The organism is Sphingomonas elodea ATCC 31461 (genome assembly GCF_000226955.1).
In the GTDB taxonomy this organism is placed as follows: domain Bacteria; phylum Pseudomonadota; class Alphaproteobacteria; order Sphingomonadales; family Sphingomonadaceae; genus Sphingomonas; species Sphingomonas elodea.
Genome location: NZ_AGFU01000015.1, coordinates 1 through 108,157 on the forward strand (window position 1 = coordinate 1; position 108,157 = coordinate 108,157).

Sequence of the window (108,157 nt, forward strand, 5' to 3'; positions counted from 1 at the left end):
ACCGCCAGCACGGTCATCGGCGGTATCAGGTTGACGAACCCTTTGGTCATTTGGCCGTTGCCTCGATTAGCGGGGAAACGACACCCGGCGGCATCCGTTTCCCGTTCCATGCGAGGAACCTAGGCACACCCCTTGGGCGGCACAGGTGTCCGAATGACGTAGCGCCCCGAAACGACACGGCCGCGCGCATCCGGTCGGGATACACGCGGCCGCAAAGCGCCATTCAGGAAGCGATTTCACCGCAGCGCGGCGACCTGCACGCCACGCGCCTTCCCCGACTGGGCCACGCGCGACTCGATCTGGGTGCGGACCTGCTCGGCAACGTCGGCGCGGCAAAGGCGGGCGCGGGCCTCGAGCTCGGGGTGGATGGTCGCAAGGCTTTCGCCGCACACCGCGCGGGCGGCCTGATCGACACGGGTCGCAAGGCGCTGCTGGCCCTCGGCCGTCGCCAGATCGAGACCCGCGAGCGTCAGCGTCGCCGAGGGCTTGCCGAAGCCGGTGTCGTTGGTGCCTGCGAAAGCGGCGGTGCTGATCGAAAGGGCGGCAGCGGCCGCGACGAGTATCTTCATGGAAATCTCCTGCAACCAAGCTCCGCCTCAACCGGACGGTCGAGGCGCACCTAGTCGCAGGTACGACGAATCGCAATATAGAATCGTCAAAAAGGTCAAATACCTTCTTCGCCACTAGCATAGCCGAAGTTTTGCAACGCAGCAATACGGTATTACTCAGCACCCTCCAAATTAATACGCGTCAGCAGGACTCCCCTATAGTACCAATCATCGCGCTCGTACTACCAGGGCCGCCAGTTTGGTGTTGTGCCCCAGCAGCCCCACCGGCAGACGCACTGGTTCGCGCTGCTCGACCTGCCCGATCGGATTCACGACCGCAACCGACAGGGTCCGTGCGAATGGCGAGGTCCAACCCCTTAGCGTGGCTAGCGAAACCCGAACTTTCCAGCCGCGGCGACCGCTTGCCGGAACGACGCGATCGTTGATCGTCACCGTCGCCGCAGCCGAACTGCGCGCCCCCTTGACCAGCAAGCATTGCTCGGCACCGCAGCGCACCAGCCGCGCGCTCGGCTGTGTCCCCGCATGTGCGACAGGAGCCGCGATCAGGGCTGCGAGCAGGGCGAGGCGCGAGAGAAATGCCATGATGCGCAGGCTGCCCACTGCCGCCGCGCCGCACCATGAGGCGTTTGACGTACCCGCCCTAGCCGTCGATCGCGATGCCGCGTTCGGTGAAATAGGCGGCAACCGGTGCCAGCACCGCCGCATGCCGGCGCCAGCGCGCCACCGAGTCGCGATAGATTGGGCGTCGTACCTGGGCTGCGCTCGGCGTCGAGACCGCGCCTCCCTGGGTATGGAAGTCGAGGCAGCGCTCCGACCAGGCGAGCCCGCAATGATCGAGCAGGCGGCGGGTCTGCCCCTCCTGGTCGGCGACCAGATCCTCGTACCGCACCTCCAGGATACGCCCCGGCACCGCTTGGCGCCAATGCTCCATCAACCGCTCGAACCCGGCGACATAGGCGGCGATGTCGAGCAGGTCGTAGCTATAGTCGTAGTAGCGCGAACCGACCGCGAACAGGTTGCGGAAATTGGCCAGCACCGTGTCCATGGGATTGCGGCGCAGGCAGACGATCGCTGCGTTCGGCAGCGCGCGCGCGGCGATGCCGGCATACTGGAAGTTGCCCGGAAACTTGTCGACAAAGCGCAGCGCGGGATTTCGCCGATGATGCGCGGCACGGGCGAGATAGTCGCGCCCGATCCCGCACGGATCGGCCCCGGCCGCCGCGTGAAGCGTCTCCGCGTCGAGCACCAGGCGGCTGCGCGTGCCCGAAGCCGCCTTCACCGCGAGCGGCAGCGCCTGTAGTTCGCCGACGCTTTCCACCGCCGGATGGGCGGCCAGGATGCGGTCGACCAGCGTCGTGCCGGTTCGTGGCATGCCGAGGACCAGGATCGGCGCATCGCCGGGGCAGTCGGTGGCCGGCGTCGCGGCGAAGCGGGGCCAGCTTTCCACCACCGCATCCACGATGGCCGCATCGCGGGCGGGATCATAGCCCAGCCGGGCGCGATGCTCGGCATTCACCGCGAGCAGGCAAGCGAGCGCTTCGTCCGCCTGCCCGATATCTTCCAGCTCCTTGGCCAGCGCATAGCCGGTCAGCAACCGGTCGGTGCCCCGCGCCCGCCGGCTGGCCGCGCGCAGCCGCTCAACGTGGTTGCGCGAGACGCTCTGCTTGCGGAGGCCGGCGAGCAGGTGGTGCGCCCGGGCATCGTCGGGGCTGCGGGCGAGCAGCAGCTCCAGCACCGCCTCGGCCTCGTCCGCGCGGCCGAGAAAGCTCAGCGTCGCGGCGTGGTTGTAGAGGAAGGCGTCGTTGTCGGGTGCCACTGCCGTCGCCACGGCGAAATGGGGCAGTGCCGCCTCGTGGTCGCCGAGCCGGGCATAGACGCAGCCGATCGTATCCCGCGAGAGCGCGTCGTCCGGCGGATCGGCCTCCGCCGCCCTCAGCTGCGCGACCGCATCGCCTTCCCGGCGGACCAGCGTGTACAGCCGGGCAAGCTGCGCGCGATATTCGCCGCATGGGGCTTGCGCCACCGCGGCCTCGATCTGCCGAATCGCTTCGCCGACCCGCCCCTGCTCGGCCGCGACCACCCCGAGCAGGAACGCGCCCTCGGCGGCGCTGTCGGGCGCGGCGAGGCAGGCAGCAGCCAGCCGCGCCGCCGTATCGAAATCCCCCTGCTCCAGCGCCGCCCGCGCCGCCGTCGCACTCATCCCGCCAGCGTCGCCACGGCGATCGCCGTCGCCGAAGCGCGGTTCTCGACGCCCATCTTCTGGAAAATCTGCTCGAGATGTTTGTTCACGGTGCGCGGGCTGATCTCCAGGATCTCGCTGATCTCGCGGTTCTGCTTGCCACGGCTGAGCCACACCAGCACCTCCGCTTCGCGCGAGGTGAGGCCGTGGCGTTCGGAGAGGATGCGTTCGGCATCGCCCTCGCGCTTCTCGGTCAGCCGGAACAGCCATTCGCGCGCGCTGGTCTGGCGGAGGAAGCTGCACTGGAGCGCGCTGTCGCCGATCTGCAGCGTCGCCTGCGCGCCGGGCGGCACTGCCGGATCCTGCAGCCGGCGGACGATCGCCGCGAGCTCGTCGGGCAGATCCAGCGCGCGCGGCGACCAGTCGGCGAACAGCCGTTCGATCGTGTCGGCAGCAAGCGGCGTCAGCCAGCTCGTCTGCCCCTCGCCGTCCACCGCGAAGGACGGCCGCCCGGCGGTGTCGAGTGCCAGCTGGCTGCTCTGCGTGATCCGCGCATTGGCGAGGTGCACCGAAACGCGCGCCAGCAGTTCGTCGACCACGATCGGCTTGTGGACATAATCCACCGCCCCGGCATCGAGCCCGCGCACGACATGCTCGCTCTCGGTCAGCCCGGTCATGAAGATCACCGGCACATGGCGGAAGCGGCCGTCCTGCTTGATCCGCCGCGTGGTGCTGAACCCGTCGAGCCCCGGCATCACCGCGTCCATCAGGATCAGGTCTGGCGTGCCGTGCTCCAGCAGCTCCAGCGCGGCGAGGCCGTCGACCGCGATCAGCACGGTCATCCCCGCCTGCTCCAGCGTCGCGGTGAGGAAGCGGAGCGATTCGGGGGTGTCGTCCACCACCAGGATCGTGGCGCCGGGATCGCTAGCCGACATCGTCGAGCGTCCTTGCCAGCCCGCGCAGATCGAACGCCTCCAGCTGCGGCCGCAGCCGGGCGACGAGATCGGCGCTTTCGGGAACGTCCCTCTCCAGAGTCACGAGTGTCGTTTCGATTCCGCGGACATGCCCGAGCTTCATAAAGCGGCGCAGCGCATCGAGATAGGGTCCCGCCGTCTCGGGCAGTGCCGGGGGGGGAGCCGGCGGGGTCGGCACCGCATCTGGGTCCTCGACGATCCAGTCGAGCCTCAATTGCCGCGCGATCATGTCGAGCAGTGCGTCGAGATCGACGGGCTTGGTGAGGAAGGCATCGTGCACGCGGTGCCCGTCCCGCCCGGCGTGGAATTCGTGCGCATTGGCCGAGACCATCACGATGCGCAGCCCCGCGCCGAAGCGCGCGCGCAGCTGCTCGGCGATGTCCCAGCCGCTGCACCCCGGCATCTGGATGTCGAGCAGGACGAGGTCGGGCGCGCAATGCTCGGCGAGCGCAAGGCCTGCCGTGCCCCCGCTCGCCTCGAAGACGGAGAAGCCCAGCGGGCGCAGCAGATGGTTGACGACCGTGGTCTGCGCCGGACTGTCGTCGATCACCAGGATCGTCTTCTGCGGCCCCTGGTAGCCGGTGACGCGGCGATAGGCAGCGGCGCCGGCCGGCGCCTCGATCGGCTCGGGCAGCAGGAGCCGAAGGAGGAAGCTGCTGCCCTTCCCCACGTCGCTCGTCACCGTCACCTCGCCGCCCAGGATGCGCGCCAGGACGCGGGTGATGGCAAGGCCCAGCCCGATACCCGGCTGCATCACCGCATCGGGTTCGCGGCCGCGCTCGAACGGTTCGAAGATCCGCTCCAGGTCCTCGGGCGGGATGCCGGGGCCGGTGTCGCGCACCTCGATCGCCGCGCTCTGGCTGCGATAGCGCACGGTGAGCGTGGCGCCGCCGCGCTCGGTATATTTGATCGCGTTGGACAGCAGGTTGATCAGGATCTGCCGCAGCCGTTTCTCGTCGGTCCGCACATAGGCGGGCAACCGCCCCTCGACGACATAGTCGAGCGACAGCCCCTTGGCCGATGCCTGCACGCGGAACATCTCCACCACCTGGTCGAGCAGCGCCGGCAGCCGCACCAGTTCCTGCCGCACCTGCAGCACGCCGCTTTCCACCCGCGAAATATCGAGCAGCCCCTCGACCAGATTGGTGAGATGCTCGGCCGAACGCCGAATCACACCGCCCGCCTCGGTCGACGGGATGGAGTCGCCGCGCTCGAGCAGCTGGGCATAGCCATAGATAGCGTTGAGCGGCGAGCGGATCTCATGGCTCACCGCGACCAGATAGCGCGTCTTGGCAGCGTTGGCGGCCTCGGCGGCGTCCTTCGCCCGCTCCAGCGCGGCCTCGGTTTCGCGATGCGCGGCGATCTCCTCGCGCAGCCGCTCGGTCTGGCGGCGATTCGCCGCCTCGGCGGTGCGATGGCCGGTCCGCGCCCGCAGGAACAACCGCAGGAAGGTGCCGGCCACGGCGAGTGCCAACCCCAGACAGACCGTCCAAAGAATGCGCCCCATCGCCATCTGCGATCAGCCCTTTCGCCTGGCCAGGCGCGTCTGGCCGAAGCCCCGCGAACGGGGCCCGCCAGTGCCTGAATGACGCATTGCAGCATCACGATTTGGGGTGACACATGCCATGCGACATGCCTATAAGTCGTATTACTGGATTGAGCAAACGTAATATCGGTTGCGACCATCCGACGGCTGAAATTCGCGCTTTCTCGCGCTGCGAAGATGGGGGTCGATCATGGCAAAATGGGTATCGAAGGCGCGGATCGCGGTAGCGGCGGTGGCAATGCTGGCGACGGCGTCGTGCGGCGGCAGCGGCACTGCACCAAAGGCGCGCACCGAGTTCAACATCGGCTGGTCGATCTATGCCGGCTGGATGCCCTGGCCCTATGCCGAACAGGCCGGAATCGTGAAGAAATGGGCCGACAAATATGGGCTCAAGATCCACTTCACCCAGGTCAATGATTACGTCGAGTCGGTGAACCAGTTCAACGCCGGCAAGCTCGACGGCGTCACCGTCACCAACATGGACGCGCTCACCATCCCGGCCGCGGGCGGAAAGGACACCAGCGCGATCATCCTCGGCGACTATTCGAACGGCAATGACGGCATCGTCCTCAAGAACGCCAAGAGCCTGGCGGACATCAAGGGCCGCACCGTCTATCTCGTCGAGCTGTCGGTCTCGCACTATCTGCTGGCGCGCGGCCTCTCCTCGGTGGGCCTCCAGCTGTCGGACGTGAAGACGGTCAACACCTCGGACGCGGACATCGTCGGCGCCTTCGCCAACCCCGCCGCCACCGCCGTCGTCACCTGGAACCCGCAGCTGACCGAAGTCGCCAAGCTGCCGGGCGCTGCCAAGGTTTTCGATTCGAGCCAGGTCCCGGCCGAAATCCTCGACCTGCTCGCGGTCGACACCGCGACGCTCAAGGCCAACCCGAACCTCGGCAAGGCGCTGGCGGGCATCTGGTACGAGACGATCCAGCTGATGCAGAAGAAGGATGCCGCCGGCGCCGCCGCCCGCGCCGCGATGGCCAAGCTCGCCGGCGCCACCCCGCAGGCGTTCGACGCCCAGCTCACCACCACCCATCTCTACGGCACGCCCCAGGATGCCGTCGCGGCGGTCAAGTCGCCGGCGATCGGCGCGACCATGGTGAAGGTGCGCGACTTCAGCTTCTCCAAGGGGCTGTTCGGCCAGGGCGCCAAGTCGGCCGACGCGATCGGCATCGCCGTGCCGGGCAAGACGATCGGCGACGCGAACAACGTCAAGCTGCGCTTCGACCCGACCTATATGGAGCTGGCCGCGGCCGGCAAGCTCTGAGGCCGGCCCCTCTATGCGCTGGGTGAACATCCGACCCCGCCGCCGCACCGGCTGGCTGCTGGGGAGCCTGCCGCTGCTGCTCGCGGCGATCGTCTACCTCTTCGCCTCGGCGGCGCGACACGCCGAGAACCCCTCGGACAAGCTGCTGCCGACGCCGGGCGCGATGGTGGAGGCGATGCACGGCCTGCTCGCCCAGGCCGATCCGCTCAGCGGCCGCCTGCTGTTCTGGGCGGATACGCTGGCCAGCCTGGAACGGCTCGGGCTCGCGCTCGGCATCTGCGCGCTCTCGGCGCTGCTGGTCGGCATGGTGCTCGGCGTGCTGCCCGCCGCCCGCGCCACCTTCGGCGCCTTTGTCACGACCATCGCGGTGATCCCGCCGATCGCGCTGCTGCCGGTGCTGTTCATCGTCTTCGGGCTGGGCGACACCGCCAAGGTCGCGCTGATCGTCATCGGCGTCACCCCCTTCCTGATCCGCGACCTCGCCGATCACATCACCGCGATTCCCCAGGAACAGCTGATCAAGGCGCAGACGCTCGGCGCGAGCAGCTGGCAGCTCGCGCTGCGCGTCGCGCTCCCCCAGGCGCTGCCGCGGCTGATCGCGGGCATCCGCCTCTCGCTCGGGCCGGCCTGGGTATACCTGATCTCGGCCGAGGCGATCGCGTCGGACGTGGGGCTCGGCTACCGGATCTTCCTCGTGCGGCGCTATCTCTCGATGGACATCATCATTCCGTACGTTGCCTGGATCTCGATCCTCGCCATCCTGATGGACGTGGCACTGGCCCAGCTCAGCAAGCGCGCCTTCGCCTGGGCACACGGAGCCGGCCGATGAGCGCGCTCCTCTCCTTCCAGAATGTCTGGCTCGAATATGGCGACAAGATTGTGCTGGAGCGGGTCGATCTCGACATCGCCGAGCGCAGCTTCGTCTCGATCGTCGGGCCTTCGGGGGCAGGCAAGAGCAGCTTTCTCCGCCTTGCGCTCGGCCAGGAACGCCCCACGCGGGGCAAGATCCTGCTCGACGGTACGCCGCTCCCCGGCGAATGCGGCCCCGATCGCGGCGTGGTGTTCCAGCGCTATTCGGTGTTCCCGCATTTGACCGCGCTGCGCAACGTGATGTTCGAGCGCGAATGCGTGGGCGCGCCGCTCACCGCCCGGCTGTTCGGCGCCGCCCGCCGCCGCGCGCGCGACGAGGCCGCCGCGATGCTCGCCGAAGTGGGCCTGGGCGACGCGCTCGATCTCTACCCCGCCCAGCTTTCCGGCGGCATGCAGCAGCGCCTCGCCATCGCGCAGGCGCTGATCGCACGCCCCCGCGTGCTGCTGCTCGACGAGCCGTTCGGCGCGCTCGATCCCGGCATCCGCCAGGACATGCACCGGCTGATCCTCAAGCTGTGGGAGGAGCATGCACTCACCGTGCTGATGGTCACCCACGATATTTCCGAGGCGTTCAACCTCGGCACCCGCGTGCTCACCTTCGACAAGCGCCGCATCGATCCGCACGCGCCGCACCGCTACGGCGCGACCGCCGTCTACGACCTCCACCTCACCCGCAAGCGGCGCGAGGCGATCGTCGAGGCGCAGCAGGAAGTATTACGATTGACAGAATCAGTAATAACCGGGAAAGAGGAATCACTGTGAAGGAACCCACCTCTTCCTCGACCCTCGCGCGGCTCAGCATGAGCCTGCCCGCCGATCTTTTCCGCCAGCTCGATGAAATGGTGGAGGATCGCGGCCTCCCCTCGCGCTCGCAGCTGATCGCCGAGCTGATCCGCGACGAGCTGGCCGAGCAGAGCGCCGCCTCGCGCCCCGAGGAGATGCTCGCGGGCACGATCACCCTCGTCTACCGCGCCGATCTCGGCCGGGTGCGCCACCAGCTGGCGCAGACCCAGGCGGAGTATCTGAAGGAGGTCATCTCCTCGCAGCACGTGTTCCTGGAGGACGACCAGTCGCTCGAGGTGCTGCTGGTCCAGGGGCCGGCCCGCCGGCTGCGCGACCTGTGCGACGCGCTGCGCAAGGTGCGCGGCGTGCAGCAACTGCGGCTCTTCACCACCACCGCGCTGCTGCCCCCGCTCCACGAGCAGGACGAGGCGGCAGCCCCTAAAGGGAGCAAGGCGGCATGAGCATTCTCGCCGACCCCAATGCCGCGCGCGACCATGCGCGGGCGATGGCCGGCACCGTCGTCGAGGCGATGCCGATCCTGCCGCCCAAGGCGGACGACCTGCCCGCGGGCGTGCGCGCCGAGGATCTGGTCTGGGAAGAGACGATCGCCGCGGGCGGCTATGCCAGCCGCGTGCTGGCGCGCGGCACAAGGCTTCGGCTGATCGACGTGCAGGGCGATGCCTGCGCCTCGCTGCAGCTGTTCAACGCCGCGATGCCCACCGAGCGCTTGAACGTCGCCGATACGGTGAAGGTGCAGTGGAACGCCTATCTCGGAACCGGCGGCCTGTTCCTCTCCGACATGGGCCGCGTGCTCGCCAGCATCGAGCACGATGACGCGGGCACGCACGACGCATTCTGCGGCGCCTCCAACGCCGCATCGAACGCACGCCGCTATGGCGACGGCAGCAATTCGGGGCCGTATCCCAATGCCCGCGACCGGCTGCTGCTGGGTGCCGCCAAGCACGGCCTCGCCCGCCGCGACGTTCACCCCTGCGTCAACCTGTTCAAGGGCGTCCGCATCGCCGCCGACGGCACCACCGAACCGCAGCTCGGTCCGTTCGCGCCCGGCCGCACGCTGGTACTCCGCGCCGAGATGGACCTGATCGTCGTGCTGGCCAACTGCCCGCATGTCCTCGATCCGCGCCCCTGGACCGTCACCCCCTTGCGCGCCACCGCCTGGCGCGGCCCGGTGACGGCGCAGGACGATCCGATCCGCAACGCGACGCCCGAGCGGCAGCGCGCCTTCCTCAACACCGAAGACTGGGTCCGCCGCTGATGGAACAGGATGTGGCACTTGCCGGCCTCACCGGCCGGGTGATCCATGACGAGATCGTCCCCGCCCGCGCCCCCTGGCTGCACCGGGTGAAGGCGGGCGAAACGCTCCGCGTAGTCGACCTCGAAGGCAACCAGGCAGTCGATTTCCTGCTCTACGCCACCCACGACGATGCCGAGCGTTATAGCGCGCAGGACACGATCGCGGCGCAGGCCAACATCTTCCTGCGGACCGGCAGCGTGCTGCGCTCGAACGAAGGCCGCCCGATGATGACGATCACCGCCACCGCGGTCGAGTATCACGACACGATCGGCGGCGCCTGCTCCTGCGAGTCCAACACGCTGCGCTACGGCCATTTCACCAAGGCGCAGCACGCCTGTGTCGACAATTTCCTCGAAGCCAATCTCCGCGACGGCCGGGGCAAGCGCGACATCGTGTCGAACGTCAATTTCTTCATGAACGTGCCGGTCGAGGCCGATGGGGCACTGGGCATCGTCGACGGCATCTCGGCGCCCGGCCTGACCGTGGACTTGCGCGCAGAAATGGATGTGACCGTGGTCGTTTCGAATTGCCCGCAGATCAACAATCCCTGCAATGGCTTCAATCCCACCCCCGTCCGCATGATCGTCACCGCATGAGCGTGCGCACGGTCCTGATCGCCAATCGCGGGGCGATCGCCTGCCGAATCATCCGCACGCTCAAGAAGATGGGCATCCGCTCGGTCGCGGTGTTCTCCGATGCCGACGAAGCCTCGCGCCATGTCGCACTCGCAGACATCGCGGTGCGGATCGGCCCGGGCCCGGCGGCGGAAAGCTATCTCGACGTCGCCCGCATCCTCGCGGCGGCCATGGAGACGGGCGCCGACGCGATCCACCCCGGCTATGGCTTCCTCTCCGAGAACGCGGGCTTTGCCGAGGCCTGCGAGGCCGCCGGCATCGCGTTCATCGGCCCGAGCGCCGACAGCATCCGCGCCTTCGGCCTCAAGCACAGCGCCCGCGCGCTCGCTGAGGCGCAGAACGTCCCCCTCGCCCCCGGCACCGGCCTGCTCGACAGCGTCGAAGCAGCGCTCGAAGCGGCCGAACGCATCGGCTATCCGGTGATGCTCAAGGCGACCGCCGGCGGTGGCGGGATCGGCATGCGGGTATGCACCGACGCCCAGGCGGTGCGCGACGGCTATGCGGCGGTGGCGCGGCTCGGCGCGGGCAATTTCGGCGATGCCGGGCTGTTCCTCGAACGCTTCGTGCCGCGCGCGCGGCATGTCGAGGTGCAGATCTTCGGCGACGGCCAGGGCCGCGTCGTCGCACTCGGCGAGCGCGACTGCTCGCTCCAGCGCCGCAACCAGAAGGTCGTCGAAGAAGCCCCCGCCCCGCACCTGCCCGAACACATCCGCGCCGCGCTGATCGAAGCGGCAGTGCGGCTGGGCCGGGCGGCCAACTATCGCTCCGCCGGCACGGTCGAGTTCCTCTACGATCCGGCGCGCCAGGACTGGTTCTTCCTCGAGGTGAATACGCGCCTCCAGGTCGAGCACGGCGTCACCGAGGAAGTGACCGGCGTCGATCTGGTCGAATGGATGGTGCGCGGCGCGGGCGGCGACTACAGCTTCCTCGACACTCCCGTCCCCGCCCCCAAAGGCTGGTCGATCCAGGCGCGGCTCTATGCCGAGGATCCCGCGGTCGACTTCCGCCCGGCCTCGGGCACGCTCACCGAGGTCGCCTTCCCGGAAGGCGTCCGCGTCGAAAGCTGGGTGGAATCGGGCAGCGCCGTCTCCTCCTTCTACGACCCGATGCTCGCCAAGCTGATCGTCCACGGCGAGGACCGCGAGTCCGCCGTCGCGGCGATGCAGGCGGCGCTCGACCGCACCCGCTTCGCCGGGATCGAGACCAATGTCCGCTGGCTCCGCGACGTGGCCCGCGCCACCGATTTCGTCACCGGTGACGTCTCGACGCGCTCGCTGGAGACGGTGGTCCACCGCCCGCAGAGCATCGTCGTCCGTTCCGCCGGCACCGCGACCAGCGTGCAGGATTATCCCGGCCGCGTCGGCCTGTGGGATATCGGCGTGCCGCCCTCCGGCCCGATGGACGCCCGCGCCTTCCGCCTCGGCAACATGCTGCTCGGCAACGACAGCGCCGCGCCCGGACTGGAAGTGACCGCCACCGGTCCGACACTCCAGTTCAACACCGCGACGCGCATCGTCCTCACCGGCGCCGATTTCGCCGCCACGCTCGACGGCAAACCGGTCCCGCGCAACAAGCCCGTCGCCATCGCCGAGGGCCAGACGCTGGCACTCGGCCGCGTCACCGGCGGCGGCATGCGCGGCTATATCCTGTTCGCCGGCGGGCTCGACGTGCCGAGCTATCTCGGCAGCGCCAGCACCTTCGATCTCGGCGAGTTCGGCGGTCATGGCGGGCGGGTGCTCCGCGTCGGCGACACGCTGCACCTCACCGATCATGCGCCGGCGGTGATCCCGGGCCCACGCGCGATCGACCAAGCGCAACTCGGCCCCGACTGGACGATCCGCGTCCTCTACGGCCCGCACGGCGCCCCCGATTTCTTCGCGCCGGAGGATGTCGACACGATCCTCTCCGCCGAGTGGAAGGTCCATTACAACAGCAACCGGACCGGCGTGCGGTTGGTCGGCCCCAAGCCGCACTGGGCACGCAAGGATGGCGGCGAGGCGGGGCTTCACCCCTCCAACATCCACGATAACCCGTACGCGATCGGCGCGCTGGACTTTACCGGCGACATGCCGATCATCCTCGGCCCCGACGGCCCCTCGCTCGGCGGCTTCGTCTGCCCGTTCGTGGTGATCGCGGCGGACCTGTGGAAGGTCGGCCAGCTCGCACCGGGCGACCGCATCCAGTTCGAGCAGGTCAGCCTCGACGAGGCCGATGCCGCCGCAGCAGTCGAAGAGGCCTGGATCGAAGGCCGCGCCGCCACCGCGACCAGCCCCGCCAAGGGCGGCGGGCGCGACGCGATCCTGGTCGATCTGCCCGCCAAGGGTCGCCGCCCGCGCGTGCTGTTCCGCCGCCAGGGCGACCGCAACCTGCTGGTCGAATATGGCCCGATCACGCTGGACTTGGAACTGCGCCTGCGCGTCCATGCCGCGACCACGGCGCTCGCAGCCCTCGCGCTGCCGGGCATTCTCGATATCGTCCCCGGCATCCGCTCGTTCCAGGTGCATATCGACGGCATCCGCCTCAAGGAAGCGGGCCTGATCGAGCGGCTGACGCAGATCGAGAACGAACTGGGTGATCTCGAGGATTTCGTCATCCCTTCGCGCATCGTCCACCTGCCGCTGAGCTGGAACGACCCCGCGATCCACGAGACGATCCAGCGCTATATGCGCGTGGTCCGCGACGATGCGCCCTGGTGCCCGGACAATATCGAGTTCATCCGCCGCGCCAACGGGCTCGCCAGCGCCGAGGAGGTCCACCGGATCATCTTCGACGCCAGCTACCTCGTCTACGGCCTGGGCGACGTGTATCTCGGCGCACCGGTCGCCACCCCGATCGATCCGCGCCACCGGCTCGTCACCACCAAATACAACCCGGCCCGCACCTGGACGCCGCCCAACGTGGTGGGCATCGGCGGCGCGTATATGTGCATCTATGGCATGGAGGGTCCGGGCGGCTACCAGCTGTTCGGCCGCACCATCCAGGTGTGGAACACCTATCGCCAGACCGGCGCCTTTGCCGAGGGCAAGCCCTGGCTGCTCCGCTTCTTCGACCAGATCCGCTTCTTCCCCGTAAGCCACGAAGAGCTGACCGAATGGCGGCGCGACTTCCCGCTGGGGCGCCGCGAAATCCGCATCGAGGAAACCGAGTTCCGGCTCTCCGAGTATCGCGAATTTCTCGCCGAGAATGCCCGCTCGATCGCCGCATTCGAAAAGCAGCGCAACGCCGCCTTCGCCGCCGAGCGTGCGGAGTGGGAACGAAAGGGCGAGTTCGATCGCGTCGCCAGCCTCACCGAAACCGCCGACGACAGTGCCGATGAAGCAGTGACGGTGCCGGACGGCGCCGAACTGGTCGAGGCGCCGTTCGGCGGCAGCGTGTGGAAGCTGCTCAAGGAGGTCGGCGACCCCATCGACGCGGGCGAGACGATCGCCGTGCTCGAAGCCATGAAGATGGAGTTTCCGGTGACCAGCCCGGCAGCGGGTACGGTGGCCGCGCTCTATGTCGCCGAGCGGCAGACGGTCACCCCGGGGTCGCCGGTGCTGGCGCTGGTGCGGGCATGACGGCGCTCGACCGTCTTTCGGTCGCGGGCATTGCCGCCGAGGTGCAGGCGGGCCGCCGCAGCGCGGTCGCGGTGATCGAGGACGTGCTCGCGCGGCTCGACGCCTATGATGCGATCCAGCCGGCCGTGTGGATTTCGCGGTTCGAACCCGACGCGCTGCGTGCCGCCGCGGCGGCCGTCGATGCGCGCGTCGCCGCGGGCGAGACGCTGCCGCTGGCCGGCGTGCCCTTCGCGGTGAAGGACAATATCGATCTCGCCGGCCTCGCCACCACCGCCGCCTGCCCGGCCTTCGCCTATCAACCGGAACAGTCGGCGACGGTGGTTGCAAAGCTGGTCGCGGCCGGGGCCGTCCCCGTGGGCAAGGCCAATCTCGACCAGTTCGCCACCGGCCTCAACGGCACGCGGAGCCCGTACGGCATCCCGCGCAACGCCTATAACCGCGCCTGGGTGAGCGGCGGCTCCAGCTCGGGATCGGCCGTGGCGGTCGCCGCCGGGCTGGTCGCCTTCGCGCTCGGCACCGACACCGCCGGTTCGGGCCGCGTCCCCGCCGCGTTCAACCATCTCGTCGGGCTCAAGCCCAGCAAGGGCCGCTGGAGCAGTGCCGGCCTCGTCCCCGCCTGCCGCACGCTCGATTGCATCACGGTCTTCGCAGGCACCACGAGCGATGCCGCGCTGGTCGATAGCATCGCCGCCGGGTTCGACGCGACGGACTCGCTTTCCCGCGACCTGCCCGACCTGCACCGCGCCCGCCGCCGGATCGGCGTGCCCCGGCCGGAGCAATGCCGCTGGTTCGGCGACATCGAATCCGAGCATCTCTACCGCCAGGCGCTGGCAAGCCTCGACGCGGAGCTGGTCGAAATCGACCTCGCCCCGCTCGATGAAGCCGCCCGCCTCCTCTACGACGGCCCCTGGGTCGCCGAGCGTACCGCCGCGCTGCAGGGCCTGCTTCTCGAAAACCCCGACGCGATCCACCCGGTGGTTCGCGAGATCGTCGACCAGGGCTTCGGCTACAGCGCCGTCGATGCGTTCACCGGCGCCTATCGCCTCGCCGAACTCGCCCGCATGGCGGAGGCGATGTGGGACCAGGTCGACCTGCTCGCGCTCCCCACCGTGCCGACCAGCTACCGCGTGGCAGAGATGCTCGCCGCGCCGATCGCGCTCAACGCGAGCCTCGGCACCTATACCAATTTCGTGAACCTGCTCGACATGGCGGCGATCGCGGTACCCACCGGTGCTCATGCCAGCGGCGTCGGCTTCGGCGTGACGCTGATGGGCCCGGCGGGCACCGATCGCGCGCTGGTCGAGGCGGCCAACGCATTTTTCCCCGCGCCGGCATCCCCGCCGCCGCTGGACCTGGAGGGACGGATGGAAACGGTGAAGCTCGCGGTCGTAGGCGCCCATCTCGAAGGCATGCCGCTGCACTGGCAGCTGACCTCGCGCGACGCGAAGTTCGTCACCGCCACTACCACCGCGCCGACCTACAAGCTCTACGCCATGGCCGAAAGCGTGCCGCCCAAGCCGGCGCTGGTGCATAGCGAGGACGGCGCGGCGATCGCGCTCGAAGTGTACGAGCTGGACATGGCCGCGTTCGGCAGCTTCGTCGCGGAGGTGCCGCCGCCGCTCGCGATCGGCACGGTGACGCTGGCCGACGGCAGCATGGTCAAGGGCTTCGTCGCCGAGCCGCGCGCGATGACCGGCGCGGAAGACATCACCGCGCTGGGCGGCTGGCGGGCGTACATCGCGCGGGGCTGAACCCACTCGCCAGAGCTGTCATCCCGGCGGAAGCCGGGATCCATTGACGCTCCGTTTCAGCAGGCGCCACGACCGAAAGGCGAATGGATTCCGGCTTTCGCCGGAATGACAGATGGGCAAACTCAGTCGTTCGGCCGCGCCGGCACTGGGTAGACGATGAAGTCCGCGTGCCGGTCGATCGCCGGCACCGGCCCTGCCTTGGCCACCGCCGCACGCAGTTCCTCGATCGCCGCGGGCGCCAGCGCCAGGCCATGCTCGCCGGCGTGCACCGGCGCTTCCATCGGATAGTCCTTCCCCGGCGTCGTCGTCATTTCGATATGCGCGCCGAGCAACGCCCGCACAGGGTGCGTTTTGGCGAACGCCGCGAGCCGCTCCGCACTGGCCCGGAAATCGTCGAAATGGTTCAGCGGCACGTAGAGCCGCCCCGGATAGAGCATGTCGCCCGAGAACAGCAGCCGCGTGCGTGCGTCATACACCATGATGTGTGCCGGCTGGTGCCCCGGCGTCGCCAGCACGTCGAGCACCCGTCCGCCCAGATCGAGATGTGCGACATCGCGCGGCCAGTCGGCGAAGTGGAAGAAGGCGGCGACGTCGGCGGGCTTGAGCCCAACGACATCGGTGTCCGGCCGATCGCGGAACTCGTCGTCCCCGGCATGATGGTCGCCATGGCTGTGCGAATGCGCGACGGTCAGCCGGATCGTCCGCCCGCCATGCCTGGCCCGCCAGTCGGCGACCAGCCGGTCCACCGCTGGCCGGATCTTCAGCCCGCCCGCCCCCGTATCGAGCAGCAGCGCGCGGTCGCGCCCAAAGATCAGGTACAGGAACGGCGCCTCGAAATTGGTCTTCACCGACTGGCGGATCACGAAGGTGTCGCGGTCGATCGCCTGCACCTGCGTTTCCGGTTCGCTGGCTGCGGTGCCGTTGATCCACGGCGCGAAGGCAAGCGGTGTCGGGTCCGCCGCGCCGAGCAGCAGGAAAGCGCCGAGCGCGAGCGGAATGCAGCGTGCAACTGGGGTCATGCGCCGCATGCTGGGCCACGGCCCGATACCGGACAAGCCGCGAAATCGCCCGCTACGTCAAACGACTTACGGCGTGCAGGCCCCGTTTCGGTCATCTTCGAATCATCGGAATCACGGGCAAGGACCGGTCGCGATCATGGATGCAGCTGTTTCGAACGGGTACGCGGCGGATGGCGTGCAGGGCGGGCCGGTCAAGCGCTTCATCTTCACCCATTTCCAGCCGGCGGTGCTGGTGGCGATGATCCTCTTCTGGACCTTCGCGCCGGATTCCATCGCCAAGGCCTCGGTCGCGGTGGGCATCGGCATCGTCTTCAAGCTCTGCCTGCTCGGCATGGAGCGGATCAGCGAGCGCCATCGCCACTGGCGGCTGACCTGGAAGGAACTGACCAGCGACCTCTTCTATGTCGCGCTCAGCTACACGCTGATCAAATGGGCCGGCAAGAATTTCGGGGACGATGCGATCATCGATGCGATCAAGCACTATTTCCATATCAAGACCGCCTGGGCCGGCCAGATCCCGATCCTGTTCCAGGCCCTCGCCATCCTGCTGATCTTCGATTTCTGCCAATACTGGATGCATCGCGGCATGCACAACTGGACGCCCCTGTGGCTCACCCATGCGCCGCATCACCACATCACCCAGCTCAACGCGCTGAAGGGTTCCGTCGGCAATCCGATCGAGCTGTTCCTGATCGGTCTCAGCCTGGGCGGCTTCTTCGACTTCCTGCCGCGCGCGGCGCTGCTCGCAGGCGGCATCGGCATGGCGATCGGCGCCTATACCCATGCCAATATCCGTTTCAACACGCCGCGCTGGTGGTCCTTCCTGTTCAACACGGTCGAGCATCACAGCCTGCACCACTCGCCCGATTACGACAGCAGCCGGACCAACTACGCCAACACCTTCATCTTCATCGATCGGATCTTCGGCACCTGCGTGGACTCGCAGTCGGCGAAGGTTGGGCTCGACGATTGCCGCCGGCTCGGTATCAAGGAGCAGATGCTCTACCCGTTCCAGCCGCTGTTCGGCTGGGTGAAGCGGCTGCGCGCACCGCGTCTGCCCCAGGCCGCGGTAGCCGCGGAATGAGCGGGCTGCGCGCCCGCCTGATGCGCTGGATCTCGGCGATCTGGCACGTTCGCGGATCGCTGCCGATCGAAGGGTCGACCCGGGATCCCCTTTCCGCGCTGGAGCCGATCCTCGACGAGCGCGGCACCACGCGGGAGCGCACGCCCGACACCCTGGTGTTCCACAAGGACAATCCGGACTCGCAGGACAGGCTCGCCTCGTTCGAGACCGGAAGCCTGGTGATCGATCGGTCGGGCGACGTGCCGCTGCTGCGCTATGACCTGACCAGCCGACCACTGCTCTGGTGCTTCTTCGCACCCGCGCCGTTCGCGGCACTGGCATTCGCCGTCCAGAGCATGCGCATCGCCGGCTACAGCTTCAGCGGCATCTTCCTCGCCCTGTATCTTGCCGGACGATGGATCGAACATCGCCAGGCGCACCGGCTGTTCCAGGCCAAACTGGCCCCCGAGCCCACGCTGCAGGAACCAGGCGGCATCGCGACCACCTGAGAGCACGGGTACCCGTCTCCGCCCGTTCCGGCGAACCCGAAGTCGCAACGCATTACACATGCTCAACGATGCGCGCCGCACTGACGGACGCGGCGTGCTGCACTGACTCCGCCAAGCCAGGAGGAAACCGGACGGCACGCCCGCCGCGGCAAGGATCCATCGTGGCGGCCAGGCCATGCCCCTTCCCGCGAACCGCCAGGCGTCCGGCACTCCGTCCCTGCGCGCGGGCCAGTAATCCATATTGATACGATCATGCAGTTGCTGTACGTTTCACTAATTGGAACGTCGACTCGATAATTGGCACACGAAGTGTCGAGCGAGGTGGAGATGGATGCTGGAAGCGGAAAGGCCGTGCGCACCCTGGGTGCGCGGCGGCGCCTAGGGGCATGCGCCGCGTTGGTCCTTGCGGGCGCGGCGCTCTGGACCATGCACAGCCGTTTTTCGGATAGCCAGAGCCCCGGCGGCACGGTGCGGATCATGCCGCACGGCGGTGCTGCCACGGCCATGCCGCCCGCGCTTGCGCCCGTAGCCTCGCTGGCGATGTTCGAGCTGCACGGGATCGGCAATCCTGGCGCCCTTATCGCCGCGCATGGCGAGCGCCCCCGCTGGTACCGGCGCGGCGAGGCGATCCGGGGCAGCATCGTCCTGGCGGGCATCGCGCGCGGCCATGTCGTCCTCGCCGACGGGACGGCGCGCCTGCGGATCGACCTTCCCCAGCGGCTCGGCGGCTCGGGCGAGCCCGTACCCGCCGGTCTGCGCGGCCTCCGCCCAGAACCACAACCACCCTCCGGCGAGCGCAGCGGCGCGGAACTGACCGCCGGCGCGAGTGCGGCACGCGCGGCCGTGCCCGAACCCGCAACGCCGGAAGAGCAGGAAGCGGCACGGCTCGGCCAACTGCCGGGCGCTGCCTCGTGAACCGGATCGTACGACGACTTCAACAGGGAGAGAATGGATGACCAGAGCTTTGTCGATCCTCGCGGGCACGATGCTGCTGCTATCGGCGCCGGCCGCTGCGCAGACGCTGTCCGCTGGCTATGCCGGCGGTAACGGCAATGACGGGATCCTGTTCGATCTCTCGAGCACCTCCAGCTTCAGGCTGCATGCGTTCGACATCAACGCGCAGTTCGGCACCTTCGACTACCGCATCTATTATCACGCCGGCGGCGTCGCTGGCGCGCTGGCGGATCCTGCCGCCTGGACCCTGATCGACAGTTTCAATGCGCTGACCACGGCAGGCGAAGGCGCCCCGACCCTGCTCGACATTGCCGATCTCGCGCTATCGGGCGGCACCCACGGCTTCTACATCACCGACGGCGGCGCCTTCTCGATCCGCTACACGAACAGCCTGCTCCCCTCCGGCGCACCGCAACAGACGAGTGGCCCGCTGACGCTGCGGGTCGGCTACGGCGCCGACGCCTTTGGCGGCGTGACGCCCGACCGCGCCTTCAATGGCGCCATCACCTTCACCGCCGTGCCGGAGCCCGCCGCCTGGGGGGTGCTGACCCTCGGCTTCGGTGCAGCCGGCGGCGCCCTGCGCCGGCGCCGGGCAACCGGTGCGCACAGCATCGCCTGAGCCCCCCCCTTCAGACCAACGGCGGAGAACGGATCCGCCAAGCCTAGGAGAAGCGTGCCATGAAGTGTTCGACGTGGAGCATCTGCGGCATCTCGGTGGCGGCGCTCGCCGCGATGCTGCCCGCACTACCCGCCGCCGCGCAGCAGATCGAGCGACTGGACCGCGGCGTCGTCGCCGTCCCGTCGATCGACGGCGGCGTCCTGGTCAGCTGGCGGCTGCTGGCCAGCGACGGCGCATCGACCGCATTCAACCTCTATCGCAACGGGCAGAAGATCAACGCCCAGCCGCTCACCGGGCCGACCAACTTCGTCGACACCGGCGGCGGGGCGAGCGATGTCTATGCGATCAAGGTCATCACCAACGGCATCGAACAGGATCGCGCCTTTTCCGCCTCGGTATGGGCGAACGGTGCCGGGGTCATCCCGCTCGACAAGCCTGCCGACGGCGTGGTGACCGGTCCCAATGGCACCTCGAGCAGCTACAGCTACGAGGCGAACGATGCGAGCGTCGGCGACCTCGACGGCGACGGGAAGTACGAGATCGTGCTCAAATGGGAGCCGACCAACGCCAAGGACAACAGCCAGAGCGGACTGACGGGGCCGGTGTTCCTCGACGCCTATACGCTGACCGGGCAACGGCTCTGGCGGATCAATCTGGGGCGCAACATCCGCGCCGGCGCGCACTACACACAGTTCCAGGTGTTCGATTATGACGGGGACGGCCGCGCCGAGGTGGTGGCGAAGACCGCCGACGGCACGGTCGACGGCCAGGGTCGCGTGATCGGCAACGCCAGCGCCGATTGGCGCAACGCCGCCGGCTATGTGCTGGCCGGCCCGGAGTTCCTGACCGTCTTCCAGGGGACGACCGGCCGGGCTTTGTCCACCGTGAACTATGTGGTCGGGCGGCATCCGGACACGCAGAACCCCACCCCTGCCCAGCTCAATGCCATCTGGGGCGACAATTACGGCAACCGCGTCGATCGCTTCCTCGCTGCCACCGCCTATCTCGACGGGCAGCGCCCCAGCATCATCATGGCGCGCGGCTATTACACCCGCACCGCGATTGCAGCCTGGGACTTCCGCAACGGCCAGCTGACCCAGCGCTGGCTGTTCGACAGCGGCGTCACCAGCTCGACCAACCCCACTACCGGCCAAGGCAACCATAATCTGAGCATCGCCGATGTGGACGGCGACGGGCGGGACGAAATCATCTACGGCTCGCTCGCCCTGGACGACAACGGCACCACGCTCTGGTCGGCGCGCTCGTCTACCGGGCAAAAGCTGGGGCATGGCGACGCCATGCATGTCGGCGACCTCGATCCCGACCGGCCGGGGCTGGAGAAGTTCGGCGTCCATGAATCGCCCGGCTCGAACGGCGGGATCGGCACGGCGATGCTCGACGCGCGGACCGGCGCGGTCCTGTGGTCGGCGACCGCAAGCTCGGACAATGGTCGTGGCCTCGCCGCCGACATCGACCCGCGCTACCGCGGCAGCGAGAACTGGTCGTCGCGCAGCCAGCTCCGCACCGCCACCGGGCAGATCATCTCGGCCACGGTGAAGCCGGGCCCGACCAACTTCGCGATCTACTGGGACGGCGACACGCTGCGCGAGCTGCTCGACAACGTCACGATCACCAAATGGGACTGGAACAGCCAGACGCTCCGGGTGCTGATGACCGCGGCCGATTCCAAGTCGAACAACTCGACCAAGGCCACGCCCAGCCTGCAGGCCGACATCCTCGGCGACTGGCGCGAGGAGGTGATCCTGCCCAGCGCCGACAGCACCAAGCTGCGAATCTTCGCCACGCCCTATCCCACGACGCACAAGCTGACGACGCTGATGCACGATCGCACCTATCGCGAGGGCGTGGCCTGGCAGAACACGTCGTACAACCAGCCGCCGCACACCAGCTACTATCTGCCCGACGCGGTGCGCTGACCGCCCGCACCCGCGAGCGGCCGGCACGGCGTCAGAGTCCCCGCCCCGGCGGGCGACCCTGACGCCGTGCCGGGCCCCCTCCGCAATATGCCAAGCGCGAACGATCTCCCCTGCTACATCCCGTCGCGCCTGGGCGGCTTCGGCCCCCTTTGCGCGGGCCGCCAAATGGTCGAGCGCGCAATGGACGAAGCGCAACCTCTCGCGTTCGTTCAGAACGTCGGTCTTGGCAAAAGAGGGACAGCTTGTCCCTGAATGCCGCATATAGACTTGGCTTTGTGATGCTCGTCGCTTCGGTGCGTGTCGCACCTGAACATATGCGCCGACAAAAGACGTGCAGCGCCGATATCAGCGCCTCGTCGCAATCGAAAAGATGCGACCGCCCCCCGGGGATACAGGACAGGCTATCCCGTATGTGATCGAATCGACGTCCGGCAGGAATGCGATTAAGCCGGCACCATGAGACGCGAAGAACTAGTCGATCTGAGCGCGTTCATGGCGGTCGCCGAGGAACAGAATTTCACCAGGGCAGCCGCGAAGCTGGGCACCTCCCAGTCCGCGCTCAGCCACACGGTCCGACGGCTGGAAACGCGCCTCGGCGTGAGGCTGCTGACCCGAACGACGCGCAGCGTGGCCCCCACGGAAGCGGGCGAGCGGCTGCTGGCAACCTTGCGGCCGGCACTGGGCGCGATCGGCGACCAGCTGGCGGCCATCAGCGAACTTCGCGATCGGCCCTCCGGCACCATTCGCATCACCGCAGGCGATCATGCCGCGCGGACCGTGCTCTGGCCGGTGATTGCCCGGCTGCTGCCCGACTATCCGGAGGTCCATGTCGAGATCAGCGTCGACGGCGCCTTTGCCGACATCGTCGCCGAGCGATTCGATGCGGGTGTCCGTCTGGGCGAGGCGCTGGCCAAGGACATGATCGCGGTCCGGATCAGTCCGGAGCTTCGCATGGTGGTGGTCGCGTCGCCCGCCTATCTCGCGCGGGCCGGCACGCCGCAGACCCCGCAGGATCTCGCCCAGCATCGCTGCATCAACCGCCGCATGCTGGGGTCGGGCGGCCTCTATGCCTGGGAACTGGAGAAGGACGGACACGAACTCCGGGTGCGGGTCGAGGGGCAGCTCACGCTCAACACGAGCGATCTCATCCGCCGCGCGGCGCTCGCGGGCCTTGGCCTCGCCTTCGTGATGGAGGACGAGGTCGCCGGGGATCTCGCGGCCGGCACGTTGCAATGCGTGCTGGAGGACTGGTGTCCGCCCTTCCCGGGATATCATCTCTATTACACCAGCAAGCGCCAGCCTTCTGCCGCGTTTTCGGTATTCGTCAACGCGCTGCGTGCGCAGCTTCGAACGCTGGAAAACAGCGCCTAGGCCGCGCGCGACGGCGTGGCTTCGCGCGACGCACCCCCTTGCGGGAGGACGATCCTGAACACCGCGCCACTGCGGTCGGTCCGGTTCTGGGCGAAGATGCTGCCCCGGTGCGCTTCGACCAGCTTGGCGGTCAGCGTCAGCCCCAGCCCGCTGCCCGGCTTGCCTTCCAGGCGGTCGGCCCGCGAGCGCCAGAAGGGGATGAACATCTGGCGGACGTCCTGCTCGGCAAAGCCGGGGCCCTCGTCCGCAACCTCGATCGTCACGTTGGTGCCGGTCACCGCGCTGATGACGCGGATCGTGCCGCCGGGCGGGCTGTGCTTCACGGCGTTGGTAAGCAGGTTGAGGACGATCTGGCTGAGCCGAACGGGGTCGCCGGAGACCCGCCCCCCGGCATAATGTTCGTCGAACCGGATGCCCGCCGCCTCCTCGCCGCCGCGCAGGTCGGCGACGCAGGCACGCAGCACATCGTCCACCGCGAGCACGCGCCGGTCCAGCGCCAGCTCGCCGGCATCGGCATGGGCGAGCGTCTTGAGGTCCTCGACGATGCGGCCGAGATGCTCGACCTGCCGCAGCAGCCGCTGCGCCTCGGACGGGGTGGCGGGAATCATCTGGTCGGCGATGCCGTGCAGCCGGGCCTTCAGGATGGTGAGCGGGGTCCGCAACTCATGGGTGACCCCGGCGGTGAAGATCGTTCGCTCGCGTTCATAGGCGTCGATATCGGAGGCCATGCGGTTGAAGCTCTCGATCAGCTGACCGACTTCGCCCGAAACGCCGCCCTGCTCGACCCGGATCGCGCGATCGCCCGCCGCCACGCCCGCGGCAGCCTCGGCAACGGCGATGATCGGCCGGCTGATGCGGCGGGCGAGCAGCACCGCCACCGCACCGCCGCTGACGATCGAGATTACCCCGATGCTGAGCACGAAGCCGAAATCGCCGAGGTCCAGCGGTTCCCCGCCATAGCGTTCGAACAGCGCGAAATAGCGCGAACTGCCCTTGAGCCCATGGGCGACGAGATCGAGCAGTTCCGCCCGCGCTTCGGGCGGCATGTGCTTCATCATCACGTGCAGCTGGAAATAGGCCGCGCCGAAATAGCCGATCAGCCCCACCGCCATGGTGATCGTGGTCATGATGCCCGCGAGCATCAGCATCCGCGCGACGATGCTGTTCAGCAGTCGAGCCACAGCCGGTATCCCACGCCGCGAACCGGCTCGATCATGTCGGCACAGCCCGAGGCGGCGAGCTTCTGGCGCAGGTTGGAGACATGGCTGTCGACCACCCGGTCATAGGCGTCGCTGTCGGGCGAGACGGCGTCGAGCAGCTCCGCGCGCGAAAAGGCGCGGCGCGGATGCCGGGCCATGTGCGCGAGGATGCCGAATTCGCTGGGGGTCAACTGCAGACGGTTTCGGACGTCGCCGTCAACGACCGTCCCGCTGCGGGCATCGAGATCGATCTCGAGCGCGCCCAGCGTCAGCACCCGCCGCGCCGAGGCCCCACGCGCGCGCCGCAGCACCGCGCGGATCCGCTCGACGACTTCGGAAGGGTTGAACGGCTTCACCACATAATCGTCGGCACCGATCCGCAACGAGGACAATTTGGTCACCTCGTCGTCCACCGCGGTCACCATGATCACCGGCGTGTCGACCTTGCGGCGCATCGCGGTGAGCACGTCGAGCCCATCGCCGCCGGGCAGGCCGATGTCGAGCAGCACCAGATCGGGCTGGAACTGGCCGTGCTGGCGCAGCGCCTCCTGGAAGGTGGTCGCGCGGGCGACGGTGAAGCCGCCGTTTTCAACATAGAGTGCGAGTATCTCGGCAATCTCGCGTTCGTCTTCGACAATCAGAATTCGGTCGCTCATTTCCAGCCTCTCGGCGCTCTTATGGCACGGCCGTGTCGAGAAACGGTGAAGCCCGTCTCGATCGTTTCTCGATCGCTCGCGCAATTTCCCTTGATGCCCCGCGGCTAGAGCCAGGGCCGCAGCCGGCGCGCTTCCGCCGGCCCAACAAGGAAAACAGCATGTCGCGTACCCTCCCCGCCATCCTGCTCGCCGGCTTCGGCCTGCTGGCCATCCACCCGGCAGAGGCGCAGGACGCCAAGGACAAGGGCATCTATGCCGTAGCCCGCGTCGGCGGTGTCATCCAGCCCGATCAGAAGCTGGATCGCAACGGCCTGCCCACCGTGACGATCGACGAGACGACCAAGTACAAGACCGGCATCACCGGCGAGATCGGCGCCGGCTACGACTTCGGCATGGTCCGCGTCGAGCAGACGATCGGCTATACCAACCTCAAGCTCGACCGGGACAAGGCGCAGGACGGCGGCTTCAGCGCCAACGGCCGCGCCAAGATGTTCACCGCGACGGTGAACGCCTATGTCGACATCCCGCTCAGCCGCACCTTCCAGCCCTATGTCGGCGGCGGCATCGGCGTGTCCCGCGTCGACGCCAACCTGTCCCGCGTCAACACCGCGACCCGCATCGGCAGCGGCTATTCGGGCAAGGACTGGGGCATGACCTGGCACGCCGATGCCGGGCTCGGCATCCGGATGAACGACAAGATGACGGTCGAGGTCGGCGGGCGCTATTCGCGTACCGGCAAGCTGGCGTTCGACGGCCAGGCCGCCGGTGTCGGCACCACCTACGAACCGCAGCTCAACGCCGTCTCCGGCACGGTCGGCCTGCGCTACAAGTTCTGAACCCCGTTCCCGGCACGGGGCCTTACGCCCTTGCGCCTTCTCCCTCGATATAAGGATTTTCGCATGCATCGCACCCTCCTTGGGCTTACCGCCCTTGCCGGCCTGCTCGTTTCGCCCGCCGCCCTCGCCCAGGCCGATGGCTGCGGGCCGAGCAACCCCAATGCCGTCCGCGGCGAGATCGTCGGTCTGAAGGACCGCACCGGCCGGCTGCTGGTCGAGCTGTTCGCCCCCACCGACGACGGCTTCCTGAAGGGCGACACCCGCTCGCAGGAGCATCCCAGCGCGCTGCGCCGGCTGTGGATCACGCCGCCCGCCACCGGCCCGGTGACGGTCTGCCTCGCAGCCCCCTCGGCCGGCCGCTATGCGCTGCTCGTCACCCATGACCGCGACGGCACCCCGAAGTTCAGCGTCGGCAAGGACGGCCTCGCCCTGCCCGGCACCACCCGTCTCGGCCGCCACCGGCCGCAGCTGGTCGAGACGCTGATCAACGTGGACGCGGCCGGCCGCCCGCTGACGCTGCGCATGCAGTATCTGAAGGGGCTGGCAGGCTTCGCGCCGGCATCCGACCAGTGACCCAGACCGGCGCCCGCCGCGTGCTTCTGGCACTCGTCGCGGTCGCCTTCTTCCTCGCACTCGACAGCACCGTGCGCGCCGTGCTGCACGACGAGATGGTCAGTGCCATTGCGGCGCTCACCGCATGCCTGTTGCTGATCTCGTTCCTGCGCCTGGGCAGATCCTCTGGCTAGCGCGTGCGGCCATGCGGCGGGCCTTGGTCACAACGCGCACCGACCGGCCTGCCGCAATGCTGTCGAACCGAGCCATTACGCTTTCGCATCATTTTCCGCCGCAGCTTCTTCGGGAACCCTCCTTCATGATTTCCTCGCCTTTGCGAACTGCGACCGTCTGTTTCACTGCCTCGCTGCTGGTCGGTACCGCCCTGCCCACGCGCGCTGCCGCCCCCGCCTCGCCGCGGATCGATGCGACCTTTACGCCGCATGTCGCCCCGTCCGGAAAGGCGGACGGCGTCGAGATCCGCTACGTCGCCCAGGGGCTGACCCCGGGCAAGCCGCTCGACTTGCAATGGGACCTGCTGGTGCCCTCCCCAGGTCGGTCTACCGACGACGTGCAGGCCCTGGTCGTCCGCGATCGCCGCGGCGTGCTGGCGCTGCACAGCACGACCGACGATGCCGCGGGGATGCGCCACTATGTGAGCGATCGTGCACCGGTGGGCGCGGTCACCGTGCAGTACCGCGTGCCGGTGGCGATGGCGATACCGCCGAAGGGACGCGGGCCGCACCGCGAGATGAGGCGGCCGGAAACGGCATCACGACCAGCGGCGACGGCTTTCTGCTGCTGCCGGCCTGGAAGGGCACGATCACCCTTCAGGCGCACTGGAACCTGCCCAAGACCTTCTCGGCATCGAGCAGCTTCGGCGACGGCGACTTCACCGCGACGCGGGACATCGCCGATATTCTCGATGCCTTTTATGTCGCGGGCAGGCTGCGGCGCTTTCCCGGCCCCGATGGCGCGCAGGGCTTCAACGCCGCCGGGCTCGGCCAGACCGATATCGACCTGCAGGCGCTGTTCCGCTGGTCGGCACAGGAGTACGACATCGTGCGCCAGGCCTTTGGCGGGGCAAAGGGGCACAGCTTCCGCGCCTTCTACCGCAGCTATGACGGCGGCCGCCCGGACAGCGGCCGCGCCAATGGCGACGGCATCCTGCTCTACCTGATGCCCCGGCACACCGAAGCCGATGCGATGTTCGACAAGAAAGCGCTGATGGCGCACGAGATCGTCCATGTCTGGCAGCCGCGCATGGCGGAGGAAGACGGCGAGGACACGCTGTGGTTCACCGAGGGGTCGGCGAATTACTACGCCGCCACCCTCCCCTTCGAACACGGGCTGATGACGGCCGCGGAATATGCCACGCTGATCAACCAATATGGCATGGAATATTACGGGAATGCGCTGCGCAACATTCGCAATGCGGACATTCCGAACAAGATGTGGTCTGCCCCCGATGCCTGGACGATCCCCTATGATCGCGGCGCGCTGTACTTCGCCGACCTCGATGCGCGGGTACGCAGCCATAGCGGAGGCAAGACCACGCTGCTCGACCTGTTCAAGGCGTTCGCGGCGCTGCGCAAGGCGGGCAAGCCCTATGGGCCCAAGGCCTGGCGCGCGCTGGTCGAGGCCGAGGCCGGACCCGAGGCGGCGTCGGCCTTCGACGCGATGCTCGCCGGTGGAACGATCCTGCCCGCCCCCGGCGCCTTCGGCCCGTGCGTGCAGGGCCGCGCGCTTCGGATCGGGGTGTTCGATCTCAACTATCGCAAGAAGAAGGGCACCAACGTCATCGAAACCGTCCTGCCCGGCTCCAACGCCGAAAAGGCGGGACTGCAGGTTGGCGACGTGCTGGCCGGCAATGCCGATCTGGAGCCGGCCTTCACCGATCTCGACCGGGTGGTCGCCATCCCGATCCAGCGCAACGGGGTGAACATGATGATCCGCTACGTGCCGCGCCACGGCAGCGTGGAAGCGATGCGGTGGGAGCCGGTGAACACGCCGGAATGCAAGGCGCGATCGGCACCGAACGGAGCGCAATGATGCAGCATGATTTCCATCGCCGCCGGGCGGTCGTGACCGGCGCCGGCTCCGGCATCGGCAGGGCCACGGCGCTCGCACTCGCCTGGGCCGGGGCGATCGTCGTCGCCGTCGACACCGCCGAGGCCCGGCTGGCCGCGGTGGAGCGCCTGGGCGGTTCGGAGATTCACGCCCTCGTCACCGACATCACCGATCCGGTGGCACCGGCGCAGATCCTGGCGCGGGCCGGCGGTCGGGTCGACGTGCTAATCAACGTCGCGGGCATCATGGACGGCTTCCTCGCCGCCCATGAGGTCGACGACGAGACCTGGGACCGGGTGCTCGCCGTCAACCTGACCGCGCCGCAGCGGCTGATGCGGGCGGTCCTGCCCGGCATGCTGGAGGCCGGGCGCGGCACGATCGTCAATGTCGCGTCCGAGGCGGGGCTGAAGGGCGGCTGCGCCGGCGCGGCCTATACCGCCTCCAAGCACGGCCTGGTCGGCCTCACCCGCAACACCGCCTTCCTCTATGCGACCAAGGGCATCCGGGTAAACGCGGTCGCACCGGGCCCGGTGGAAACCGGGCTGCGGCCGGACTTCAAGTCCAGCCTCGCGGCCGAGCGCCTGCCCGACCTGCTCAAGGCCTCGACCAGCGGCATCGCCACGGCGGAGCAGATCGCCGAGGCGGTGCTGTGGCTGGCCGGGCCGGCGAGCGGCAACGTCACCGGCGCGATCCTCGCCTCCGACGGGGGATGGTCGGCCGCCTGACCGACCACCCCGCAACAAAAACGGCGCGCATCCTACGATGCGCGCCGCCCTTGGGACCCGATGGTTCGGGGTATCAGCCGAAATTGGCGAACTTGGTCACCAGATAGGCGTCGATACCCTCGGTGCCGTTCTCGCTGCCATAGCCGCTCTGCTTGACGCCGCCGAACGGCGCTTCCGGCATGCCGAAATAATAGGTGTTGATGCCCACCATGCCGCTTTCGAGGCTGTCGGCGAGCTGGTTGGCACGCGACAGCGAGGCGGTGAAGGCATAGGAGGCCAGGCCGTACGGCAGGCGGTTGGCCTTCTCGATCGCTTCCTCGACCGTGGAGAAGCGCGAGATGATGGCGACCGGGCCGAACGGCTCGTCGTTCATGATCTTCGCGGTTTCCGGCACGTCGACCAGCACCGTCGGCTCCCACAGATAGCCCGCATCGCCGATGCGCTTGCCGCCGGTGGTGATCTTGCCGCCATTGGCCACCGCGTCGCCGATCAGCCGCTCCATCGCATGCAGCCGGCGCTCGTTGGCGAGCGGGCCCATGTTGGTTTCGGGATCGAGGCCGCTGCCGACCTTGATCGCGCCGGCGGCGGCGGTGAACTTCTCGACGAACGCGTCATAGACCGAGTCCTGCACGTAGAAGCGGGTCGGCCCGATGCAGCTGGCGCCGGCGGCAAAATACTTGTTCGGCACCGAGAAGGCGACGACGGTATCGATATCGGCATCGTCGCAGACGATCACTGGGGCGTGGCCGCCCAGTTCCATCGTCACCGGCGTCACGTTCTGGGCGGCCAGCGCGGCGAGCTGCTTGCCGACCGGCTCCGGACCGGTGAACGAGACCTTGCGGATGATCGGCGAGGAGATCAGCGTGGTCGAGATCATCGCCGGATCGCCCAGCACGACGTTCAGCACGCCGGCCGGCAGGCCCGCATCGGCAAAGGCTTCCGCGATCATCAGGCAGGTCGCGGGGGTTTCCTCGGACGGCTTGATGATCATCGAGCAGCCGGCGGCCAGCGCCGCGGCGATCTTGCGGCCGGTCAGCAGCGCCGGCACGTTCCACGGCGCGAACGCCGCGACCGGGCCGACCGGCTCGCGCGCGATGATGGCGCGGCCGTTGGGCAGGCGCGATTCGACCGTACGGCCATAGATGCGCTTGGCCTCCTCGCCGGCCCAGACCATCGACTGGACGGTCAGGTTCATTTCCATCTGCGCTTCCGCCAGCGGCTTGCCGACTTCGAGGGTCAGCATCATCGCGAACTGCTCGATCCGCTCCTTGATCAGCGCGGTCGCGTTGAGGATGATCTCCGAACGCTCCCAGGCCGGCACCTTGCGCCACTGCTGGAACGCGCGCTGCGAGGATTCGAGCGCGGCCTGCAGGTCCGCCGCCGTCGCGTGCGGCATCGCGCCGAGCACGCTGCCGTCAAAGGGGTTCAGGATGTCGCTGGTCGCGCGACCGTCGCCCGACAGCTTCTGGCCGTCGATCCACTGGTAGAGGGGGATATAGCTGGAACTCACCGAACGTCTCCATGTCGAGCGCGCACGACCTCGTGGCCCGAAATGGCGGGCGCGAGTTGCCGCGAAGGGGAGCGGCCGTTCGCGGGTCGGTTCCGGCTCGGGGCGAAATGACACCCTAACTGCCGCCGTCGCGCGGAACGCTGCGCCCGGCACCGCGCGTCTCCGAACGATTCCGTGATCTGACGTACGGCCGAGACCCGGAAAGCGTCCATAAACGGTATCTCGAGATTTTTAGACGGCCAGAGTTTGTGGACTGTATTTATGGACACCAAAACACATGATTTGCGGTTCGGCGCCCCTCCGTCCATAAACCGAACGGATTATGGACGGAGGAAATGAATGCCCGACGTGCTCGGCTATGCCCGGGTGTCGACCCGCGATCAGGATCTGGAAGTCCAGCGCCGGCGCCTCCTGGGCGAGGGCGGGGCGATCAAGGTGTTCGAGGACACCATCTCGGGCAAGCGCTTCGATCGGCCCGGGCTTGCAGAGATGCTCGACTTCAGCCGCCCCGGCGACACGATCTGCGTGGTCCGGCTGGACCGCCTCGGCCGCTCGCTCAAGGAATTGCTCGAAACGATCGAGCTCTTCAAATCCCGAGGGCTGGCGTTCCGGTCGCTGGAGGAGGGGCTTGATACCGGGTCGGCGGCGGGCGAACTCGTCTTCCACGTCTTCGGCGCGATTGCACATTTCGAGCGGCGCCTGATCGTGGAGCGAACGCAGGACGGCATCGCCGCTGCCCGCGCGCGTGGAAAGGTGCCGGGACGACCGCCACTTGATGCGGAAACGCGTGCATCTGCGCTCAAACTGATCGAAGCTGGTGTTCGGCCTGCACAAGCGGCGAAGCAGCTTGGGCTCGGGCGGTCGACCATTTACCGGGAGTTGGCGCTGATGCGCGGCGCGCCTGCAGATGTACCTAATCCCGTTTAGGCCTGCCGGCGATGCGACGATGGAGGCCGAAGGGCGCAACCAGGGCCGTGCCATCGACCCATGGCTGGACCGAGGGGCAGAAGGCGGCGACCCTCAAGCTGCTCCAGTCCACTTCCGCCGCACCGGCCTCCAGGGCCATGCCGGCACCGCCAAGACCACCACCGTCCTCAAGGCCGTCGCCGACACCGCGCGCAGGCAGGGGCTGACCGTGCGCGCGCTCGCCACCAACGGGAATGCCGCCAAGGTTCTGGGCGATGCCATCGGGGTCGAGTCGGAGACCGTTGCCAGGATGCTTGTCCGGGGGAGCGAGCCCTGCGAACCGGACAGCGAGGTCTGGATCGTCGACGAGGCTTCCATAGTGTCGGCGCGCGATACGCAGCGGCTGATCGCGCGTGCCCGCGACGTGCAGGCCAGGCTGATCCTCGTCGGCGATGTCCAGCAGCTCGGCAGCGTCGAGGCGGGCCGCGCCTTCGGGCAGCTCCGCGAAGCCGGCATGGAGACCGCTGTGCTCGACGAAATCGTGCGCCAGTCCAACCTGCACACCCGCAAGGCGGTTGAGGCGATGCTGGCGGGCGATGCCGCCGCCGCGTTCGAGGCGCTCGATGCCGGCGGCGGTGCCATCGTCGAGCATGCCGAAGACGATATCCGCCATGCCCCGATCGCGCGGGATTTCGTCAAGCTCTCGCCCGAGGAACGCGCCGCCACGCTGGTCCTGGATCCCACCCGCGAGGGGCGGCAGCGGCTGACGGAATCGATCCGGCTCGCGCTGGTTCGCGACGGCACGCTGCGCGAGGAGGCGATGGTCACATCCGTGCTGGAGCCGGTGGGGCTGAGTCGCGCCGAAGCGCAACGCCGGCAGCTATCAACCCGGGCAGATCGTTACCTTCCGCAAAGGTGCCGGCAAGGGTCAACCGCGCCCCGGCATCGGCTACCGCGTCGATAGCGTCGACGCCAACGCCGACGCCGACGCCGACGCGGGCACCGTGCGGCTGCTCGGCCCCAAGGGCAAGCCGCTCACCTGGTTGCCGGCAGTGGCAGGCGGCGACCAGGCCGAGGCGCTCGTCGAGGTGGCCCAGGAGTTCCGCACCGGAGACCGGGTCCAGTTCACCCGCAACAACTATGCCGCCAAGCGCCTCAACGGCCATGGCGCCACCGTGGTCGCGCTCGATGTGGCGGGCGGCACCATGCTGGTCGAGCGACACCAGGACGGGCAGCGCCAGCAGCTCGACATGGAGAAGCTCGCCGATCGCCACATCCGTCCCGGGTGGGTGCAGACCATCCACGCCGCGCAGGGCGCCACCGCTGAGCGGGTGATGGCGCATCTGGAGTCCTTCCGCACCAACACCGTGGACACCCGCGCGGCCTATGTTGCCATCAGCCGCGCGCGGTCCCATGCCGCCCTCTACACCGACAGCCGCGCCAAGCTCGCCGAGGCCCTCGGCCTGCGCGATGGGGCGCAGGTCGGGGCTACGGCTGCCCATACTACATTATTTTTCCACGCGCGACAATAATTGTGGGACCATCGCGTAATTCGACCGCAGTTCCCTCACTTAATTGGGGCTCAACCTTATCATAGAGGATGCCAAGTGTAATGGAACCCCTCTCCCCCGCCCCCAAGCAAACATCACACCTCAATATCCGGCCTGGATAAAATGTTCCATCTAGTAAAATATTTGGTGCCCAAGGCGATTTTCCTAGGATGATTTTTGAATCCGAAACCACTTCAATGGTCGCCTGAAACTCTAGCGCTGCCATTACCTACACCTCATAAGCGTCCGAATACCAGACCGAGCTGCATCATTGTTTACACTCTGAAGAGGGCCAGCTCGGAATGCCACAGCCGCATGACCGACGTCCGAGAACTTTTCACCACCTGCTAGTGTGTTGGCAGTAATTCTAGTAGACACTATCGATACAGTACCTTCCCAACCAGACGCAATAACCGAATTAGCGTACCAACGAGCATCAGCGGCAGAGAGCCAGAACTGCTTCGTTTCTCCTCCACCCGGTAGTAGCTGAAATGTGTTCGTTGACCTGATTCCCGCATATTCGACGTTGCCAACAACTCTATAGATATCGATGCTTGGTTGAGGCGTGTCGCCACTTAGCAGTAATGCAGACCCGAGCGCTGCAAGAACGCTTAGTACAGTTGTTCCAGCGGTAGCCGTTGCTGCTTCTCCGACAACTGCCGCAGGTGCTAAGAATCCACTAGAAGGGCAACCACTTTGCGGCGTTAAATTTCTACCCCAGCGCCTAAAACGAATGATTCTATGTGGCGCTTCATTTCCTTAATTGAAGTCAGCATCTGCTCTCGAGAGAAGAGAGCCAGTTCATTATGAAATGCCGCCAGGAGCTCTCCATTCACGTTTACAACAGAAACCTGATCTTTGTCGATTAAAATTCTCGCCATAGGATAGAAAGAAAACTCTAGATCGTGACTCTCCCCTGAATAAATCTTGTCAAATTCGTCACAAATATCAATATATATTTGATACAGAGTTGATTGCCCATAGCTTATAATTACATCACCGAATACAAAATTGCACACATAGCTCGTATTTTGCAAATCAAATTGGGTCACATCGAGTGTGCTATCTTCATGAAGATCCAATATTTTAGCAACGGGGAGCGGCGGTAGTATCTCGATATAAAACTGTCTCATCGAGGGCATCCCGGATATGCGGTTACAAGAAGTGCCTCATTCCTACCAGTTGCTGTCTTTCTACCCGTAATGGTGTAAATCGCAGTAATATACTGTGTTTTTAGGCCAGATATCATGTCGGTCCCTACGACCATTCCGGTCGCCCCCGTAACTCGAATTGACCGACCTGCCCGGCCGCCAGCACTCGCAGGCACGGCAATGCTGCCTTCGGTCACACCCTGAACGGCTGCCAGTACGGCGACCGGCGAGTTGATATCGCCACCGAAGGCGCTCTTTGCGGAATTTGGTGCGTGCTTCAGATACGCCGCAGCGGACGCGGCAAGCGCCTGGGCAGGGTCCACTTCGAACGGCAAGGGAGGTCCAGACAGTTTATCGGTAGCCTTGGCATAGCATCTTGTTTCGAGATTTTGCGGCCCGTCACTGTTTCCTCCAACCTCGCTCGGCGCTGGCTGGCCATGCAGAAGGCTAATAAACGGAGACTCATGAAATAAGGTTCCTAAGCCTCTGAGCGGGTCGACCTTGGGTTCCCACTTCTTGCCAGTTACAACGATTTCGTCGTCCTCGAGGCCAAGAGGGTCTATTTTGTTAATAGGATCTCCACCGACATAGTTATACCAGTTTAATCCATCCGAGTAACCTATTGGATCTGTTTGCATGAAGCGGCCAAGACCCGGCGAGTAAATCCGGGCTTTGTAGTCGTACATGCCTAGTTCCGGGATCCACTTCTGCCCGGTGTATTGAAATCGGCCCTGATTGCCTGATCCGGGGATGCCGTACTCGTCATAGCGGTTAACGAAGATGGGATTGCCGTTGCCATCGGTAGCCGCAACGACGCTGCCGCGCTCGTCCGTGTGCAACCAGCGCCGGTCACTCGTGCCAGCACCCTCGTACCAGATGAGCGGCTCGTCCGTGCCTGGGCCAAACACATAGCGCCGCAGCAACGCGCCAGTCGCCTGGTTGGTCTCCGCCAGCATGTCCGTGCCATCATAGGTGAAAGTGGTGTTCACCGGCCCGCCGCTGACGTTGAACAAGCGTCCGAGCGGATCGTACGCCATGTACGCGCTGGGACCGGTGGCGAGCTGATTATCCAACGTGTACGCATATGTCTGACCGCCTGAGTTGTTCAGGTTGCCGCGCGCATCGTATCCAAATCCGACCCCTCCCGCGCTCGTATACTGATTGAGACCGTTTACGGCATATCCCCGATCTACGTTGACGGCTCCGTTCCATGCATAGGCGTCGTTCTGTGCCGTTCGGCTCACGATCTGCCCTACCGAGTTATAAGTTAGTCCGACCGACTGATCGTAGGCGCTGCCGGCGAGATCGATCCCCATGGAGGTGAGACGTGAGACCGGGTCGTAGCTGTAGGTCGTGCTGGTTCCATTGCCGCGCGTGAGGCTCGTGCGGCGCCCGAGACTGTCATAGCCGAAGCTCGCCAGCACAAATCCCCCATTCTCTCTAATGACGGTGATTGCGGCAAGATTGTTGTACTCGTACGTCACGAAGAAACCATCGCCCCAGGTCAGCCTCGTGCGGCGACTTGCTGCGTCATACTCGGAACTCGCGTTCCCGAAACCATACCAGTTATCCGTCTGATTACGACGGCGGCCGAGCGCGTCATAGGTGAAGGAAAGCGTCCGACCGTTCGAATCGGTTGCTGACGTCATGCGTCCAAGAAGGTCATATCCATAGGACTGATCGGTTTCCCAATAGACATTGTTCGGGCGATCTTTGTACGTTAGGCGGTTGAGGCTGTCATACGCGTACCCGATCGATTGGCCATCCCGACGCCGGCGCGCGGTCACGTTCCCCGCCGCATCGTACGTGAGCTGTTCATAGCTGCCGTCTACGAAGCTTGTCGTTGCCTGGCGATCGTGGCCATCGTACCCATAGGTGGTGGTGTTACCGTTTCCGTCCTTCACCCAGAGGACGCGCCCGTTGTCGCTATAACCCTGCTGGAAATCGTCAGCGACCTCTGCGGTGCCGACCCCGCGCGTGACCTTCGTCGCCCGGTTGAGTCCATCATAGGCGGTTTGCGTCACGCGATCCGGCCCATTTGGCCCACCGGTCTGGTACGGGGAGCAGCTGCCTGCCTGCGGCCCCCAGTTGGCGGGGTTCATGTATTGGATGGTACAGGTCTGGTTGCCAACACCGTCATAGAGATAGTCTGCAACCGTGTAGGTGGTGCCGGCGGCGGCAACGGTCGCCCTGATGACGCGATCAGCGGCATTGTAACTGTTCGTGCTTCGGCTGGCCTCGGCGAAGCCGTTCCAAGACGCATCGGAATCATCCGTAACCGTCCCTTCGGCCGCCCATTCAAGCCGCCCAAAACCGTCGTAATTCAACTTCTTTGCCGCTCGGACGAGCGGCCCCGCGCCATCGGGATCAGGGTACACCACACCCAGTACCCGGCGATCTGCATCGTAACGGTAGCGAGTTACGTCGACCGAACCTGGTAGGGGGCCATCGACCGACATGGCATTGCCGATCGCATCATAACTCGTGGTCGTGCTACTTGCGACGCTCCCGTCACCAGCCGCGACAGTCACGCTCGTCACGTTGAGCGCGCTGTCATAGCTGATTGTTTGTCTTGTCTCGTTGGCGCTGTTGACGCACTGCTCGGCCGCGCCAGTGCTGCAGGTCGAGACACCCGTCAAAAGCGAGACGCCAGCGCTGTTGGTGGTGTAGCTGTACCGGACCTCTGGCCGTGCCGACGCACCTGCAGGCTGGGGTGGCTTAACCCTGGCGATTAGGCCGGTTGCCGGATCATATTCATAGTTTGTGACACTGCCCCTGGCATCCGTGGTCGTCGCGGGGCTGTTGCACGATGGGCTGTCGCAAGTCGCCGGGAATGTTGCACTCTGCACGATGTCGGGCATACCGGAGCCCGGCTTGGCCCGCATTCTTGTTTCAGTGACATTGCCGCGAGAGTCGTAGCTGTACAGGACCTTGTTCCCTTCAGGGAAAGTAACTTCCTGTGGCCTGCTCAGCCCGTCCCACTGATAGGATGTCGTTTTGCTCAAAGCGTTGGTTACCGATGTCGGTCGATATTTGTTCAGGTCAGAAACGACGGTTGTTTGGCGACCCAGGGCATCCGTTACGACCATCGTCGCAGTCGAGCCGGCAACCGTGCGACTGTAGTTGGTGGTAATACCGTCTCGGGTCACCGATGTAACGTTTCCGCCGGAACGCGTGATCGTCGTTGTGTTGCTGGAAGCGCCCGGACGGCGTACGGCCGTAATTGACAGCTGCGAACCGGTGATCTGCCACGTTTTCCCACCTGGCGTTGTGATCGTGTAGACCCCTACCGCTGGGTTGCCGTACGTTACGGTGCCGACGGTGGAGGATCCGCTTTGCAGGGTCGCGCTGATCTTCCTGAACCAATCGGGAACAGGCCCGTTGTTGCCAGCATAGTTCCAAGAAATCGCGTAGCCAGCCGAGTTACTGACCCCACCAAGCCGCCATGAAAACGTACAATTCGGTCCGCTATCGATTGGAGCCTGATCGCAGTTCTCGTAAATGTTCCAGTCCAGCGTTACCGTCATATCAGTCTTGCCTGATATCGACGTCGGCAGCAGCGTGCAGTTATAGCGATTGCTGTCGTCGCAGATATTGGAAAGGCCACCATATCCACCTACAGGATTTGCGAACACGATTTCCGTGCCATCCAGCGTCCTGTAAATGATAGTGTTGCCCACGAAATTCAACGTCGCCCCAGTCCCACGCGCGGAGGTCAGGTTCGAGTTGTAGAAGTTGTCGAATGACAGGCCGAGATTCACGACATAGTTGGTTGTGCCGCCTGCTCCCTGGGTTTGATAGAGGCTTATCTGCGACCAGTTATCGATTTGGCCGTCATGAGCGATCAGGGGAAGTTTCGCTTGTCCTGATCCAAGCACTGCGATGGGTATCCGGAGGGAGAACTGGCCTGTCGTGAGATCAACACCGTTTTCATCCAGATTCGGGTGCGGAGAAGATTGCGCCAAAGCCGGCGCGCCGAGGCCAACCGATAGAATGGTGGTAATGCAGAGGCTGACACGCCGCGCGTTCTTCAGCCAAGACGCGGACACAGCCTCCCCCGTCGAAACGAATTGCCGTCGAGGATCCCGTGAACCCACTTGAGTGACCCCGACGAGACTGCGCGCAAAATGCCGCCCAGAGACGGACCTAATGGCCAACGCCTTCATGCAACTCTCCCCATTTATGAAATTGCGCCTGTCAGCGGACGCCCGTTACCTTGACGTTGCTCCGGTTGTCCGCCCTGTCGAGGGTGTACTGCGTTTGAACGCCATTATTGACGGAGCCAGAGCGCACCACCCGAACAAGCCGCCCTTTAGCATCGTACGTGTAGGTCACCGTCTCTGCGGCAATCGCGGCACTACCGGAGAACATAGATGCCAGCATGAAGAACACGCGAATGAAGCCCATGTCTTTACCCCCTCATGCTCGCTGGAGATACTGGCAAAATCAGCCGCTACATACCTAGTTTCAACAGCGATTCGATCGAACCTCTCATAAGAGCAAATCCGTTGCAATGGGCGATTGCAAACGGTTCCGCACTAGAGAATATAGTGCAGCACCGGGTAGAGCACTTGGCTCAACATCCTGAACGCTTAGGGTTAGTTGGGGAGGGGGTCAGCAGACTTATGCAAATGAAAGCATTGAAGAAATCTGTTTTCGTCATGCTCCTGCTGCCGTTACCGGCTTACGCGCAGGAAAGCGTTGCTGATCCTGCCGGCTCAGGTGTCCTTGTTTCGGCGGTGCACTGGCTGCAGGGCACGTTGCTCGGTACCGTCGCAACGGTGGTTGCGGTTATCGCGGTAGCCATGGTCGGCTTCCTGATGCTCACTGGCCGCATCAACTGGCGCTACGGCGCGACCGTGATCCTCGGCTGCTTCATCCTGTTCGGTGCCGCCAGCATCGTCGCCGGCATCCAGTCCACCGCCCAGCTCGGCCAGTGACATGAACGGCCTGGAGCGCGACCAGCTGTTCGTGGCGCTGACGCGCCCGCAGATGTTCGCGGGCGTTACCTACAGCTATTTCGTCGGCAATGCGGTCATCGCGACCGAGCTGTTCCTGGTGTTCAAGTCCGCCTGGGTGCTGGCCATCGCGCTTGCCGTGCATCTGGCCGGCGTGCTTCTGTGCCTGCGCGAGCCGCGCTTCTTCGATCTCTGGCTGACGCGGGTCAGTCGCTGCCCGCGCGTGCGCAACCATGGCCTGTGGCGATGCAACTCCTACCGGCCCTGACCCGCGACAGGAAGATCGTCGCCAGGGAAGCACCGGCAGGGCGGCATCTGCCCTATGCCGCACAGGTGGACGATCACACGATCCAGACGCGCGACGGCGTGCTGATGCAATTCCTCCACCTGCGCGGGCTGTTGTTCGAGACCGCCGACAGTGAGGAAATCAACTATCGCAAGCGCCTGCGCGACGCGATGCTGCAGACGATCGGGTCTTCGCAGTTCGCGCTCTACCATCATGTCGTGCGCCGACAGGTCGAGCCGGAACTCGACGCGGTGTTTCCGGATGCCTTTTCGCAGCGGCTCGATGATGCCTGGCAGGCGCGGCTGTCGCGCAAGAAGCTCTACGTCAACGACCTGTTCCTGACGCTGATCCGCCGCCCGCTGCAGGGGCGCATCGGTCTGCTCGATCGCCTGCGCGGTACGGGCAATGCCGAGGAAGGCACGCGCGGTCTCCGTCAGCTCGACGCAGCACGCGAGGCGCTAATGGCTGCGCTCGGCAGCTATGAGCCTCGGTTGCTCAGCGTCTATCAGACCGATCAGGGGCTATGCTCCGAGCCGCTCGAGTTCCTCTCCAGCCTGTACAATGGCGAAACCCGTCCCGTGCTGCTACCGCACCAGGATATCGGCGCCTATCTTCCCTACCGCCGAATCAGCTTCGGCCAGGAGGCGATCGAACTGGCGCCCGTCGGCGCGCTACCGCGCAGCTTCCTGGGGCTTCTGTCGATCAAGGATTATCCGGGGCAGACCGCGGCGGGCATGCTGGACGAGCTGCTGCGCCTGCCGTTCGAGCTCACCATTTCCCAGAGCTTCGGCTTCATTGAAAGGCAGGCCGCCCTTTCGCGCATGAACCTGGCACTGCGCCGCATGCGGTCAGCAGAAGACGAGGCGGTCAGCCTGCGTGCGGATCTCTCCAGCGCCAAGGACGATGTCGCAGCGGGCCGTGCGGGTTTTGGCGAACACCACATGACGGTGGCGATCCGCGGGCAGACGCTGGCCGAGGTCGACGAGGGCATTGCCGAGGTTCATGCGGCGCTCGCCGATATGGGCATCATCGCGGTGCGCGAGGATATCGCGCTGGAGCCAGCCTTCTGGGCGCAGTTCCCGGGCAACTTCAACTATATTGCCCGCCGCGGGCTGATCTCGACCAGCAACTTCGCCGGCTTCGCCTCAGGGCACAACCTGCCGCAAGGCAAGGCATCCGGCAATCACTGGGGACAGGCGGTCACGCTGCTCGAAACCACCGCTGCCGGCCCCTATCATTTCAACTTCCACCAGGGCGACCTCGGCAACTTCACGATCATCGGCCCCTCGGGCTCGGGCAAAACGGTGGTCCTCAACTTCCTGCTCGCACAGGCGCGCAAGTTCGCGCCCCGCATCGTGTTTTTCGACAAGGACCGCGGCGCCGAGCTGTTTCTGCGCGCGATCGGCGGGCGCTATGACCTGCTGCGTCCCGGCACGCCGTCGGGGCTCAACCCGCTCCAGATCGACGACACGGCCGCCAATCGCCAGTTCCTGATCGATTGGGTGGTGCTGCTCGCCGGCGGCGCGGATATCGAGGAACTCGCCCAGATCAAGGACGCGATCGACGCGAGCTTCGGGCAGCCGCTCGAACAGCGGCGCCTGCGCCATCTGGTCGAGCTGTTCCGCGGCGGCCATCGTCCGCATGGGCATGACCTCTGGGCGCGGCTGCGGCCCTGGTGGGGCGAGGGCGAGCGGGCCTGGCTATTCGACAATGCGCTCGACGACACCGACCTGACCGCTGCGACGGTCGGGTTCGACATGACCCAGATCCTCGACGATCCAGCACTTCGCACCCCAGCGATGATGTACCTCTTCCACCGGGTGGAAGAGCGGCTCGACGGGACGCCCGCGATCATCGTGGTCGACGAGGGCTGGAAGGCGCTCGACGACGAGGTATTCGTTCGCCGGATCAAGGACTGGGAAAAGACCATCCGCAAGAGGAACGGCGTGGTCGGCTTCGCGACGCAAAGCGCGCAGGATGCGCTGGAGAGCAAGATCGCCAGCGCGATCATCGAACAGGCCGCGACCCAGATCTTCATGGTCAACCCCAAGGCACGGGCTGCCGACTATGTCGAAGGCTTCGGGCTTACCGAGCATGAGTTCGCGCTGGTCCGCACGCTGCCGGACAGTTCGCACTGCTTCCTGATCAAGCATGGCAATGAAAGTGTCGTCGCGCGGCTCAACCTCACCGGCGAGCACGAACTGCTGATAATTTTGTCCGGCCGCGAGCGCACAGTCCGAATACTCGACGAAGTTCGGGCAATCACAGGCGATAACGTCGATGATTGGCTACCGAAATTGATGGATCGTGTGTTGATTACGGGGAAATTTTGATTTTATCAAGGAGGGAATATGAAGAGCTTTCTACTCAAGACGCTACGCATTTTTGTTGCGTCGTCATCGATTTTAATTAGCAGCAACGCTTACTCTTCATCTTCGACAGCTGGTCTTATTTACAACGTGACTGTTTGGGACGGGAAGGTGCTGTTCTTCACAACAGGCACGCGCACGGCGGCACCAAGCTGCCAGGGTGTTGCGGGAAGGTGGGCGATAGATGCGACGACTGCAAAGGGTCAGGCGATGTTCTCTGCGTTGCTTACCGCCAGCGCCATGGGAAAGCCTGTTGTAATTATGGGAACAGGATCGTGCGCAGACTGGGGTGATACCGAGTCGGTGCAATGGCTTCAAATTCCGTAAATCAAGTGGTGAGATTGCTAGCTGCGAGGGTGGTCTATGAATAAGATATCTTTCGTATTCAGTTTAATTTGTATTTTTACATCCACTTCTGCGATTGCTCAGAGCTCAACGATTTATACCTATGATGCGCGTGGCAGACTAATCAAAGTGGTGGAAGATAAAAACTCTCGCAGATCCGTTGTAACAAGCTATGAACTTGATAAAGCTGACAACCGAACGAGAGTTAAGGTTGAAGGCGCGGCGTATAAAGCTGTTGTTTTGCCGCTGGCCGGATACACAGTTATTCCTTTGAAGTGAGTTGGATAGTAAATGTATAGCGTCGATTATCGGGTGAGACGCTCCTGCCGGGGAACGAAGAGCCCATGAACGTCTGTCCGGCAATCGTCGACGACGCGTTCCTGGAGAGTGTGCTCGCCGCGGCGGACTGCCAGGCGCAGGCGTTGGGTGCGCAGAGCTATCAGGCGATGGCGACGCCGGGTTCGTCGCTGTCGCTGCTCCTCGGCGGTATGCTAACCATCTTCGTCGCGCTGATCGGTTACCGCATGATCCTGGGCGAGACGCCTACTGCACGCGACGGTGTCGTTGCGTTCGTCAAGATAGGTATCGTCTTTGCGCTGGCGATGAGTTGGGCAGCCTATCGCACGCTTGCCTATGACGTGGTGTTCCATGGGCCCGCATCGGTGGTCGCCGATATCGGCACACCGGCGGGCCTGCCTGGTGCCAGTGGCGGCATCGTCGGCAGGTTGGGCCAGGTCGACCGCGCGATCCAGGAACTGGGACGGCTCGGGCCGGGCTCGGCGATGATGGCGAGCCGCCAGCAGGTCGACAATGGCCAGGCCTCGGTCGTAACGCAAGAAGTCAGCGATCCGCCGAGCATCTTCAGCCCCTATGGACTGGGCACGGCGCGCATCGTGTATCTCACCGCCACCATCGCCGCCTTTGCCGCCGTCCGGCTGATCGCGGGGCTGCTGCTGGCGCTGGGGCCGCTGTTCATCGCCTTTCTGCTGTTCGACGGTACGCGCTCGCTGTTCGAGGGATGGGTGCGCGGGCTGCTCGGCGCCGCCCTGGGGGCGATCGCCGTCACCATCCTGCTCTCTGTCGAACTGGCCCTGCTCGAGCCCTGGCTGACCTCGCTCGTCCTGCGGCGGCGAGGCGATCTGCTGATCGGCGGTGCCGCAACCGAACTGCTGGTGGTGACGCTTGCCTTTGCCCTGACGCTCGTCGCCGGGCTCGGCATGGCCGCGCGCTTCGCGATGACCTTCCGCCTGCCGCCCGTGCTCCGCACCCTTCCGAGCCACATCGCCACCGGTCTCGCCAACCAGGCACCCGACGTCCGCCCGCGGGCCGACCGCCAGCTGCAGCCCGCGGCAAGCCATTCGCGTGCCGCCGCCGTCGCCGAAGCGGTGGCGCAGGTCGAGCGGCGTGAGGCGCGCGGCCGCGATAACGCAGCGGCAACGCAAACCGCCATTCTCAAGAGCGCGTTGCAGACCCAACAAGGCACGGCGCCGCAACCGCTCGGTCAGCAACATCGTCGCCGGACACGGGGGCGCATCTCCGCCAGTGCCGGCCGCCGGGATCAACAGTCATGAAGAACAAGGCGCGCGAAGCGCTCGATGCCTATTACCGTGAAGCCGGCAGCTGGGCCGAGGACCAGCGGATGACGCTGGAGAAATCCAGGCGGACGGCGTGGATCGTGGCCGGCGGTGCATGCGGCATCGCCCTGCTGGAGGCACTGGCGCTCGTCTTCCTGACGCCGCTCAAGACCGTCGAGCCCTATACGCTGCTCGTCGACAAGCAGACCGGCTTCGTCCAGGCGCTGCAGCCGCTGAACGCCCAGCGGGTAGCACCGGACAGCGCGCTCACCCAATCCTTCCTCGTCCAATATGTGATCGCGCGCGAGAGCTTCGACATCAACGCGCTCCAGGCCAATTACCGCAAGGTCTCGCTCTGGTCAGAGGGTAATGCGCGCAACGCCTATCTCGCCGGCATGCAGGCGTCCAATCCGGACAGCCCGCTCGCCCGTCTGCCGCGCAGTACCATCGTCGAAACCCGGGTGAAGAGCGTCAGCCCGCTTGGCGGCAATCGCGCGATGGTGCGCTTCGAGACTGTTCGCCGCGATGCCGGCGGGCGCCAGCTGCCGGGCCAGCCCTGGGTGGCAGTGATCGCCTATCGCTATTCGGGCGAACCGATGAGCCTGGAAGACCGGTTCCTGAACCCCTTGGGCTTCGAGGTGACCGCCTATCAGCGCAATCCCGAGGCGTTTCCGCAAGTCGATCCGGCGACCCAGCCGATTACTGCCGCGCCTGCGCCCGCAGGGACGCCCCCGGCTATGCCATCGGCACCGGCGGCCACGCCCCGCCCGAGTGTGGCCAAACCATGAGAGCCGCGCTTATCCTCCTGCTGCTGGCACCCGGGGCAGAGGCGCAGGTCCGGCCGCATCCGACGGGCATGAACGCGCATGTCCAGGCGGTCGACTTCGTCGCCGGTCAGGTCGTGCAGCTCCAGTCGGCACCCGGCTATCAGCTGATGGTCGAGCTCGCGCCGGACGAGCATGTCGAGAATGTCGCGCTCGGCGACAGCGCCGCCTGGCAGGTGAGCCTCAATCACGCGGGCAACCGGCTGTTCCTGAAGCCGCTGCAGGCGGGTGCGAATACCAACATGACGGTGGTCAGCGATGCGCGGATGTATCTGTTCGACCTGACCACCCTCAGCACGCCGGAGGCCGATACGCCCTATACCGTGCAGTTCCGGTACCCTGCACCGGTACTGCTGGCCCGACTCCCCGGGAGCCCGGGAGCGCCCTCGGCCGAGGCGCCACCGGTTGGGCGGTACAAGCTGCGCGGCGACAAGGGACTGCTCCCGGCGGGTATCCATGACGACGGCGTCCAGACCTATATCGAGTTTGCCCCCGGCACGCCGCTACCGGCGATCTACGCGATCGACGGGCGCGGCCGCGAGACGCTTATCAACGGGATGATGCGCGACGGGCGCATGGTGGTGGACAGCGTGGCACCCATGCTCGTCTTCCGGATCGACCGGCGCAAGGCAACCGCCACGCGCGTGGCATCGGAGCGGCATTGATGGCGAAGCAGCCGAAATCCGCGCCTACGTCCGATGCAACCGGCACGACACTGCCCATCGTTGCACGTCCGTCTGCCGGCCTGCCGCTCTGGGCGGTTGTGGGCGGCGCCATCCTCGCGGCGGTCCTGCTGTTCGTGGTTCTGGATGCACGACGCCGGGCCGTCATGGCCCCTGCGGTGCGGGCGCGCAGCGTCGACGCCGTCGCGGTGCCCACACCGCCGCCGACGCTCTACATTCCACCCGAGCCGGCGCCGGAACCGCCAGTCTTGCCGCCAGTGCCATCCCAGCCAATGGTACTGCCCCTGCAGCAACCGGCTCCCACGCGGGTGGAACCGCAGCGCGTAATCCAGCAGCCAACCGCCGCTCCGCCACAACCTGCCACGACACCGACACCGCCGCCCGCCCGCGCCGCCAGCGGATCTGCGCTGATGATCGACACGAGCAGCGCGCCGGCAGGCGGTGGTTCGGCAGCTTCTGGCGGGGAGCGGCGCGGAGAGGACGCAGCCTCGGGCAAGATCGCCGGCGCGCGCGTCGGCGCAGGGGTCCTCGCCAGCCGCACGCTGACGGTGCCGCAGGGCACGCTCATCCCAGCCGTTCTGGAGACCGCGCTCGATTCTACCTTGCCGGGGCTCGCCCGCGCCGTCGTCTCGAGCGACGTGCGGGGCTTCGATGGCACCCGGGTGCTGATCCCGCGCGGCAGCCGGCTGATCGGGGAATATGGCGCGGCAGCCGAAAGTGGCCAGAACCGCATGCTGGTCAACTGGCTGCGCCTGATCCGACCCGACGGGGTGACCATCGCGATCGGATCGCCGGCAGCCGACCCGGTCGGGAGAGGGGGTATCCGTGCGAAGGTGGACTCGCACTTCTTCGAACGCTTCTCCGGCGCCATCCTGCAATCGGCCCTCGATGTGGGCGTGAACCTCGCCTCGCGGTCGTCCAACTCGCCCGTCATCGTCGCGCTGCCGGGGACGGCAGGGTCGATCCGCCAGACCGTCACGCCCAACCAGGTGCGGCCGACGCTAAAGGTGAAGCCTGCCACCAGCATTTCGGTCTTCGTGGCGCGTGATCTCGATTTCACGGGGGTTGAGACGCCATGATGCCGCGCCGGGATCATCGCGCCAGAACGTATATCTATGGGCAGGGCAAAAGAACGGGGGAAAGAATGGCATCGGAAATCAGCTATTTTGCTTCGGGCATCGTACTGACTGCGTTTTCGGCTGTCCTGCCACTCGCGGCGTCTGCCCAGAGCGTGACGCAATATTCCTACGATGCGCAAGGAAGGCTGATCGGCACCCAGCAGGGTGAAGGCGTGACATCAGACTACACCATGGACCCGGCGAGCAACCGTACCCGCGTCCGGGTAACGCCGCAGTTCCCGACGGCCTGGTCGGCAACGAGTTCTGCTATTGGGCATATAGTTGGGCGTGCTGAGGGAAGCGCATGGTCCGCAAGCGTATATGATCCTGTCGGCGCGATGGTCTACGGTCCGTACACGACCGGCGTCTCCGCCGGATCACACGTTGCTGCTTTTCGCATGCTGGTCGATAATAACAATGCAGACAATTCGGCCGTGGTGATCCTAGACGTTTGGGACGCGACAGCATCCGCCGAGTTAGCTGTTCGAACCATTACAAGAACAGAATGGAAAGCGGCCTTCGCGTACCAGGTCTTCGAACTACCTTTTACACTTAGCGCGTCATCGGTAGGGCATGCCTTGGAATTCCGTGTTGCGTATCAGAAAACTTCATATGTTCGTGTCGACAAGGTTGGCTATCGTTGATGCACCGGTGAAAACGATGAGCGAGGGAGTTTTCGGCCCGCGTCCAATTGCCTCTTCCTCAAGGTGCATCTTGCGCCCCTTGCGATGATTATTGTTCGATCAGACGTACGACGTGCATTCATCTTGTAACTATGGGCGTGGTGATACATGAAGAATTTTACATTTGCAGCATTACTATTATGCCCCGGCTTGGCATGGGGCAAGCCGATCAGACGACATCTTACCAGTATGATTCTTTGGGTAGACTCATACAAACCGAGGTGACGTCAGGCAGCGGTAAAGGGCTTAAGGTTACTTACACCTTGGACAAAGCTGGCAACAGGGTCAATGTGAGGGTTGAAGGAGCGCGGCCAGCTTTTATCGTTCTACCAATTAATGGTTATACTATGATATTTTTGAAATAATAATCAGGAGATAACTAGTGCGATATTTGATCGTTTTTTTGCCTGCGTGACGCAAATTGCTTTTTGCTCCAATTTTGCTCGCGCACAAAATTGGAGCAATGCGTCCGGTATAATATCAGGCACGGTGCTTTCTTTCGACGAAAACTTTGCATTTAGAATAACATTAAACTCTTCTGGGGCAAACCCCCTGGCAAATTGCAAAGGGGGTTTTGCTTACATTAACAATGTTAATGGCAAGAACTACGAAGCGAAAGTTTCGTCTTTGACTAGCGCCTTCTATGCACGTCGGACAGTGCAAATTCAATACTTAATAGATTCAAATGGCTGGTGCGAAATGACAGATATTACAATTTATTCATAAATTTTTGGACGCCGAAGGTATTATAGGATGAAGTTTATCGTATATCGGCAGGCGTCGTTCGTCCGCGTAGAGCGCGTCGGCTATCGTTGATGGGCGGGCGGTTATAATGAGCGGGGGAGTTTCGGTCGTGTCTGATCGCCTCTTTCTGGAGGCGTATCTTGCGCCACTTGCGCCAATTCTTGTTCGCTCGGACGTCACAGACATCTATGTCAATCGCCCCAAAGAGGCCTGGGCGGAGACCCTGGGCGGATTGGTTGAGCGGTTTGACATGCCTGCGCTCGATGCCGCCACCCTTGATCGTCTTGCGCGGCAGATCGCCGCCCTGTCGCATCAGGGCATCAGCCGGGAGCACCCGCTGCTCTCGGCTACCCTGCCGGACGGGTCCAGGGTCCAGGTGATAGCGCCGCCCGCCACGCGCGGACCGATGGCCATCGCGATCCGGAAGCACCTCTCCTCCGATCTAAGCCTTGCCGACTATGTCGAGGCAGGGGCGTTCAATCAGACCCGGTTGGGTACTGTCTCCCAGCATCTGCCGGAAGAAGACGAGCTGAGGCGGTTGCTCGACGCCGGTGATATCCCGGCGCTGCTCTCCGCCGCGGTCCGCGGACGCAAGAATATCCTGGTCTCGGGCGGCACCTCCACCGGCAAGACAACCTTCCTCAACGCCCTCATCCGCGAAATCCCGGCACACGAACGCCTGATCCTGATCGAGGACACGCCCGAGCTTCAGCAGCATCACGACAATCTGGTCGGCCTGCTGGCCGTGCGCGGCAGCCTCGGGGAGGCGCGGGTGAGTGCCACTGACCTGCTCGCCGCATCGCTACGCATGCGCCCCGATCGCATCATCCTCGGCGAGCTGCGCGGCGAGGAGGCCTACACCTTTCTCCGCGCCATCAACACGGGGCACCCCGGCTCGATGAGTTCGGTCCACGCAGACTCCGCTGAGCGCGCGATCGAGCAGATCGTCCTCCTGGTGCTACAAGCCGGAACGCAGCTCAGCCGCGATGATGTGCGCCACTATGTTCGCAGCACGGTCGACGTGTTCGTGCAGCTGGCGCGGACTGGTGGCCGGCGACACGTCGCCGAAGTGGTGCTGGCTTGAGATCGATTATGGCCTCGGGGACCATCAACGCAGGGTTCCTTAGCGAGCCTGACCCAGCAAACCCGTTCGTCACCGCTGCGGACTGGACTCAAGGCGTGTTGCTCGGCTCGGTTGCCACCGCCGTCGCTGTGATCGCCGTAGCCGCGTTCGGAGTCCTCTTGCTGACTGGTCGGCTGAGCCTCCGACGAGGGCTGACCATGGTGGCAGGCTGTTTCGTCCTGTTCGGCTCGAACACGATCGCAAAAGGCATTCTGGCCGGCTTTGGTCCGGGGGCGGGGAGCACGCTGCCCAGCGCGGTCCCACCGGTCACCGTCGAGCTTTCACCGTTGCAAAGCGCGGTTCCGCAACCCACGCCTTCGCCAACCCCGTACGATCCCTACGCCGGTGCGGCTGTGCCTCAACAGCACTGAACAGACTATGGGGTTAGCGGCGGCGCGAGGTCGTGAAGGTATACTGACAGTCTGTGACAGGCCACTGACATCAACTTCGAAAAATGACCCCTTGATTTGCGTAGGGTCCGTGTTGTCCAAAACAGACTTCTGTTCAACAGGGACGCCTGGGCATGCCGCGCCGCCATATCCTCAGCGCCCGGCAGCGGTCGGCGCTGCTCGACCTGCCGAGCGACGAGGCGTCGCTGCTGCGGCACTACATTCTGGCCGACGACGACCTGGTCCATATCGACCGGCGACGCCGGCCGGAGAACCGGATCGGTTTCGCGCTGCAACTGTGTGCGCTGCGCTACCCCGGCCGGATGCTGGCACAGGGCGAGGTCATCCCGCTGGCGCTGTCCGCCTTCCTCGGCGCCCAACTCGGCATCGCCGGCGACACGCTCGTGCATTATGCCGTCCGCCGGCAGACGCGCCAGCAGCACATGGAGGTGTTGCGCCGGACCTACGGCTACAGGTCGTTCCCTGGTCAAGGAACACCGGTACGCGCGTTCCGTGACTGGCTGCTTGGCCAAGCCGAACAGGCGCGCTCCAATGACGATCTCGCCCAGCGCTTCATCGCCCGCTGCCGCGACACCATGACGATCCTGCCGGGGATCACCACTATCGAACGGCTGTGCGCCGATGCGCTGGTCGCGGCCGAGCGCGGGATTGAGAAGCGGATTGCCGCGCGCCTTGATCGTGTCGCCTGCACCCGGCTCGACCGGCTGACGACCGAGATGCTGCCGGGCGCGATCAGCCGCTTCATCTGGCTGCGCCGAATCGAGCCGGGTAGCAATTCCGCCGCGGCGAACCGGCTCCTCGACCGGTTGGAGTTTCTCCGCGCAATGAACCTCGATGCCGGCCTGCTCGCCGGCGTCCCGCCGCACCGCGTCGCCCGACTGCGCCGGCAGGGCGAACGTTACTTCGCCGATGGCCTGCGCGACCTGAACGCCGACCGGCGTCGCGCCATCCTTGCGGTCTGCGTCATCGAATGGACCGCCGCGACCGCCGATGCGGTGATCGAGACGCATGATCGGATCGTCGGCCGCACCTGGCGCGAGGCGAAGCAGTTGCACGATGCGCGTACCGCGGAAACCAGAGGGGCGGTCACAGCGACACTGGACGGGTTCGCCGCGCTCGGCCAATCGCTGCTCGACGCGCATGCCGATGGCGCGTCGCTGGAGGATGCGGTCGCGCGCGTGGCGAGCTGGGACCAGCTCGACCGCCTCGTCGCCGCGGCCAGGAGGCTGACCGACACGCTGGGCGACGATCCGCTGGCGCATGTCGATCAGGGCTATCATCGATTCCGTCGCTATGCGCCGCGCATGCTCAGTTGCCTCGACCTCGAAGCCGCGCCGGTCGCTCGGCCCCTGCTCGACGCGGTGAAGGCCATCGCCACCAGGAGCGAACTGACGACGACCGACGATTTCCTGCGCCCGCATTCCAAATGGCGTCGCCTGTTGCGGGTGAAGGGCGATGACGATGCGCGTCTCCGCGAAGTCGCGGTGATGTTCCACCTACGCGACGCGCTGCGCTCCGGCGACATCTGGCTCGACCGCTCGCATCGCTACGGCGACCTGCGGCACGTCCTCGTGCCGATGACGGTTGCGCGCACCATGAAGCTGGCAATCCCACCCGACCCGCATGTCTGGCTTGCGGACCGCAAGGCGCGGCTTGCCGATGGCCTAGCCCGCCTCGGTCGCGCCGCGCGTAACGGCACGATCCCGCACGGCAGTATCGAGGACGGTGCGCTGCGCATCGAGCGTCTCACCGCCGATCCGCCGAACGGGATCGAGGAGTTGGTCCTCGATCTGTACCGCCGCCTGCCGCCCGTCCGCATCACCGACCTGCTGCTTGAAGTCGATGCGGCGCTCGGCTTCACCGATGCCTTCACCCACCTGCGCACCGGCGTGCCGTGCGCCGACCGGATCGGCCTGCTCAACGTCCTGCTCGCCGAGGGGCTGAACCTTGGTCTGCGCAAGATGGCCGAGGCGTGCAACACGCATGATTATTGGCAACTCTCCCGCCTCGCGCGCTGGCATGTCGAGAGCGAGGCGATCGATCAGGCGCTGGCCGCCGTGGTCGCCGCGCAGGGCGACCTGCCGATGGCGCGGGTCTGGGGCATGGGCACTACCGCGTCCGCCGACGGCCAGTTCTACCCCGCCGCGCGACAGGGCGAGGCGATGAACACGGTCAACGCCCGCTACGGCGGCGACCCCGGCATCAAGGCCTACACCCATGTCAACGACCGTTTCGCGCCGTTCGCATCGCAGCCGATCCCCGCGACCGTCAGTGAGGCGCCCTATCTGCTCGACGGTCTGACCATGAACGAGGCTGGGCGGCGGATCGAGGAGCAATATGCCGATACCGGCGGGTTCACCGACCATCTGTTCGGGATCAGCACCATGCTCGGCTACCGCCTTGTGCTGCGCATCCGCGACCTGCCGTCCAAGCGGCTCTACGTGTTCGATCCCGCCGCTACGCCAACCGAACTGCGCCCGCTGGTGGGCGGCAAGGCACGCGAGGCGCTGATCGTTTCCAACTGGCCGGACCTGTTCCGCTGCGCTGCCACTATGAAGGCCGGGCAGGTCGCGCCGAGTCGCATCCTGCGCAAGCTCGCCGCCTATCCTCGCCAAAACGACCTGGCCGCAGCCCTGCGCGAGGTCGGCCGGATCGAACGCACGTTATTTATCATTGAATGGATCCTCGACACCGGTATGCAACGCCGTGCCCAGGTCGGCCTCAACAAAGGCGAAGCGCACCACGCGCTGAAGAATGCCCTGCGCATCGGTCGACAGGGCGAGATCCGCGACCGCACCACCGAGGGCCAGCACTACCGGATCGCGGGCCTCAACTTGCTCACCGCCATCATCGTGTACTGGAACACCCTGCACCTAGGCCACGCTGTCGAGGCCCGGCGTCGCGAAGGCCTCGATACGCCCGATCATATGCTCGCGCATGTATCCCCGCTCGGGTGGGCACACATCCTGCTCACCGGCGAATACCTCTGGCCCAAGGACACCACCGCTTAGGGTGTCATTTCGCCCTCAGCCGGAACCGACCCGGTTCGCACAATACACCGCGCGAACGGCCGCCAGGCACCACGGAGCGCACAGGGGACGGCGACCCGCGGGAGGATGCTGCGGGGAGCACCATCCTCGCGATGCCATTTATGTCACTCAGCGACATTTGGCAATGGAGGACTGTAATTCTACTCCAGCCTGCGCCCGTCCTGATACCGGAAGGCCTTGCGGAGTCGCGGTCGGCCGCCATCGGAAGCTTCGGCTTCTCGGCCGCATGGAACCGCCCGCCGGCCAGCACCACCACCCGGTCGGCCACGGCGATCGTCTCCATGCAACGGGCGATCACGAGGTACGTTATCCCGAGCGCCGGATCGCGGCGCTTACCGTCTGCTCGTACGCATCATCGAAATTGGATTGCCGACGGAAGAGCACCCACGACGCTACGTGCGCGCATGCACTGTGCCCGGCATCACAGCACTCGATCGAGGTTTGTGACGGTTCTTGGAAACGGCGGATTCAGGCGCGCCCCGCCCATGCGGTTCAGCCCGAGACCGGCCGGAAGGTCACCAGCGCCGCAGCTTGCTCGAACAGGTCGAGCAGCGGGCGCGTGCCCTCGCTCTCCACCCAGACGCCGATCACGGTGCGCAGCATCGCGAAGACCACTGCCGGGTACAGCGCGAGTTGCAGCGGATCGGCCTTGGGCGTGCGCTGGGCCAGCGCCGCCGTCACCTGCTCGGCGAGCGTCGAGGTCATCTCCAGCTTGCGCGCACGGATCGCCGAGGAGGACGCGATCGCCCGCTCGATGGTGAGGTAGAACTCCGCCTTCGCCGTATAATGGACGAGCATCGCCCGCGCGCTGGCCAGCAGTGCCGCATCGGGCGCCTCTCCGGCCGGCCGTTCGAGGAAGCTGGTCAGAAAGACGGCGGTGCTCTCCTCGACCCAGCTCACCACCACGTCTTCCTTGGTTGCGAAATAGCGCAGGAACGTGCGCGGCGACACGTCGACGGAGTCGGCGATCTGGTGGATCGTGGTCTCGGCAAAACCCTGGCGGGCGAACAGATCCAGCGCAGCGCCGAGCAAATCGGCGCGCAGCTTGTCCTTCTTGCGCTCTCTGAGACCCGTCACGATGATCCTTGATCCTATCTGTGTCCGCCGAGATAGTTCAAATGTCATTCAGTGACAAATGTCGACGTCACGCCGTGGGCAGGTCGAAGACCAGGAGCGTCGAGGTGGCCGTGGCGCACAGCCTTCCCGCTTCGTCGATCAGGCGCGCCTCTGCGAAGGCAACCCGCCGGCCGAGCGACACCAGCACGCCCTCGGCGCGGACGCGACCGCTCGCCGCCGACATCGCACGCAGATAGGAAACCTTCAGCTCCAGCGTCGTATAGCCCTGCCCTGCCGGCAGCGCGGTATGCACCGCGATGCCGCAGGCGCTGTCGAGCAGGGTGGCGGCATAGCCGCCATGGACCGACCCCATCGGGTTGTAGACCGAGGTGCCCGGCGTCCCCTCGAACACCGCCTTGCCCCGTTCGATCGCGACCAGCGCGATGCCGATGGTCTCGTTCATCGGCGGCTGCCGACCGCTGTCGAGCAGCGCCTGCACCTGCGCGAGGCCGTCCGCCCCGTTCTGGTCAAACACCTTCATGTCGTCCTCTCCCTTGTTTTTCATCGTGCGGCCGATGCCGTGGCGACAGGCTCCGGCGGGGACCAGCCGCCGCCCAGCGCGCGGAACGAGGCGATCGCGGCGCGTGTGGCGGCCGTCTCCGCCTGGGCGCGGGCATCGCGGGTGGCGAGCAGGCGCTGATCGGCATCCAGTACCTCCACCAGGCTCACCGCCCCGCCCTTGTAGGCGGCCAGCGACGCATCGCGGGCCCGGCGCAGCGACGCCTCGCCCTGTTGCAGGATCTGCCCCTGTGCCTCGCGCTTCACCAGCGCGGAGAAGGCGTTTTCGACATCCTCGGAGGCGCGCAGCACGGTCAGCCGATAGGCGGCCAGCGCCTCGGCATTGCGCCCGCGCGCGGCCTGGATCTCGGCATCGACGCGGCCGAAGTCGAACAGCCGCCAGCGCAGCCCGAGCACGCCGCTCGCCTGGCTTGCGCCGCCGCCGAACAGGCCGCTGCCCGCCGTGCTCGCGGTGCCGAGCAGGCCGCTGAGCGTGAACTTCGGATAATAGTCCGACATCGCCGCCCCGATCCGCGCATTGGAGGCGGCCAGGGTGCGTTCGGCCGCAATGATGTCCGGCCGGCGGCGGAGCAGTTCTGCCGGGCCGATCGCGGTGGAAAGCGCCGGTGGCGCCGGAATCGGTGCGGCCGCCGCCAGCGCGACGCGGGCCGTTCCCGGCTGCTGGCCGACCAGCACGTCGAGCGCGTTCATCGCGACGTCGAGCCCGGCCTCCAGCTCGGGGACGCTGGCCTCGACCTGGGCAAGTGCGCCCTCGGCCTGGCGCAACTGGAGTTCGGCGGCGACGCCCTTGCCGTACTGGAGCTCGACCAGCGCGACCAGCCGGCGCTGGGTTTCCAGCTGCTCCCGCGCGATGGCGAGCCGGAGTTGCAGGCCGCGGATCGCGACATAGGTGTCCGCGGTCTGCGCAGCGACCGTCAGCCGCGCGGCGACCGCGCCGGCTTGGCTTGCCTGCCATTCGGCGCGGGCAGCCTCGCGCGATCGGTTGAGGCCGCCGAACGCATCGATTTCCCAGGAGGCGCCGAAGTCGAGCTCGTAGAGATCGGTATCGCGCTGAAAGCCGGGAAAGCCACTCGCCAGACGACCGATCGGCGTTTCGACGGACTGGCGGCTGGAGCCAGCCTGCCCGCTGACCTGGCCGCTTGGCAGCAGCGCGGCATTCGCGCCCGTCAGCGCCGCCCGCAACTGCGCCACGCGCGCGACCGCCTGTCGCAGGTCCAGGTTCTGGGCAAGCGCACGGTCGACGAAATCGGTGAGCAGCGGATCGTGCAGCGCGAGCCACCAGCGTGAGAGATCGGCCGGGGCGCCGGCATTGGCCGGCCGCGCCTCTACCGCACCCGTACCGACAAAGGCGGGCAGTGTCGCAAGGGCCGGCGCCCGATAGGTCGGGCCGACCGCGCAACCGGCGAGCAACAGCGAGGCGCCGAGGACAATGGGAGGGGAAAGGCTGAGACGCATCACCACGCTCTGGACTTGGAGGGAGCAGATTGTTCGATGTGACTAATGATGTATTTGGTTATACGTTGTCAAGTCTGGTCGGATTGCGTATCTACCCCGCATGAGTGAGAACACTGCCCCCATCAGCCTTGCGGCGTCCCGCGGCCCGGCCGCACACAATGTGCGCGATCAGATCATCCAGGCTGCCCAGGACCATTTCAGCCACTATGGCTACGCCAAGACGACGGTGGCCGATCTCGCCCGCGAGATCGGTTTCTCGAAAGCCTATATCTACCGATTTTTCGACTCGAAGCAGGCGATCGGCGAGGCAATTTGCAGCAACTGCCTGTCCGCCCTGCGGGACGCGGTAGCATTGGCAGTCGCAGAGGCGGATTCAGCCACCGAGAAACTGCGCATCTTCATCCGTTCCTTGTCTGCCGAAAGCGCCAAGCTCTTCTTCGTGGATCGAAAGCTCTACGAAATCGCTTCCTATTCAGCCTCGGAACGCTGGAATTCGGCACGCGACCATTGGGCCCGGATCCGCACCATGGTGCACGACATCGTCACGCTGGGGCGCGACAGCGGCGAATTCGAGCGCAAGACGCCGATCGACGAGGTCTGCCGTGCGATCCTCTATGCGATCTCGCCCTTCGCCGACCCGCTCAGCCTGGAGCGCCACCTCGATCTTCTGCCCGACGGCCCCGCGGAAATCAGCGGCCTGATCCTGCGCAGCCTGGCGCCCTGACACCGACAGGGAGTATCCAGTGACTAATTGACATATTAGTCACTGGTATGCATGATGGAGCCTTACCCTCCGGGAGGACTTCACGTGTCATTTCGCCCGCTTTTCCCCCTTCTCGCGCTTGGCTGGGCGGCGCCGCTGCTCTCGGGTTGCGGTCACGCCGCGCCCGATCCGCGCACCGATCCGCCGCTAGTGCGAGTCGCGACGCTGCAGGGCGTCGACTCGGGCGAACAACGCTATTCGGGCGTGGTATCGGCGCGCGTGCAGAGCGATCTCGGCTTCCGTGTCGGCGGCAAGATCGTCGCCCGCCTGGTCGATACCGGCCAGCAGGTCCGCAAGGGCCAGCCGCTGATGCGGATCGACCAGACCGATCTCGCGCTCGCCACAACCGCCTCGCTGGGCACGGTCGAGGCCGCCCGCGCCCGCGCCATCCAGGCGACCGCCGACGAGCGCCGCCTGCGCGATCTGGTCGCCGCCGGCGCGATCTCCGCCTCGGTCTATGATCAGGCCAAGGCCGCCGCCGATGCCGCCCAGGCACAGCTCCGTGCCGCCCAGGCCCAGGCGTCGGCCGCCCACAATGCGGCCACCTATTCGTTGCTCGTCGCCGATGCCGACGGCACGGTGGTCGAGACGCTGGGTGAGCCGGGTCAGGTCGTGGCGGCGGGTCAGACCGTCATCCGTCTGGCCCATGCCGGCCCGCGCGAGGCGCGCGTGACGCTGCCCGAGACCGTGCGCCCCGCTATCGGATCGACCGCGACCGCCGTGATCTTCCAGAACGACGTCCACGCCACCGCCCGCCTGCGCCTGTTGTCGGACGCCGCCGATCCCGCCACCCGCACCTTCGAGGCGCGCTACGTGCTCGAAGGCGCCGCCGCGTCCGCGCCGCTTGGGGCTACGGTATCGATCCGCTTCGCCGGCAGCGGGGCCGTGGCCGGTGCCCGGATCCCGCTGGGCGCGCTGCACGATGGCGGCAAGGGGCCGGGCGTGTGGATCGTGGGCAGCGGCGATGCGCCCACCGTGTCGTGGCGCCCGGTGCAAGTGGTGGCGATGAGCGCCGAGGATGCGACGATCGCCGGCGGCATCCGCCCGGGCGAGCGTTTCGTCGCCCTCGGCGCGCACCTGCTCCACGCCGGCGAGCGCATCCGCGTCGCCCCGGTCAAGGAAACCGCGCGATGAGCAAGGGCGGCTTCAACCTCTCCGCGCTCGCCGTGCGCGAGCGCTCCGTCACCCTTTTCTTCCTCGTCGCGATCACGCTGGCGGGCGTGTTCGCCTTCCTGCAGCTCGGCCGCGCCGAGGATCCCAGCTTCACGGTGAAGACGATGACCATCGTCACCGCCTGGCCGGGCGCCACCGCGCAGGAGATGCAGGACCAGGTCGCCGAGCCGCTGGAGAAACGGCTCCAGGAACTGCGCTGGTACGATCGTTCGGAAACCTTCACCCGCCCCGGCCTGGCCTTCACCACGCTGACCCTGCTCGACCGCACGCCGCCCGGCCAGGTCCAGGAGGAATTCTACCAGGCCCGCAAGAAGCTGGGCGACGAGGCCCCCAACCTGCCGCGCGGCACGATGGGGCCGTTCGTCAACGACGAATATGGCGACGTGACCTTCGCGCTCTATGCGCTCAAGGCCAAGGGCGAGCCGCCGCGCCAGCTGGTGCGCGAGGCAGAAGCGATGCGGCAGCGGCTGCTGCACGTGCCGGGCGTGAAGAAGGTCAACATCGTCGGCGAACAGGCCGAACGCATCTTCATCGAATTCTCGCAGGACCGGCTGGCGACGCTGGGCGTCTCGCCGCGCGCGATCTTCGATGCGCTGGGTCAGCAGAACCTGATCACCCCCGCCGGCTCGATCGAGGCGAAGGGTCCGCAGACGGTGGTGCGCGTGGACGGTGCCTTCACCGATCTGGCGCGGATCCGCGACCTGCCCGTGGTCGCCCCCGGCCGCACCCTGCGCCTGTCCGACATCGCCGAGGTCAAGCGCGGCTATGAAGACCCCTCCAGCTTCCTGGTGCGCAGCCAGGGCGAGCCGACGCTGCTGCTCGGCGTAGTCATGCGCGAGCGGTGGAACGGCCTGGAGCTGGGCAAGGCGCTCGAGAGCGAGATCAAGGGCATCACTGCCGAACTGCCGGTGGGCATGACGCTGACCAAGGTGACCGACCAGTCGGTCAACATCACCGATGCCGTCGGCGAGTTCATGAAGACCTTCTTCGAGGCGCTGGCCATCGTGATGATCGTCAGCCTGATCAGCCTTGGCTGGCGGGTGGGCATCGTCGTCGCGGCCGCCGTGCCGCTGACGCTGGCCGCGGTGCTGCTGATCATGCTCGCCACCGGCCGCGACCTCGACCGCATCACCCTCGGCGCGCTGATCCTCTCGCTCGGCCTGCTGGTCGACGACGCGATCATCGCCATCGAGATGATGGTGGTGAAGATGGAAGAGGGCTATGACCGCATCAAGGCATCGGCCTATGCGTGGAGCCACACCGCCGCGCCGATGCTGGCGGGTACGCTGCTCACCGTGATCGGCCTGATGCCGGTGGGCTTCGCCCAGTCCTCGGCGGGCGAATATGCCGGCAACATCTTCTGGATCGTCGGCTTCTCGCTGATCACCTCCTGGTTCGTGGCGGTAATCTTCACGCCCTATCTCGGCGTCAAGCTGCTTCCGGCGATCAGGCCGGTGGCGGGCGGACATGCCGCGATCTACGACACGCCGCGCTATCACAAGGTGCGCGGGGTGATCCGCTGGGCGGTGCACCACAAGGTGCTGGTGTGCGTGGTGACGCTGGTCGCCTTCCTGATCGCGGGCGCCGGCATGGCGCTGGTGAAGAAGCAGTTCTTCCCCCAGTCCGACCGCGCCGAAGTGCTGGTCGAGGTGCAGCTCCCCAAGGGCAGCGCGATCGAACAGACCAGCGCCGCCGCCGCGCAGGTGGAGGCATGGCTGCGGAAGCAGCCCCAGGCGAAGGTGGTCACGGCCTATGTCGGCCAGGGCGCGCCGCGCTTCTTCCTCGCCATGTCGCCGGAGCTGCCGGACCCGTCCTTCGCCAAGATCGTCGTGCTCACGGGCTCGGAGGAGGCCCGCGACACGCTGAAGCTGCGCCTGCGCCGTGCGGTGGCCGACGGGCTGGCCCCGCAGGCGCAGGTGCGGGTGACGCAGCTGGTGTTCGGGCCCTATTCGCCCTATCCGGTCGCCTTCCGGGTCAGCGGGCCCGACGCAGAACGCGTCCGCGGCATCGCCGACGAGGTTCGTGCGACGATGACCGCCAGCCCGCAGATGCGGACGGTCAACGCCGACTGGGGCGAGCGGGTGCCTACGCTGCACTTCGTGCTCGACCAGGATCGCCTCCGCGCGATCGGCCTGACCTCCAGCGACGTCGCCCAGCAGCTCCAGTTCCTGCTTTCCGGCGCGCCGGTATCGCAGGTGCGCGAGGATATCCGCTCGGTCGAGGTCGTCGCCCGGTCGGCAGGCGCGCAGCGGCTCGATCCCGCGCGGGTGGCCGACTTCACCCTGGTCGGCAGCGCCGGCCAGCGCGTGCCGGTGCGCCAGATCGGCACGCTGCAAGTCCGCATGGAGGATCCGATCCTGCGCCGGCGCGACCGCATGCCCACGATCACCGTGCGCGGCGACATCGCCGAGGGCCTGCAGCCGCCCGACGTATCGGTGGCGGTGCAGCAGCAGCTGCAGCCGATCATCGCGCGCCTGCCGGCCGGCTATCACATCGACATGGCCGGATCGATCGAGGAAGCCGGCAAGGCCAATGCCGCGCTCGCCCCGATCTTCCCGCTGATGCTGGTGCTGATGATGATCGTGATCATCCTGCAGACCCGCAAGCTGTCGACGATGAGCATGGTCCTCCTCACCGCGCCCTTGGGCCTGGTGGGGGTGGTGCCGACGCTGATCGTCACCGGCCAGCCCTTCGGCTTCAACGCGATCCTCGGGCTGATCGCGCTGGCGGGCATCCTGATGCGCAACACGCTGATCCTGACCGGGCAGATCCACGATCACGAGAAGGAAGGCATGGACCCCTATCATGCCGTGATCGAGGCGACCGTCCAGCGCTCGCGGCCGGTGATCCTCACCGCGCTGGCGGCGGTGCTGGCGTTCGTTCCCCTCACCCACTCGGTGTTCTGGGGATCGATGGCCTATACGCTGATCGGCGGCACGCTGGGCGGCACGGTGCTGACCCTGTTGTTCCTGCCGGCGCTCTATGCGGTCTGGTTCCGCATCCAGCCCCGCGACAACAGTGCGGCGCAGTCACATTCGGTGGTTCCGCCCGACATGGCGGGCGAACCAGCCACGGTCTGACGAGAAAAGGGCCGGCGGGGAAACCCGTCGGCTCTTTTCCGTTGTGGGGTCCGCAACAGGCCGTTCATTCGAGCCGGTCGGCAACGCGCCTTCCGGCGGCCAGTATCTCATCGGAGAGCAGCTGCGAATCCGAAATCCGACTGAGCAGCAGCGCGCCGATGGCAGCGGACCAGGCGACGATTGCCGCGCGGCGGCGCACTTCGACATCCTCTCCCGGCACCTGCGCGGCGAAAGCGGTGATCTGCTGGTCGATCGCCTCGGTCAGCAGGCGGCGGGTGGCGGCGGGCGCGCGCGCCATTTCCGGCCCCAGCGCCGCGAAGACGCAGCCCGACCCCGGCGCATCGCGGTGCGCCGGATCGAGATAGCCGCGCACGAACGCCGCCAGATCGCCCGAGGGCAGCAACGGTTCGCGCGCGTTCGATTCGAAAACATCCGCCAGCGCGGCGGTGACCAGATCGTCCTTGCTGGCGAAATGGCGCGGGAAGCCGCCATGGGTGAGGCCCGCGCCTTCCATCACCTCGGCGACGGTGACGCGGTCAAAACCCTTTTCACGGAACAGCTTGGCGGCCGTTCGTACGATCGCTTGGCGGCTTTCCTCTTTCTGCTGACGCGTTCTTGCCATGGCTCGGACCTCCTTGGCGCAAAATGTAGATGACAACCATCATCAAAGCAAATAGATGATGATCATCATCTACATGGGAGCGAGTCGCTCCCGCTGCAGGAGAATGTGCATGTCGACCGCTCTCATCACCGGCGCGTCCAGCGGCATCGGTGCCGTCTATGCCCGCCGCCTCGCCGCGCGGGGCCATGATCTGGTACTCGTCGCCCGCAACGCCGAGCGGCTGGAGGCGCTCGCGAACGAGCTGCGCGCAGCGAACGGCGTCGCCGTCGAAATCCTCCTGGCCGACCTGACCAAGGCCGAGGATCTCGCCGCGGTCGGCGACCGCCTGCGCAGCGGCGCGCCGATCGATCTGCTGGTGAACAATGCCGGTGCCGCGCTGCTCGGCGGCGTCGAGACCGCCGATCCGGCCAAGATGGCGGAGCTGATCAGCCTCAACGTCACCGCGCCGACGATGCTCGCCGCCGCGGCCGTGGGCGGGATGGTCGCGCGCGGTTCGGGCGCGATCGTCAACATCGGCTCGGTCGTGTCGCTGATGCCGGAATATTTCCCGGGCATTTATGCGGCGACCAAATCCTATCTGCTCACCCTGTCGCAGGGCCTCGCCGCCGAAGTCGGCCCCAAGGGCGTGTACGTGCAGGCGGTGCTGCCCGCCGCCACCCGCACCGAAATCTGGGAACGCGCCGGCGCCGATCTCGCGCAAATTCCCAATGTGATGGACGTCGAGGAACTGGTCGATGCCGCGCTGTCCGGCTTCGACCAGCGCGAGGCGGTCACGATCCCGCCGCTCGGTGACGTGGCGCTGTGGACCGCGCTCGAAACCGCGCGGGCCACCCTGCCCTCGGGCCTGGGTGCCGTCGCCGCCGCCCGCTACGCCCCCAAGGGCTGAGCGGCTTCGATACCAGCAAAAGGACAGATGCAATGACCAACCAACATCAGGTCGCCATCGTTACCGGCGCCAGCGGCGGAATCGGGCTGGCGATCGCCCGATCGCTGGCAGCGACCGGCTACCGGGTGTTCGGTACCAGCCGCAAGGCAGGTGCGAGCGGCGCTCCCGGCGTGACCATGCTCCCGTGCGATGTGACCGATGCGGCATCGGTGACTACGCTGGTGCAGGACGTGATGCGAGAAGCCGGCCGCATCGACCTGCTGGTCAACAATGCCGGCGGCGCGCTGATCGCGGCGGCCGAGGAATCCTCGATCGAACAGGCCAAGGCGCTGTTCGACCTGAACCTGTTCGGCATCGTCCGCATGACCAACTCGGTGCTGCCGATCCTGCGCCAGCAGGGAGGCGGCCGGATCATCAACATCAGCTCGGTCGTCGGCTTCCTGCCCAGCCCCTTCGCGGCCTTCTATGCCGCGAGCAAGCACGCCGTCGAAGGCTATTCGCAGTCGCTCGACCATGAGGTCCGGCCGTTCGGCATCCGGGTATTGCTCGTCGAACCGGCGTTCACCCAGACCGAGATCGACGGCCATGCCGTCCTCCCGGACCAACCGCTCGATGCCTATGCCGCCGCGCGCCAGGCGATGCAGGCGGTGTGGACCGGCGGCATCGCCTTGGGAGACGCGCCCGAGGTCGTCGCTACCGCCGTGCTCGCGGTTGCACGGGCCCCGCGCCCCCGGCTGCGCACCCCTGCCGGAAAGGCGGCGCGCACGCTCAGCCTGCTCCGCCGCTTCGTCCCCGCGAATGCGTTCGACAAGAGCTTGCGCAAGCAGATGCAGCTGCCGGCCTGACGGCGCCGGCGACGCTCACCCCTTCATCGCCCAGATCAGCGCCTGCCGGGCGTGGGCGATGCGGGGGGGCCGGAGTGCCGTGGGCGACCACAGCATGTAATAGGCGAGATAAGTCGGTCCCTGCGGCGCTTCCAGCGCGCGGAGTTCGCCGCGTTCGATCGCCTCGGTGCACATATAGCCGGGCAGTACCGACCAGCCGAAGCCCGAACAGACGATGCCGCGCAGCGCGCGCAGGTCCTGGCTGAGGACGGCAAGCACCGGGCGCACCGCCTCCATCCGGTTGTGCGAAAGCCATTGTTCGAACAGCGGCAGCTCGAAGGTGTACGCCACCGCCGGTTCGGCGGCGAGGGCCGCGCTTCGATCCCCGGCTGCCGCGATCCGGTCCGCCACGGTCGGGCTGGCCACGGCGAGGATGGGCTCGCTGCGGATGGTCTCGGCCCGTAGCCGAGGATCGCTGACCGGGTATCCGGAGATGCCCAGGTCGCAATGCCCCTCGACCAGCATCTGCACGATCATGTCGCGCGAGCCCGTGTGCAGGCGTACGCGTACCCCCGTATCGAGCAGCGGCCGCAGCCGGCGCGACAGGACTTCGGACAGGAAATCGGCATCGCCGATGATCTGCACCGCGCCGGCGACGTCGCTCGATCGCGCGCGTGCCGCCGAAAGCGCACGCTCGGCAGCCTCGCACCGTCGGGCGAACCCGTCTATGATCAGGCGACGCGCAAGATCGCGCCGATTTTGCTGCTGGACGTCGACGACGGGATGACGGTGATGCAGGAAGAGATTTTCGGGCCGATCCTGCCGCTGCGCAGCGTTGCCGATCCCGCCGAGGCGACGGCCTATGTCAACGCGCATCCGCGTCCGCTGGCGGCCTATTATTTCGGCGATGATCCCGAACGCCAGCAGGCATTCGCCGCCGCCACGACCTCGGGTGCGCTCGTGATCAACGACATCATGTGCCACGTTTCGATCGACAGCCTGCCGTTCGGCGGCGTGGGGCCGTCCGGCATGGGCGCCTATCACGGCATCCATGGCTTCCGCCGCTTCAGCCACGCCAAGCCGGTGGTGGTGCAGAGCACCGACGGCGCCAGCAACCTGCGGCTGCGCACCCCTTACGCCGACAAGCTCGCGGCACTGCGCGCGATTCTGAAGGCCTGAACCAACCCGGCGCGCCGCGAGTTGCGGCGCGTGTCCCCCGCAAGAGGAAAGACCGATGAAGATCCTGATGGTACTCACCTCGCACGACGAACTCGGCAATACCGGCAAGAAGACCGGTTTCTGGCTGGAGGAATTCGCCGCGCCCTATTATGCGTTCACCGATGCCGGCGCCGAGGTGGTGCTCGCCTCCCCCGCCGGCGGCCAGCCGCCGCTCGATCCCAAGAGCGACCTGCCCGATTTCCAGACCGAACTCACGCACCGCTTCAAGGCCGATCCCGCCGCCCAGGCAGCACTGGCCAGCACGGTGAAGCTCGACACCGTCGACCAGGCCGATTTCGACACGGTCTTCTATCCGGGCGGCCACGGCCCGCTTTGGGACCTCGCCGAGTCCGAAACCTCGATCCAGCTGATCGAGAGCTTCGAGCGCGCGGGCAAGCCGATCGGCTTCGTCTGCCATGCCCCCGGCGTGCTGCGCCATGTGAAGGCGGCGGATGGCACGCCGCTCGTGCAGGGTCGCCGCGTCACCGGCTTCACCAATTCCGAGGAAGCCGCAGTCGAGCTGACCGACGTCGTCCCCTTCCTGATCGAGGAAGAGTTCCAGAAGCTCGGGGCAAGCTATCAGAAGGGCCCGGACTGGGCGCCCTTCGTCGTCACCGACGGCAAGCTGATCACCGGCCAGAACCCGGCCAGCTCGGAAGCGGTCGCCAAGGCGCTGATCGAGCAGCTGCTCTAAGAAAAGGAGCGGTGCAGACCCTGTCCGCACCGCTCCACATGTTTCGACGAAAAGGCCGGCGCGGCACCTCCCCGCGCCGGCCTTTTTGCTGTCAGCGATCGATGCCATAGCAGTCGATCCACCAGGACGACTATCTGCTAGATGGTGCATGCCTCTATATTCAGGTTTGATGAAAGGACCTGTTATCTCGCACGATCATTCGTAGCGGTGCGACTGCGCGGTCAATTCGGACCAGTCCAGTTCCTGCTCGACGAAACGGAAGGCATCGTCCCCGATCTCGCCTCGATCCCGCAACTGATCCAACGCCTGACGCGACGCTGGCAGAACGGCAAGGCGGAGCCGGGATTCGTCGGAAAACATGTCCTCGCCGCGCTCCGAGGTCGCGACGCCTTCCGCCAGGTGCCGGCGTAGCCGTTCCGCTGCCTCACCCTCCCGGCCGTCCAGCGCGCGCAAGGCGGCCCGAGCGATCGCCTCGCGGGCGAGCCGGATTTCATCCTCCACCACGGTGTCTGGGGGAAAGCGCAGTGCCTTCAGCAGCGGCTTGAGGGTCAATCCCTGCAGGACGAGTGTACCCAGCACGACCACGAACGCGACAAGCTGAACGAATTCGCGTTGCGGGAAATCTTGTGGAAGCGCCAGCGCCGCAGCGATCGTGACGATGCCGCGCATGCCCGACCAGCCGACCACCAGGCCGCTCTTCAGGGTGCCCGACCAGGTGCCCAGCATCTCGTCGGGTTGGGAACCGGAAATGAGCCGAACCACTCCATACAGTAGCACCCAGACCAGCCGGACGACGATCACGATGGCCAGGATCGCCAGCGCGTAGAGCGGATAGTCCCGCGCCTGCGCGGCGGTGAGGCTGGCGGCGATCGGCCGCAGCTGCAGGCCGACCATCGTGAAGGCCAGCACGTTGAGGATCCGCGTCGCCGTGTCCCAGGCGGCGAACGACTTGATCCGCACCTCGGTGAAGGAAGCGCCGGAGGAACGGCGCCCGGCCGTCACCCCGAAGACGACGACCGTTATCACGCCGGATAGCTCCAGCCGCTCGGCAAGGAGCCATACACCGAAGGTGCCGACGAACTGGATGATCGTGGCGATGGCCGGATCGCGCACCAACGCGGTAAGACGGGTCACCAGCGTCGCCAATATCCAGCCCGCCGCCGCACTCCCTACCGAAACGAGCAGCAGCGCTGGCGCAACATTGCCGATGCTGAACGTACCCACCGCCACGCTGGTCAAGGCGAGCTTGTAGATCAGCAGCGCGGAGGCGTCGTTGAACAGGCTCTCGCCCTCCAGCACCACGCGGAGCCGATGCGGCGGCGAAACCGCCCGCATCACCGCGAGCGCCGCCACGGCATCGGGCGGCGCGAGCAGCGCCCCCAAGGCAATCGCCGCCGCCCACGACATGTCCGGCACCAGCAGCCGGGCAACGACCGCAACCGTCATCGTCGTCAGCCCCACCGCGACCAGCACCAGAGAGAGCACAGGCCGCCAGTTCGTCTTCAGGTCGCGCCACGAAGCGTCATGCGCGGCATCGAGCAGCACCGGCGCCACGAAGAGCGCGAGGATCAGTTCTGGGGGCACCTGCAGATGCGGCATGCCCGGCGCGAAGGCCAGCGCGGCACCGGCCAAGGCGAGCAGCGTCGGATAGGGCACGCCAATCCGCTCTGCGACTAGCGAGAGGACCGCCGCGCCCAGCAGCATGACGAGCAGGATTTCAAAGAGGAACAGGTGCGACCTCCTGTCGAATTCGAATGCAGTTGGCGGTGATGGCGTTCGGGTCGGCAAGGCATGCAGCCGAAAAGATCGCCTCTGCCCTTTTATGGCAAATGCGGGTTGCATCACCAGTCGGCAAACCAATCCGCATGGCGACTAACTGGCCGCGCCCGTCCGCCGGTAGCGCAAGGCGTTCACCAGGATCGAGAAGGCCGGCGGCAGCTGCCGTCGATCGGGATAGTAGAGATGGTAGCCCGAAAAGGGTGGGGTCCAGTCCTCGAGCACGCGCTCAAGCTTGCCCTCCGTAATCAGCTGTTCGGCCTGGACGTCCAGCACGCAGGCAAGCCCCATCCCTTCAGCCGCCGCGCACAGGACCATCGGCACATCGTTGACGATGAGCCGGCCGTCTACACGAACGTTGAGGTCGCGACCGTCCTTGGCAAACTCCCAGGCATAGAGACCGCCCCTGGTCGGCATGCGGATGTTGATGCAGGCATGCGCGGTAAGATCCTGCGGCACCTGCGGACGGCCATGCGCGGCGAAATAGGCGGGCGAGCCGACCACCGCCATCCGCAGATCCGGCCCGATCGGAACGGCGATCATGTCCTTGGCGATCTGTTCGCCCAGCCTTATTCCTGCATCGAACCGATCGGCGATGATGTCGGTGAGATGGCTGTCGATCGAGACTTCCACCGCGATGTCCGGATACTGCCGAAGCATCCGACTGACCGCCGGCCACAGGATCGTCTCTGCGGCATGACGGCTCGACGTGATCCGCACGGTGCCAGCCGGCCGCTCGCGCAGCGCGCTGAGCGCCGAAAGCCGCGCGTCGATCTCGTCAAAGGCCGGGCGCAGGGTGGCAACCAGTTGCTCGCCTGCTTCGGTGGGCGCGACGTTGCGGGTGTTGCGGGTAAGCAGCTTCACACCCATGCCGGCTTCCAGCCGTCGAACGATCTGGCTGATCGCGGACTGCGAGGTGTTCAGCTTGGCCGCCGCGCGCGTGAAGCTGCGTGCCTCGGCAACCGCCAGGAACACGGCCAGATCACCCAACTCTTCCCGCCGCATTGATAAGCTCCAGCGATAGACCCATGCGGAACTTAGCGGCTAATCGTCTAAATGCCCATGCCGTATCCTGCGCGCAACATTCCGCGGCGCCTCCCGCGCCGCAAGGCCATGGAGACCAGACATGACGAAGGACGTGATCGTTGTAATCGGCGCCGGGGGCATCGGCCAGGCGATTGCCCGCCGCCAGGGCTTCGGCCGGAAGGTGGTGCTCGCCGACTGGAACGCGGAAACGCTGGCCAAGGCAGCCGACACGATGCGAGATGCCAGCTACGATGTGGTGACGCAGCAGGTGGACGTGACCTCGCACGCTTCGGTGCAGGCGCTGGCCAAGGCCGCTGCCGCACTCGGCCCGGTGATGCAGGTGGTCAACACCGCCGGCCTTTCCCCGAACATGGCGCCGGTGGAAAAGATCCTCGAGGTCGACCTCTATGGCTCGGCCGTCGTGTTCGAGGAATTCGGCGCGGTGATCGCGCCGGGCGGCGCCGGACTGATCATCTCCAGCATGGCCGGCCACATGATGCGCCAGCTGCCGGAAGAGGACGAGAAGCAGCTCGCCCACACCCCCGTCGACCAGCTGCTCTCGCTGCCGTGCCTGCAGTCGGATCGCATCCCCAACACGCTGGTCGCCTATATGGTCGCCAAGCGCGCCAATTTCCTGCGCGTCCAGGCCGAGGCCATTCGCTGGGGGGAGCGCGGCGCCCGCGTCAACGCGATCAGCCCGGACATCATCGTGACGCCGCTGGCCGCGCACGAGCTGAATTCCGAGATCGGCGACATCTACCGCGGCATGGTCGAGGCATCGCCCTCCAAGCGGATGGCACCGCCGGAGGAAATCGCGATCGCCGCGAGCTTCCTGCTCGGCCCGGATGCCGGCTTCATCACCGGCAGCGACCTGCTGATCGATGGTGGCGTGATCGCCGCGATGCGCGCCGGCAAGCTGCCGACGCCGGCCTGATCTCCCCCGGGGCCGGGGCGGACGAGGTTCCGTCCCGGCTTCTCCGCCTCCCAGGGCGCGGCGCCCCTGCCGCGCCCTTTGCCGTGAGTATCCCCGCATGACCAACCTTCTCGTCATCGGCGCTTATGGCCAGATCGCCCGCGTCGCCACCGGGCTGCTGCTCGATCGGACCGATGCGCGCCTCACCCTGTATCTGCGCCGCGCCAGCCGCCTCGACCGGCTTGCCGCCCATTCGCGGATCGACATCGTCGAGGGCGACGCAACCGATGCCGCAGCCCTGGAACAGGCCATGGCCGGGCAGGACATCGTCTATGCCAATCTTGCCGGCGACATGGCGCGCCAGGCCAAGGCGATCATCGCCGCCATGCAGAAGACGGGCGTGCGCCGGCTGATCTTCATCAGCTCGATGGGCATCTATGGCGAGGTGCCCGGCCAGCGCTATCGCAATGTCCTCGACCCCTATCGCGACAGCGCCGCGGCCGTCGAACAGTCCGGCCTCGACTATACCGTGATCCGCGCCGCCTGGCTCAACGACGACGACGTGATCGCCTATGGCACCACGCGCAAGGGCGAGCCCTTCGCCAACCCCGACGCGACGGTGTCGCGCAAGAGCATCGGCGACCTGATCGTGCGGCTCGTCACCGAACCCGGTTTCGGGATCGGCGAGAGCTTCGGCGTTCACGGCACCCGCTGAGCGCGGTGGGACGGGCCGCGGACATCGCGGCCCGCAGGCTCATTCGGGCTTGAGGTCGCCGTAGAACCAGGACGCGGTGACGCCGCCATCCATCAGGAAGTCGCTGCCGGTGATAAACGCGCCGTCCGGCCCCATCAGCAGCGCACCCACGGCGCCCACTTCGTCCGGCGTACCCGCACGTCCCACCGGGGAGCCCTGGATCATGCGATTGTAATAGTCCGCACGCGGACCGGTGAGTTCGTGGCGGGCGAGCGGGGTGATGACGATACCCGGGCTGATCGCATTGACCCGCGCGCCGCGCTTGCCCCAGCGGGGCGCCTCGCCCTTCACCCGCAGCACATTGGCGCGCTTCGAGAGCTGATAGGCGTGCAGCGTGTCCGTGACGTCCTGCAGCAACGGCAGCGCGAGCAGCTCCTCGGTCGGCGTGGTCGCGAGTGCCGCGTCTTCCTCGGCGGTCAGCGCGCCCAGGCGGTGGCCGGACTGGGAGGCGATCACCACGCCCGATCCGCCCGGGGCGATCACGTCGCCAAAGGTCTCCAGCAACACGGCCGTCCCGTAGAGATCGACCTTGAGGATGACCTCCGCGCTCGCCATCGACGGCGACACGCCCGCGGCATGGATCAGGCCCGTGACCGCACCCAGTCCGGTCGCTCGCTCGACCAGCGCCTCGATCGACGCCCGCGAGGCGATATCGACCACGGCAGCACTGGCGTCGAAACCCGCGTCCAGAAGGCGTTCTGCCGCTGTGTTGGCGGTTTCCTCATGTACATCGGCCAGCAGCACATGCTTGCCCGCGCCCACCCGGCGGGCGATCGCGAGCCCCAGCGGACCCGTGCCGACAACGGTGATGACGTCCTTCATTGCTCCACATCCTTCTGCTGTGCCGCGAGGCGAAATTGGCGACGCGTTCCGCAAGCGGCGGCGCGTAGCAGCTGTCCCGCTCGCGCTGCGCCTGGGTGACGTGGCGCGCATAATCCTCGGGGTAAGGCTGGGCGGGCCGGATCTCGAAAAGGTCCGCCCCCAGGGCACGCTGCAGCGTGCCGGCGATGACCCGCATGTTCCCCGACCGCGTCAGATAGGCGACGAGCGTCTTCGATCCGGGCATGGCGGCAGCCCCTTCCTCCTTGGCACAGGCGGCGGTAGCGGGGAACGCAAGCAGCGCCGGCACCGCCAGTATCGGGCGCCGCGACACCAGGTCCGCGACGTGCAGCGCATCTTCCGGCGAGGGACCGGCGGGCGCGGCAGCCCGCCGGCGCGGGCTCAGATCTTCCGGGTGCCGAGCCATTTCACCATCGCCGGGTCGCGGTGGTCGAAGAAGCTGCTCTGCGCCTGGTCGAGCCCTTCGATCGCCTTCAGGTCGTCGGCGTCGAGGTCGAAGTCGAAGATCGCGACGTTCTCCGCCATCCGCTCCTTGCGCACCGACTTGGGGATGGCGACGATGCCGCGATCGGTCAGCCAGCGCAGCACCACCTGGGCGATGCTCCTGCCGTGCCTGTCGGCAATCGACTGCAAGACCGGGTTGGTGAACAGGCCGTTCTTGCCCTCCGCGAACGGGCCCCAGGCCTCGGCCTGCACGCCATAGTCAGCGAGGACCTTCGCCGCGTCCGCCTGCTGGTGGAACGGGTGGATCTCGATCTGGTTGACCGCCGGCTTGACCTCGTTGTGCAGCACGAAGTCGACCAGGCGATCCGGATAGAAGTTGCTGACACCGATCGCGCGAACGCGGCCGGCCTTGTGCAGTTCCTCCATCGCGCGCCACGCCCCATAGACGTCGCCATAGGGCTGGTGGATCAGCCACAGATCGAGATAGTCGAGCCCGAGCTTGTTGATCGAGCGTTCGAACGCCGCCTTGGCGCCTTCGTAGCTGGCGTCCTGAATCCACAGCTTGGTGGTGACGAACAGCGCCTCGCGATCGATGCCGTGGGTGCGGATGGCGGCGCCGACCGCTTCCTCATTGCCATAGGAGGCCGCGGTATCGAGCAGCCGGTAGCCGATATCGATCGCATCGCGCACGCTGCGCTCGCATTCCGCCGGGTCCGGCACCTGGAACACGCCGAAGCCGAGGATCGGCATCTCGACGCCGTTGTTGAGCGTCACCTTGGGTACGGTGCTGGTCATGGTCCTGCCTTTCCCGGGATCGGTTCAGCGGTTGATCATGCGCTGCTGCGACGCGGCATAGCGCTCGCCGACGATTTCGATGGCGTTCAGCCCGTCGTGAAGGCGCGCCAGATCGTCCTCGGTCAATGCGAGCGTGGCGCCCCCCAGATTTTCCTCCAGCCGATGGAGCTTGGTGGTGCCGGGGATCGGCACGATCCAGGGGCGCTGGGCAAGCAGCCATGCCAGCGCCACCTGCGCCGGGGTCGCCCCCTTCTCCTCCGCGATGCTGCCGACCAGCGTCACCAGCGCCTGATTGGCGGCGAGCGCATCGGCCTGGAAGCGGGGCGAGGTATTGCGGAAATCGCCGGGTGCGAACACCGTGTCGGCCGTCATCTTGCCGGTCAGGAAGCCGCGGCCGAGCGGTGCGAACGGCACGAAGCCGATGCCCAGTTCCTCCAGCAGCGGCAGGATTTCCTGTTCCGGCTCGCGCCAGAACATCGAATATTCGCTCTGCAGCGCGGTGACCGGCTGTACGGCATGGGCGCGGCGGATCGTCTCGGCGCCGGCCTCGGACAGGCCGAAACGCAGCACCTTGCCCTCGGCGATCAGCTCCGCGACCGCACCCGCCACCTCCTCGATCGGCACGTTCGGGTCGACGCGGTGCTGGTAGAAGAGGTCGATGCGATCGGTGCGCAGGCGCTTGAGCGACGCCTCGGCCACCGCGCGGATATTTTCGGGGCGGCTGTCCATGCCCTTGCTCGGATCGGCCCCGGCGAAGCCGAACTTGGTGGCGATCACCACCTGGTCCCGCACCGGCGCCAGCGCCTCGCCCACCACCTCCTCGTTGACGAAAGGGCCATAGACTTCGGCGGTGTCGAAGAAGGTAACCCCGCGCGCCTGCGCCGCACGGATCAGCGCGACCGCGTCCTGCCGGTCGATCGCCGGCCCATAACCGAAGCTCAGACCCATGCAGCCGAGCCCGAGGGCCGATACTTCGAGGCCGCTGCGGCCCAGCTTGCGCGTGATCATGGTCTATCTCCCTCCACAAGGCGAACGCCGCCCACGACGTCGAGGCAGGACGATAGTCGTCCGGTTCAGAGGAGATTAGGTGCGAAAATGCGCATGGATTTATCGTTCGGATTCATCAATGCCGTTGAAACCGTCCGGACTTCCCGCTCCAGCCGGCGTCGGGCCGGCTCGCGGTCGCATCGACTCACTTCAGCGTATCCACTCGTCGAGACGGTTCACGGGACAGGTGACATCCTCCCCGGCACCCGTCGCCCTAGCTTGCGCGAATGCCTGCTAGATCCCGGGACGCTTCCACGTCTTGTTACATGTCTGGCCGAAGCTGGCGTGCAAGAGTCGGCTTATGTCATTCGGCATACGCCATCGAAGCCGCACTTGTGTGCGCAACCGAAAGCAGCGAGCTGCGGCCGCCAGTACCGGGCGGAAGGTGGCGGAACTGCGCGTGTCGCTCGACGACGATGCGGGGCGACCGGAAGCGGCGGGGATCCTGTCGCGCCTTATCGAAAGCGTCACGATCTACCCGGACGAGCCTGGTGGCCCGCAGGCGGGGTGGTTGCGAAGGTGGCGGATCTGGTGGCGTATGCCACAAACGACAACGCCGCTCGAGAGGGCGGCGTGCGGGCGGCGTGTAGCGTTGGTTGCGGGGGCAGGATTTGGCCGCTGCAGAACGCGCTTTCCTCTCCGGAGCGCGATGATGCCAACACGAGCTACTTGAGACGAACAGAGTCGCGCGCGGAGCCCTACCATCGCTCGGCGCGAATTTGGCAGATCGAGGGTTCCGCAGCATCAGCTACAGCATGCCGCCCACCTCTTCCCTGTCTCCCAGCGGCAGCGCAGGCCGGAAGCTGGCGACTTGCTCGCCGATCAACGCCAGTTGCTGCGCGACGGAGGCATCGGAACAGCGCCCCTCCGCGAAGCGTACCTGGGCCGTGTTGACTGCAGCGCCGAGCGGCGTGGGCCAGCCGCGTAGCGCATGGACGATCGACCGTAGCGCCGCCAGCGTGGTGCCGGTCGCCTGCCATCCCCAGGCCGTGGCGATCAGGCCGACCGGAAGCCCGTGCAGATACGGCCGCTCGTCGCGGGCCAGTGCCTCGAGATAGTCCAAGGCGTTCTTGACCAGCCCCGAGACCGAACCGTGATAGCCGGGGCTGGCGATGATCAGCCCGGATGCCGACCGCACGGCTGCGATCAGTTCGAGCGCGACGGGATGGTCGCGCGCGCCCGGCGTCAGATACAGCGGCAGCCCGGCCAGCGCATCGCCGTCGAAAAGGACGGTGCGCACGCCGAGCCGTTCCGCCGCTGCCAGCGCCGTGCGAAGCGCCGCCGCGGTCGAGGAGGCAGCGCCGGGCGTGCCGCCGATGCCGACGACCAGCGGCGGGCTCATCGAACCGTCGCCGCCGACTGGGCGGGATAGCGCTCGCCCACGGTCGAGCCGACCGGGAATGCTGCGTCCAGTTCCTCGATCGTCTGCGGATCGAGCACCAGGTCGTTCGCCGCCCAGTTGGCATCGAGATGGGCGATGTGCCGCGTGCCGGGAATCGGCACCGTGCCCTTGGCCAGCACCCAGGCAAGGCTGACCTGCGCAATGCTGGCACCGAGCCGATCGGCGATGCGGGCCAGGGACGCACGGCGCTGCTCGTTGGCCGCCAGCGCCTCGGCGTGGAAGCGGGGGTGGTGGTGGCGACGGTCGTCGGGATCGTCGATCACGCTGCCCGCGAGGAAGCCGCGGCCGAGCGGGCTATAGGCGACGAAGCCGATGCCCAATGCGCGCACCGTCGGCAGGATCTCCGCCTCGATCTCGCGCGTCCACAGCGACAGTTCGGACTGGAGCGCGGCGATGGGGTGGACGGCATGGGCGCGGCGGATCGTCTCCGCCGAGGCTTCGGACAGGCCGATCGCGCCGATCTTCCCCGCCTCCTTCTGGCGCACCAACTCGCCGATCGTGTCTTCGATCGCCACGGTCGGGTCGATGCGGTGGACATAATAGAGATCGATATGATCGACCTTCAGGCGCTTGAGGCTGCCGTCGAGTTCGTCGCGGAGATACGCGATCTCGTTGTTGACGCGCCGATCGCCCTGCGTGTCCTGCGGCACGATGCCGAACTTGCTGGCCAGCACGATCTCGTGCCGGCGACCGGCAATGGCTTGGCCGACCAGTTCTTCATTGTGCCCTCGCCCATAAACGTTGGCGGTATCGATCAGGGTGATGCCGAGGTCGATCGCGTGACGGATGGTGCGGATCGACTCCGCGTCTTCGGCACGGCCATAGGTGTGGGACAGGCCCATGCAGCCAAAGCCCTGGCGGCTGACCTCAAGCGTTCCGAGTGTAGGCATGCTGGTGCTCCTTTGGGATTGAACGAGTTGATCGCTGAGCGTCGGTGTGCCGGTTCGCAATGACGCGCACGTTCATACCGCAAGCTCGTCGAAGGACGCGCCCGCACGGCGATGGAGATCCGCGTAGAGGCCGCCTTGCTCGAGCAGTTCGGCCGGCGCGCCCTGTTCGGCAATGCGCCCATCCTTCAGGACGACGATTCGGTCGCAGTCGCGCACGGTGGTCAGGCGGTGGGCGATGACGATGCTGGTCCGCCCCTTCAGCAGCACCCGCATCGCCGCCTGGATCTTGGCCTCCGCCAGGCTGTCGATGCTGGCGGTCGCCTCGTCCAGGATCAGGATCGCGGGATCGGCGACCAGCGCGCGGGCGAAGCTGATCAGCTGGCGTTCGCCGAGCGACAGATTGCGACCACTGCGATCCAGCAGCGTGGCATAGCCCTGCGGCAGCGCCCGGATGAAGGCATCCGCACCCACCGCGCGCGCTGCCTCGATCACCGCCGCGTCGCTGGCCTCGGTACGCGCATAGCGGATGTTCTCGGCGACGGTGCTGGTGAACAGATAGGGCTCCTGCAGTACCGTCGCGATGATCCGCCCCAGCGCGGCGTCGGTAAGATCGCGCACATCGTGGCCGCCGATCTGGACGGCGCCGTCGTCGACCTCGTAGAGCCGCCGCACCAGCGCGGCGATGCTGCTCTTACCCGATCCGGTCGGGCCGACCAGCGCCACCGACTCATGGGGGGCGATGGCGAGGTCGACCCCGTGGAGCACCGGCCGATCCGGCCGATAGCCGAACGACACGTTCTCGAAGACAATCGAGGGTTCGATTCCACCCGGATCAATCGCATCCGGCCGGTCGGATAGCGTCACCGGTGCATCCAGCACCTCAAAGATGCGCTGTGCGGCGGTCGTCGCGCGCTGGAGCATCGTATATTGCTGGGCGACGGTGCGGATCGGATCGAAGAAGCGCTGCACGTAGAAGATGAAGGCGACGAGGACGCCCAGGTCGATGATCCCGCGACCGAGCAGCCATGCCCCGCCCGCCACCGTCCCCATCATTGCCAGCCCGGTCAGCGTGTCGACGATCGGAGTCATCGTCTGGGCGGCAAGCGACGCCTCGGTCTGGGCGATGCGGTTGGTCTCGGCCAGCTGCGCGAAGCGGCGCAGATTCTCCGCCTCGCGCCGCGTGCCGATGACGACCCGAACCCCGGCGATGTTCTCGGCCAGCGCGCCGTTGACGATCGAGGACCATTCGCGCGCGCGCGCGAAGGTTCGCCTGGCGCGCGGCAGCCATAGCGCGCGGACGATCGCGAGGCCCGGCAACAGGGTGAGGCACACAAGCGCGAGCTGCCAGTCGAGCAACAGCAGCACGATGGCGATGCCGACCAGCAGCACGAAATCGCCGACGGCGATGATCGAGGTTTCCAGAAATTCCTGCAGCGCGTTCACGTCGCCCTGGAGGCGCGACATCACCCGCCCGACATGGGTGCGATCGATGAAGCTCATCGGCAGCTGCTGGAGATGCGCGAACATCGCGCGGCGCAAATCGAAGATCAGCCGCTGCGCGAACCGTGCGGCGAGGATATCGCTGGCAAGGTTGGCCGCTGCATTGGCGATAATGGCGATGACGAACACGGTCAGCACCGCCGGCATCGACAGCGCCCCCGCCTTGCCGGTCAGCGCATCGGTCGCCGAGCGCAGCAGCGAGGGGAACGCCAGCTGGGTCGCGGTCGACGCCAGAATGGCGACGACCGCGGCGAGCAGCAATCGACGATGCAGGCGGGCGAACGGCCGCAGACGCGGCAGGATCGGCCCCTGATAGAGCGCAAACGCCGCTTCGCGCGGATCCTGGACGGCGCTCATTCCGCTGCCTCCGCGACCGGGCCGACGATGCCGCGCTGGTGGCGATCGAGCGCGGCATAGCGGCCGCCGCGCTCGACGAGCTGGCGATGCGTGCCGCGTTCGACAATCCGCCCGCGATCAAGGACCAGGATCTCGTCGGCATGCGCGAGCGACGTGAGGCGATGGGAAATCAGGATCGTGGAGCGCCCCGGATCCCGCGCCACCAAGGCGTCGCGAAAGGCCGCCTCGGTGGCGCTGTCGAGCGCCGAGGTCGCATCGTCAAGGATCAGGATCCGTGGATCGGCGATCAGGCCGCGCGCGATCGTCATGCGCTGACGCTGCCCGCCGGAGAGCGCCGAACCGCGTTCGCCGACCCGAGTGTCGTAGCCCTCGGGCAGCCTGGCGACATGGTCGTCCAGCTGCGCCACTGCTGCAGCATCGCGTACCGCCGCCTGGCCGATATCTGGGCGCGCATAATCGATGTTCCGGCGCGCGGCGTCGTCGAACAGGAACAGATCCTGCTGCACGACATGCACCGTCCCGCGCACTGCCGAGAGGCTGGCGTCGCGGAGATCGATCCCCCCGAGCGTCACCCGCCCCGCATCGGGATCGTAGAGCCGGGCGGCGAGCGCCGCGATCGTGCTCTTGCCCGACCCGGATGCGCCGACGATCCCCAAGGTGCGGCCCGGCGACAGCGTGAAGGAAATGTCGTCCAGCACCCAGGGCCCGTCCGCGGCATGGCGAAACCGGACGCGGTCGAAGACCAGTGCCCAGTCCTGCGCCGGCAATTGCTGCGTTGCCTCTGTGTCGTCGACGACAGGCGAGCGATCCAGGATATCGAACACCCGCTGCCCGGACGAGACGGCGCGTGCGGCCGAGTTCATCACCATGCTCATCTGCCGCACCGGCAGCTGCAGCACGGTCATGAAGGCGAGGCACAACGTCAGTTCGCCCAGCGTCAGCATGCCCGCTTCGATTCGCCAAGCGCCGACGCCCAGCACCGCGAGCATCGCGGCGTAGAAGCTGGCGTTGATCGACGCCATCGCACGGGCACGGACGCGGATGCGATCATCGGACAGCGCGAGCGCGCGCCCGGACGCCGCATCGAACCGCGACAGTTCATGCGCGGTCGCCGAAAAGGCGCGGACGACGCGCGACCCGTGCAGATTTTCCTCCATCACGCGGGTTAGCACCGCCATTTCGCGCTGCAGCCGCGTCCATGCGATTCGCAGCTGCAATCCCATGCGTCCGGCCCGCCAGGCGATCAGCGGCACGCAGGCAAGCGTCGCCACCGCCATCACCGGATCGGCAGCGACGAGCACCACCGCGCCCGCGGTGGTGAGCAAGGTGATCTGCAGCAACCGCTGCACCCCCATTTCGATGAAGCCGCGTACCCCTTCGATATCGAGCATGCCGCGCGTGATCAGATCACCAGGATCGATCGCGTCGTGGAACCCGTGGCCGAGCCTCTGCAGCGCATCGAAATAGGCGAGCCGCAGGTCCCGCGCGACCAGCTGCCCTACCCGCTCGCCAGAGAAGCTGGCCAGCATCTGGAACAGGCCGCGGGCCGCCACTGCCGCGGCAAGCAGCATCGCAAGCCGGACCAGCGAGGCTGGGCCCTGGCCCGGTCTGGAGAGCTGATCGACGGCTTCTCCCAGCAAATGGGGAAGCGCGAGCCCGGCGCTTGCAGCCAGCAGGTTGCCCACCAGCATGAGTGCCAGCGACGCCCGGTAGGGCAACGACAGGCGACCCACCCGAAGGAGGGTCGAGAACGCCGCTCGCGCGTCGCCGCCAAACCCCGCCGTCGCAAGCAACCCGTCCGCCATCGTTTCGTTACCCCCGTTGTCGCGCGGCCTTAATTCCTATAAACCTAGTATGATAGATGGCGATGCAGAAAACGGCGGTAGCGACCACCGGACGCCTTTGGTAAAGCCTGCAAATTGCTGTTTTTTGGCGGAATCTCTTCCAGCAAAGATTTCTTTGTGCAGCGCGAGGAAATGCTTAACTTGACCAAAATGGTGGGAATTTGGACGCTTTGGGTGAAACAGAGCTCGTCGCAACGAGCGTTCATCCGCAGGGGGTCGAAAGATGCATCGCATCAGCAACAGCACCGCGCGTCGGCGCGCAGCATGGGTACTTACGGCGTCGATGGCCGCACTGATGATTGGCGGGCAGGCGCTTGCCGATCCCCTGTCCGATGATCCGAAGCCGGCGAAGGATCCGGCGGTGAAGGCGGACGACGGGCAGCAGGAACGCGGCGAAATCGTCGTGACCGGCGCCCGCGTGATCGATGAGGCCAAGAAGAAGCTGGAGCAGGTCGCCGGCGGCGTCGCCCTGGTCGACAACGGCGCGCTCGAGCGCCAGGCCGTCTTCACCAACGCCGACTTCCTCAACCTGCAGCCCGGCGTCTATGCGCAGACGGCCAGCGGATCCGACGGGATCAAGATCTCGATCCGCGGGTCGGCGGTCAACCGCGGCGCCAACTTCTTCCGATCGGGCATCCTGTTCCTGTTCGACGGCCTGCCGGTGACGGGGCCCGGCGGCACCCCCTATGAGCTTTTCGAGCCGCTGGGCCTGGCGCGCACCGAGATCCTGCGCGGCGCCAATGCCTTCAGCTATGGTTCGTCGACGCTGGGCGGCGCGATCAACTATGTGACCCGCACCGGCCGCGACGCTCCGATCTTCGGCGCACGCGTCGAAGGCGGCAGCTATGGCTATTACAAGGTGCAGGGTGAATCCGGCGGCGTCATCGGGCCGGCGGACTATTATGTCAGCATCACGCGCGGCGGGCGCGACGAATATCAGACGCAGTCCGTGGGCAATAATTTCGGCATCAACGCCAATGTCGGCTTCCAGCTTGCCCCCAATGTCGAGACGCGCTTCTTCGTGCGCTATCGCGAAACGTTCAACGAGACGCCGGGCTTCCTCACCAAGGCCGAGATCGAGGCGAACCCACGCCAGGCACGGCCCCTCAACACCAAGGATCCGTCGGGCACCCTGACCGCGGCGCGACAGAACACCCGCCGCATCCAGCCGGGTTCGCTATGGATCGCCAACCGGACCGACGTCACGCTTGCCGACGAAAGCGCCCTCTCCGTCGGGTTCGTCTATCACGACTATCCGATCAACATCGAAGGCGGCGTCAACCAGGCGATCTGGGGCTATTCGGACCTGAGCGGCGTGCTCCGCTACCAGCGGACCGACCAGCTGTTCGGGCGAGACGCGCACCTGACAGTCGGCGGGCTCGTCACCTTCCATCCGAACGACGGCTACCAGAACACCAAGGTGCGGATCCCGACCGGCGCGACCGCGGGGCTCGCAGTCGGCACCGTCATCCGCCGGGCATATTATGGCGGCCTGGACGGCAATTTCTTCTTCGAACATGAATCGGAGCCGCTTGCCAACCTGCATGTCCTTCTGGGAACCGCTGCCATTCGGGTCGAGCGCAGCACCGGCGTCACCGCACCCGTCATCCCCGGCCTGACCACGCCGTTCAAGCGCTCCGACTGGTACGCCGCTCCCCGGGCCGGTTTCCGCTGGGACGCGAATGACAAGATCCAGGTCTTCGGCAATGTCAGCCGCTCGGTGGAGCCGCACAACGACTGGTCGAACCTGACCACCCCGCCTTCCATTCCCGCTGGCTACCCCGCCTCCGGCCTGGCCGCGCGCGGCCTCGACCTCAACGATCAAAAGGCAACCACGTACGAGCTTGGGGTGCGCGGCACGCTGCCGATCCTCGGCAATCTGACCCTCAGCGCCTATCGCGCCGATGTCCGCGACGAGCTGCTCTCGGTCGAGGTCGTGCCGGCCAGCGCGACCACCGCCGCGATCACCGCGGAGTCCAACGCCAGCCCCACGCTGCACCAGGGCGTCGAGCTCGGCCTGACGACGCCGCTCTGGACGTCGCCCGGCAATCCCTCGATCGGTGCGACGCTGACGCAGAGCTACACCTACAATGATTTTCGCTTCAAGAACGACCGGCAGTTCGGCAAGAACCGCCTCCCGGGCATCCCCGAACATACCTATTCGGCGCAGCTCAACCTGAACGGGCCCGCCGGCTTCTACGGCTCGCTCACCACCACCGTCGCGTCGAAGAACTGGCTCGATTACGCCAACTCGGTCGCCGCCAATTCCTTCCAGGTCTTCGGGGCATCGCTCGGCTGGGAGCGGCCCGGCGGGAAATTCCGTATTTTCGTCGACTTCGACAACATCACGGACGAGCACTACGGCGCCGTCGTCAGCCCCGTGTACAACCTGCGCGGCAGCGACGCGACCAATCCCCGACTGACCCCTGGTGACGGCTTCACCGTCATCGGCGGCATCGCGGTACGGTTCTGATCCGATGGCCCGCCGGTCGCCTCGCCTGCATCCCTGGATCGACCGGCGCGGCTTTGTCGGGCTTTCGCTGGCGGTCGCCGCTTGCGGCCCCGGCAGCGGGGGCGGCGGTGGTGGCCGCGGCGGGCCGAACGGCGACTTCACCTATCCCGCCAGCGACTATCGCAGCGGCGGCGGCGGCAAGCGCGGGGGCACGATCCGGATCGCGACCAGCACCGACACCGGCACGCTCGATGTGCATGCGATCAGCCACGGCAACGTCCAGTGGCTGGGGCGGATGCTCTTCGACAACCTCGTCTATCTGGACGCGACGGGCGCGATCAGTTCCTGGATCGCGCGCGAGTGGACGATCAGCCCAGACGGGCTGGTCTACACCTTCCGGCTGCGCCCCGGCGTCACCTTCAGCGACGGCATGCCGCTCGATGCGGAGGCGGTTCGCACGAACCTGGAGCATATGCGCGATCCGCGCACCAAGTCGCCGCTCGCCGCTGCGTACATCGCGCCCTATGTTGAAGGGCGGGCGATCGATCCGCTGACCTTCGAAGCGCGGCTGGCGTACCCCTACGCACCGTTCCTCAACGTGCTGGCCCAGTCCTGGCTGGGCCTCATCTCGCCCCGCCAGATCCGCGAAGCGCCGCAAACCATCGCCGACCGGCCGATCGGATCAGGCCCGTTCACCGTGGAACGCTATGTGCGGCAACAGGGGATTCGCCTGAAGCGGCGCGACGACTATGCCTGGGCGCCGGACGTCGTCGCGCACCGGGGTGCCGCGCTTCTCGACGCCATCGAGGTCGACATCGTGCCGGAGGCGCTCTCGCGCTATGCCGGGCTCGCGCAGGGCCAGTATCATCTGCTCGCGGACACGCCCTATGCCAAGGCGGCGGCAATCCGGGCCGACCCTGCACTCGTCGTCGACAGTCGTATCCGCACGGGCCTGCCGTGGCGCGCGCTGAGCTTCAATACGGAGCGCTGGCCCTTCGACGACGTTCGGCTGCGCCAGGCGCTGGCGCTGGGGATCGACCGCGAGGGGATCACCCGCAGCGTATTCTTCGACGAGTTCCTGCCCTCCGATAATTTCCTTGCCCGCACGACGCGCCACTATGACCCGTCGACCAAAGGCAAGCTTCCCTTCGATCCCGCTGATGCCAATCGGCGGCTCGACGCGCTCGGCTGGGCAGCACGCGACACCGATGGCTACCGGACCAAGGACGGGCGCCGCCTGTCCGCCACGCTCATCGCGCAGGACAGCCCGAGCGCCACGCCGATCAACGTCGCCGTGCAGAGCAACCTCAAGAAGCTCGGCTTCGATCTCAAGATCGAGTTGCTGCCCACCCCGGTACTGACCGACCGGCGCAACCGCGGCGACTATCAGGCCGTCGCCGGCGGCGTCTGGCACACCAACACGCCCGATGCACTCTACATCCTGCATCACAGCAACGAGATCACCTCGCCGAAGCGGATCGGCCAGAATGTCTCGCGGCTGCGCGACGGCAGGCTCGACGATCTGCTCGAACGGGCGCGGCGCACCAGCGACGACAACCAGCAGCGGGTATTGTACGCCGCGGCCCAGCACCGCCTGATCGAGCTGGTGCCCAGCGTGCCGCTGGACGAAAACCACTCGCTCATCGCCTATCGCCGCGAGCTCAAGGGACTGGTGTTCGACACGTCCCACAACACACCGCAATTCCTCTCCGCCTGGCTGGAGCCGACGGCATGAGGCCGGCGGCGATCACCCTGGCACTGATGCTCACCGCCTGCTCCGCGGCGGGCGCAGGCAACCCGTCCAGCGACCCGCGTCCACCGGCTGCGGGCTTTGATCGCCTCTCCTATCCTCGCGCCGATTATGCGGAGGCCAAGCCCGGCATGGCGGGCGGCACGCTGGTGGTGGCAGCGGCGCGCGACAATGGCACGCTCGACTGGCAATTGCTTGCCGATACCAACTCCAAATGGCTGGCCCGGATGACCGGCGACAGCCTGGTCTATCTCGACGAGCAGGGTGCGATCACACCCTGGCTCGCCACCGCCTGGACCGTGTCGCCCGACGGGCTGGTCTACACCTTCACGCTGCGCGACGGCGTGACCTTCGCCGACGGCACCCCGCTCGATGCCGAGGCGGTGCGCGTCAATCTCGACCGGATCCGCAATCCGGCGACGCGGGCGGCGATGACCACCGCCTATATCGCGCCCTATGTCCGCGGCGAGGTCGTCGATCGCCTGACGTTCCGCGCGCATCTGTCCGAACCCTACGCGCCGTTCCTCAACGTGCTGGCGCAGGCCTGGTTCGGCCTGATCTCGCCCAAGCAGATCCGCGAGGCACCCGAGACCATCGCGACCGCACCGATCGGCAGCGGCCCCTTCGTGGTAACTCGCTATGTCCGCCAGCAGGAAGTCGTGCTCACCCGGCGCACCGATTATGCTTGGTCGCCGCCGCTCACCGGCCACAAGGGGCCAGCCTATCTGGAGCGGATCATCGTCCGCACACTGCCGGAAGCGCTGTCGCGCTACACGGCGCTCAAAGCGGGCGAAGTCGACTTCCTGAATGATGCGCCGGCGCAGAAGGCTGCCATCATCCGCAGCGATCCCGAGCTTGTGTTCCGCAACCGGATCAATCTCGGCAATCCGGTACGCGGCATCACGTTCAACGTCGATCGGGCGCCGTTCAACGACCCTCGCCTCCGCCTCGCCTTCGCCAAGGCGATCGATCGGAACGCGTTGAGCCGCGGCCCCGGCTTCGCCGAATATGCCCCCACCACCGCCTTCCTTTCTGCCAGCACACCCTACCGCGACACCGCCGTCGTCAAGCCGCTCGGCTATGATCCCGCCGGCGCCAACCGATTGCTGGACGCGGCCGGCTGGCAGGCGCGCGGCGCCGACGGCATCCGCGTCAAGGACGGCAAGCGGCTGCGCCTCGCCGTGCTCACCAGCAACGCCAACGGGCTCGACCAGGTGCTGGTCGGCATCCAAAGCGAGGTACGCAAGGTCGGCATCGATCTCGCCATCGATCTGGTGCCCGTCGCGCAGCAGACCGAACGGCGGCGGCTCGGAAACTATGAGGCGTTCGGGCCGGGCTATTGGCACACCAATACGCCCGACGGGTTGTACATCGTCTATCACGGCAAGCAGCGCGACGACGGGCCCTATCGTGGGCAGAACAACTCGCGGCTGGCGGACCCGCAGCTCGACGCCATCCTAGCGGAGGCGCGACGCGGCGCATCGCCGGAGCGGCTGGCGGCGCTGTATCGATCGGCGCAGGCACGGCTGGCGGAACTCGTGCCGGCGATACCGACCTCTGAGAACCACACGCTCGTCGCCTACCGCGCCGACGTACGCGGGCTCATCTTCGACACGTCCCACAACACGCCGCGCTTCGAGACGGTCTGGCTCGATCGGAGGGGATCATGACGCTGCTTCGCACCCTGGCGACCCGGCTGGCGAGCGGTGTGCTCGTGCTGTGGATCGTCGCCACGCTGACCTTCGGCGCCATGCATGCGACTGCGGGCGATCCGGCGATCGCGATCCTCGGCGGTCCCGATGCGCTGCCGACCCAGGCGGTCGTCGAGGAAGTACGCCGCGAATATGGCCTGAACGATCCGTTGCCGGTGCAATATGCGCGCTACCTCGGCCGGCTGCTCAGCGGGGATCTGGGTGAATCCTATCGGCTCCGCACGCCGGTGACGAGCGCCATCCTCGAGCAGCTCGGGTCGACCGTCGTGCTGGGCGGCATCGCCGGGGTGCTGGCGCTGGCCATCGCGCTGGGCCTCGCGCTGGTCGGCGCCGGTCGCGGCCCCCGCGTGGGCGGCGCGATCACCGCGGTGGAGGTGGTGATCACGGCCGTTCCCAATTTCGTGATCGGCGTGGGGCTGATGTTCCTGCTCGCCTTTCAGCTGCGGCTGGTGCCCGTGGCGGGCGAGCAGGGCTGGGCGTCGCTGGTCCTGCCCGTCCTCACGCTGGCCATCCCGTCGAGCATCGTCATGGCGCAGGTGCTGCGCAGCGAACTGGACGAGGTGCTGGAGCAGCCGTTCATCCTTACAGCCCGCGCCCGCGGGCTGGGCGAAGCCGGCGTCCGCGTGCTGCACGCGCTGCGCCATGCCGTGATCCCGCTGCTGACCCTCGCCGGCTATGTGTTCGGCTTCCTGCTGGGCGGCACGGTCATCACCGAGACGCTGTTCGCACGGCGCGGCATCGGGCGGCTGATGGTCGATTCCGCGCTCACCTCCGACATCCCGATGGTGATCGGCATCTCGCTGTTCATCGCCCTGTCCTACGTCCTCGTCACGCTGATCGTCGATCTGATCGCAGCGGCGGTGGACCCCCGTGCGAGGCTCGCATGACCCTCCCCCCAAACCCGAAGAGGTCCGCCGTGATCGATTTCCATGCGCATGCCCGGCAATCCCAGCAGCGGCCGGACGCACCGCCCGAATATGAAGCGCTCGCCGCACGTTTCCGGCCGATCTTTGCTCGCATTGCCGAAACGGCGGCGGAGCGGGAAAGCGAACGACGGCTGCCGTTCGAGGAGATCGAAGCGCTTACCAATGCCGGCTTCGGCGCGATCCGCGTGCCCGTCCAATATGGCGGCGCGGGTGCGACGATCACCCAGGTCTTCCGGCTCCTGGCCGAACTCGGCGCGGCGGACAGCAATATCGTCCAGGCGCTGCGTGCGCATTTCGCGTTCGTCGAAAGCCGGCTCAACGAGGAAGACCAGACCGGCAACGCCATCTGGTTCGAGCGGATCGCCTCGGGCCAACTGATCGGGGCGGCGATGGCGGAGCGCACCACCGCGACCGAGACGCTGGTTGCGCTGACCCCCGACGGTAACGGTTGGCGACTGAACGGCGAGAAATTCTACTGCACCGGCACGCTCTATGCCGACTGGATCCACGTCGCCGCCGCGCACGGCGAGGATCGCCTCGGCGTGATCGTACCCGCGACGGCCGACGGCGTCACCCGTATCGACGATTGGGACGGCTTCGGCCAGCGCATGACCGCCAGCGGCACGACGCGCTTCGATCAGGTGCGGGTGGAGAGTGACCAAGTGATCCGGCGTTGGGCGCGGGGCGAGTTTCGGCCGGACACCTATATCACCGCCTTCTTTCAGCAATTCCACCTGGCAGCCTTTTCCGGGATCGGGCGGGCGATCCTGAACGACACAGTGGCGTTCGTGCGGGCGAAAACGCGGACCTTCGGCGTGCCGGGGACCGCCGACGTCGCCGCCGATCCGCTGGTGCAGCGGGTGGTCGGGCGCGTGTCGGCACTGTCCTTCGGCCTTGATGCAATCCTGGAGAATGTGTCGCTGGCGCTCGAGGTCGCGCATGCCGCCTGGCTGGCCGGCAACCGCGGCGACGAAGGCGTGTTTCTCGCCGCCGACATCGCCGCCTATCGGGGGCAGCTTCTCGCGATCGATCTGGTGTTGCAGGCATCGAGCCTGTTCTTCGAGGTTGGCGGCGCTTCCGCCACCCAGGAGCACCGCCGGTTGGACCGCCACTGGCGCAATGCCCGCGTGATCGCGTCACACAACCCGGCCATCCAGCGCGAGCGGGCGCTCGGGGAGTATTTCCTTCTGGGCACCAGCCCGCGCAAGGCGTGGGCCGATCGGTTCGCCGCGACCTCCAGCGACGGCGAAAAGGCGCCCGTCCTTGCAACGGAAGAGGCGACCCATGGCTGACCGGGGCCAGATGAGCATCGGGATGAACATCCTGGGCCTTGGCGGCCATCAGGCTGCATGGCGCGTCGGCGAAGTCAGCGCCACGGCCTATCTCGACGTCGAGTATTACACCAACATCGCCCGGATTTCCGAGCGCGGCACGCTCGACGCGATCTTCCTGGCCGACGGCCCTGCCCTGCAGGAAAATGTCGGCGCCAATCCGGCCGGTCGGCTGGAGCCGACGATCCTGCTGACCGCGATCGCGGTCGCCACCACGCATATCGGCGTCATCGCGACGTGCTCCACGACCTATAACGACCCCTTCAACCTCGCGCGTCGGCTGGCATCGCTCGATCATGTCAGCAAAGGGCGCGCGGCGTGGAACATTGTCACCAATGCCGGCGATCTCGCCGCGCAGAATTTTGGCCTGACCGGCGCTCCGCTGCATGTCGATCGCTATGGCCGCGCCGACGAGTTTCTTGAGGTTGCGACCGCGCTCTGGGACAGCTGGGAGGATGACGCCATCCTCGCCGATGCCCGCGCAGGCCGGTTCGCCGATCCCACGCGCGTACACCCGATCGATCATGACGGCGCGCAGTTCAAGGTCCGCGGCCCGCTCAACCTGCCGCGCAGCCCGCAGGGCCGCCCCGTGCTGTTCCAGGCCGGCTCGTCGGAGGGCGGCAAGACCGTCGGCGCACGCTGGGCCGACGCCATCTTCACGACCCAGACCACGCTTGAGGACGGGCGCGCCTTTTACGACGAGATGAAAGGTCGGGCCCGCCGCTTCGGCCGCAATCCCGCCGCCCTGAAGATCATGCCCGGCCTGTCGACCGTCATCGGCAGCACCGAGGCCGAAGCGCAGCGCCGCTGCGACGAGCTGGACGGCTATCTCGGCGAGGACGGATTGCTCGCCCAGATCGCCCAGCGGATCGGCCTGTCGCCCGACGAGCTCGATCCCGATGCCGAGCTTCCCTGGCACCGGATCGGCCCGGTCGAAAGCTTCGAACGCGGCAGCCACGGCTTTCTGGAAGCGCAGCTCAACCTCGCCCGGCGGGAAGGACTCACCGTCCGCCAGCTGTCCCGCCGTATCCGCTCCGGGCACCGGCTGATCGTCGGCACGCCCGAGCAGGTCGCCGACACGCTGGAGGAATGGTTCCTCGCCGGCGCGGCCGACGGCTTCAACATCATGCCCGACATGTTCCCGTCCGGCGCGGAAATCTTCGTCGACCATGTCGTGCCCGAGCTCCGCCGCCGGGGTGTATTCCGCCACGAGTATCGCGGCGCGACGCTACGCGATCATCTCGGGTTGGACCGTCCGGTAAGCCGCTTCGCCGAACCTCAGCTGGAGGCCGTATCATGAGCACCGCAGCGCTAGCACCCGCAGGGCAGTTCTTCTCGCCCATCGAACCGGAAGAAGACGTTGTCCTGGCTGCCCCAGCCCAGGTGCACCGCCGCATACGCCGACGCCCGGCCCTGGTCCTCGCGGCGGCATGGCTGGTGCTGCTGGTCCTGTTCGCGCTGGTACCGGACGCGTTCACGCGTCTCGATCCGCTCGCGGCCGATGCGGGCCAAGCGTTTCTGGCGCCGGCGGCCGACCATTGGCTCGGAACCGACGAGAATGGCCGCGACCTGCTGTCGCGCATGATCCACGGCACCGGTATCTCGCTGGTCGTCGGGCTGGCCGCGACGCTGATCGGCCTGGCGATCGGATCCGCCATCGGCCTGCTTGCCGCGCTGGGCGGCCGCATCGCCGATCATCTCACCGGCCGGCTGCTCGATGCGTTGATGGCGTTTCCAGACCAGCTTCTGGCGCTGGTGATCATCACCTTCTTCGGCCAGGGGACCACCAACCTGATCCTCGCCATCGCCTTCGCCATGGTGCCCCGGAACGCCCGGCTGGTCCGCGCACAGGCGCTGCTCGTCCGCCGATCGGGCTATGTGGAAGCGGCGCAGACGCTCGGCCTGTCGCGCTTCGCCATTCTGTGGCGGCACATCCTGCCCAATGCACTGAAGCCGTTGCTGATCATCCTGCCGCTTTCGGTGGGCAACAGCATCGCTGCCAGCGCGGGCCTGAGTTTCCTGGGTTTCGGCGCACCGCCGCCCGCGCCCGAATGGGGCGCGATCCTCGCGGTCGGGCGCAACTATCTGCCCGAGGCATGGTGGCTGGTCGCGGCGCCGGCGCTCGCCATTACGCTGACGGTACTGGCCATCACCGTGATCGGACGGACGCTGCGCGCGCGGAGCGAAGGTCGGGCATGGTGATCCCCTTCCCCGCGCCGCAACCGCCGCTGATCGAGGCGGACGGCCTCCGCATCGGCTTCGGCGATGCGCCCCCGGTCGTGCGCGACATACGCTTCAGCCTGGCCCGCGGCGAATGCCTGGCGCTCGTCGGCGAATCCGGTTCGGGCAAGAGCGTCACCGCGCGCACGCTCGTCGGACTTGCCGGCCGAAATGCCCGCGTCACCGCGAACAAGCTCACCCTGTTTGGCGAGGATGCGCTTGGGCATGACGAGGCGCGCTGGCGATCGGTGCGCGGCGCCCGCATCGGGTTCGTGCTCCAGGACGCACTGGGTTCGCTCGATCCGCTGCGCTCGGTCGGCGACGAGATCGGCGAAGCCCTGCGGTTGCATACGCGGTTGAACCGCGCGGCGCGCGTGATCGAGTTGCTCGGGCTGGTCGGCATCCCGGACCCGGAACGCCGTGCCCGGCAACGGCCGCGCGAATTGTCGGGAGGCCTGCGCCAGCGCGCGCTGATCGCGTCGGCGATGGCCTGCGGGCCGGACGTCCTGATCGCCGACGAGCCGACCACGGCGCTGGACGCCGCGATCCAGGGCGAGATCCTCGATCTTCTCGCATCGCTGAAGGCGGCAGGCACCGCGCTCCTGCTGATCAGCCACGACCTCGGCGTCGTCGCGAACCTTGCCGACCGGATCGCGGTGATGCGCGACGGCGTGATCGTCGAACAGGGTGCCGCACGGACCATTCTCGATCGGCCTGCGCATGGCTATACGCAGCGCCTGGTCGCCGCCGCCCGCGCGATCCACGGCGCCGCCAAGGCTGTGCCGTCCGTCCCACATCGCGGCGAGCAGTCCGCAGGCCGACCGCTGCTCGTCGGCCAGCAGCTGTCCAAGGCCTATCCCGCCTGGCGCGGCGGCAAGCCGCTGTCCGCCGTCGCCGGGGTCTCCGTGCAGGTGATGCCGGGCGAAACGCTCGGCATCGTCGGCGAGTCCGGCTGCGGCAAGACGACGCTCGCGCGGATGCTGCTCGGCCTCGAGCGGCCGGACAGCGGGGAGATCTGGTTCGATGGCCGCCCGCGGGATCGCCTGACGCCCAAGGAACGTCGCCGCGTCCAGGTCATCTTCCAGGACCCGCTTGCCTCGTTCGATCCGCGCTACACCGTCTTTCGGGTCCTCGACGAAGCCCTTTCGCTCCATGGCCGATCGCCGCTCGCGGAACGCCGACGCCGCGCCACCGCATTGATGGAACAGGTCCGGCTCGACCCGGCGTTGATCGACCGCCGGCCGATCGAACTGTCGGGCGGGCAGCGCCAGCGGCTCGCCATTGCCAGAGCGATCGCCCCCGAACCCGCGCTAATCGTCTGCGACGAACCCGTGTCGGCGCTCGACGTCTCGATCCAGGCCGACATCCTCGCGCTCCTGGCCGACCTCAAGGGACGGCTGGGGCTCGCCAGCGTGTTCATCAGCCATGATCTCGGCATCGTCCGCGCGATCAGCGACCGCGTCGCGGTGATGCAGAGCGGCGTGATCGTCGAGGAAGGGCCGGTCGAACGCGTGTTCGCGGCGCCTGCACATCCCTACACCGCGCGGCTGCTCGCCGCGATCCCAGCGCTCGATCCGGAAAAGGCCAGACACCGTGCCTAAACAGCTTCACGTCAACCTGTTCGAGATGAACTGCGTCAGCCACATCGTCCATGGGCTGTGGGTACATCCCGACAACAACCGTCATCGCTTCAACGATCTCGACTATTGGACCGAGCTTGCCCAGCTGCTGGAGCACGGCACCTTCGACGCCGTGTTCCTGGCCGATGTCGTCGGCACCTATGACCGGTTCCGCGGCGGACCGGAGACCGCCGTCAAGGAAGCGGTGCAGATCCCCAGCAACGATCCGCTGCTGGTGATCCCGGCGATGGCCGCGGTCACCAAGGGACTGGGCTTCGGCGCGACCTTCTCCACCACCTACGAGCCGCCCTTCGCCTTCGCCCGCCGGGCGAGCACGCTCGACCACCTGACCAAGGGCCGGTTCGGCTGGAACATCGTGACCAGCTACCTGCCCAACGCGGCCCGCAACTTCGGCTTGGCCGACGAAGTGCCGCACGACCATCGCTATGAGATCGCCGACGAGTATCTCGACGTGCTCTACAAGCTCTGGGAAGGCTCGTGGGACGAGGATGCGGTGGTGCTCGATCGGGCGAACCGCATCTACGCGGATCCCGACAAGGTCCGCTACATCGACCATGTCGGCGAGCATTTCCGGGTCAAGGGCCCGCATCTGTGCCAGCCGTCGCGCCAGCGCACCCCCGTCCTGTTCCAGGCGACCGGGTCGCCTGCCGGCAAGACCTTCGCCGGCCGCCATGCCGAGGTCGTGTTCACCGGCGGCATGAGTCAGGCGGACGTCCGCCGGAACATCGCCGACATGCGGGCCGAGGCGGCGGCGCAGGGACGCGATCCCGCAGACATCAAGTTCATCGTCCAGGCCGGCGTGATCGTTGCCAAGGACAGCGACGCGGTCGCGGCAAAGCTCGACAGCTACCGCAAGCTCCTCAGCATCGAGGGGCGACTGGTTCATTCGCAATCGGCGGTGGACTATCTGGCCTATCCGCCGGAGACCCCGCTCGCCGCCATTCCGGGCGCGGACCCGGCGCGCTGGGCCCGCATGGCGGAGCGGGCAGCCCCCGATGCCACGGTCGGATCGGTCCTGGACCAGCTCCGCGGCTTCGGCGAGGACCGGTTCTTCGTCGCCGGCACACCGGAGATCGTCGCCGATACGATCGAGCGCTGGCTGGACGAGGACGGGATCGACGGCTTCAACCTGCGCCAATATCTGAGCTTCGAGACCGCGCGCGATTTCATCGAGCTGGTCGTGCCCGAGCTGCGCCGGCGCGGCCGGTTCCGCGAGCGGTACGAACCCGGCGAAACGCTGCGCGAACGGCTGTTCGGCGCCGGGCGCGCCCAGCTTCCCGCCGAACATATCGGCGCCCGCTACCGCGATCCGGCTGCACTGGGCATCCCCGTCCCGCCGCTTCGCTTTTCCACCCCAGAACCGCTGGCCCTTCAGGCAGGAGCGCAACGATGACTCTCAATTTCCACTGGTTCCTTCCCACCTATGGCGACAGCCGCCAGATCGTCGGCGGTGGCCACGGCGTGCCCGCGGGCGAGGCGGGCGGCGCGCGCCCGGCGTCGATCGCCTATCTCGGCCAGATCGCGCGCAGCGCCGAGCAACTGGGCTTTGTCGGTGCGCTGACGCCGACCGGCGGCTGGTGCGAGGATGCCTGGCTGGTAACGGCGATGCTGAGCGAGGTCTCCGACTATCTGAAGTTCCTCGTCGCGTTCCGCCCGGGCCTGACCTCCCCCACGCTGGCTGCGCAGATGGCGGCGACCTTCCAGCGCTTCTCCAAGGGGCGGCTGCTGCTCAACGTCGTGGTCGGTGGCGAAGCGCATGAGCAGCGCGCCTATGGCGACTTCCTCAGCAAGGACGATCGCTACGCCCGTGCCGGCGAGTTCCTCGAGATCGTCCGTCGGCTGTGGGCGGGGGGCAGCTTCGACTTCCACGGAAAGCACCTGACGGTCGAAGGTGCGACCATTCCGCATCTGCCGGATCCCGTGCCGCCACTTTATTTCGGCGGATCGTCGCCAGCGGCGGGTCCGGTCGCGGCGGACCATTGCGACGTCTATCTCACCTGGGGCGAGCCGCCGGCGGCCGTCGCCAAGAAGATCGAATGGATCCGTTCGCTCGCGGCCGCGCGGGGCCGCAAGCTGCGCTTCGGCATCCGTCTCCACACCATCTCGCGCGATACCAGCGAGGCTGCCTGGGCCGAAGCGGAGCGGCTGCTGCGCGGCATCGACCCGGCCACGATCGAGAAGGTGCAGGCAGGCCTTGCCCGCAGCGAATCCGAAGGTCAGCGACGGATGATCGATCTGCACAGGGGCTCGACGGCCAATCTCGAAGTGTATCCCAATCTCTGGGCAGGTGTCGGGCTGGTGCGCGGCGGCGCGGGCACGGCGCTGGTCGGCAGCCATGCCGAGGTCGCGCGGCTGATCGAGGAATATGCAGCACTCGGTATCGACGAGTTCGTGCTGTCGGGCGTGCCGCATCTGGAGGAAGCCTATTGGTTCGCCGAAGGCGTGCTGCCGATCCTCGCTGCCAAGGGGCTGTGGCGGCACCCGCGCGCCGACCTTGTCGCGACCGCATCCGCACAGGTGCCCTTTGCCGCGACCGCAAGCGCCCCGCGCGAGAAGGAGAAGCTGCATGGCGTCGACTGACGATGTCGCGGAGGTAGAGCGCGCGCTGACCGCGGCATTCACCCGGCTGCGCTTCGCGGGTGCGAACAGCGACCCCCATGTGCTGCAGGCAGCCGGTCGACTGCATATCCGCTTGCAGGCAATCCGCGCGGTAAAGATCCGTGACGCCAAGTCCGCGAAATTGCTCGCAAGTGGGTTGCGCCGAGAGATCGAGCAAGCATTCCCCCCTGACGACGTCCCCGTACCGCTTGCGGCTGCACACGCACGGATCGGCGCACGCCTGCTGGGGGTCCTATGACCGAGGCCGCACTTGTCGAAGTGGAGAGCGAGCTCAGCATCCTGCCGAACAGCGAAGCGGCCATCGCGACCGCGGTTGCGCTCGCCCGCTGGCTGCGCCAGGACAGCATCGCACGCGACCGCGAGCGTCCAGTTCCGTACACAGAAACAGAGCGCCTGGCACGCAGCGGCTTGCTGGCGATCACCGTTCCGGCGGCGCATGGCGGGGCGGACGTTCCCTGGTCGACCGTTGTCGAGGTTATCCGCATCCTTTCAACCGGCGACGGCGCGATCGGGCAGTTGCCGCAGAACCATTTCCTCTTCGTCGAGGCGGTGCGCGAGGACGGCGACGGGGCGCAGCAGGCGCTGTTCTTCGGCGAGCTGCTGCGCGGCGCCCGGTTCGGCAATGCCCAGGCGGAGCGCGGGTCGTCTTCCGCCGTCGACCTTCGGACACGGCTCGTGGCCGAAGGCGACGGGTTCCGCCTGAGCGGCACCAAATATTACTGCACCGGCGCGATCGTCGCGGACTGGATCCCGGTGGCAGCGATCGATGCCGAGGGCCGGCAGGTGCTCGCCTATGTCAAGCGGAACGCACCCGGGGTGGAGGTACGCCCAGACTGGAATGCCTTCGGGCAGAAGACCACGTTCAGCGGCACGGCGGTTTTCGACCAGGTCCAGGTGCCAGCGATCCAGGTCCTTTCGCACTGGCGTCTGTTCGAGCGCACCAATGCCTTCCATCCCTATGGCGTACTGCTCCATGCGGCCGTGGACGTCGGGATCGCCCGGGCCGCCTTCGACGACACGGTCGCGCTGGTGAAGGCGCGAACCAGACCGCGTCTTGGAGCGCAGGCTGCGAGCTCGCGAGAGGACGTGCTGATCCAGGCCAAGCTGGGTGCACTCTCCACCGAACTCGCCGCGCTCGAAGCGCTGCTGGCGCACGCCGCAGAGGCGCTCGATCGCGCGCGCTTTTCAGGAGAGGACAGGTTCGTGGCGGAAGCGGCGACCCTCGCCTTCGGCACCAAGGCGCTGGCGGAGGAAGTCGGTCTCGCCATCGCGAGCGCGCTATTCCCCCTGGTCGGTACCGCCTCCACCGATGCCTCGCTGGGGCTCGATCGGCACTGGCGCAATCTGCGGGTCCATAGCGTTCACGATGCGAATGACTGGCGCTATGTCCAGGTTGGGGATTGGGTGGTGCATGGGAGAGCCCCCGGAAAGCCGCTACGCGCGCTTGCCCGCGACGTCGCGGACGATGGACGATCCGTTCCCGGCTGAGCCACGGCTCTATCGACAAGTCGCCAACCGCGCGCCAAAGCACGGCTCCATTCACCGAGGGGCCCATGCTTTCCCAACGCGCGCGTTATGCCGTCAAGGCGATGCTGAACATTGCCCGCACCCCCGAGAGCGCCAGCCAGGTGCGCAGCATCTCCGACGAGGAAGGCATTCCGCGGCGCTTCCTCGAAGTCATCATGGTCGACCTGCGGCGCGCCGGCCTGGTGGAGAGCGCACGGGGAAAGACGGGAGGCTATCGCCTGGCACGTCCGGCCAGCCTGATCTCGTTCGCTGAAATTCTCCGCACCATCGATGGTCCGCTTGCGCTACTGCCCTGCGCTAGTCGAAACTTCTATGCGCGCTGCGCGGACTGTCCGGATACGGTTCACTGTGCGCTCAGTCTCGTTCTGGCCGAGGCACGCGACCGAATGGCCAGCGTACTGGAAGGCACGACCCTGGCCGACGCCGATGCGCTGGATCGGCGCTTCCAGTTGCTGCGCGAGGTTGCGTGAGATCCGAGGGCGCGCGCCGAGAGGACGAGCGCCGGCCTGCACTGCGCAACAAACTCCGCTTTAATCCCTATTAAAAGAGTAGGATTATGGCATAGTGGATGAAGGTCGGTGCCGACTCGACGGCGGCGCCAACCCCTATCTCACCGCCAGCACGACAACATGTCGGTGCGCGCGGCGCAGGGCAAGGAAGCCGCACGCATGACACCAGACCCGATCAAGCTGCTCATCGTCCCTGGCATCGACGGGTCGGGCGCCCGACACTGGCAGACCGAATGGGAGCGCGGGCTGGAGGAGTGCTACCGCGTCGAGTTGGGCTGCTGGGACGATCCCATCCGCAACGTCTGGATCAGCCGGCTCGACCAGGCCGTTCACAAGGCCGGGGGCGACGTCGTGCTCGTCGCGCACAGCCTGGGGTGCCAGGCGGTCGCCTGGTGGGCCCGGCTGCTGGGGGCGAGCGCCATCCCCTCCGTACGCGCTGCACTGCTGGTGGCGCCGCCCGACGTGGACCTTCAAGACGTCGACCGCCGGCTCGACCGCTTCGCGCCGAACCCGGACGTCGCCTTCCCCTTTCCGGCGCTCGTCGTCGCAAGCCGCGACGATCCCTATGCGACGATCGGCCGCTCGCGCGAGATCGCCGATCAATGGGGCGCTGCGTTCCTCGACGCCGGTGATCTCGGTCACATCAACGCCGACTCCGACATTGCCGACTGGGAGGAAGGACAAGCGCTCCTGCCGCTCCTGATCGGTGGTACGCGCGATCGCGACCAGTTGAGCCGCCTGGCAGCGGACCTGCTCGCGAAGCACCGCCGTGGATCGAAACGCATCCCTTTCCACGCTGCGCGGGAACAGGACCGAGCGCGCGTACAATTGCCTCCCGCCAGCCTGTTCTTCGATGATGGCGTGGCCCGCGGCGTTCAGTCTTTCGGGATCGACGCCGGCGATTGACAACGTCCCGGCACCATGGCTGATTGTCGGCATGGGGATGGCGATCTCCCCACGAGGCGTCAGCCGGAGAATCGCGTCCAGCACCACCACGCAGGGGACGCCTCATGCCTTCTACGAACGCGATCGCTCCGGATAAACTCGCGCGCCTGCTTGCGCTGAGCGGATGCCCCCGCATTCTCGATCTGCGCGACGCGCCTGCCGAGACGATCCCGGGCGCGACATCCTCGCTCCCGCACGACCATGACAGCCGATCCGAAGCGCCTTCCGTCGTGGTGGTCGATGACGACGGGAATGGTGCTGCCGTGGCCAGAGCTGCGGTGCTTCGCAGCGACGGACTGGCGGCCGAGGTGCTGGAAGGCGGCTTTGCGGCCTGGCGCGCGGGGGGATGGCCGACAGTGTCGCTTACCCGTCTACCGCCGCGGCACGCCGACGGCCGCACCTGGTGGGTTACCCGCGCCCGGCCCAAGGTCGATCGCATCGCCTGTCCGTGGCTGATCCGGCGCTTCGTCGACCCCGATGCGCGTTTCCTGTTCGTCGCGCCGGCGGATGTACTGCGGGTTGCCGCCGAGAGCCATGCCGAGCCCTTCGACATCGCCGACGAGCACGTCTTCTGGAGCCATCGCGGCGAACGCTGCACCTTCGACGTGATGGTGGACGCCTTTGGCCTCGAGGACCATGCGCCGCTGGCGCGCCTCGCCGCGATCGTGCGCGGTGCCGATACCGATCGGCTCGACATCGCACCCGAAGCGGCTGGCCTGCTGGCGATCTCGCTCGGCCTGTCCCGCATGCATGCGAACGATCATGTGCAGCTGGAAGCCGGCATGGCGATCTACGACGCGCTCTATCGCTGGTGCCGCGACGCGCAGGAGGAAAAGCACAACTGGTCCTCCCACCAGCCCGCGCGCGCCAAGGTGTCGGCATGACCACCGCGGCACCGGATCTCCCGCCCCGCACGCAGCCCGAGCCGGTGACGCTCCGCCAGGCCTTCTGGGTCTGGCTGCGGATCGCGCTGCTGTCGTTCGGCGGCCCCGCCGGCCAGATCGCGGTGATGCACCGCATCCTGGTGGAGGAGAAGCGCTGGATCGGCGAGCAGCGATTTCTCCATGCCCTCAACTATTGCATGCTGCTGCCCGGCCCCGAGGCCCAGCAGCTCGCCACCTATATCGGCTGGCTGATGCACCGCACCAGGGGCGGGATCGTCGCCGGGGTGCTGTTCGTCCTGCCCGGCGCCGTCGCCATCATGGCGCTGAGCTGGATCTATGTCCTTTACGGACGGGTCGGCACCGTGTCGGCGCTGTTCTTCGGCCTCAAGGCGGCGGTACTGGCGGTGGTCCTCCAGGCCGTGGTGCGGATCGGCAGCCGGGCATTGCGCAGCGGACCCGCCCGGCTCCTGGCCGCCGCCGCGTTCGTCCTGATCTTCTTCGCCGGCGTTCCCTTCCCGGCCATCATCCTCGGCGCCGGGATCCTCGGCTGGTGCTCGGCGCGGCGAGGCAGCACTGCCTTTCGCGGCGGCGGGCACGGCGGCGCCAAGGGCATCATCGTCGCCGATGCCGATACGCTGCTCGGCGAGGAATTGCCGGATCATGCGCATCCGCGCTGGCAGGAGACGCTGCGCACGGCGCTGGTCTGGCTGGCGCTGTGGCTCACGCCGGTCGCAGCGCTGGTTGGCGTGCTGGGACCCGAGAGCGTGTTCAGCCGGATCGCGACCTTCTTCTCGACGATGGCGACGGTGACGTTCGGTGGCGCCTATGCCGTGCTCGCCTATGTCGCGCAGCAGGCGGTCCAGGGCTATGGCTGGCTCGACCCCAAGGAAATGCTCGACGGCCTCGGCATGGCAGAGACGACCCCGGGGCCGCTGATCATGGTGCTGCAGTTCGTCGGCTTCCTGGGCGCCTATCGCGACGCCGGCGGCCTCTCGCCGCTGCTGGCCGGCACGCTCGGCGGCCTGCTTGCCACCTGGGTGACGTTCGTGCCCTGCTTCCTGTGGATCTTCCTCGGCGCACCGTTCATCGAGCGGCTGCGCGGCAACGCCGCGGTCGCCGGCGCGCTGTCGGCGATCACGGCGGCGGTCGTTGGCGTCGTGCTCAATCTGGCGATCTGGTTCGCGCTGCACACGCTGTTTCGCGCCACGATCCCGGTTGCCGCAGGGCCCATCCGTTTCGACGCACCCGTGCTGCACAGCATCGATCCGGCGGCACTGCTGCTGGCGCTCGCCGCCGCCTACGCGATCTTCAGGACGCGCGCCGGCGTGATCACGACGTTCCTGGCGACAGCGACCGCCGGCCTGGTGCTGCACGGGCTGGGTGCGATCGGCTGAGCTAGGCGCCGCCGGCCATCGGTCAGCGAGGCCCATGGCGTGTCAATGCCAGCTTTCACCGACCCGCATTTTTTATCCTACCAATCGTGTAGGAAATACGCCATCGTTACGGCTGTGATCGGAACCGAGGCAGGGGCAGCGATAGGGCGTGCCCGCGGGATCGGCCGACACCTGGAGATTCATCGATGAAGAAGTTCGTTACCGTTTCGCTGATTGCCGCAACCGCGCTCGGGCTCGCCGCATGCAACAAGTCGGCGGGCGATAATAGCGCGACCAACGTCGAAGTCGCCAACGAAGCGCCGGCCGACGCCAATGTCACGGACGCGCTCACCAATAGCGAGGCGACCAACGAAGCGGCACCGGCGGGCAATGTAACGGGCAACGCTACGGCACAGTAAGGATACAGCGCAGCAATGCTGCGGATCCACCAATCGCACGCACGCCTGTAGCTCCCTAGGCTAGGCGCTCCTCGGGTCCGGTGCTCCCACACCGGACCCGTTTCCTATTGCGGGCCGCGACCGACTGCCAGGATCTTCAGCCCGCGGCACCGGTCGGCGCCGTCGTGCGGGATACGCGGCACAAAAGAAAATCTAGGGGGGGCCTTCTCTCAGCCCGCTTGCGAAATACAATCCTATCGTTGCACTAGGGATTAGCGGCGCAATTGCGCGACGGCGACGACGTAGGAAGGAGAGGCCATGGCGCCGGTCGACATCCATCGCGGGCTCGATCCCGTCATCGACGCGCTGCAGGCGGCGCGGCTGGAATGGCGCACGGCCTATGCCCGCCATGCCGAGCACGGCATCCAGTTCCCCGCGCGGCGCGCGCTCGCCAAGATCCTGCGCCAGCTGGGCGCCGCCCTGTTCCCGCTGCGGCTGGGGCCACCCGAGTTGACCGCCTCCAACGAGAATGCCTGGGTGGCGGCGACGCTCGAGTCCACGCTGTCGCAGCTCGGCGCGCAGGTGGCGCTCGAACTGCGGATCGCCACGCCCGGCATCACCGCGCAGGACGAGGGGCTGGAGGCCGAGCGGATCGTCGGCGAACTCGCAGCCGCGCTGCCCGAACTGCGCCGGCAGCTCGACGCCGATGTCGAGGCCGGGTTCGCGAACGACCCTGCCGCGCGCAGCGTGGACGAGGTACTGCTCTCCTATCCCTCGCTCGGCGCGATCATCCACCACCGCATCGCGCACCGGCTGCACCGCGCCGGCGCGCCGCTGGTGGCGCGAGTCATCGCGCAGGTCGCGCATGCCGATACCGGCGTCGACATCCATCCCGCCGCGCAGATCGGCCGCAGCTTCTTCCTCGATCATGGCACCGGCATCGTCATCGGCGAGACCGCGGTGATCGGCGACCGGGTGCGGCTCTATCAGGGCGTGACGCTGGGCGGCGATCCCCAGGCGATCGGCACCCGCACGGGCTCCTCGGGCCTGCGCCGGCATCCCGCGATCGAGGACGATGTCGCGATCTTCCCCGGCGCGGTCCTGCTGGGGCCGATCACCATCGGTGCGCGTTCGCAGGTCGGCGGCAATGTCTGGCTGCGCCACGACGTACCGCCCGACAGCATCGTCGAAACCTCCGAACCGGCCGTCCGGCCGCATAGCCCGGGACCCCAATGACCGATCTTGCCCTGCTCTACGAACACCCCGCCTGGTTCCAGCCGCTGTTCGCGGCGCTGGACCGGCGCGGCATCGGCTATCTGGCGCTCCATGCCGATGGCCATGCCTATGACCCGGCCGACACCACGCCCCCTGCCCCGCTGGTGTTCAATCGCATCGCCATGTCGAGCTTCCTGCGCCAGCCGGAGCATCCGATCTTCTACGCCCAGGCGCTGATGGCGCATTGGGCGGGCGCCGGCGCACGCGTGCTCAACGGCGCGGACACGCTGGCCGTCGACGCCTCCAAGGCCCGGCAATTGTCGCTGATCGCCCGGCTCGGCCTCGCCATCCCCGCGACCCGCGTCGTCCACCGCGCCGCCGACCTGCCCGCTGCCGCGGACCTGCGCTTCCCGATCGTGGTGAAGGCCAATATCGGCGGTTCGGGCGCCGGCATCACCCGCTACGACGATGCCGCCAGCCTCGCCGAGGCGGTGGCCGCCGGCACCGTGCCCGACAGCATCGACCGCGTACTGCTGGTGCAGGAATATGTGCCGGTGCGCGGCGGCAAGATCACCCGCATCGAGACGCTGGGCGGCCGCTTCCTCTACGCGATCGACGTCGATGGCGGCGGCAGCTTCGATCTCTGCCCGGCGGACGTCTGCCTCGCCACCCCCGGCAAGCCGGCGATCACCCTCACCGAAGCCAGGCCCGATGCCGCGCTGATCCAGGCCGCCGAGGCGATCGCGCAGGCGGCCAAGCTCGACATCGGCGGGATCGAGGTGATGATCGACGATCGCGACGGAACGCCGCGCTTCTACGACATCAACGCGCTGTCCAACTTCGTCGCCAATCCGCTTGATGTGCTCGGCTGGGATCCGCACGAACGGCTGGTCGACTGGCTCGAAACCCAGATCGCCGAGGTGCGCGCATGAGGTACGGCTATTGGATGCCGGTGTTCGGCGGCTGGCTGCGCAACGTCGCCGACGAGCAGATGGAAGCGAGCTGGGACTATGCCCGCGACCTCGCGATCCGCGCCGAGCAGATCGGCTATGACCTCACCCTGATCGCCGAGCTCAATCTCAACGACATCAAGGGCGTGACCGAGCCGGCGCTCGATGCCTGGTCCACCGCCGCGGCGATCGCGGCGGTGACGCGGACGCAGGAGATCATGGTCGCGGTGCGGCCGAACTTCCACCAGCCCGCGCTGTTCGCCAAGGCGGCGGCGAATATCGACCGGATCTCGGGCGGGCGGCTCTCGCTCAACGTCGTCTCGTCCTGGTGGGCGGACGAGGCACGCCAATACGGCCTGCAGTTCGACCAGCATGACGATCGCTATGCCCGCACCAGCGAATGGCTGGAGGTGGTGAAGGGGCTGTGGCGCGAGGAAAGGTTCAGCTTCGAGGGCCAGTTCTACCGCACCGACCAGGCGATCTGCGCGCCCAAGCCGCTGCACGCGCCCATCCTATACGCCGGCGGCGAGAGCGAGGCCGCGAAGACGATGATCGCGGGGCGCTGCGACGCCTATGTGATGCACGGCGATCCCGTATCGGCGATCGCCCCCAAGATCGCCGACATGCGCGCCCGCCGCGCCGATGCCGGCGGCGCGCCGATGACCTTCGGCATGGCGGCCTATGCGATCGTCCGCGACAGTGAGGCCGAGGCACAGCGCGAGCTGGCCCGCATCACCGACGTCCAGGCGCTGCCTGCCGGCTATGCCAATTTCGACCAGTGGCTGTCGGGCACCCAGCTCGAGCGCGAGCTGAAGATCCAGGAATATTCGGTCTCGAACCGGGGCCTGCGCCCCAATCTGGTCGGCACGCCCGAGCAGCTGCGCGAGCGGATCGCCGAATATGAAGCGGCGGGGCTCGACCTGCTGCTCCTCCAGATGAGCCCACAGAAGGAAGAGATGGAACGCTTTGCCGCGCAGGTGATCGCCGCATGATCCGCCTGGAGAATGTCCACAAACACTATGCCGCCGGCCGCGCCGCGCTGGCCGAGGTCGATCTGGAGATCGCCCGCGGCGAGGTGTTCGGCATCATCGGCCGCTCGGGCGCGGGCAAGTCGACGCTGGTGCGGCTGCTCAACGGCCTCGAACGGCCGAGCGGCGGCCGGGTGCTGGTCGACGGCATCGATCTGGCCAACCTAGACGGCGCCGGGCTGCGCGCGCTGCGCCGCCGGGTGGGCATGATCTTCCAGAATTTCGGGCTGCTCAGCGCGCGCACGGTGTTCGACAATGTCGCGCTGCCGCTGCGCATCGCCGGCGCCGACGCCGCGACGATCCGCGCGCGGGTGCCGGAGCTGCTCGCCCGGGTCGGCCTTGCCGATTATGGCACCCGCTACCCGGCCCAGCTGTCCGGCGGGCAGAAGCAGCGCGTCGGCATCGCCCGCGCGCTGGCGACCGGGCCGGACATCCTGCTGTGCGACGAGGCGACGAGCGCGCTCGACCCCGAGACGACACGCAGCACCCTTGCGCTGATCGCCGATCTCAACCGCGAGCTCGGCCTCACCATCGTGCTGATCACCCATGAGATGGAGGTGGTGCGTCAGGTGTGCGACCGCGTCGCGGTGCTCCATGCCGGGCGGCTGGTCGAGCGCGGCGCGGTGGCGGACGTGTTCCTCGCGCCCGGCACTGCCGAGACCCGCGCGCTGCTCCACGAAGACGAGGCGGCGGCGACGCCGATCCCCTTCGACGGCGCCGTCCTGCGCCTGACGCTCCGCGGCGAGGCGGTGGCGGCGCCCGTGCTCAGCCGCATCGCACGCGAGACCGGCACCGATGTCGCGATCCTCGACGGCCGCGTCGGCCAGTTCAAGGACGAGCGCTTCAGCCAGCTGACCCTCGGCCTGTCCGGCGGCGACACCAAGGCGGCGCTTGCCGCGCTCCACGGCCTCGGAGCGGTGGCGGCATGAGCGGGTTCTTCGCGCATGTCGACTGGGCGGAGATCGTCCAGGCGACGCTCGACACGCTGGTGATGCTCGGCGGATCGCTGCTGCTCACCCTGCTGATCGGACTGCCGCTGGGCGTGCTGCTGTTCCTCACCGGGCCCGGCGGGCCGTGGCGGAGCCGGGTGGCGAACGGCGCGCTGGCGCTGCTGGTCAACCTGCTCCGCTCGGTGCCCTTCATCATCCTGCTGATCGTGATGATCCCGGTCACCGTGCTGCTGGTCGGCACCTCGCTCGGCGTCGCCGGCGCGATCCCGCCGCTGGTCGTCGGCGCCGCACCCTTCTTCGCACGCCTCGTCGAGACGGCGCTGCGCGAAGTCGACCGCAACACGATCGAGGCGGTGCAGGCGATGGGCGCCACCACCCGCGACCTGGTGTTCCGCGCGCTGCTGCCCGAGGCACTGCCGGGCATCGTCGCGGGGGCGACGGTGACCGCCATCGCGCTGGTCTCGTTCACCGCGATGGCGGGCGTGGTCGGCGCCGGCGGGCTCGGCGATCTCGCCATCCGCTTCGGCTATCAGCGGTTCCAGACCGACGTCATGCTCGTCACTGTCGCGCTGCTGCTCGCGCTCGTCCAGCTTCTCCAGATGGCGGGCGACGCGCTCGTCCGCCGCTTCACCCGCACATAGGATCCCTCCATGCAACGTCGCCTGTTCCTGACGCTCGCCACCGCGCTCGCGCTCGCCGGATGCGGCAAGGCCACCAAGCCCGCCGATCCGAACACGCTCAGCGTCGCCGCCACGGCGGTGCCGCACGCCGAGATCCTCGATTTCATCAAGCCGACGCTCGCGAAACAGGGCCTCAAGCTCGATGTCCGCGTGTTCAACGATTACGTCCAGCCCAACGTCCAGGTCGCCGAGGGCCGGATCGACGTGAACTATTTCCAGACCGGGCCCTATCTCGCCGAGTTCAACAAGGCCAAGGGCACGCATCTCGTCACCATCGCGGGCGTGCATGTCGAGCCGTTCGGCGCCTATTCGCGGCGCTGGAAGTCGCTGGACGCGCTGCCCAAGGGCGCGACGGTCGCGATCCCGAACGAACCGAGCAACAGCGGCCGCGCGCTGCAGCTGCTCACCCGCGAGCATCTGATCATGCTGCGCGACCCGAAGAACGCAACCGCCACGCCCAAGGACATCGCCAGCAACCCGCGCGGCCTCGTGTTCCGCGAGCTGGAGGCGGCGACGCTGCCGCGCGTGCTGGGTCAAGTCGACCTCGCGCTGATCAACACCAACTATGCGCTCGACGCCAAGCTCAACCCGACGCGCGACGCGCTGGCGATCGAGGACAAGAACAGCCCGTACGTCAATTTCGTGGTGGGCCCGGAAAGCGCCAGGAACGATCCGCGCGTGCAGAAGCTCGTCGCGGCGCTGCGCAGCCCGGAAGTAAAGGCGTTCATCGCGAAGAAATATGACGGCGCCGTCGTCCCGGCCTTCTGACCGGGGCGACGCACCGAAGGATCAAACCTCCAGCGGGTGGGTCGGGCGGATATTGGGATAGATCCGCTCGACCGGCTCGGCACCGGGTTCGCCGGCCTTCTTCCAGTTGAAGGCGTTGACCGGCTGCGAGCGATTCACCCACAGCGTATAGTAGAGATGGTCGGCACGCGGATCGTCGGTGTTCGGGTGCAGCAGGATCGTCAGCCCCAGGCTGTTGAGCTGCAGCCATGGCACCACTACCGGCAGCAGATCATTGGTGAAGCCGAAATAGAAGGACGGCGTCACATGCGGCCCGCGCGGCGTGAGGTTCCAGTTGCCGAGCTCCACCGGGAACCGCTCGATCACCCATTGGCGCAGACGCGCGGCCTTGGGGTAGTTGTCCTCATCGAAATAGATATGGGCGTGGTAGCTCTTCACCGCCGTGTAGGGCCGCGGATGCTCGGGCAGGCCGTAGCCGCCCTCGGGACGGATGCTCAGCGGGCGGGTCGCCGGCTCGAGCGCCGTCTTCTCGCCCCAGGGGCTCTTGCCGACGTCGCGCGGCGGCAGGACCGGACGGAAGTTCGGATCGCCCAGCGGCGCCTGGCTCTGCGCCTCCGCCATGCCCGCGCCCAGCCCGGTGGCGGCGATCCCTGCCGCCGCGAGCGTCGAGCCGGTGATCAGCCCGCGCCGCGTCGGCGACAGCAGATCTGCCCAGGCCTGATCCTCGGTGCTGTTCGGAACGATGGTCTCTTCGTGCATGCTTCCTCCGGGAAACGGCTGGCCTGAAGGGCGCCTCAGCGGGTCCATTGCGCCAGCCAGTCGGCCAGCGCCTGCGGCGTGAGGCTGCGGGCATCGGCCAGTGCCGAAACGCGGCCGCCGTTCAGCAGCTTGTTGGTCTTGGGGTCGACAACAAGCAGCGCGGGCACGCCTTCCGGCCGCGACCCGACGCCGTAGCGGACCGGGATCGCAAGGTTGCGATCGAACCGGCCGATGTCGACGGTCACCAGTTCATAGTGGCGCTCGACCCAAGGCTTGAGCTTGGGCAGTTCGAGCGTCCCAGCGAGCAGCCGGCAATCCAGGCACCAGTTGCCGCCGAGGTCGATCAGCAGCAGCTTGTGCCCCTTGATCGCCCGCGCCTTGGCCGCCTTCACCGCCGCTTCGGCATCGGCCTTCTCGTCATAGGGCAGCGGCAGCGGCTTGGGCAGCGCCTCGAAGCTGGCGACACCCACTGCCGGGGCGCGATCCGGCGGCGGCGCAGCGGCGGGCAGCGTGAGGACGTATGCGAACAGTGCGGCGGTAATGGGAAATTGCATATGGCCCCCTTTTGGCGCGCGACACGCGCGACATATCGAGGCACAAGCTCCCAGTACATTTGTAGGATTTGAACGTACAAAAACTGTGCAAGCCTTCAAGCTCGGCTTTACCCCGCATCCGCGAACCGCCTGCCCCGGGCGCCTTTTTGCGCCAATGCGTGCGGATCCACGCACCCCCGCGGCCGCTTCTGCAGCCCCAACAATTTCTTCGCTTCAATTCCCATCTATATAAGGGACATTGATGCCTGCCGGTCGTCGGCCACAGGAGGATTTCCATGTCGCTCAAGATTCTCGACACCTTCCCCGACTTCACCCAGGAATCGACGCAGGGCCCGCTCAACTTCTACGACTGGGCAGGCGACAGCTGGGTCGTGCTCTTCTCGCATCCCAAGGATTTCACCCCGGTCTGCACCACCGAACTGGGCGCGGTCGCGAAGCTGAAGCCCGAGTTCGACAAGCGGAACGTCAAGGCGATCGGCCTCTCGGTCGATGCGGTCGCCCAGCACCTCGCCTGGGCCGGTGACATCGAGCGGACGCAAGGCACGACGCTCAACTTCCCGCTGATCGCCGATGTCGATCGCCGCGTGGCGACGCTGCTCGACCTGATCCACCCCAATGCCTCGGACACCAACACCGTGCGCAGCGTGTTCGTGGTCGATCCGGCCAAGCGGGTGCGCCTCACCCTCACCTACCCCGCCTCGACCGGCCGCAACTTCGACGAGCTGCTGCGCACGATCGACAGCCTGCAGCTGACCGATGCGCACAAGGTCGCGACCCCGGCCGACTGGCGCCAAGGCGACGACGTGATCATTCTGCCCTCGCTTGGTGCCGACGAGGCCAAGGCGGTGTTCCCGGCCGGCTGGACCGAGCACACCCCCTATCTGCGCACCGTGCCGCAGCCCGAAGCGGCGGACTGAGCGCATGGCCCGCTTCGTCCGCCGCGATCCCACACCGGCCGCCCAGCGACCCGTGATCGGCGTGCTCTGCTGCAACGAAGTTGCGGACCGGCCGATCCAGGCGGTGGCCAGCCGCTTCATCGAGCCGCTGTCGCGAATCTCGGGGGCGACCGTGTTGCTGGTGCCCGCGCTGGTGGAGGTGGCGGATGTGGCGGCGCTCACCAGACGGCTGGACGGGCTGCTGCTCACCGGCTCAAGGTCGGACGTCGAGCCGCACCATTACGGCGGACACCCGGCACCGGAGTCGCGCGCGGACCCGCAGCGCGACCGCGTCGCCCTCGCGCTGGCCGAACGGATGATCGAGAGCGGCCGGCCGGTGTTCGGCATCTGTCGCGGGTTGCAGGAGATCAACGTCCTGTTCGGCGGCTCGCTGCGCCGCGACCTCGGCGAGGAGCATCACCGCGCCGGCGACCTGCCGTTCGAGGCGCTGTTCGAGCATCGACATGACGTGACCCTGACACCGGGCGGTTTGCTGGGCGGGGTCGCGCAGGATGCGCGGATCAGCGTCAATTCGGTCCACCGCGAAGGTATCGACCGCTTGGGCACAGGCCTTACCATTGAAGCGCTTTCGCCGGAAGACGGATTGATCGAGGCAATCTCCGCCCGTCCATGCGGAGGCGACGTGCTCGCGGTCCAATGGCACCCCGAATGGAATGGCGCGCGCACCGCAACCGATCGAAGATTCTTCGAGCGTATCGGCGCGGCGCTACAGCCAGCGGCATTTGGGAGTGCGGACCTCGTTGCGTGCTACGCGCGGGGCCACTAGCCGTCGGAGAGCTCCGTTTTCTGCAACTGGCGCTAGCTGTTCCGCTGATTCGATCCGGTGAAGCTTCGCCAACTTCTGCAAGTGCGAGGCTTCACTGTCTGGCTTCCGCCCCGACCGCGTCATGCTGCGCTGTCGGGGCGCAACTTTGTCGGCACTGAGTAGCCCTAGATTTCTGGACGCCTTGGATCCTAATTTTGAGGACAGGAGGCGACGATGGGGAAGCCCAATTTCAGCGATGCATTCAAGCGTGACGCGGTGGCCCAGATCACCGAGCGCGGCTATCCGGTAGCGGAGGTTTCGCAGCGTCTGGGCGTCAGCCAGCACTCGCTGTATTCATGGAAGCGGCAGCTAGCGAAGATGGGGTCAGGCGATGCCGGCAAGGATGCGGAGATCCGCCAGCTGAAGCGCGAGCTGGCCCGGGTGACCGAGGAGCGGGACATCCTAAAAAAGCCACCGCGTATTTCGCTCGGAATGCAAAGTGAGATACGCGTTCATTGCCGAGCATCGCAATCGTTTTGGCGTGCGGGCGATGTGCCGGTGCCTCGCCGCGCAGCCAAGTGGCTACTATGCATGGCAGAAGAGCCCGCTGAGCCAGCGGGCTAGGGAAGATGCTCGGCAGACGGAGCTGCTCCGACGGGCGTGGAACGACAGCGGCAGGGTCTATGGCTACCGCAAGCTGCACGACGACCTGTTGGATCACGGCGAGACCTGCTGCCCGAACCGGGTCGCCAGATTGACCAGGCTGGCGGGCATCAAGGCGCAGATCGGCTACAAGCGCAGGCCCGGCAGCCATGGCGGCAAGCCGTCCCTGGCGGTCGTGATCGACCTGTATTCCCGCCGCGTCGTGGGCGGAGCAGCCAAAGGTTCCGGCGATGCGGAGCATCGTTGGAAAGGCTGCGGAGGGTGGTCGATGCAGAGCCGGCAGACCACCGATCTGGTGCTGCAGGCACTGCACATGGCGGTATGGCGCCGTAAGCCGAGGCACCGGGTGTTGATCCATTCGGACCAGGGCGCGCAGTTCACCAGCATGGACTGGGCTGGCTTCCTACGCGCGCACAATCTTGAGCACTCGATGAGCCGCCGCG

The 108,157-nt window shown here is 66.8% G+C and carries 98 protein-coding genes and 1 pseudogene; 70 read left to right on the forward strand and 29 right to left on the reverse strand.

The features are described from left to right. Positions 1 to 236: 236 nt before the first annotated feature. The 5 genes from KK7_RS0105105 to KK7_RS0105120 form a co-directional block, all read right to left on the reverse strand. Positions 237 to 569 (reverse strand): UrcA family protein, encoded by a 333-nt coding sequence (locus tag KK7_RS0105105; protein ID WP_010543562.1) that lies wholly within the window; start codon positions 567 to 569, stop codon positions 237 to 239. A 207-nt stretch (positions 570 to 776) separates the two neighbouring features. Then, positions 777 to 1,151 (reverse strand): hypothetical protein, encoded by a 375-nt coding sequence (locus KK7_RS22460; protein WP_083836040.1) that lies wholly within the window; start codon positions 1,149 to 1,151, stop codon positions 777 to 779. 58 nt (positions 1,152 to 1,209) lie between these two features. Next, positions 1,210 to 2,769, reverse strand: a complete 1,560-nt coding sequence (locus tag KK7_RS0105110) for a tetratricopeptide repeat-containing sulfotransferase family protein (RefSeq protein WP_010543563.1) — start codon at positions 2,767 to 2,769, stop codon at positions 1,210 to 1,212. Further along, on the reverse strand, positions 2,766 to 3,683 hold the full coding sequence (locus KK7_RS0105115; protein WP_010543564.1) for a response regulator transcription factor: 918 nt from the start codon (positions 3,681 to 3,683) through the stop codon (positions 2,766 to 2,768). The genes KK7_RS0105110 and KK7_RS0105115 overlap by 4 nt, the downstream gene beginning before the upstream one ends. Next, positions 3,673 to 5,229: an ATP-binding response regulator gene (locus tag KK7_RS0105120; protein ID WP_237709141.1), complete on the reverse strand. Its 1,557-nt coding sequence runs from the start codon at positions 5,227 to 5,229 to the stop codon at positions 3,673 to 3,675. The genes KK7_RS0105115 and KK7_RS0105120 overlap by 11 nt, the downstream gene beginning before the upstream one ends. Positions 5,230 to 5,458: 229 nt before the next feature. Between KK7_RS0105120 and KK7_RS0105125 the strand changes: the two genes are divergently transcribed. The 8 genes from KK7_RS0105125 to atzF are packed head-to-tail and all read left to right on the forward strand — an operon-like array spanning position 5,459 to position 15,449. Then, positions 5,459 to 6,538, forward strand: a complete 1,080-nt coding sequence (locus tag KK7_RS0105125) for a putative urea ABC transporter substrate-binding protein (protein ID WP_010543566.1) — start codon at positions 5,459 to 5,461, stop codon at positions 6,536 to 6,538. Positions 6,539 to 6,551: 13 nt separating this feature from the next. Then, a complete protein-coding gene (locus tag KK7_RS0105130; protein ID WP_010543567.1) occupies positions 6,552 to 7,367 on the forward strand; it encodes an ABC transporter permease in 816 nt (271 codons plus the stop codon). Beyond that, positions 7,364 to 8,170, forward strand: a complete 807-nt coding sequence (locus KK7_RS0105135; RefSeq protein ID WP_010543568.1) for an ATP-binding cassette domain-containing protein — start codon at positions 7,364 to 7,366, stop codon at positions 8,168 to 8,170. Before KK7_RS0105130 ends, KK7_RS0105135 begins: the two co-directional genes overlap by 4 nt. Positions 8,171 to 8,208: 38 nt before the next feature. After that, positions 8,209 to 8,652, forward strand: a complete 444-nt coding sequence (locus KK7_RS0105140; RefSeq protein ID WP_173644879.1) for a CopG family ribbon-helix-helix protein — start codon at positions 8,209 to 8,211, stop codon at positions 8,650 to 8,652. Next, on the forward strand, positions 8,649 to 9,467 hold the full coding sequence (locus KK7_RS0105145; protein ID WP_010543570.1) for an urea amidolyase associated protein UAAP1: 819 nt from the start codon (positions 8,649 to 8,651) through the stop codon (positions 9,465 to 9,467). The genes KK7_RS0105140 and KK7_RS0105145 overlap by 4 nt, the downstream gene beginning before the upstream one ends. Then, on the forward strand, positions 9,467 to 10,102 hold the full coding sequence (locus KK7_RS0105150; protein WP_010543571.1) for an urea amidolyase associated protein UAAP2: 636 nt from the start codon (positions 9,467 to 9,469) through the stop codon (positions 10,100 to 10,102). The genes KK7_RS0105145 and KK7_RS0105150 overlap by 1 nt, the downstream gene beginning before the upstream one ends. Beyond that, positions 10,099 to 13,698 (forward strand): urea carboxylase, encoded by a 3,600-nt coding sequence (gene uca, locus KK7_RS0105155; protein WP_010543572.1) that lies wholly within the window; start codon positions 10,099 to 10,101, stop codon positions 13,696 to 13,698. Before KK7_RS0105150 ends, uca begins: the two co-directional genes overlap by 4 nt. Beyond that, positions 13,695 to 15,449 carry an allophanate hydrolase gene (gene atzF, locus KK7_RS0105160; RefSeq protein ID WP_010543573.1) on the forward strand — a complete coding sequence of 585 codons (1,755 nt, stop codon included), beginning with the start codon at positions 13,695 to 13,697 and terminating at the stop codon, positions 15,447 to 15,449. Before uca ends, atzF begins: the two co-directional genes overlap by 4 nt. A 122-nt stretch (positions 15,450 to 15,571) precedes the next feature. On the opposite strand, the gene KK7_RS0105165 is transcribed toward atzF, so the two are convergent. Next, a complete protein-coding gene (locus KK7_RS0105165) occupies positions 15,572 to 16,468 on the reverse strand; it encodes an MBL fold metallo-hydrolase (protein ID WP_010543574.1) in 897 nt (298 codons plus the stop codon). Positions 16,469 to 16,604: 136 nt separating this feature from the next. On the opposite strand from KK7_RS0105165, the gene KK7_RS0105170 reads away from it, so the two are divergent. From KK7_RS0105170 to KK7_RS0105195, 6 genes are all read left to right on the forward strand, one after another. After that, positions 16,605 to 17,552 (forward strand): sterol desaturase family protein, encoded by a 948-nt coding sequence (locus tag KK7_RS0105170; RefSeq protein WP_010543575.1) that lies wholly within the window; start codon positions 16,605 to 16,607, stop codon positions 17,550 to 17,552. Continuing rightward, positions 17,549 to 18,040, forward strand: coding sequence for a hypothetical protein (locus KK7_RS21470; RefSeq protein ID WP_010543576.1), 492 nt, complete (start codon positions 17,549 to 17,551; stop codon positions 18,038 to 18,040). The genes KK7_RS0105170 and KK7_RS21470 overlap by 4 nt, the downstream gene beginning before the upstream one ends. A 426-nt stretch (positions 18,041 to 18,466) precedes the next feature. After that, positions 18,467 to 18,955 (forward strand): hypothetical protein, encoded by a 489-nt coding sequence (locus KK7_RS0105180; protein WP_237709142.1) that lies wholly within the window; start codon positions 18,467 to 18,469, stop codon positions 18,953 to 18,955. Positions 18,956 to 18,992: 37 nt separating this feature from the next. After that, positions 18,993 to 19,613: a PEP-CTERM sorting domain-containing protein gene (locus tag KK7_RS0105185; protein ID WP_029622847.1), complete on the forward strand. Its 621-nt coding sequence runs from the start codon at positions 18,993 to 18,995 to the stop codon at positions 19,611 to 19,613. 59 nt (positions 19,614 to 19,672) lie between these two features. Beyond that, the gene (locus KK7_RS0105190; protein ID WP_010543579.1) at positions 19,673 to 21,550 is read left to right on the forward strand and encodes a rhamnogalacturonan lyase; all 1,878 of its coding nucleotides are present in this window, start codon (positions 19,673 to 19,675) and stop codon (positions 21,548 to 21,550) included. A gap of 456 nt (positions 21,551 to 22,006) precedes the next feature. Then, positions 22,007 to 22,921, forward strand: a complete 915-nt coding sequence (locus KK7_RS0105195) for a LysR family transcriptional regulator (protein WP_029622851.1) — start codon at positions 22,007 to 22,009, stop codon at positions 22,919 to 22,921. On the opposite strand, the gene KK7_RS20115 is transcribed toward KK7_RS0105195, so the two are convergent. Then, entirely contained in the window at positions 22,918 to 24,102 is a 1,185-nt protein-coding gene (locus tag KK7_RS20115; RefSeq protein WP_010543581.1) for a sensor histidine kinase, read from the reverse strand. The two genes, KK7_RS0105195 and KK7_RS20115, sit on opposite strands and share 4 nt — an antisense overlap. Then, positions 24,087 to 24,776, reverse strand: a complete 690-nt coding sequence (locus KK7_RS0105205) for a response regulator (protein ID WP_010543582.1) — start codon at positions 24,774 to 24,776, stop codon at positions 24,087 to 24,089. The genes KK7_RS20115 and KK7_RS0105205 overlap by 16 nt, the downstream gene beginning before the upstream one ends. A gap of 158 nt (positions 24,777 to 24,934) precedes the next feature. Between KK7_RS0105205 and KK7_RS0105210 the strand changes: the two genes are divergently transcribed. The 5 genes from KK7_RS0105210 (at position 24,935) to KK7_RS0105230 (ending at position 28,959) form a co-directional block, all read left to right on the forward strand. Continuing rightward, the gene (locus KK7_RS0105210) at positions 24,935 to 25,612 is read left to right on the forward strand and encodes an outer membrane protein (RefSeq protein WP_010543583.1); all 678 of its coding nucleotides are present in this window, start codon (positions 24,935 to 24,937) and stop codon (positions 25,610 to 25,612) included. A 63-nt stretch (positions 25,613 to 25,675) separates the two neighbouring features. Beyond that, positions 25,676 to 26,185, forward strand: coding sequence for a DUF2141 domain-containing protein (locus KK7_RS0105215; protein ID WP_010543584.1), 510 nt, complete (start codon positions 25,676 to 25,678; stop codon positions 26,183 to 26,185). After that, positions 26,182 to 26,358, forward strand: coding sequence for a hypothetical protein (locus tag KK7_RS22820; protein WP_157999979.1), 177 nt, complete (start codon positions 26,182 to 26,184; stop codon positions 26,356 to 26,358). Before KK7_RS0105215 ends, KK7_RS22820 begins: the two co-directional genes overlap by 4 nt. Before the next feature lie 334 nt (positions 26,359 to 26,692). Next, complete coding sequence (locus KK7_RS0105225; protein WP_010543585.1) at positions 26,693 to 28,216, forward strand: M61 metallopeptidase family protein; 1,524 nt, start codon at positions 26,693 to 26,695, stop codon at positions 28,214 to 28,216. Continuing rightward, a complete protein-coding gene (locus KK7_RS0105230; RefSeq protein ID WP_029622853.1) occupies positions 28,213 to 28,959 on the forward strand; it encodes an SDR family NAD(P)-dependent oxidoreductase in 747 nt (248 codons plus the stop codon). The genes KK7_RS0105225 and KK7_RS0105230 overlap by 4 nt, the downstream gene beginning before the upstream one ends. Positions 28,960 to 29,032: 73 nt before the next feature. Here KK7_RS0105230 and KK7_RS0105235 read toward each other — a convergent pair whose 3' ends face one another. Beyond that, the gene (locus tag KK7_RS0105235) at positions 29,033 to 30,469 is read right to left on the reverse strand and encodes an NAD-dependent succinate-semialdehyde dehydrogenase (RefSeq protein ID WP_010543587.1); all 1,437 of its coding nucleotides are present in this window, start codon (positions 30,467 to 30,469) and stop codon (positions 29,033 to 29,035) included. A 339-nt stretch (positions 30,470 to 30,808) separates the two neighbouring features. Between KK7_RS0105235 and KK7_RS0105240 the strand changes: the two genes are divergently transcribed. Genes KK7_RS0105240 through KK7_RS21480 form a run of 3 tightly spaced genes read left to right on the forward strand, consistent with a single transcriptional unit; the run spans position 30,809 to position 32,907 of the window. Then, positions 30,809 to 31,396 carry a recombinase family protein gene (locus KK7_RS0105240; RefSeq protein WP_010543588.1) on the forward strand — a complete coding sequence of 196 codons (588 nt, stop codon included), beginning with the start codon at positions 30,809 to 30,811 and terminating at the stop codon, positions 31,394 to 31,396. 19 nt (positions 31,397 to 31,415) lie between these two features. Then, complete coding sequence (locus tag KK7_RS21475) at positions 31,416 to 32,339, forward strand: AAA family ATPase (RefSeq protein ID WP_029622855.1); 924 nt, start codon at positions 31,416 to 31,418, stop codon at positions 32,337 to 32,339. Positions 32,340 to 32,379: 40 nt separating this feature from the next. Then, positions 32,380 to 32,907, forward strand: a complete 528-nt coding sequence (locus KK7_RS21480) for a hypothetical protein (RefSeq protein WP_029622857.1) — start codon at positions 32,380 to 32,382, stop codon at positions 32,905 to 32,907. Positions 32,908 to 33,629: 722 nt separating this feature from the next. On the opposite strand, the gene KK7_RS22465 is transcribed toward KK7_RS21480, so the two are convergent. Genes KK7_RS22465 through KK7_RS20130 form a run of 3 tightly spaced genes read right to left on the reverse strand, consistent with a single transcriptional unit; the run spans position 33,630 to position 38,483 of the window. Next, positions 33,630 to 34,058 (reverse strand): hypothetical protein, encoded by a 429-nt coding sequence (locus tag KK7_RS22465; protein ID WP_138983911.1) that lies wholly within the window; start codon positions 34,056 to 34,058, stop codon positions 33,630 to 33,632. Next, positions 34,055 to 38,242: an RHS repeat domain-containing protein gene (locus KK7_RS21790; protein ID WP_083836038.1), complete on the reverse strand. Its 4,188-nt coding sequence runs from the start codon at positions 38,240 to 38,242 to the stop codon at positions 34,055 to 34,057. Before KK7_RS21790 ends, KK7_RS22465 begins: the two co-directional genes overlap by 4 nt. Before the next feature lie 31 nt (positions 38,243 to 38,273). Further along, positions 38,274 to 38,483, reverse strand: a complete 210-nt coding sequence (locus KK7_RS20130) for a hypothetical protein (protein WP_010543590.1) — start codon at positions 38,481 to 38,483, stop codon at positions 38,274 to 38,276. 224 nt (positions 38,484 to 38,707) lie between these two features. On the opposite strand from KK7_RS20130, the gene KK7_RS0105265 reads away from it, so the two are divergent. From KK7_RS0105265 to KK7_RS0105310, 13 genes are all read left to right on the forward strand, one after another. Further along, positions 38,708 to 39,016 carry a TrbC/VirB2 family protein gene (locus tag KK7_RS0105265; RefSeq protein WP_010543591.1) on the forward strand — a complete coding sequence of 103 codons (309 nt, stop codon included), beginning with the start codon at positions 38,708 to 38,710 and terminating at the stop codon, positions 39,014 to 39,016. Position 39,017: 1 nt separating this feature from the next. Continuing rightward, positions 39,018 to 39,302: a VirB3 family type IV secretion system protein gene (locus KK7_RS0105270; protein ID WP_010543592.1), complete on the forward strand. Its 285-nt coding sequence runs from the start codon at positions 39,018 to 39,020 to the stop codon at positions 39,300 to 39,302. Then, positions 39,281 to 41,653: a VirB4 family type IV secretion/conjugal transfer ATPase gene (locus KK7_RS0105275; RefSeq protein WP_029622860.1), complete on the forward strand. Its 2,373-nt coding sequence runs from the start codon at positions 39,281 to 39,283 to the stop codon at positions 41,651 to 41,653. Before KK7_RS0105270 ends, KK7_RS0105275 begins: the two co-directional genes overlap by 22 nt. Before the next feature lie 18 nt (positions 41,654 to 41,671). Beyond that, positions 41,672 to 42,016 (forward strand): hypothetical protein, encoded by a 345-nt coding sequence (locus tag KK7_RS22470; RefSeq protein ID WP_138983912.1) that lies wholly within the window; start codon positions 41,672 to 41,674, stop codon positions 42,014 to 42,016. Positions 42,017 to 42,052: 36 nt separating this feature from the next. Beyond that, positions 42,053 to 42,313 carry an RHS repeat domain-containing protein gene (locus KK7_RS22475; RefSeq protein ID WP_138983913.1) on the forward strand — a complete coding sequence of 87 codons (261 nt, stop codon included), beginning with the start codon at positions 42,053 to 42,055 and terminating at the stop codon, positions 42,311 to 42,313. A 65-nt stretch (positions 42,314 to 42,378) separates the two neighbouring features. Beyond that, complete coding sequence (locus KK7_RS0105280; RefSeq protein ID WP_010543594.1) at positions 42,379 to 43,605, forward strand: type IV secretion system protein; 1,227 nt, start codon at positions 42,379 to 42,381, stop codon at positions 43,603 to 43,605. Next, the gene (locus tag KK7_RS20135; RefSeq protein WP_010543595.1) at positions 43,602 to 44,396 is read left to right on the forward strand and encodes a VirB8 family type IV secretion system protein; all 795 of its coding nucleotides are present in this window, start codon (positions 43,602 to 43,604) and stop codon (positions 44,394 to 44,396) included. Before KK7_RS0105280 ends, KK7_RS20135 begins: the two co-directional genes overlap by 4 nt. Further along, positions 44,393 to 45,097, forward strand: coding sequence for a TrbG/VirB9 family P-type conjugative transfer protein (locus tag KK7_RS0105290; protein ID WP_010543596.1), 705 nt, complete (start codon positions 44,393 to 44,395; stop codon positions 45,095 to 45,097). Before KK7_RS20135 ends, KK7_RS0105290 begins: the two co-directional genes overlap by 4 nt. 428 nt (positions 45,098 to 45,525) lie before the next feature. Beyond that, positions 45,526 to 46,194: a TrbI/VirB10 family protein gene (locus KK7_RS22825; protein WP_010543597.1), complete on the forward strand. Its 669-nt coding sequence runs from the start codon at positions 45,526 to 45,528 to the stop codon at positions 46,192 to 46,194. Positions 46,195 to 46,259: 65 nt separating this feature from the next. Continuing rightward, positions 46,260 to 46,877 (forward strand): hypothetical protein, encoded by a 618-nt coding sequence (locus tag KK7_RS22480; RefSeq protein ID WP_157999980.1) that lies wholly within the window; start codon positions 46,260 to 46,262, stop codon positions 46,875 to 46,877. Between the two features lie 871 nt (positions 46,878 to 47,748). Then, on the forward strand, positions 47,749 to 48,744 hold the full coding sequence (gene virB11, locus KK7_RS0105300; protein WP_010543598.1) for a P-type DNA transfer ATPase VirB11: 996 nt from the start codon (positions 47,749 to 47,751) through the stop codon (positions 48,742 to 48,744). Positions 48,745 to 48,752: 8 nt separating this feature from the next. Next, positions 48,753 to 49,154 carry a TrbC/VirB2 family protein gene (locus KK7_RS20145; RefSeq protein ID WP_010543599.1) on the forward strand — a complete coding sequence of 134 codons (402 nt, stop codon included), beginning with the start codon at positions 48,753 to 48,755 and terminating at the stop codon, positions 49,152 to 49,154. Positions 49,155 to 49,306: 152 nt separating this feature from the next. Next, positions 49,307 to 52,204 carry a Tn3 family transposase gene (locus tag KK7_RS0105310; protein WP_010543600.1) on the forward strand — a complete coding sequence of 966 codons (2,898 nt, stop codon included), beginning with the start codon at positions 49,307 to 49,309 and terminating at the stop codon, positions 52,202 to 52,204. Positions 52,205 to 52,735: 531 nt separating this feature from the next. Here the strand turns inward: KK7_RS0105310 and KK7_RS0105315 are convergent. The 3 genes from KK7_RS0105315 to KK7_RS0105325 all read right to left on the reverse strand — a co-directional run bounded on the left by KK7_RS0105315 (position 52,736) and on the right by KK7_RS0105325 (position 55,333). Beyond that, a complete protein-coding gene (locus KK7_RS0105315) occupies positions 52,736 to 53,320 on the reverse strand; it encodes a TetR/AcrR family transcriptional regulator (RefSeq protein WP_010543601.1) in 585 nt (194 codons plus the stop codon). A 67-nt stretch (positions 53,321 to 53,387) separates the two neighbouring features. Beyond that, positions 53,388 to 53,840, reverse strand: a complete 453-nt coding sequence (locus KK7_RS0105320; protein WP_010543602.1) for a PaaI family thioesterase — start codon at positions 53,838 to 53,840, stop codon at positions 53,388 to 53,390. Between the two features lie 20 nt (positions 53,841 to 53,860). Further along, a complete protein-coding gene (locus tag KK7_RS0105325; RefSeq protein ID WP_010543603.1) occupies positions 53,861 to 55,333 on the reverse strand; it encodes an efflux transporter outer membrane subunit in 1,473 nt (490 codons plus the stop codon). A gap of 100 nt (positions 55,334 to 55,433) precedes the next feature. Here KK7_RS0105325 and KK7_RS0105330 point away from each other — a divergent pair, with 100 nt between their 5' ends. From KK7_RS0105330 to KK7_RS0105340, 3 genes are all read left to right on the forward strand, one after another. Continuing rightward, the gene (locus KK7_RS0105330) at positions 55,434 to 56,057 is read left to right on the forward strand and encodes a TetR/AcrR family transcriptional regulator (protein ID WP_010543604.1); all 624 of its coding nucleotides are present in this window, start codon (positions 55,434 to 55,436) and stop codon (positions 56,055 to 56,057) included. Positions 56,058 to 56,141: 84 nt separating this feature from the next. Next, positions 56,142 to 57,230, forward strand: a complete 1,089-nt coding sequence (locus tag KK7_RS0105335) for an efflux RND transporter periplasmic adaptor subunit (protein ID WP_010543605.1) — start codon at positions 56,142 to 56,144, stop codon at positions 57,228 to 57,230. After that, complete coding sequence (locus tag KK7_RS0105340) at positions 57,227 to 60,349, forward strand: efflux RND transporter permease subunit (RefSeq protein ID WP_010543606.1); 3,123 nt, start codon at positions 57,227 to 57,229, stop codon at positions 60,347 to 60,349. Before KK7_RS0105335 ends, KK7_RS0105340 begins: the two co-directional genes overlap by 4 nt. A gap of 64 nt (positions 60,350 to 60,413) precedes the next feature. Here KK7_RS0105340 and KK7_RS0105345 read toward each other — a convergent pair whose 3' ends face one another. Then, the gene (locus tag KK7_RS0105345) at positions 60,414 to 60,971 is read right to left on the reverse strand and encodes a TetR/AcrR family transcriptional regulator (protein ID WP_010543607.1); all 558 of its coding nucleotides are present in this window, start codon (positions 60,969 to 60,971) and stop codon (positions 60,414 to 60,416) included. 109 nt (positions 60,972 to 61,080) lie between these two features. Between KK7_RS0105345 and KK7_RS0105350 the strand changes: the two genes are divergently transcribed. Beyond that, positions 61,081 to 61,857 carry an SDR family NAD(P)-dependent oxidoreductase gene (locus KK7_RS0105350; protein ID WP_010543608.1) on the forward strand — a complete coding sequence of 259 codons (777 nt, stop codon included), beginning with the start codon at positions 61,081 to 61,083 and terminating at the stop codon, positions 61,855 to 61,857. A 32-nt stretch (positions 61,858 to 61,889) separates the two neighbouring features. Continuing rightward, positions 61,890 to 62,702, forward strand: a complete 813-nt coding sequence (locus tag KK7_RS0105355; RefSeq protein ID WP_010543609.1) for an oxidoreductase — start codon at positions 61,890 to 61,892, stop codon at positions 62,700 to 62,702. A 15-nt stretch (positions 62,703 to 62,717) separates the two neighbouring features. On the opposite strand, the gene KK7_RS23225 is transcribed toward KK7_RS0105355, so the two are convergent. Further along, the gene (locus tag KK7_RS23225) at positions 62,718 to 63,326 is read right to left on the reverse strand and encodes a substrate-binding domain-containing protein (protein ID WP_157999981.1); all 609 of its coding nucleotides are present in this window, start codon (positions 63,324 to 63,326) and stop codon (positions 62,718 to 62,720) included. On the opposite strand from KK7_RS23225, the gene KK7_RS23230 reads away from it, so the two are divergent. Together KK7_RS23230 and KK7_RS0105370 are read left to right on the forward strand one after the other, a co-directional pair. After that, a complete protein-coding gene (locus KK7_RS23230) occupies positions 63,234 to 63,860 on the forward strand; it encodes an aldehyde dehydrogenase family protein (RefSeq protein ID WP_272941564.1) in 627 nt (208 codons plus the stop codon). The genes KK7_RS23225 and KK7_RS23230 overlap by 93 nt on opposite strands. A 55-nt stretch (positions 63,861 to 63,915) precedes the next feature. Then, positions 63,916 to 64,593: a type 1 glutamine amidotransferase domain-containing protein gene (locus KK7_RS0105370; RefSeq protein WP_010543612.1), complete on the forward strand. Its 678-nt coding sequence runs from the start codon at positions 63,916 to 63,918 to the stop codon at positions 64,591 to 64,593. A gap of 195 nt (positions 64,594 to 64,788) precedes the next feature. Here KK7_RS0105370 and KK7_RS0105375 read toward each other — a convergent pair whose 3' ends face one another. Next, entirely contained in the window at positions 64,789 to 66,435 is a 1,647-nt protein-coding gene (locus KK7_RS0105375) for a cation:proton antiporter (RefSeq protein ID WP_202798666.1), read from the reverse strand. A gap of 30 nt (positions 66,436 to 66,465) precedes the next feature. Beyond that, positions 66,466 to 67,374 (reverse strand): LysR family transcriptional regulator, encoded by a 909-nt coding sequence (locus KK7_RS0105380; RefSeq protein ID WP_010543614.1) that lies wholly within the window; start codon positions 67,372 to 67,374, stop codon positions 66,466 to 66,468. 121 nt (positions 67,375 to 67,495) lie between these two features. Between KK7_RS0105380 and KK7_RS0105385 the strand changes: the two genes are divergently transcribed. Both KK7_RS0105385 and KK7_RS0105390 read left to right on the forward strand, forming a co-directional pair. Then, on the forward strand, positions 67,496 to 68,329 hold the full coding sequence (locus tag KK7_RS0105385) for an SDR family oxidoreductase (protein WP_010543615.1): 834 nt from the start codon (positions 67,496 to 67,498) through the stop codon (positions 68,327 to 68,329). 97 nt (positions 68,330 to 68,426) lie between these two features. Further along, on the forward strand, positions 68,427 to 69,023 hold the full coding sequence (locus KK7_RS0105390) for an NAD(P)H-binding protein (protein ID WP_010543616.1): 597 nt from the start codon (positions 68,427 to 68,429) through the stop codon (positions 69,021 to 69,023). A gap of 39 nt (positions 69,024 to 69,062) precedes the next feature. On the opposite strand, the gene KK7_RS0105395 is transcribed toward KK7_RS0105390, so the two are convergent. From KK7_RS0105395 to KK7_RS0105425, 8 genes are all read right to left on the reverse strand, one after another. Continuing rightward, positions 69,063 to 69,884 carry an SDR family oxidoreductase gene (locus tag KK7_RS0105395; RefSeq protein WP_010543617.1) on the reverse strand — a complete coding sequence of 274 codons (822 nt, stop codon included), beginning with the start codon at positions 69,882 to 69,884 and terminating at the stop codon, positions 69,063 to 69,065. Further along, positions 69,784 to 70,308, reverse strand: coding sequence for a flavodoxin (locus KK7_RS23715; protein WP_420186396.1), 525 nt, complete (start codon positions 70,306 to 70,308; stop codon positions 69,784 to 69,786). Before KK7_RS23715 ends, KK7_RS0105395 begins: the two co-directional genes overlap by 101 nt. Continuing rightward, the gene (locus tag KK7_RS0105400; protein ID WP_010543619.1) at positions 70,284 to 71,141 is read right to left on the reverse strand and encodes an aldo/keto reductase; all 858 of its coding nucleotides are present in this window, start codon (positions 71,139 to 71,141) and stop codon (positions 70,284 to 70,286) included. The genes KK7_RS23715 and KK7_RS0105400 overlap by 25 nt, the downstream gene beginning before the upstream one ends. A gap of 24 nt (positions 71,142 to 71,165) precedes the next feature. Next, entirely contained in the window at positions 71,166 to 72,149 is a 984-nt protein-coding gene (locus tag KK7_RS0105405) for an aldo/keto reductase (protein ID WP_010543620.1), read from the reverse strand. Between the two features lie 787 nt (positions 72,150 to 72,936). Beyond that, the gene (locus KK7_RS0105410) at positions 72,937 to 73,530 is read right to left on the reverse strand and encodes an NADPH-dependent FMN reductase (RefSeq protein WP_010543621.1); all 594 of its coding nucleotides are present in this window, start codon (positions 73,528 to 73,530) and stop codon (positions 72,937 to 72,939) included. Then, entirely contained in the window at positions 73,527 to 74,480 is a 954-nt protein-coding gene (locus KK7_RS0105415) for an aldo/keto reductase (protein ID WP_010543622.1), read from the reverse strand. Before KK7_RS0105415 ends, KK7_RS0105410 begins: the two co-directional genes overlap by 4 nt. 72 nt (positions 74,481 to 74,552) lie before the next feature. Continuing rightward, positions 74,553 to 76,337, reverse strand: coding sequence for an ABC transporter ATP-binding protein (locus KK7_RS0105420; RefSeq protein WP_010543623.1), 1,785 nt, complete (start codon positions 76,335 to 76,337; stop codon positions 74,553 to 74,555). Continuing rightward, positions 76,334 to 78,142, reverse strand: a complete 1,809-nt coding sequence (locus tag KK7_RS0105425) for an ABC transporter ATP-binding protein (RefSeq protein WP_010543624.1) — start codon at positions 78,140 to 78,142, stop codon at positions 76,334 to 76,336. Before KK7_RS0105425 ends, KK7_RS0105420 begins: the two co-directional genes overlap by 4 nt. 262 nt (positions 78,143 to 78,404) lie before the next feature. Here KK7_RS0105425 and KK7_RS0105430 point away from each other — a divergent pair, with 262 nt between their 5' ends. The 23 genes from KK7_RS0105430 (at position 78,405) to KK7_RS0105540 (ending at position 104,058) form a co-directional block, all read left to right on the forward strand. After that, positions 78,405 to 80,654 carry a TonB-dependent receptor family protein gene (locus KK7_RS0105430; RefSeq protein WP_010543625.1) on the forward strand — a complete coding sequence of 750 codons (2,250 nt, stop codon included), beginning with the start codon at positions 78,405 to 78,407 and terminating at the stop codon, positions 80,652 to 80,654. A 4-nt stretch (positions 80,655 to 80,658) separates the two neighbouring features. Next, positions 80,659 to 82,368: an ABC transporter substrate-binding protein gene (locus KK7_RS0105435; RefSeq protein ID WP_010543626.1), complete on the forward strand. Its 1,710-nt coding sequence runs from the start codon at positions 80,659 to 80,661 to the stop codon at positions 82,366 to 82,368. After that, positions 82,365 to 84,053: an ABC transporter substrate-binding protein gene (locus KK7_RS20160; protein ID WP_010543627.1), complete on the forward strand. Its 1,689-nt coding sequence runs from the start codon at positions 82,365 to 82,367 to the stop codon at positions 84,051 to 84,053. The genes KK7_RS0105435 and KK7_RS20160 overlap by 4 nt, the downstream gene beginning before the upstream one ends. After that, complete coding sequence (locus tag KK7_RS0105445) at positions 84,050 to 84,982, forward strand: ABC transporter permease (RefSeq protein ID WP_010543628.1); 933 nt, start codon at positions 84,050 to 84,052, stop codon at positions 84,980 to 84,982. Before KK7_RS20160 ends, KK7_RS0105445 begins: the two co-directional genes overlap by 4 nt. A 29-nt stretch (positions 84,983 to 85,011) precedes the next feature. After that, positions 85,012 to 86,313, forward strand: coding sequence for an acyl-CoA dehydrogenase family protein (locus KK7_RS20165; protein WP_010543629.1), 1,302 nt, complete (start codon positions 85,012 to 85,014; stop codon positions 86,311 to 86,313). Then, entirely contained in the window at positions 86,306 to 87,652 is a 1,347-nt protein-coding gene (locus KK7_RS0105455) for an LLM class flavin-dependent oxidoreductase (protein WP_010543630.1), read from the forward strand. Before KK7_RS20165 ends, KK7_RS0105455 begins: the two co-directional genes overlap by 8 nt. Next, positions 87,649 to 88,554 (forward strand): ABC transporter permease, encoded by a 906-nt coding sequence (locus tag KK7_RS23235; protein ID WP_010543631.1) that lies wholly within the window; start codon positions 87,649 to 87,651, stop codon positions 88,552 to 88,554. Before KK7_RS0105455 ends, KK7_RS23235 begins: the two co-directional genes overlap by 4 nt. Next, the gene (locus KK7_RS0105465; RefSeq protein WP_010543632.1) at positions 88,548 to 90,173 is read left to right on the forward strand and encodes a dipeptide ABC transporter ATP-binding protein; all 1,626 of its coding nucleotides are present in this window, start codon (positions 88,548 to 88,550) and stop codon (positions 90,171 to 90,173) included. Before KK7_RS23235 ends, KK7_RS0105465 begins: the two co-directional genes overlap by 7 nt. Next, on the forward strand, positions 90,166 to 91,605 hold the full coding sequence (locus KK7_RS20170) for an NtaA/DmoA family FMN-dependent monooxygenase (protein WP_010543633.1): 1,440 nt from the start codon (positions 90,166 to 90,168) through the stop codon (positions 91,603 to 91,605). Before KK7_RS0105465 ends, KK7_RS20170 begins: the two co-directional genes overlap by 8 nt. After that, positions 91,602 to 92,792 carry an LLM class flavin-dependent oxidoreductase gene (locus KK7_RS0105475; RefSeq protein ID WP_010543634.1) on the forward strand — a complete coding sequence of 397 codons (1,191 nt, stop codon included), beginning with the start codon at positions 91,602 to 91,604 and terminating at the stop codon, positions 92,790 to 92,792. Before KK7_RS20170 ends, KK7_RS0105475 begins: the two co-directional genes overlap by 4 nt. Next, complete coding sequence (locus KK7_RS0105480) at positions 92,779 to 93,069, forward strand: hypothetical protein (RefSeq protein WP_010543635.1); 291 nt, start codon at positions 92,779 to 92,781, stop codon at positions 93,067 to 93,069. Before KK7_RS0105475 ends, KK7_RS0105480 begins: the two co-directional genes overlap by 14 nt. Beyond that, positions 93,066 to 94,319 (forward strand): SfnB family sulfur acquisition oxidoreductase, encoded by a 1,254-nt coding sequence (locus KK7_RS20175; protein WP_010543636.1) that lies wholly within the window; start codon positions 93,066 to 93,068, stop codon positions 94,317 to 94,319. The genes KK7_RS0105480 and KK7_RS20175 overlap by 4 nt, the downstream gene beginning before the upstream one ends. Positions 94,320 to 94,384: 65 nt before the next feature. Continuing rightward, positions 94,385 to 94,828 carry an RrF2 family transcriptional regulator gene (locus KK7_RS0105490; RefSeq protein ID WP_010543637.1) on the forward strand — a complete coding sequence of 148 codons (444 nt, stop codon included), beginning with the start codon at positions 94,385 to 94,387 and terminating at the stop codon, positions 94,826 to 94,828. A gap of 159 nt (positions 94,829 to 94,987) precedes the next feature. Then, positions 94,988 to 95,773 carry an RBBP9/YdeN family alpha/beta hydrolase gene (locus KK7_RS20180; RefSeq protein ID WP_010543638.1) on the forward strand — a complete coding sequence of 262 codons (786 nt, stop codon included), beginning with the start codon at positions 94,988 to 94,990 and terminating at the stop codon, positions 95,771 to 95,773. Positions 95,774 to 95,877: 104 nt separating this feature from the next. Beyond that, positions 95,878 to 96,696: a chromate resistance protein ChrB domain-containing protein gene (locus tag KK7_RS0105500; RefSeq protein WP_010543639.1), complete on the forward strand. Its 819-nt coding sequence runs from the start codon at positions 95,878 to 95,880 to the stop codon at positions 96,694 to 96,696. Continuing rightward, positions 96,693 to 98,090: a chromate efflux transporter gene (chrA, locus tag KK7_RS0105505; RefSeq protein ID WP_010543640.1), complete on the forward strand. Its 1,398-nt coding sequence runs from the start codon at positions 96,693 to 96,695 to the stop codon at positions 98,088 to 98,090. The genes KK7_RS0105500 and chrA overlap by 4 nt, the downstream gene beginning before the upstream one ends. 185 nt (positions 98,091 to 98,275) lie before the next feature. After that, positions 98,276 to 98,488, forward strand: coding sequence for a hypothetical protein (locus tag KK7_RS0105510; protein WP_010543641.1), 213 nt, complete (start codon positions 98,276 to 98,278; stop codon positions 98,486 to 98,488). 297 nt (positions 98,489 to 98,785) lie between these two features. Next, positions 98,786 to 99,703 carry a serine O-acetyltransferase EpsC gene (epsC, locus tag KK7_RS20185; protein WP_010543642.1) on the forward strand — a complete coding sequence of 306 codons (918 nt, stop codon included), beginning with the start codon at positions 98,786 to 98,788 and terminating at the stop codon, positions 99,701 to 99,703. Further along, the gene (locus KK7_RS0105520) at positions 99,700 to 100,614 is read left to right on the forward strand and encodes an ATP-grasp domain-containing protein (RefSeq protein WP_010543643.1); all 915 of its coding nucleotides are present in this window, start codon (positions 99,700 to 99,702) and stop codon (positions 100,612 to 100,614) included. The genes epsC and KK7_RS0105520 overlap by 4 nt, the downstream gene beginning before the upstream one ends. Then, the gene (locus KK7_RS0105525) at positions 100,611 to 101,624 is read left to right on the forward strand and encodes an LLM class flavin-dependent oxidoreductase (RefSeq protein ID WP_029622879.1); all 1,014 of its coding nucleotides are present in this window, start codon (positions 100,611 to 100,613) and stop codon (positions 101,622 to 101,624) included. Before KK7_RS0105520 ends, KK7_RS0105525 begins: the two co-directional genes overlap by 4 nt. Then, positions 101,621 to 102,589, forward strand: a complete 969-nt coding sequence (locus tag KK7_RS0105530) for a methionine ABC transporter ATP-binding protein (protein ID WP_010543645.1) — start codon at positions 101,621 to 101,623, stop codon at positions 102,587 to 102,589. Before KK7_RS0105525 ends, KK7_RS0105530 begins: the two co-directional genes overlap by 4 nt. Beyond that, complete coding sequence (locus KK7_RS0105535) at positions 102,586 to 103,251, forward strand: methionine ABC transporter permease (protein ID WP_010543646.1); 666 nt, start codon at positions 102,586 to 102,588, stop codon at positions 103,249 to 103,251. The genes KK7_RS0105530 and KK7_RS0105535 overlap by 4 nt, the downstream gene beginning before the upstream one ends. Positions 103,252 to 103,260: 9 nt before the next feature. Next, on the forward strand, positions 103,261 to 104,058 hold the full coding sequence (locus tag KK7_RS0105540) for a MetQ/NlpA family ABC transporter substrate-binding protein (protein WP_010543647.1): 798 nt from the start codon (positions 103,261 to 103,263) through the stop codon (positions 104,056 to 104,058). Positions 104,059 to 104,079: 21 nt separating this feature from the next. On the opposite strand, the gene KK7_RS0105545 is transcribed toward KK7_RS0105540, so the two are convergent. Both KK7_RS0105545 and KK7_RS0105550 read right to left on the reverse strand, forming a co-directional pair. Then, entirely contained in the window at positions 104,080 to 104,796 is a 717-nt protein-coding gene (locus KK7_RS0105545; RefSeq protein WP_010543648.1) for a DOPA 4,5-dioxygenase family protein, read from the reverse strand. Positions 104,797 to 104,831: 35 nt separating this feature from the next. Next, positions 104,832 to 105,350 (reverse strand): thioredoxin family protein, encoded by a 519-nt coding sequence (locus tag KK7_RS0105550; RefSeq protein ID WP_010543649.1) that lies wholly within the window; start codon positions 105,348 to 105,350, stop codon positions 104,832 to 104,834. A gap of 275 nt (positions 105,351 to 105,625) precedes the next feature. Between KK7_RS0105550 and KK7_RS0105555 the strand changes: the two genes are divergently transcribed. The 3 genes and pseudogenes from KK7_RS0105555 to KK7_RS0105565 form a co-directional block, all read left to right on the forward strand. Continuing rightward, positions 105,626 to 106,267: a peroxiredoxin gene (locus KK7_RS0105555; protein WP_010543650.1), complete on the forward strand. Its 642-nt coding sequence runs from the start codon at positions 105,626 to 105,628 to the stop codon at positions 106,265 to 106,267. A gap of 4 nt (positions 106,268 to 106,271) precedes the next feature. Continuing rightward, positions 106,272 to 107,072, forward strand: coding sequence for a gamma-glutamyl-gamma-aminobutyrate hydrolase family protein (locus tag KK7_RS0105560; RefSeq protein ID WP_010543651.1), 801 nt, complete (start codon positions 106,272 to 106,274; stop codon positions 107,070 to 107,072). Positions 107,073 to 107,285: 213 nt separating this feature from the next. Further along, positions 107,286 to 108,157, forward strand: a pseudogene (locus KK7_RS0105565) (IS3 family transposase); the annotation flags it as partial.

What these genes read in the sequence shown, in the direction of transcription:
- KK7_RS0105105 (WP_010543562.1), bottom strand. Translation starts at nt 569, where the DNA reads ATGAAGATACTCGTCGCGGCCGCTGCCGCCCTTTCGATCAGCACCGCC.
- KK7_RS22460 (WP_083836040.1), bottom strand. Translation starts at nt 1,151, where the DNA reads ATGGCATTTCTCTCGCGCCTCGCCCTGCTCGCAGCCCTGATCGCGGCT.
- KK7_RS0105110 (WP_010543563.1), bottom strand. Translation starts at nt 2,769, where the DNA reads ATGAGTGCGACGGCGGCGCGGGCGGCGCTGGAGCAGGGGGATTTCGAT.
- KK7_RS0105115 (WP_010543564.1), bottom strand. Translation starts at nt 3,683, where the DNA reads ATGTCGGCTAGCGATCCCGGCGCCACGATCCTGGTGGTGGACGACACC.
- KK7_RS0105120 (WP_237709141.1), bottom strand. Translation starts at nt 5,229, where the DNA reads ATGGGGCGCATTCTTTGGACGGTCTGTCTGGGGTTGGCACTCGCCGTG.
- KK7_RS0105125 (WP_010543566.1), top strand. Translation starts at nt 5,459, where the DNA reads ATGGCAAAATGGGTATCGAAGGCGCGGATCGCGGTAGCGGCGGTGGCA.
- KK7_RS0105130 (WP_010543567.1), top strand. Translation starts at nt 6,552, where the DNA reads ATGCGCTGGGTGAACATCCGACCCCGCCGCCGCACCGGCTGGCTGCTG.
- KK7_RS0105135 (WP_010543568.1), top strand. Translation starts at nt 7,364, where the DNA reads ATGAGCGCGCTCCTCTCCTTCCAGAATGTCTGGCTCGAATATGGCGAC.
- KK7_RS0105140 (WP_173644879.1), top strand. Translation starts at nt 8,209, where the DNA reads ATGAGCCTGCCCGCCGATCTTTTCCGCCAGCTCGATGAAATGGTGGAG.
- KK7_RS0105145 (WP_010543570.1), top strand. Translation starts at nt 8,649, where the DNA reads ATGAGCATTCTCGCCGACCCCAATGCCGCGCGCGACCATGCGCGGGCG.
- KK7_RS0105150 (WP_010543571.1), top strand. Translation starts at nt 9,467, where the DNA reads ATGGAACAGGATGTGGCACTTGCCGGCCTCACCGGCCGGGTGATCCAT.
- uca (WP_010543572.1), top strand. Translation starts at nt 10,099, where the DNA reads ATGAGCGTGCGCACGGTCCTGATCGCCAATCGCGGGGCGATCGCCTGC.
- atzF (WP_010543573.1), top strand. Translation starts at nt 13,695, where the DNA reads ATGACGGCGCTCGACCGTCTTTCGGTCGCGGGCATTGCCGCCGAGGTG.
- KK7_RS0105165 (WP_010543574.1), bottom strand. Translation starts at nt 16,468, where the DNA reads ATGACCCCAGTTGCACGCTGCATTCCGCTCGCGCTCGGCGCTTTCCTG.
- KK7_RS0105170 (WP_010543575.1), top strand. Translation starts at nt 16,605, where the DNA reads ATGGATGCAGCTGTTTCGAACGGGTACGCGGCGGATGGCGTGCAGGGC.
- KK7_RS21470 (WP_010543576.1), top strand. Translation starts at nt 17,549, where the DNA reads ATGAGCGGGCTGCGCGCCCGCCTGATGCGCTGGATCTCGGCGATCTGG.
- KK7_RS0105180 (WP_237709142.1), top strand. Translation starts at nt 18,467, where the DNA reads ATGCACAGCCGTTTTTCGGATAGCCAGAGCCCCGGCGGCACGGTGCGG.
- KK7_RS0105185 (WP_029622847.1), top strand. Translation starts at nt 18,993, where the DNA reads ATGACCAGAGCTTTGTCGATCCTCGCGGGCACGATGCTGCTGCTATCG.
- KK7_RS0105190 (WP_010543579.1), top strand. Translation starts at nt 19,673, where the DNA reads ATGAAGTGTTCGACGTGGAGCATCTGCGGCATCTCGGTGGCGGCGCTC.
- KK7_RS0105195 (WP_029622851.1), top strand. Translation starts at nt 22,007, where the DNA reads ATGAGACGCGAAGAACTAGTCGATCTGAGCGCGTTCATGGCGGTCGCC.
- KK7_RS0105205 (WP_010543582.1), bottom strand. Translation starts at nt 24,776, where the DNA reads ATGAGCGACCGAATTCTGATTGTCGAAGACGAACGCGAGATTGCCGAG.
- KK7_RS0105210 (WP_010543583.1), top strand. Translation starts at nt 24,935, where the DNA reads ATGTCGCGTACCCTCCCCGCCATCCTGCTCGCCGGCTTCGGCCTGCTG.
- KK7_RS0105215 (WP_010543584.1), top strand. Translation starts at nt 25,676, where the DNA reads ATGCATCGCACCCTCCTTGGGCTTACCGCCCTTGCCGGCCTGCTCGTT.
- KK7_RS0105225 (WP_010543585.1), top strand. Translation starts at nt 26,693, where the DNA reads ATGGGACCTGCTGGTGCCCTCCCCAGGTCGGTCTACCGACGACGTGCA.
- KK7_RS0105230 (WP_029622853.1), top strand. Translation starts at nt 28,213, where the DNA reads ATGATGCAGCATGATTTCCATCGCCGCCGGGCGGTCGTGACCGGCGCC.
- KK7_RS0105240 (WP_010543588.1), top strand. Translation starts at nt 30,809, where the DNA reads ATGCCCGACGTGCTCGGCTATGCCCGGGTGTCGACCCGCGATCAGGAT.
- KK7_RS21475 (WP_029622855.1), top strand. Translation starts at nt 31,416, where the DNA reads ATGGAGGCCGAAGGGCGCAACCAGGGCCGTGCCATCGACCCATGGCTG.
- KK7_RS22465 (WP_138983911.1), bottom strand. Translation starts at nt 34,058, where the DNA reads ATGAGACAGTTTTATATCGAGATACTACCGCCGCTCCCCGTTGCTAAA.
- KK7_RS21790 (WP_083836038.1), bottom strand. Translation starts at nt 38,242, where the DNA reads ATGAAGGCGTTGGCCATTAGGTCCGTCTCTGGGCGGCATTTTGCGCGC.
- KK7_RS20130 (WP_010543590.1), bottom strand. Translation starts at nt 38,483, where the DNA reads ATGGGCTTCATTCGCGTGTTCTTCATGCTGGCATCTATGTTCTCCGGT.
- KK7_RS0105265 (WP_010543591.1), top strand. Translation starts at nt 38,708, where the DNA reads ATGAAAGCATTGAAGAAATCTGTTTTCGTCATGCTCCTGCTGCCGTTA.
- KK7_RS0105270 (WP_010543592.1), top strand. Translation starts at nt 39,018, where the DNA reads ATGAACGGCCTGGAGCGCGACCAGCTGTTCGTGGCGCTGACGCGCCCG.
- KK7_RS0105275 (WP_029622860.1), top strand. Translation starts at nt 39,281, where the DNA reads ATGCAACTCCTACCGGCCCTGACCCGCGACAGGAAGATCGTCGCCAGG.
- KK7_RS22470 (WP_138983912.1), top strand. Translation starts at nt 41,672, where the DNA reads ATGAAGAGCTTTCTACTCAAGACGCTACGCATTTTTGTTGCGTCGTCA.
- KK7_RS22475 (WP_138983913.1), top strand. Translation starts at nt 42,053, where the DNA reads ATGAATAAGATATCTTTCGTATTCAGTTTAATTTGTATTTTTACATCC.
- KK7_RS0105280 (WP_010543594.1), top strand. Translation starts at nt 42,379, where the DNA reads ATGAACGTCTGTCCGGCAATCGTCGACGACGCGTTCCTGGAGAGTGTG.
- KK7_RS20135 (WP_010543595.1), top strand. Translation starts at nt 43,602, where the DNA reads ATGAAGAACAAGGCGCGCGAAGCGCTCGATGCCTATTACCGTGAAGCC.
- KK7_RS0105290 (WP_010543596.1), top strand. Translation starts at nt 44,393, where the DNA reads ATGAGAGCCGCGCTTATCCTCCTGCTGCTGGCACCCGGGGCAGAGGCG.
- KK7_RS22825 (WP_010543597.1), top strand. Translation starts at nt 45,526, where the DNA reads ATGATCGACACGAGCAGCGCGCCGGCAGGCGGTGGTTCGGCAGCTTCT.
- KK7_RS22480 (WP_157999980.1), top strand. Translation starts at nt 46,260, where the DNA reads ATGGCATCGGAAATCAGCTATTTTGCTTCGGGCATCGTACTGACTGCG.
- virB11 (WP_010543598.1), top strand. Translation starts at nt 47,749, where the DNA reads ATGAGCGGGGGAGTTTCGGTCGTGTCTGATCGCCTCTTTCTGGAGGCG.
- KK7_RS20145 (WP_010543599.1), top strand. Translation starts at nt 48,753, where the DNA reads ATGGCCTCGGGGACCATCAACGCAGGGTTCCTTAGCGAGCCTGACCCA.
- KK7_RS0105310 (WP_010543600.1), top strand. Translation starts at nt 49,307, where the DNA reads ATGCCGCGCCGCCATATCCTCAGCGCCCGGCAGCGGTCGGCGCTGCTC.
- KK7_RS0105320 (WP_010543602.1), bottom strand. Translation starts at nt 53,840, where the DNA reads ATGAAGGTGTTTGACCAGAACGGGGCGGACGGCCTCGCGCAGGTGCAG.
- KK7_RS0105325 (WP_010543603.1), bottom strand. Translation starts at nt 55,333, where the DNA reads ATGCGTCTCAGCCTTTCCCCTCCCATTGTCCTCGGCGCCTCGCTGTTG.
- KK7_RS0105330 (WP_010543604.1), top strand. Translation starts at nt 55,434, where the DNA reads ATGAGTGAGAACACTGCCCCCATCAGCCTTGCGGCGTCCCGCGGCCCG.
- KK7_RS0105340 (WP_010543606.1), top strand. Translation starts at nt 57,227, where the DNA reads ATGAGCAAGGGCGGCTTCAACCTCTCCGCGCTCGCCGTGCGCGAGCGC.
- KK7_RS0105345 (WP_010543607.1), bottom strand. Translation starts at nt 60,971, where the DNA reads ATGGCAAGAACGCGTCAGCAGAAAGAGGAAAGCCGCCAAGCGATCGTA.
- KK7_RS0105350 (WP_010543608.1), top strand. Translation starts at nt 61,081, where the DNA reads ATGTCGACCGCTCTCATCACCGGCGCGTCCAGCGGCATCGGTGCCGTC.
- KK7_RS0105355 (WP_010543609.1), top strand. Translation starts at nt 61,890, where the DNA reads ATGACCAACCAACATCAGGTCGCCATCGTTACCGGCGCCAGCGGCGGA.
- KK7_RS0105370 (WP_010543612.1), top strand. Translation starts at nt 63,916, where the DNA reads ATGAAGATCCTGATGGTACTCACCTCGCACGACGAACTCGGCAATACC.
- KK7_RS0105375 (WP_202798666.1), bottom strand. Translation starts at nt 66,435, where the DNA reads ATGCAACCCGCATTTGCCATAAAAGGGCAGAGGCGATCTTTTCGGCTG.
- KK7_RS0105380 (WP_010543614.1), bottom strand. Translation starts at nt 67,374, where the DNA reads ATGCGGCGGGAAGAGTTGGGTGATCTGGCCGTGTTCCTGGCGGTTGCC.
- KK7_RS0105385 (WP_010543615.1), top strand. Translation starts at nt 67,496, where the DNA reads ATGACGAAGGACGTGATCGTTGTAATCGGCGCCGGGGGCATCGGCCAG.
- KK7_RS0105390 (WP_010543616.1), top strand. Translation starts at nt 68,427, where the DNA reads ATGACCAACCTTCTCGTCATCGGCGCTTATGGCCAGATCGCCCGCGTC.
- KK7_RS0105395 (WP_010543617.1), bottom strand. Translation starts at nt 69,884, where the DNA reads ATGAAGGACGTCATCACCGTTGTCGGCACGGGTCCGCTGGGGCTCGCG.
- KK7_RS23715 (WP_420186396.1), bottom strand. Translation starts at nt 70,308, where the DNA reads ATGGCTCGGCACCCGGAAGATCTGAGCCCGCGCCGGCGGGCTGCCGCG.
- KK7_RS0105400 (WP_010543619.1), bottom strand. Translation starts at nt 71,141, where the DNA reads ATGACCAGCACCGTACCCAAGGTGACGCTCAACAACGGCGTCGAGATG.
- KK7_RS0105405 (WP_010543620.1), bottom strand. Translation starts at nt 72,149, where the DNA reads ATGATCACGCGCAAGCTGGGCCGCAGCGGCCTCGAAGTATCGGCCCTC.
- KK7_RS0105410 (WP_010543621.1), bottom strand. Translation starts at nt 73,530, where the DNA reads ATGAGCCCGCCGCTGGTCGTCGGCATCGGCGGCACGCCCGGCGCTGCC.
- KK7_RS0105415 (WP_010543622.1), bottom strand. Translation starts at nt 74,480, where the DNA reads ATGCCTACACTCGGAACGCTTGAGGTCAGCCGCCAGGGCTTTGGCTGC.
- KK7_RS0105420 (WP_010543623.1), bottom strand. Translation starts at nt 76,337, where the DNA reads ATGAGCGCCGTCCAGGATCCGCGCGAAGCGGCGTTTGCGCTCTATCAG.
- KK7_RS0105425 (WP_010543624.1), bottom strand. Translation starts at nt 78,142, where the DNA reads ATGGCGGACGGGTTGCTTGCGACGGCGGGGTTTGGCGGCGACGCGCGA.
- KK7_RS0105430 (WP_010543625.1), top strand. Translation starts at nt 78,405, where the DNA reads ATGCATCGCATCAGCAACAGCACCGCGCGTCGGCGCGCAGCATGGGTA.
- KK7_RS0105435 (WP_010543626.1), top strand. Translation starts at nt 80,659, where the DNA reads ATGGCCCGCCGGTCGCCTCGCCTGCATCCCTGGATCGACCGGCGCGGC.
- KK7_RS20160 (WP_010543627.1), top strand. Translation starts at nt 82,365, where the DNA reads ATGAGGCCGGCGGCGATCACCCTGGCACTGATGCTCACCGCCTGCTCC.
- KK7_RS0105445 (WP_010543628.1), top strand. Translation starts at nt 84,050, where the DNA reads ATGACGCTGCTTCGCACCCTGGCGACCCGGCTGGCGAGCGGTGTGCTC.
- KK7_RS0105455 (WP_010543630.1), top strand. Translation starts at nt 86,306, where the DNA reads ATGGCTGACCGGGGCCAGATGAGCATCGGGATGAACATCCTGGGCCTT.
- KK7_RS23235 (WP_010543631.1), top strand. Translation starts at nt 87,649, where the DNA reads ATGAGCACCGCAGCGCTAGCACCCGCAGGGCAGTTCTTCTCGCCCATC.
- KK7_RS0105465 (WP_010543632.1), top strand. Translation starts at nt 88,548, where the DNA reads ATGGTGATCCCCTTCCCCGCGCCGCAACCGCCGCTGATCGAGGCGGAC.
- KK7_RS0105475 (WP_010543634.1), top strand. Translation starts at nt 91,602, where the DNA reads ATGACTCTCAATTTCCACTGGTTCCTTCCCACCTATGGCGACAGCCGC.
- KK7_RS0105480 (WP_010543635.1), top strand. Translation starts at nt 92,779, where the DNA reads ATGGCGTCGACTGACGATGTCGCGGAGGTAGAGCGCGCGCTGACCGCG.
- KK7_RS20175 (WP_010543636.1), top strand. Translation starts at nt 93,066, where the DNA reads ATGACCGAGGCCGCACTTGTCGAAGTGGAGAGCGAGCTCAGCATCCTG.
- KK7_RS0105490 (WP_010543637.1), top strand. Translation starts at nt 94,385, where the DNA reads ATGCTTTCCCAACGCGCGCGTTATGCCGTCAAGGCGATGCTGAACATT.
- KK7_RS20180 (WP_010543638.1), top strand. Translation starts at nt 94,988, where the DNA reads ATGTCGGTGCGCGCGGCGCAGGGCAAGGAAGCCGCACGCATGACACCA.
- KK7_RS0105500 (WP_010543639.1), top strand. Translation starts at nt 95,878, where the DNA reads ATGCCTTCTACGAACGCGATCGCTCCGGATAAACTCGCGCGCCTGCTT.
- chrA (WP_010543640.1), top strand. Translation starts at nt 96,693, where the DNA reads ATGACCACCGCGGCACCGGATCTCCCGCCCCGCACGCAGCCCGAGCCG.
- KK7_RS0105510 (WP_010543641.1), top strand. Translation starts at nt 98,276, where the DNA reads ATGAAGAAGTTCGTTACCGTTTCGCTGATTGCCGCAACCGCGCTCGGG.
- epsC (WP_010543642.1), top strand. Translation starts at nt 98,786, where the DNA reads ATGGCGCCGGTCGACATCCATCGCGGGCTCGATCCCGTCATCGACGCG.
- KK7_RS0105520 (WP_010543643.1), top strand. Translation starts at nt 99,700, where the DNA reads ATGACCGATCTTGCCCTGCTCTACGAACACCCCGCCTGGTTCCAGCCG.
- KK7_RS0105525 (WP_029622879.1), top strand. Translation starts at nt 100,611, where the DNA reads ATGAGGTACGGCTATTGGATGCCGGTGTTCGGCGGCTGGCTGCGCAAC.
- KK7_RS0105530 (WP_010543645.1), top strand. Translation starts at nt 101,621, where the DNA reads ATGATCCGCCTGGAGAATGTCCACAAACACTATGCCGCCGGCCGCGCC.
- KK7_RS0105535 (WP_010543646.1), top strand. Translation starts at nt 102,586, where the DNA reads ATGAGCGGGTTCTTCGCGCATGTCGACTGGGCGGAGATCGTCCAGGCG.
- KK7_RS0105540 (WP_010543647.1), top strand. Translation starts at nt 103,261, where the DNA reads ATGCAACGTCGCCTGTTCCTGACGCTCGCCACCGCGCTCGCGCTCGCC.
- KK7_RS0105545 (WP_010543648.1), bottom strand. Translation starts at nt 104,796, where the DNA reads ATGCACGAAGAGACCATCGTTCCGAACAGCACCGAGGATCAGGCCTGG.
- KK7_RS0105550 (WP_010543649.1), bottom strand. Translation starts at nt 105,350, where the DNA reads ATGCAATTTCCCATTACCGCCGCACTGTTCGCATACGTCCTCACGCTG.
- KK7_RS0105555 (WP_010543650.1), top strand. Translation starts at nt 105,626, where the DNA reads ATGTCGCTCAAGATTCTCGACACCTTCCCCGACTTCACCCAGGAATCG.
- KK7_RS0105560 (WP_010543651.1), top strand. Translation starts at nt 106,272, where the DNA reads ATGGCCCGCTTCGTCCGCCGCGATCCCACACCGGCCGCCCAGCGACCC.